Here is a 115,343-nt window from a genome sequence, read left to right on the forward strand (position 1 = left end):
CTATGACCCCCTGCTTGTAAGGCAGATGCTCTCCCAGCTGAGCTAAGCGTCCAAAGATATTTGTCGCACTAGATTATTTAACCTTAAGCGTCAATTTTGTGCTGCAGTCTTCACTCAACTGCGTTATTCATACTAACACAGCATCTAATCACTGTCAATCAGAAATTTATTTTTTCTTGATTTCTCTTTAAGCAGCTTGCATTTACCTGCGGTAACCTCTGTTATTGTATCAATTATTGATTGCTTTTGATCAATATCTCCACTAACATCCAGTGTGATTTTATCAGTGTACTCTATTTTTGCAATCTTGAAAACCCCTGTTTTTGAAATGTTTTCAATTTGTGCCAAATGCGAATATGAAATTTCATATGTTAAAACTATAGCTTCCCTCACTTCAGAAAGCAATGCTTTATCTATCGCAAGTCTCGCAGAAGTCGAATATGCCCGCACGAGGCCCCCAGTGCCAAGCTTTATTCCACCAAAATAGCGAGTCACGACAATAGCCAGGTTAGTTAGCCCTCTTTCAACAATCATGCGAAGAATCGGTGCGCCAGCAGTCCCCTGTGGCTCACCATCTTCACTAGACCATTGTATCTCTTGTTTCTCTCCTACGACCATAACTGGTACATTGTGTGTTGCATCCTTATATTCACTCTTAATTGACGAGATAAACGCTTTCGCCTCATCACATGAGTCTACCGGTGAAATATGTGCTATAAAACGAGATTTTTGGGTTATATATTCAGCTTTAGCTTCTTGGTATACAGTGTCATAGAGCTTCATTTACAAAATGTACTTGTCAACATCTACTTCCTTGACAGTCTCCTTGAATTTATTTTTTACAAACTCTCTATCAATCACTATCTTTTCAACAGAATTATCTGGAAGTATAAATGATATATCCTCAAGTAATTTTTCAAGAATCGTATATAATCTTCTTGCTCCAATATTTTCAGTCTGCTCATTCATAAGATATGCCATTTCAGCAATTTCATCCGTTGAGTCATCTGTAAACTCAACATCTACTCCTTCAGTTTCGAGTAATGCTTTCTGTTGTTTTGTTACAGCATTTTCTGTAGCAGTAAGAATCTTTTTAAAATCCGCTTTGTCGAGATTCTTTAGCTCGACATTTATCGGGAATCTTCCCTGTAGCTCCGGAATTAAATCAGAAGGCTTAGAAACATGAAATGCTCCAGCTCCAATAAATAACATGTGATCAGTTTTTACTGGACCATGTTTTGTATTAACTACACTCCCTTCAACAATCGGAAGAATATCTCTTTGTACACCTTCACGGGAAACATCCGCACCTGAAGCCATCGAACTTCTAGAAGCAATTTTGTCTATTTCATCAATGAAAATAATACCGTTCTGCTCAGCGTTTTCGATAGCATCATCAATAACTTGATCCATATCTATCAAATTTTGTGCCTCTTGCTCCCTTAATATTTTTCTTGCTTCCCTAACCGTAACTTTTTTGTGCTTGGTCTTTTTAGGCATCATATCTCCAAATATATTGCCTATCGCTATGCCAATTCCTTCATTTTGCATATCTAATTGATTAGTATTTACAGAGTCCTCAACTTCTATATCTATAAGTTGATCCTCTAGTTTGCCTTCTCTTAAATGAATTTTAACTTGTTCTTTAGCCATAGCAACGTCTTCTGGAACACTTTGCTTTTCCAAATTCTGCTGCTCTTCATACTGCTTCTTTTGACTTGGATAGTTGGAATTGTTAAGGAAAAAGTCAAATGGATTAGGTCCATTAACATTCTTGACATTATCTGATGACGCCCCTGGAACAAGAGCATCAATAATCTTTTCCTCAACAAGTTCATCAGCAATTCCATATTTCTCATTTATACGTTGCTGTTTAGTGATCCTGACAGAGGCCTCAACTAGATCTCTGACCATCGAATCAACATCACGTCCAACATAGCCCACCTCAGTAAACTTGGTGGCTTCAACCTTTACAAAAGGTGCTTCCATAATTTTAGCAAGTCTTCTTGCAATTTCAGTTTTTCCAACTCCAGTAGGTCCCATCATGAGAATGTTTTTAGGAGTGATTTCTTCTCTCATGTCTTCGCTTAGTAGACTGCGCCTATATCTATTTCTGAGAGCAATTGCTACTGATTTTTTTGCTTCATCCTGTCCAATTATATATTTATCAAGCTCAGCCACTATCTGTTTAGGAGTCATCGTTTTAATATTATTTTTCATTATTTACCTCATTTACCTCCTATAATTTTTCAACAGAAATATTGTCATTTGTATATACGCAAATAGAAGATGCAATCTCTAGTGACTTGCGAACAATACTTTCAGCATCTAATTCAGTATTATCAAATAGAGCGGAAGCAGCAGAATACGCATAATTACCGCCAGAACCAATAGCAACGACATTTTTATCAGGTTCAATAACTTCCCCGTTCCCTGATATAACTAGTAAATCTTCCTCGTTAACCACTATCATCAAAGCTTCAAGACTACGTGTTGCTTTATCGCTTCTCCAAAATTGAGCTAAATCAACAGCTGCACGCTTTAAATTTCCATCATGCTCCTGTAACTTATTCTCAAACTTATCGGTTAGTGAAAAGGCATCTGCCACGGAACCAGCGAATCCAGTTAGGACTTTTCCTTTAAAGATTTTCTTAACCTTCTTGGCACCGTTCTTCATGATGGTAGTTTCCCCCATCGTAACCTGCCCATCACCACCAATACAAATATCTCCATCAGGCCTTTTAACTGCACAAATAGTTGTCGCATGAAATTGAACCATCATCTACCTCCAAATTATAATAAACCTTTACTTTTTCTCTGGTTTTACATAACTACAATTTTCGTTAGAGCATTTAATTTTAGCTTTTTTCCCTTTGCCTTCAAGAAGCATTGATCCGCATTTAGGACACAGTTCTCCAGTTGGCTTATCCCAAAATGAAACTTCACAATTTGGATAACCACTACACCCGTAGAATATCTTGCCACCGCGTCTGGTCCTCTTTTCAATAATTGGTTTGCCACATTTTGGACAATTTACCCCAATTTCCTTTAAAATTGGTTTTGTGTTTTTGCATTCAGGATACCCGGTGCAGGCTAAGAATTTACCAAATCGGCTTTCTTTAATCGCCATAGGTTTCCCACATAATTCACAAACTTCATCACTTAGGACTACTTCCTGTTCAATCTTCTCTACTTCATTTTTAGCAACTTCTAACTCTTTGCTAAATGGTCCATAAAAATCCTCTATTACATGCTTCCATGCTTCTTTTTTTAGTTCGACTTGGTCTAGTTGATTCTCTAATTCACCCGTAAATTCGACATCTACGATATCTCCGAAATACTCTGAAAGAATACCCGTAACATCAAATCCCAGTTGTGTTGGTACTAGATTTTTCTTTTCTCTAGTAACATAGCGTCTACCCGTAAGCGTTGTTATAATTGCTGAATATGTACTAGGTCTTCCTATATTCTTTTCTTCCATCTCTTTAACAAGACCAGCCTCCGTATATCTAGCAGGTGGTTGTGTAAATTTCTGTTCTTTAATAAGCTCTATACAATTAAGTTCATCACCTTTTTTGAGTTCTGGTACATACGAATCCTTATCGCTTGCAATTGGATATACCCTTCTCCAGCCATCAAAAACTAATCTTGAACCAGATGACCTAAATTCATATCCATTATTATCTATGGTTACAGTCACTGTATCAAACTCTGCAGCTGCCATCTGTGATGCAACAAATCGATTCCAAACAAGGGTGTATAGCTTAAATTGATCTAAAGTCAATGAATCGCGAATTGCCTCCGGTTCAAGGTTAACATCTGTAGGCCTAATTGCTTCATGTGCATCCTGTATGTCTTTATTCTTGTTTGAAAATGAGTTATTGGAACAATATTCCTTACCAAATTTATTAGCTATAAATTCCGATGCAGCTTCTTTTGCAGCAGATGATATTCTAACGGAATCAGTACGTAAATAAGTAATTAAACCTCTCGTTCCAATTCCTTTTACGTCAATCCCTTCGTATAGCTGTTGGGCAATTTGCATAGTCTTCTTAGTCTGAAAATTCAACTTTATAGAAGCATCCTGCTGTAGACTACTAGTAGTAAATGGCGCATAAGGTTTTGGCTTTCTCTTACCTGTCTTTACACTCTCTACTACAAATCTTCCTGCACTTAACTGCTTCTCAATATTATCAGCTTCTTCAGCTTTAGTAATGCGAATATCTTCTCCATTGTATTTACTGAGCGATGCATTGAAATTATCTCCATAATCAGCCGTTATAGTCCAATACTCTTCAGGTACAAAAGATTTGATTTCATTCTCTCTATCACAAATCATCTTGAGAGCTGCAGACTGCACTCTACCAGCAGAGAGACCACGCCTTACCTTCTGCCATAGAAGCGGACTAATCTGATATCCAACTAATCTATCTAGCACTCTTCTGGCTTGCTGAGCATCTACTAATCCCATATCTATTGACCTAGGATGCTTAATAGCTTCTTTTACGGCTTCTTTATTTATTTCATTAAAAACTATCCTGCATTCACTTTTAGGATCGATATCAAGCAAATATGCTAAATGCCATGATATAGCCTCTCCCTCACGGTCTGGGTCAGTTGCCAAAAGAACACGTGATGCCGACGATGCCGCTTTCTTAAGTTCCTTAATCTTGTCACCCTTGCCTCTTATATTTATGTATCCAGGTTCAAATTGATTTTCTATATCTATCCCTAGTCTGCTCTTAGGTAAATCCCTTACATGTCCTACTGAAGCGAGCACATTATAAGAAGGACCTAAGTATTTCCCAATAACTTTGGCTTTTGAAGGCGATTCAACAATTAATAGTGTGCGCTTCCTAGCAGTTTTCTTGGACTTCGTTGTTTTTTTATTCTTGGTTGACGTTTTAGTTTTTGTACTAGGCATCAATTAACCCCTTAACAATTAATTTATAAATATAACTTCTCTATAATATTAGAGTTCATCATAAACCTTGGGATTTTATTTTGCAAGAAATACTTTGCCACCGTAGGTTGTAATGACCCCCTTAATCTCGAGCACTGTAAGTATAGCACTGACTTTTCCAGCGTTTTTGTTGAGATTGTGTGCAATGCTATCAATAGTACAAGATGTGGATTTCTGAATCTCCTTATAAATCTCTAGTTCGTCATTTCCAAGATCCGTCTCAATATCTTGCGGAGTATATTCTACTCCCTTGATTTCCGATGTTACATCACTGATACTAATCAATGGAATTGCACCATCTTTAATTAATTTATTTGTTCCAACACTAAACTGGCTATTTATGTTCCCAGGCACAGCGTAGATGCTTTTTCCTTGTTCATTCGCAAAGTCAGCAGTTATTAGTGATCCGCTGTTAAGACCAGCTTCCACAACTACTACAGCTTCAGATATTGCGCTTATAATCCTGTTCCTCTGAGGAAATGTATACTTAGCACCTGGTGTACCAGGCTCATATTCAGATATAATTAATCCGCTAGAAGCGATTTTGTTATATAGCCATGCATTTCTCACTGGATGAATTATATCAATTCCAGTACCGAGCACCGCTATGGCCTTCCCTCCCAGACTCACTGTTCCTTCATGCGCAAAACTATCAATTCCATATGCAAGACCTGAAACCACGGGAATATCAGCTTTAGCAAGTTCTTTACCTATCATTTGGGCTACAATTTTTCCATAAAGAGTATATTTTCTCGAACCAATTACCGCTACTGATTTTAGGCCAAGAAGATTTAAGTCACCTATACAGTATAGGCGTTCAGGTGGATCATTTATTATTCTTAAATTTTCTGGATAATACGGTGAATTAATATCAATTTCTTTAATTTCATTGCTATATTTATTATTCATATTTTATCTTTTCCCATATCAAATTCACTACATCTATACCCAAGTGCTTCTGCTAAATGTGTAATACTAACTTTCCGCTCTTGTTCTATATCTGCAATGGTTCTCGCTACCTTAAGTGTGCGTATATAACTCCTCGGAGATAGGTTAAGCCTATCATATGCATTTTCTAAAAATTTATTTTCAAGATTTCCAAGTAGACAAGCGTCTCTAATTTTCTTATCACTAATATTTCCGCATTTTTCGTCTCTTCCTTCTAGTTTAGAGAACTTTACAGCATCACTTACCATCGAACTCATTGTTTCACTATCTAGCACCTTGTTTATTCCACTTTTCTCAAATTTGAGATCCTCATATCTGACTTCTTGCATGGTAAGTTGCAAATCTATTCTATCTAAAATTGGACCACTCATTCGTCTTCTGTACCTAGCAATCTCTTGTGCAGTACATGTGCATTCATTTGATTCACTTCCAAAAAATCCACATGGGCAAGGGTTTGCCGCCATAACCACAAGTGCTCTACACGGAAATTCATATGTAATTCCTTGTCTAGATATTACGATTTTATGATCTTCTAATGGCTGCCGAAGGGCTTCTATTTGACCTGAATCAAACTCACAAAATTCATCGAGAAACAGCACACCATTATGAGCTAAAGAAATTTCTCCAGGCAAAGGATATACCCCGCCACCGAGAAGAGCTGCTCTAGATATAGTGTGATGCGGGGATCTAAAAGGTCTATTTATCAAGTTATTACTGCCTTTATTAAGATGACCTGCCACAGAGTGTATTATTGTAGTTTCTAGCAGTTCACTATTTGTAATCGGTGTTAATATTGTAGGCATCCGCTTTGCAAGCATAGTTTTACCACACCCGGGAGGTCCAATCATAAGTAGTGGATGCTTACCAGCAGCGGCGACAACAAGTGCTCTTTTTGCATACTCTTGCCCTTTTATGTCTGAATAATCGCATTCTTCTATTCTCTCATTAGAGTTATTTTCAATTGGAAAAGTATCTCCCTCACTAAGTTCGTTATTAATTGCAACTATTGCATCTTCAAGTTTCTTAACCCCTATTACAGAAATCCCCTCTACCATCGATGCTTCCTTAACATTTCTTACAGGAAGAATAACCTTTTTTATGCCTGTTTCACGAAAGGCTATTATCAAAGGTAAAACCCCATCTATTGGCATAATCCGCCCAGAGAGAGAGAGCTCTCCAATAACCGCATATGCTTTCGCTTTCCTACTATTTACTACTAGAGTACTCGAGAGTACTCCGATTGCAATCGGGAGATCTAGATGACTTCCATTTTTATTAAGACTTGCTGGCGATAAATTGACAGTTATATGGCCATGCGGAAAATCATAACCTGAATGTATTATTGCTGAGCGAATCCTTTCCCTCGATTCTATAACTGATTTTGAAGCTAAACCAACAATATTGAAATTAGGAAGACCATTGCCTATACATGTTTCAATGTTTACCTTCTGACCTTCGATTCCTTTAATAACTCCACTTGTAATCGTTGATAGCATATTCACCTCTAAAAACAATTCTTACTAACTTTGCATTCAATTTCGACTACGTCAAATCGAGCATTATAATTGCTAAAATCTGCATGTTTACGCAAGAAATGACCGGCCACGTTTTTGATATGACGGATTTTATTGGTTGATATTGCCTCTGCTGGATAACCATATTTATCGCTCGTCCTCGTTTTAACTTCAATAAAGCTAAGTACATTTTCCCTCGTGTCCATAGCGATAATATCTATCTCTCCTAATTTACATGTATAGTTTCTTGCAATCACCTCATATCCTTGCTGTTCAAGTATATCTGCAGCCATCTTTTCGCCTAGACTACCTATTATCTTGTTGTACTTCATACAATCTCCTTTCAATAATTAATAAATGCAATTTCTAATTATCATGGAAACTCTTTTTATCACGAAATAGATAAGCATTCATTATGATTGCAAAAAAAATGCATACAGGACTGCAAATAGTGAATTCACAGTTCGTATGCATTGATTTTTATTTTTAATTTGATTTTAAACTTCTTCGCCAAAGCAGAACTTTAATATGGCTTTACCGACGCCTCCGTTTACATTTGTATCCGTTATGTAATCAGCATTCTCCTTAACAATATCCCATGCATTTTCCATAGCAACTCCAATTTCCGCTAACTGCAACATCGGAATATCATTCGCTGCATCACCACAGCACATAAGCTCAGATCTGTCTATCGAGAGTATTTTCATAAGTTCAGACAACGCTTTGCTTTTGCTAGAGCCGAGTCCACCGATTTCAATATTATTTGGCACAGATGACGTTACATTAGCATCATCATATTTACTTACTATCTTTCGAATATCCTCAAGCTTATCCATATCTTCAAAAAAGATATTTATATTCTCAATCTCTGTGCAGTTATCAAGCATAAATCCAAATATATCATCCAATGGATTTCTCGTCCTAAGAACATACTCGCGCCTTCTGTGAATGCTTCCATTAACATCAATGTCATGATAGAGAGCTGAATCTATATACGCTCTTCCATTGTGAAAAGCCTCGAGATATAGATTTCGTTCTCTCGCAAGATCCACTACTCTCCCGATTACATCTGGCTCTATAAAACTGGAATACACATCATGTCCCTGCTTTAAATCACGAACATGAGCTCCATTTGAGGAAATTATATATCTTAGCCCGAATATATTCATAATGTCTTCCGGAACTGCTGAAATGACACGCCCTGTCGTCACAACAATATTTATACCCGCATCAATTGCGCGCTCAATAGCAATCTTGTTGATTGGAGGTAGTTTACCGTTAATCCCAAGAGTTGTTCCATCTAAATCTAATCCAATAATCTTAATACTCATTTATACCTCTTAATGCACTTTTTTGTTGATTTTTCAATCAAAAAATGATAACTCAATTGCAAATATTGTGTGTTTGAATTATAATTCACTATTGAGCTATTAATGAAATACATTATATATTGATTCAGCTCGTTAATCTATATTTTATTTTATGACAGGATGGCGAAATGAAAATTGCGATAATTGGAGCCGGAAAGCTTGGAATCAGAATTACTGAAGCTCTGCTTGATGGAGATTATGATGTTACGGTTGTAGATAACAATGAAAAAAAATTAGATATACTAGCACAACAGTTCGATGTATTCACTGTTCTTGGTGATGCCAAGACTATCGAAACACTCAATAATATTGACGTAAAATCTTTCGATTTTCTCATCGCCACAACGACATCTGATGATACAAATATCTTAGCTGCTTCTTTTGCAAAGATTCTCGGCTGCAAACGCGTAATTGCAAGAGTTAGAGAGCCGGAACATATGAATCAGTTAGACTTTCTCAGGGAGCACTATAATATTGATATGCTCATTAATCCTGACCTTCTAATTACTTCTGAAATCTATCGATATCTGGTTGAGAAATACACTCTTAGCAATGGTATTTTTACTTCGAGAAGTATCGCACTTATTGAATTTGAAGCTGATAAGAAACCTCAGCTTATCGGTAAATCGCTAGTTGAATTTCGAACTATTATGCCAGATATGCTAATGGTAGGTATTTCTCGCAAAGGAAAAATGATAATTCCGCATGGAAATTCGGTTATAGAAGCACACGACCTCCTCTATCTTATAGGTGAAAAGGAAAATGTATTTGATTTAGCTAGTCGTGTACACACTAAAATGAAGCATTCTGCAGTACAGAAGGTTATGATTATCGGCGGCGGAAAAACCGGGTATTACCTTGCTTCTAGGCTATCTGAGTACGGCGTATTCGTAAAGATAATCGAAAAAGACAAAGCTCGTTGTCACTATTTGGCGAATAAGCTTGAAAATGTAATGGTTCTTAATGGTGATGGATCTAATGTTGGTCTACTTACTGAAGAGGATATGGATGAAATGGATGCTTTTGTAACGGCGACAGGTTATGATGAAGAGAACCTCCTTCTTGCTCTTATGGCCAAGACGCATGGTATAGAAGATGTAATTTCTAAGGTTAGTCATGACAGCTATACAGATTTAATTTCAAAGCTCGGTATAGATGTAGTTCTTAACCCACTTGATATCAGTTGTTCAACTATTCTTAGGCTCATACGCGGGGCAAAAAAAGTTATATCATCCGTCCTTCTGCAAGGTCAGGCCGAACTCATGGAGGTTTATGCGCAGGAAGGCATGGGCATGATTAATATTCCTCTTAAAAACATGAACCTGCCTGATTATATAATCATCGCAGCCATCCACCGCGGAATGGACACAATAATTCCTGATGGAAATACAAAAATCAAACCTGGAGATCGAGTTACAATCGTCTGCATGATCTCCAATATCGGATATGTAGAGAAACTATTTAAGCCAAATATAAGACTTAATATTTTAAAGTAAGTGCCATGTGTAAACGAGTTATTAATATAATCGGAAAACTGCAATTTGTTATCGGAGGTAGCATGATGCTACCTCTATTTGTCGCGGTGATTTACAAAGAATATAACTCAGTAGTTGCTTTTACTATCGCATGCGCAATTTCTTTCGGTTTAGGCATAATTACAACGAGCATTTTAGGAAGATCTAGCTCTACTGAAGCGCTTCGATACACAGACAGCTATTTTATCGTTTCATTTGCGTGGATTATGTCCTCTGTTTTGGCTGCGATACCATTCGTAATACAAGGGTCTATTCCAAATGTTATAGACGCTTTTTTTGAGATGTGTTCTGGCTTTTCAACCACTGGGGCAACTATACTTACAGATGTTGAGGCCCTGCCAAAATCAATGTTACTATGGCGCTCAGAGACCCAATGGCTTGGAGGAATGGGAATTGTCGTTTTAATGGTTGCACTAGTTCCTAACCTAGGAGTAAAGGCGCAAAACGTTGCAAGTGCAGAGACACCCGGCCCCACTGTAACGAAACTGACTTCTAGATTCTCCGATACTGCTAGAAGTCTTTATATCGCATACGTAATACTTACTGTTATTCTAATAGTTCTGCTGCTTTTGGGCGGTATGAATATATTTGATGCTGTTGCCCACTCTTTCTCAACTATGGCTACTGGTGGTTTTGGTGTTTATAATGATAGTGTAGCTCATTTCCATAGCTATTACATTACATGGGTTATTATAATATTCATGATTATAGCAGGTACTAACTTCAATCTTTTTTTTACAATGCTTGGAGGCAAAATTAAAACTGCTCTGGCTGATGAGGAATTGAGACTTTATGCTGGCATTTTGGCAATATCTACAACACTTATAACAATATCACTTCTCTTTCAAGGTGGATATAAGAATACATTTAAAGCAGTTACTGATGCGGCTTTTCAAGTTGCAACGATGATATCCACTACTGGATATGCAACTACTGATTTTAATCTGTGGCCTGCATTTTGTAAGATGGTCTTGATATTAGTTATGTTTACAGGAGCAATGAGTTCATCAACAGCAGGTGGAATAAAAATCATCCGTGTATTGTCAGTATTTAAGATGTTTAAGCGTGAAGTTAAGGTTAGACTTCATGACAATATTATTGACGATGTTAAATATAACGGTACGAAAATCTCTGGTGAAGTTATGATGTACATGCTATCATTTGTCATTACATTTTTGATGACGCTAGGTATTGGAACTATGCTAGTTTCTCTCCGATCAAACGCTGATTTGGTCACTGATTTTACAGCTGTTTTATCTTGTATAAGTAACGTTGGTCCTGGATTAGCCCAAGTTGGTCCGATAGAAAACTTCCATTTCTATTCTGACTTTTCAACATTTGTACTTGCGTTAATAATGATAATTGGAAGACTCGAGCTTAGCACATTTCTGATCATGTTCTCTAGGCATTACTGGAATAGACATAGAGTTTAATGAGGATATCAGATGGTTAGTAAAGAAAAGAGATTTGTTCTTCATATGGTATTTGCATCCTTGATGATATTTGGAGCCTTCACGGTTCCAGCTGTTTTGTTATGCATAAGATATCAGGATTACAATGAACTAGCTCATATTGGTACTATATCTATATCAACATTCATTATAGGTTTTATAGGTCAGAAAGTGTTTTACTATGATATAAATCGTATGAACTCGAGAATATGCTTTATGACGACTATTTTTACGTGGCTCACTATGATTTTCATTACATCAATCCCTTTCTATCTGAGTAGCCTTAATTTATCGTATATAGATTCATTATATGAAGCCGTTGCTTCATGGACAACTACTGGTACTTCGGTTGTAAACTCAGATGTTATGCCAATTGGTCTTCAAATGCTACGCGCTTCGTGTAACTGGATGGGTGCACTCGGGATTATTGTTATTGCTTTAAACTTCTTACCGACATGGCAGTTTGTAGGAAGATCTCTTGTCATTACAGAAATAGCAGGTCCTGGATTTATGAAAATAAATACTACATTCAGAAAGACTTATCGCAGAGCTCTAGCAATATATATATCACTTACTGCAATACAATATGCACTATTAAGATTATCGGGTTTAAATAAAAGCGATTCTCTTATTACATCGCTCAGCAACATTAGTACAGCTGGCTTAATGAACCTTAACAATGGGAATATTATTAGTTATGGACTAGCTGTAAAGATAATAATTACAACTTTCGCTTTCATGAGTTCGCTCAACTTTTCCATTCTATTATTAGCAACTATGAGAAAATTTAGAGAGTTAACTGAAGGACCAGAATTAAAATTTCACTCTGGACGAATTTTGACAACTGCTATTTTCATTACGGGAATATTGTATATCACATATAACAGAAGTATTTCATCGCTAAAAGAATTCGGTAATGTTCTAATGCAAGTTAATTCTTATTTTACTACAGCAGGGTATCAAATTTCTGATACTAGCCGATGGCCAGGAGCAGCTTGTGCAATTATATTAGTGCAGATGTTTATCGGAGCATGCGCGATATCTTCTGGTGGTGGAATAAAAGCTGCAAGAACAATAATTGCCTTAAAAACGGCTTCTAGAACGCTTTATCACCATATTCACAAGAATGCTATTAGACCAATTAAATACGCAGGAACACCGCTTAAACTCAACACCCTTCTACGTTGTAACTTATACATTGTAATGTTTGTTGTAACGTATCTGTTTGGTGCTCTAATATTATCGATTAATCTTGATCTTAATACTGCACTAAGCACTTCGCTAGCGATGCTCACTAACACTGGCACTTACATTAATCAAACTGCAACGACTGGGATTCTTGATGACTACTCTATAGTATCAAAGATAACTATGATGTTTCTAATGCTCGCAGGCAGACTTGAAATCTACCCTGTTATACTCTTATTCTTCAAGAGCTTCTGGAAGAATGATAACGATTTCTTCTAATAAAAGGCGGGTAATCAAAGTTTTTTAGGATCTAGATATTTTAGGGGCAAATTTTAGGGTAATCAAAGTTTTTTAGGATCTAGATATTTTAGGGGCGAATTTTAGGGTCTGGTTTTAGGGGTCAGATTTGGTATTTGAAAAGCGAGGCAGTTGTTATTCTTACCTCGCTTTTCACTTTCTCATAATATGTTTTTGGGAAAACATCTGAGAAAGGAATTCATATGAATATTATCACATCTTTATTAGACATAGAAGACAATGCCCTTGAGTTATTGTCTTGCGAAGTTCAAGGGTTAAAGAAAATAGTCACTGTTGGTAATGTGCCTATACCTCACTTTTGTCCAAATTGTTCTTACAAAATGCAAATATATTATTGTATCCATTTGCGTGTGGCGTTATTCATTGGGACTCGCAAATAGATACAATTTCACGGTATAAATTGTTAATGCACCTCACTATCGTTTGAAAAAAAGAGATGGAATTTATCAATCTCCCATAGTTTTACATTAAATTATTATCCTAGAGACTTTGAATTCAAACACCTTTTTATTGCTTGTGCAAAGTCATCAGGGTTTTCCCATGCCATTGAGTGCCCAGCATTTGGAACAACTTCAACAAGAATACCATGCTCTGTTAATTTATCAAAATCTGCATCAGGTAATGATTTTTCTCCAAAAATAAAATATTTTGGAAATTCAAGTCTATATAAAAGTTCTCTCCATGATACTTTACCACCACTAACAGCATTAACAGATAATTCAAATGCGGCTTTTGGTAGCCAGTTTCTTAAGGTGGCGGTCCACATTGTATTTCCTGATTTTTCATACTCTATAAGTTTACTTTCAAAAGACTTATCTAAATCCATCTCATTAAAATTTGCAAATTCAAAACTTGCTGATCCAGGAGTGCTAGGTTCTAAGTTTGATTCACTAAGGATAAGAGCCTTTACACGACTTTTTAACAAAGCAGACAATTCTATAGCTATTGCACCTCCTAAACTGTGACCAAATAATATAATTTTTTCTAAATTAAGATCTTCAATAAATTCTTTTAAGTATTTAACATGTGAAGCAACTGTATATTTAAATAGTAATGGTTTATCACTATAACCCGCACCCAATAAATCAACTAAAATTATTCTATGTTCACTTCCGAGAGCAGACGCTACTTCAATGTAGTCAAAAGATCCCGCACATCCTAAACCATGTATAAATACAATTGGTATTGAGTCACCATAAAAATCATTATATCGAATTTTGTATGCTGTACCTTTAATTTTATATTCTTTCATTTGTACCTCATCATCAATGATCTTTAAAATATGCATAATAATAGCCATCAAAAGTTGAAAGACAATATAGCTAGGCTTCCTTTTCAAATGACAACTTACCTTCAATATAAGCAATGTGTGGTCACTGGAGAAATAGATACCGTTGTAGGACATAATGCAAGCAAGGAATCTATCGTCCTGAAATTAGTCGAAAAATAGACTGATTACTATATACCCATAAAGCTATTACCGTTAAGCAATCTCAAAATCTATATATCCGTCTTCTGGACTAGCATCAACAACTCTGATTCTAATAGGCTGTCCGAGTGTAATTGTATTGCCACTAACTTCATCAATGGCAGAATACGACTTCTCATCTATGATATATCTATTACCAAGTAACTCTAGTCCGATAAATCCTTCTATCGTATTCTCAAGCTCAACGTATATACCGTGAGATTTTACTCCACTTACAACACCATCAAACTCACTGCCTATATGATTACTCATATATATAACTTGATAATGCTTTGTAACCTTTCGTTCAAGTTCCATAGCATTTCGTTCTGTCTCTGATATGTGCCTACAAGCATCTTCCAAGAACGCATTATATCCTGTTCCATTCGAGATAAATTCTCCTGCGTGAATTTGATTCTTAATCGTTCTGTGAACGAGCAAATCAGCATATCTTCTGATTGGTGATGTAAAGTGACAATAGTACTTAAACGCAAGACCGTAGTGACCTAGGCATTCTGATGAATAATATGCCTTCTGCATTGTTCTAATCATAACACGGCTTACTAGTGCTTCTTCTGGTTTGCCATCAAGCATAGTAAGAATATTGCTTAGCTCCTTTGTCTTTATCGAATCTGATTTGCCATTGAGAGAAAAGCCTAGATTCATCAGGAATTCCTTTAGCTCCATCATTTTAAGAGTATCGGGTTTCTCATGAACTCTATAGGCAAATGGCTTTTTCGCCCAGAAATAGTGCTCTGCAACAGTCCTATTAGCAGCAAGCATAAATTCCTCAATCAATCGGTTAGCTACTCTGCGATCAGACAGAATAACATCTATCGGCTCACCATCTTCATTTAATATTATCCTTGATTCTGGTAAATCAAAGTCAAGACTTCCGTCACGTTTCCGCCTTCTTGAGAGGATATGATATAATTCGGAGGCGTCTGTAAGCATCGGATACGCATCAATATACTTATTTATTTGTTCCTCATTATTAATCTCTAGCATATCCGATACATCATCATAAATTAACCTGTAATTAGACTTAATTATTGATTCACTAATATCGTAATTTACAACATGCCCTTCATCATCAATTTCCATTGCACAGCTAATCGTAAGTCTTTCGACATCAGGATTCAAACTGCACTCGCCATTTGAAAGACGTTCGGGAAGCATAGGGATAACTCTATCAGGTAGATATACACTATTTCCTCTACTTAAAGCCTCCTTATCGAGAGCACTGCCTTCACGTACATATTCCGCAACGTCGGCGATGTGTACAAGCAACTCGTAATTTCCATTATCTAGCTTTCTAACGCTTATAGCATCGTCAAAATCCTTTGAATCAGGTCCATCAATAGTTACGGTCATAAGCGATCTGTAATCCTTACGTCCATGTGAAGGGACAGTCTTTACTCTATTAGCTATTTCATCTGCATCGTTTATTACTCGATTAGAGAAATGTGGTTTAACGTTATAATCAGCCATTTGACTGAGAATAAACTGATCTTTATCTCCAGCCCTAGCTACTATTCTTTTAACTCTACCTTCTGCAATATAATCGCCTTTAGGGTATCTAATAATCTTCGCCTTAACGACATCCCCAGGTTTAGCACTGCTAAGATTATGCTTAGATATCATTACATTGTCGTTATTGTTATTAATCGGGTTTACAAGGTATAAGCCACGCTGCACGATTAAATGTCCTATAACGTACTTACAGCTCCGTTCTACGATTTTAATTATATTGCCTTCAAAAGCACCCCGCCTTATGTGATTTTCACGAGACTTCACTCGTACAATATCCCCATTCATGGCACCATTCATGTCTCTTCCTGATACGAATACATCAACACCATAATCAGGGCACACGAAACCAAACCCACGTTTATTCTTCATGAGTTTACCTTCTACAATCATCGTTCTCCTAGCGTTTCGCTTCGGCTTCTTTATCTTTCTTCTTCTAGACATCTTACCCTACTTGTAAATATAAAAATAGGCCGACAAAAGTCGGCCATGATAATCTATTGATTATTTATTCTTCTGTTGATTCAGCTTCAGCTTCAACTTCTTCTTCATCACCAAGCAAAGCCTTAATGCTTAGACTGATTCTCTTTCTATCTGCATCAATTTCCATAATCTTAGCAGTAATCGAATTTCCGAGCGCTAACTCATCAGAAACATTCTCGACTCTTCTGTTGGCAATTTCAGAAATATGAACTAGTCCATCAAGACCAGCTTCTAGCTCAACGAATGCGCCATAGTCCTTAATCTGAACTACTTTACCTTCAATAATCTGACCAACCTCATACTTTGAACCAACTAGAGACCATGGTTCAGGCTGAGTCTGCTTGAGACCAAGAGAAATCTTCCCTTTCTCTTCGTTTAATGCGAGAATCTTAACGTTGATAATGTCTCCGATGTTGAGAACCTCCTTAGGGTGCTTAAGCTTGCCCCAAGAAATTTCAGAGATGTGAAGAAGACCGTCAACACCACCGATATCTACGAATGCACCGTAGTCAGTGAATCTCATAACTTTTCCCTCAACAACATCGCCAACATTTAGGTTCGCCCAAATCTCTGCAACCTGCTTACGCTTTTCGTCAACTAGTACAGCCTTTCTTGAGAAAACTGCTCTGTTACGCTTGTTGTCAACCTTGATAACCTCAACATCCACTGTCTGTCCTAGGAATTCATCGGCATTTTCAACATATCTATCAGATAGCTGAGAAAGAGGAATAAATCCTGAAATCTCCTTATAAGCTGCAATTACTCCGCTGTTAACAGATTTAACGAGCTTAACTGAAATAATCTCCTTATTAGCCTGTGCTGCGGCAAGTTCCTTGAAGTTCTCGTTCATCTCGAGTCTCTTCTTAGAAAGAAGAATTCCACCCTCACCATCATCTGACTTCATTACCTTGGCCTGGATTTCATCACCTTCCTTAAATAAGTCAGCTAGAGTCTGTCCTGGCTCTAGAGATACCTCATTCTTCAAAAGGATTCCATCCTTCTTGCATCCAATGTTAACGATTACCTCGTTATCCATTACCTGATGCACAGTTCCATCAACAATTTCTCCAGGTCTTGGTAGACGCAAAGAATTCTCAATGTCATCCATATAATCCAACATTGGATTATGATCCACATTAGCTGTGACATTTTCGCTCATACTAGCAATAACCTCCTTAATAATCCATTCGGGTGTTGAAGCACCCGCAGTTATCCCTATTTTATTATAATTGCCCAGTTCTTTCAACTCTAAATCCGAAATATCCTGTATAAATAATGCATTTTTACAGTATTTTTTTGCTATTTCATATAGTTTTTTTGAATTTGAACTATTCGGATCTCCAATAACAACCATAACGTCTACTTTTTTAGCTAGTTGCGCACAGCTTTCCTGTCTATCTCTAGTTGCATTACAGATAGTGTTTTTTATCTCATATTTGAGAGATGCCTTGTCAAAAACACCGAGAATAGAATCCAGCAGTTCTCGCTTTATAGTTGTCTGACACACTATTAATGGAATTTTGTCAGAATTAAAATTTCTAACGAATTGATATGCCTCTTCTTTATTCTCTAAAATTATTCCAGCATAATCACACCAGCCATTGGTAGCTTTAACTTCTTGATGATTTGCACTCCCGACAATTATGATTGGCCTACCTTCTCTATGGGCCGATAAAACCAATTTGTGAATCTTAGTTACAAATACGCAAGTTGTGTCTATTAATTCTATACCTTTTGCATCTGCCTTATCGTAAAACTCCTTTGGTTCACCATGAGAGCGTACAATTACAACGTCACCTTCTTTTGCTTCATCGAGAGAAGAAATCATTTTCACTCCCATGGATTCAACCCTTTCAGTGACAGCCCTATTATGAATTAGATTGCCGCACGTATATGTAGTACGGCAATCTTTTTTTGCTCTATCTATTCGTTCAAAGGTCTTATCAATGGCTTTCTCTACACCAAAGCAAAACCCAGAATGATCAGCTCTTATTATTTCCAATTATCCACCTTACCAGTTTTTAGAAGCACTTTTTCCCAGGGAATTTGGCACCAGCTCCAAGCTTATCTTCAATTCTTAAAAGCTGGTTATACTTTGCAACTCTATCTGTACGAGCAGGTGCTCCGGTTTTAATTTGTCTAGCATTGATGCCTACTACTAAATCTGCAATAGTAGTATCTTCTGTCTCACCAGATCTATGCGAAACTATTGCATTGTATCCGTTCTTTTTAGCAAGCTCAATTGCCTCTAGTGTCTCAGATATACTTCCAATCTGGTTAAGTTTAATTAGAATTGCATTTGCACAGCCAAGCTCAATACCCTTTGCTAATTTTTCTGGATTAGTAACAAATAAATCATCACCAACGATTTGAATCTTATCTCCAAGCTTTTCAGTCATAAGCTTCCATCCATCCCAATCATCTTCGTCCATTCCATCCTCGATAGAAGCAATTGGGTATTTGTCACAGAACTCTGCCCAGTTCTGAACTAGTTCAGAAGCGCTAAACTCTCTACCTGACTTAGGCATCTTGTAAAAGCCCGTCTTATCGGTTTTCCAGCCGCTTGCAGCAGCATCAATCGCAATTACAAAGTCATCTCCTGGAGTATATCCAGCATTCTTGATTGCTGCTAAGATATAGTCTAATACTTCAAATTCATCCTTTAGGTCTGGTGCGAATCCACCTTCATCACCAATTCCTACTGAATATCCTGCTTTTTTAAGATCTTTACCAAGCTGATGATAAACTTCAGCACACCATCTTAAGCATTCCTTAAAGGAAGGTGCACCTACAGGCATAATCATAAACTCCTGTACATCGACGGTATTTGATGCGTGCTCTCCTCCATTCAGAATATTCATCATTGGAACAGGAAGTGTGTTTCCGTTAATACCACCGAAAAATTTAAATAGTGGAATACCTAATGATTTAGCTGCAGCCTTAGAACAAGCAAGAGACACTGCAAGAATAGCATTTGCACCGAAGTTACTCTTTCCCTTAGTTCCATCTGCGTCAATCATTAGCTTCTCTATTGCATATATATCCTGAGCATCCTTGCCAAGAAGTAAAGTCTTAATCTCATTATTGACGTGATATACTGCTTTAGAAACACCCTTGCCACCGTAACGAGATTTATCACCATCTCTAAGTTCAAGAGCTTCATATATACCCGTTGATGCACCACTCGGTGTATCGCCAACTGCCACAGTCCCATCTTCTAACCATACCTCAGCTTCAACTGTAGGATTTCCTCTTGAGTCAAGAATTTCTCTGCCAATTACATTTGTGATTATAGATGACATACCATACCCTCCATTTTTAAATTGATTTTAATATAACGTTACAATAATTACAGATAATATATATCTGTAATTATTGTAGTTTGAACGCTGCCTTTGCAATTTCCATTAATGTTCCGACCTCTAGGCTTGCACCTCCTATAAGGCCACCATTGATATCAGGTTTTTTTAGAAGTTCATCGGCATTTGAAGGTTTCATACTGCCTCCGTACTGAATTATCATTCCTTCTGCAGTTTCCCTTCCGTACATTCCCTCTATCATTCCTCTGATAAATCCACACATCTCTTCTGCCTGATCTGGTGTTGCCGTCCTACCTGTTCCTATCGCCCAAATAGGTTCATATGCTATAACAATCTGTTCAACCTCCGCTGGGGTGAGTCCGTCTAGATCTTGAGTTATCTGTCCACTGACAAATAGCATTGCATTGCCAGCCTCTCTAATTTCTAGACTTTCCCCAACACATAAAATAGGCGTGATTCCGGCATTTAAGAGTGCTTTAAGCTTCCTATTCACCGTACTATCTGTCTCAGCAAAATATTCTCTTCTTTCAGAGTGACCCACGATGCAGAGGTCAATATCAAGCTCCTTGAGCATAGAAACTGAAATCTCTCCAGTATAGGCTCCACTCTTTTCAAAATGAACATTCTGTGCACCGACTTTTATACCTGTCCCATCGAGTTCTCTCTTGAGAGTCTCAAGCTGCGTAAACGGTGCAATTACTGCCAATTGCTCTGGATATACAATATTTTCGCCTTTTAATTGGTCGGCAAAGAGTTTTGCTTCAGCAATTGATTTATTCATCTTCCAATTACCAGCAATTAAAAATTTCTTCATCTAATCATCCTGCCCTTTAATATATTTTTCATTTAAGCATGCTATTCCAGGAAGTTCTTTTCCTTCTAGGAATTCTAGGCTTGCTCCTCCTCCTGTGGAAATATGCGTCATCTTGTCAGCTAACCCAAACGAAGTCACTGCTGCAGCTGAATCTCCACCCCCAATTATAGTAGTCGCATCAATTGATGCTAGGCATTCTGCAATCGCTCTTGTTCCAGAAGCAAACGTTGGCATTTCAAACACGCCCATAGGACCATTCCACACAACGGTCTTGCACTTTTCAAGTTCACTGCAGTATAGCTGCTCAGACTTTGGTCCGATATCCATTCCCATCATGTCGTCAGGGATTTCTGACACGCTATAAACACCGTGCTCTGATTCATTCGAGAACTCTTTTGCTGCTACAATGTCCACGGGTAATATGAGTTTAACCCCCTTTGTCGCTGCTTCAGCCTTAATCTTTCCGATAAGTTCGAAACCTTCTTCGTCGAAAATAGATTTTCCAATGCTATAGCCTTCAGCTTTTAGGAAAGTATAAACCATACCTCCACCAATAACTAAGTAGTCTATCTTATCTAATAGATTAATAATAACGGGAATCTTATCTTTTACCTTTGCACCACCCATTATTGCAGCCAGCGGTCTTTCCGGTTTTTCAATTGCAGCACCCAAAAACTTTAATTCCTTCTCAATCAGGAATCCCGACACTGCAGGAATATAATCGGCTATACCTGTTGTTGAAGCATGCGCTCTATGCGCCGTTCCAAATGCTTCCTGTACAAATACATCACCGAGAGATGCAAGCTCTCGTGCAAACGTAGGATCATTCTTCGTTTCTTCACTTCTGTATCTTACATTCTCAAGAAGCGCAACTTCGGAAGGAGCAAGATTTTTTACAGCTTCAGAAACTTTATCATCGACCACTACATCAGATTTTATGAAATTAACATGAGATCCAAGTTTTTCACTAAGCCTTTCCGCTACCGGATATAGCGAAAAATCATCATTAGGCTCACCTTTTGGTCTACCAAGATGCGATAAAATAACAACTTTAGCGCCATGATCACGTAAATAATTTATAGTTGGTAATGCAGCAACAATTCTAGTATCATCACTGATTTTACCATTTACAAGCGGAACATTGAAGTCGCACCTTACCACCGCTGTTTTATCAGACCAATCAATGTCCCTAATCGTCTTCTTCATATCGTGTACCTCACTTGTACAAAATAAATGATATGCCGCGCAGAATGCACGGCATCATATAGTTATAATTCTTATTTATTATCAACTTTTCCCATGTGCTGGATGAGTCTTAGAAGCTGTACGCTATATCCGTACTCATTATCATAGAACATAATAAACTTGAAGAACCTGTCATTTAATTCTATACCTTCTCTAGCATCAAATATGCACGTACAAGGATCTCCGATAAAATCACACGACACAACTTCATCATTAACGAATTCGATGATTCCTTTAAATTCATTCTCAGAAGCTTCCTTGACCTTAGCACAAATATCTTCGTAAGATGCTGGATTCTTGAGAATAAGATTTAAATCTATAACCGATACATTCGCTGTTGGTACACGGTAAGCTTTACCTGTTAGTCTTCCCTCTAATTCTGGAATTACAAGAGATACAGCCTTTGCTGCACCTGTCGTAGTAGGAATTATATTGTTAAATACAGATCTTCCAGTTCTCCAGTCCTTCATAGATCTTGCATCAACAACTTTCTGCTTTGCTGTTGCAGCATGAATGGTTGACATCAGACCCTGATCGATTCCCCAGTTATCATTGATAACCTTACAAAGAGGAGCCAAGCAGTTCGTTGTACAAGATGCATTAGAAACAACATTGAACTCACTATCATAATCCTCGTGGTTAACACCATAGACATACGTAGGTGTTGCCTTATCTTTTGCAGGAGCCGAAATAATTACCTTCTTAGCACCAGCATCGAGATGTGCCTGAGCTTTTTCAGTAGTGTTATAAGCACCTGTTCCTTCAACTATGTATTCCGCTCCACACTTATCCCAAGGAATATTTTTCGCATCATCTTCCATAAATACTGGAATTTTCTTGCCATTTACAACGATTCCATCTTCATACTTCTCAACAGTTCCAGGGAATCTGCCGAACGTCGAATCGTATTTAAGCATATAGACGATATAATCTAGATCGGAGTTACGCCAATTAATACCTGCAATTTCGATATCATCCATATCAAGAGCTGCTCTCATGACTACTCTTGAAATTCTTCCGAATCCGCTAATACCGACTTTAATCATTTTTTCCTCCTTAACATTCGAAAAAGATTGCCATTACATAAAACGACACTATAGAAGCCCAGGGAATCCGTTCTGACGGAGAGCTTCAAATAAAACAATGTTGACTGAATTAGCAAGGTTCAGAGACCTAAGCCTTGTATTCTCACTCATAGGTATTCTAATAGCTGTGTCATTATAATTTCCAATCAGCTCTTTAGGAAGACCTCTTGTCTCTCTCCCAAATAAGAACATATCACCATCTTCATATTCGAAATCAGTATAACAATTATCACCGTGAGTGGTAGCAAGGAACAATCTCGCACTTCCATGTTCAGAGAGGAACTTATCTAAACTATCGTGAACGATTAAATCAACGTATCTCCAGTAGTCAAGTCCAGCTCTGCGAACCGATTTCTCATCTATATTAAACCCAAGTGGTCGCACTAGATGAAGCGTAGTATTGGTTGCTGCGCAGGTTCTTGCAATGTTACCAGTATTTTGAGGTATTTCTGGCTCAACTAGGACTACATGTAGTGACAAATTCATCTCCTTAAAAACTAAAACTTTCAACAAAAATATAATATCAGTTAGGTGTTGTATTTTCAATAATGCAATTTTAAATTTATTTTTGCTTCTCTCTATTATATCTACATACATCCCTTATACAGCATTCATCACATTTGGGATTTCTGGCGGTACAGCATCTTCTTCCGTGAAAAATTAATACATGATGCATATGTGACCATCTATTCTTAGGAATTACTTCCATAAGTGCTTTTTCTGTTTTTAAAACATCACCCTCATCAACGAGCCCAATTCGATTAGAAACCCTAAACACATGGGTATCGACAGCTATATGAGGCTCTCCAAACCCGACAGACATGACTACATTGGCTGTCTTACGCCCTACTCCCGGAAGTTTTTGAAGTTCTGAAAAGTCGCGAGGAACTTCTCCCCCATATGATTCAGTTAACAGATTTCCAATTCCTATTAGGCTTTTTGCTTTATTTTTATATAATCCGAGAGTTTTAATCAATCCCTCCACGTCTTTGATATCTGCTGCTGCTAGTTGACGTGGATTCTCATAAGTACTAAAAAGTCTTGGTGTTATCTTGTTAACACTGGCGTCTGTCGTCTGTGCAGACAATACAACTGCAAGTAGCAAATGGAAGATTGAATCATAATGTAATGCGCAATCAGCATCAGGGTACTCTGCCTCCAGCTTATCCAATACTAATTTTACTTCATCATCAGTTTTAAAATATTTTTTTGTTTTACGTTTATTCATGATACTACCCTTTTTTCGTGTTTAAATATTGACTTTATACATGCTTTCAATATAATCGTATACGAAGAATACATTTATACAAATTGTATACCCCATACAGGGGTGTAATTACAATAAAAGGAGCTACATATGGTAATGAACCCCGAACTAGATAGCAATCAGCCTCTATCCAATAGTCTTTTCGTAAAGGTCCAAAAAGACATTCTCAGCGGAAAAATACCAGCTAATTCAAAGCTTACAGAGCAGGCAATTTGCAAGAAATACAACGTTAGTAGAACTCCTGTACGTGAGGCCTTTAGACAATTAGAATCCGACGGACTAATTGAAAATATACCTAATCGCGGTGCATACGTAATCGGTTTATCAAGCCGTGATATTTCAGACCTATTTGATCTTAGGAGAACGTTTGAAGTACAAGCAGTCGAATGGGCGATTGAGCGAATGAATGATGATGAAGTAAACACACTTAGAGAGAACATCGAATTTATGGAGTTCTATACTCTAAAAAATGATGTAGATAAGGTTTTATATTTTAATTCCGCATTCCACAATATCATCTATAAAGGTACTAAAAACAGAATGCTCTATCTTACTTTATCGACATATCAAACATACCTTAAGCACTCAGCACCTGCAAAGACATTCTCCGATGACTATCTGAGAACGATACTGCAGGAGCACAAGAATATTTTTGAAGCCTTCGAAACTAAAAATGTAGCCGCTGGTAAAACCGCTATGGACTACCATATGAAACAAAGCAAACTTCGAAGAATGTCTCATCTCTTCTAAATAACATATCAATGCGATAGCATTATTTTTAAATAATACTATCGCATTTTATATGAATTAGATTATTTGTTTAACTTGTGCTCTATCCACCCCAATATATCCTTTATAACTTGTTTCTTACAAATATCATGAAGAATATCATGATAACAATCCTTATATAGTTTGTACGAAACTTCATTATGACCTTTTGCGCTAAGCATATTCGCTATTCTCATGACCGAATTCCCGCAGTTTCCTCTTTGGTCTTCCGAACCAGCAAGTATATAGATAGGAATATCTGGTAGTCTAACTATACCGTCCTTTCCTCTCAATTGCTCAATTACACTTATCATCTCTCTATAGGCAGACGCAGTAAGCATAAATCCACAGTCTTCATCGTCCACATATTTCTTTAACTCTTCTTTATCGCTGCTTATCCAGAAAAATTCATTGTAAGGGGGTGAGCCTGCCGGCTTTCCCATCTGGTACATCGTATTATGAACACTCTCAGATACGGAGTTAAAGCCCTTCCTCTTAATGTGATTATTGGCATTTAATTTAATAAAGCTTAGAGCCGCAGGAATCTCAAGATTTTCCATAGAGATTATCATTGATATATTCCCATACTTAATCGTATATAGCTCACTAAGCATTGCTCCAAATCCAGCACCAATTATGATTCTAGGAACTGTGCCGCAAACTTCAGCTGAAACCTCGTTAAAAAGTGAATCTATATCGCCGAGCAATCCCTCGTAGGAATTTTTCTTCATCCCAAAGCAACCTTGGTGCCCTTGTTTGCTCATCCCGTGACCTATAAGATCATTACCACATACGTAAAATCCAGAGTCATTAAGCGCCACGGCTAGTTCATGGTAACGCATGCTATGTTCACTTATGTCGTGCACTATCTGAACTATAGCACGTGGGTTTACGCATGTGTATTTAAACGAAACAACCTGTCCTTCACCGTTTGCTGCACGTCTATATATATCCCTATATTCTGCCATGTGTCACCTCACAATATTATGCTTGTGTTAATTTATCACAATAAATTTAATATTAGAATTTAATAATTATGATGATAATTTACACCCTATAATAGAGTATAACACAAGAGATAGGTGCAAATAAAACACCTATCTCTATCTATCAGTTAGTATTAACTATTGTACGCATAAACTTAACGAACATCGAACTTAAGGCTATCATCAGATACTGTGATTTCTATAGTCTGACCATCAATTACTTCGTTTGAAATAATCATCTCCGCAATTTGATTCTCGATATTCTTCTGTACATACCTTTTTACAGGTCTTGCACCAAATTCTTCGTCATATGACTCTTTAGCTATAAAGCGCCTTGCATCTTCGGAAAGTTTAAGACCTATACCGCGTTCTTCAAGCCTCTTTATGAGCGACTCAATAATTAAATCAACGATCTTTTCTATTTGCTCAATTGTGAGTGACTTAAACACGACTATATCATCTATTCTATTGAGAAACTCTGGTCTAAAGAATGTCTTAAGCTGTGATTCAGGTAGATTAGACGTCATGATAATGATGGTGTTCTTAAAATCTACCGTACGTCCCTGGTTGTCTGTAAGTCTTCCATCATCCAGCAACTGAAGGAGTATATTAAATACATCTGGATGAGCTTTCTCAATTTCGTCAAACAATATGACACTATAAGGTTTTCTTCTTACAGCCTCAGTTAATTGTCCACCTTCATCATATCCAACATATCCTGGAGGAGATCCGACTAGTCTTGAGACCGTGTGCTTTTCCATGTACTCCGACATATCGATTCTAATTAAATTCTTTTCAGTGTCAAATAGTGTCTCTGTAAGCGCTTTTGCGAGCTCAGTCTTACCTACTCCAGTAGGTCCCAAGAATATAAATGACCCAACTGGACGATTCTCATTCTTAAGCCCTGCGCGAGCCCTTAAAATTGCCTCTGAAACGGCTTTTACACCCTCATCCTGACCGATTACCCTCTTATGAAGAATATCCTCCAGGTGGAGCAATTTTTCACGCTCAGATTCAGCTAGCTTACTTACCGGAATACCTGTCCACTCAGAGATTACTGCTTGAATTTCTTCTTCTCCAACCTCTTCGCGAAGCATTCGGCTTTCATTAGCTTGTTCTGTCTTATTCTTTAAATCTTCAATTTCTTTTTCAAGAGATGGTAGCTCCCCATACTTCAGCTTAGCTAGTTTCTCTAGATCATACTCACGCTCTGCACTCTCAATCTCATGGCGGAGCTCATCTAGCTTGAGCTTTTTATTCTTAAGCTCTTGAATCATATTTTTCTCATTTGACCATTTAGCCATGAGTTCGTCATTTTCAGTCTTAAGATTTGCTAGTTCCTCGCTAATCGCATCAAGCCTACTCTTGCTAGCCTTATCATCTTCTTTGGAAAGTGCCTGTTTTTCAATTTTAAGCTGCATGATTTTACGAGAGATTTGATCAAGATCTGAAGGCATACTATCAATTTCGGTTCTAATCCTAGCAGCTGCCTCGTCCATCAAATCTATAGCTTTGTCAGGCAAATATCTGTCGCTAATATATCTGTTAGATAATGTTGCACATGCGATTAAAGCATTATCAGTGATTCTAACACCATGATGAATCTCAAACTTTTCTTTAAGACCTCTTAAAATAGATATAGTATCCTCAACAGATGGTTCATCTACCATCACCTTTTGGAATCGTCTTTCAAGTGCTGCATCTGTCTCTATGTACTTTCTGTACTCATCAAGCGTCGTTGCCCCTATGCAGTGAAGTTCACCTCTAGCAAGCTTTGGCTTTAGAAGATTTCCTGCATCCATCGACCCTTCAGTCTTTCCAGCACCGACAATAGTATGAATCTCATCTATAAAGAGTATGATATTGCCGTCTGATTTATCAATTTCATTTAAAACCGCCTTAAGACGCTCTTCAAACTCACCTCTATACTTGGCACCGGCAATAAGCGAACCCATATCAAGAGAGAAAATGGTCTTTCCTTTAAGTCCATCTGGAACATCGCCATTTACAATACGCTGAGCAAGTCCCTCTACAACAGCAGTCTTTCCAACTCCAGGTTGTCCAATAAGTACCGGATTGTTTTTCGTCCTTCTCGACAGAATTTCGATTGCCCTTCTAATCTCGAGATCCCTGCCTATAACTGGGTCAAGCTTACCCTTTCTTGCAGCATCAACTAAATCTGTTCCATATTTATTTAGAGCATCATACGTGTCCTCTGGATTCTGACTTGTCACTCTTTGATTTCCTCTAACCATAGTCAGAGCCTTCATGAATTCGTCTTTATTAATACCATACTTGGTCATCAATCTGCTTACTTCCTGGTTGTTAGAATCAAGAATTGCAAGATATAGATGTTCTACACTTACGTATTCATCCTTGAAGTCACTTGCGATTTTTTCGGCTTTTGTAAGTACATTATTAAGCTCAGAACTCATATATAATTGTGCAGAACTACCGCTTACTTTAGGCAGCTTTTCAAGGTCTGACTTCAAATCATCTTTTAGCGACTTAACATCAACATTCATTGCCTCCAAAAGCTTCGGAATAAGCCCATCACTATCACTTATTATTGCAAAATGAACATGTGCGATTTCTAATTGCTGGTGTCCATACGAATTAGCTATACTTTGCGAATCGAGAATGGCACCTTGCATTTTCTGTGTATATTTTTCAATATTCATTGCCTTCCTCCTTAAATAATTACTTTTTTTAAGCATTACATTTTGCTTACATAAGTAATTTAGCACTCGTCTGTGACGAGTGCTAATAATTAACGTGATGATTGTGTGAAGATGTGGATTTAAGATTATTTTTTATCTTACGCAGCTTTATTCTTATATACCAATGATTAGGACAAGATAATACCGTTAAGTATAGCCGAATATATACCACTAGTTAATGGATGAAGTATCTTGCTTACAAGACCAAAGAGTAACATTAACAGTAAGATAATACCTCCATACTGGTACACAGCAGAGTACCAACTTGTTTTGCGTAGATTAAATAGTTCTGTAACTAATCCAAATCCATCAAGCGGAGGCACTGGAATCAGGTTAAATACCATCAGTGTTATATTGACCATTACTACATATAAAAATATTTTTGTTACGATTCCTTGAAATGAATCTTCTAGTATGGCCTCTCTGCCCCACATGTTAATAGAAAACCTAGTTATATAAGCAAAAACTATTGCGATAATAAAATTCATAGATACACCTGCGATAGAGACTATGAACTCATTTAGCCTAGGATGCTTATAATAGCGATTATCAATCTGAACAGGTATACCCCATCCAAATCCACAGAATATAAGTGCTGCAAACCCAAATGGGTCAATATGTTTTACAGGATTAACAGTCAATCTTCCCTGCATCCTTGGTGTCGGATCACCAAATGCATTAGATGCAAACGCATGTGCAAATTCATGAAAGGATAGTCCTACTATTATACCCGGCAAGGTTAGTAACATGTCAAAGAAGTATGTTTTGGGATCGCTAAGTCCTCCATCCAGGAAATTCGTAACCAATAGTAAAATTAATATAATTCCTGGTCCAGAGCGAAGTAAATTTTTCAAATTATCTCTCATATCATTATCCTATTTTATGCAAGTACTCCATCGATGCTGAATGTTTTACATTCAGTAATTCTAACATCTACAAGATGACCAGTAATATCCCTCCCTGAAGAGACATTTACGAGTTTAAATCCATCTGTCCTTCCAGAATATGATTTATCATCCTTTCGACTGGAGCCGTCAATAAGCACCTTGACAGTTTTGTCTGAAAGTTGTTCATTCTTCTCCAGCGAGTACTTATTTACAACTTCATTTAGTCGTTCAAATCTCTCGTGCTTAATATCGTATGTTATCTGGTCTGAAAACCCAGCTGCTGGTGTCCCTTCTCGTGGTGAATAGATAAAAGTAAAAGCAGAATCGTATTTCACGTATTCTACTAATGATAATGTATCCTCAAACTCCGCCTCTGTCTCACCTGGGAAACCTACAATTATGTCCGTAGTAATAGCGATATCTGGACATGCTAACTTAAGCTTATTTATGATGTCGATATACTTCTCTCTGTCGTATCGCCTATTCATGCGTTTCAGTACTGAGCTACTACCTGATTGTACGGGCAGATGTATATGTTTACATAGTTTTTCGCATGTTCTATAACAGCCTATAAGCTCGTCTGATAAATCTTTAGGATTAGAAGTCATAAACCTAATTCGCTCAAGTCCTTCTATGTCATTAATTGCTCTTACGAGTGTTGGGAAAGTATTCCCTTTGTCATCAATAAATGAATTAACATTTTGACCGAGAAGCATAACTTCAATTGCTCCATCGGCAACGAGCTTTTCTACCTCGCATACTACATCCTCAAGAGAGCGACTCTTCTCTCTACCGCGTGTATAAGGGACTATGCAGTAAGTACAGAAATTGTTGCATCCATATGTTATATTGACAAGAGCCTTGTGCTTATGAAGCCTCTTTGATTCCTTTTCGTCTGGTACGATAGAATTATTTGCGGTAATAGAAAACTGCTTTTTACCTGTTGATATTCTATCATTGAGAAGTCTAGGAAAATCACCAATAGTCTGTGTACCGAATACTACATCTACCCATGAAAAGCTCTTTTTTATCTCATCTTGAACGCGTGGCTGCTGCGGCATACATCCGCAGACACACACAATTCTCGTATCCTTATTCTCATCACGCCTTTTTTTAAACTGCCCCAGCATTCCGTAGAATCTCTTATCAGCATGTTCACGAACACTGCACGTATTAAGTACGACAACTTCTGCTTTAAAAGGGTCATCTGCTAGAACATATCCCATACTTTCGAGCATTCCCGCGATATTCTCGGAATCATGTTCATTCATTTGACATCCGAATGTTATAATGTGATATCTCTTCATCTATTATTTGTTCTCTTGCTTCCTATCTCTATTCATAAGCATCTCGACAGCATCTCGTGGATTTAGTTTGCCATCGATTACTGCTTTTATAGCATTCGTAATAGGCATGTCAACCTTGAGCTTTTTAGCCAATTTACTTGCAGCTTCTACTGTATAAATTCCTTCTACAGTGGTTTTAATTTCTGCAACTGCTTCTTCTGGTGTCATACCGCCACCAATTAAAAGACCACATCTTCTATTTCTTGATAAATCAGAAGAACATGTTACCATTAGATCTCCAATTCCCGAAAGGCCGGAGAAAGTCTCACTATCTGCGCCCATAGTTTCACCAAGTCTTGATATCTCGTGAATTCCTCTAGTCATGAGTGCAGCTTTGGAATTATCACCAAAATTCATGCCATCTGTGATCCCAGTGCCCAAAGCGATTACATTTTTAAGGGCCCCGCCAAGTTCAACCCCGATTATATCGTTAGTGGTATATACCCTAAAGGTTTTACTCATCATTATATTCTGAATCTCTTTAGCAGCCTTCTCATCTTCCGATGCTGCTACAACAGTGGTCGGGTAATTACGAACAATCTCCTCCGCATGCGAAGGCCCAGAAACAGCAACATATTTATTTTTAATATATTTCTTAGCAATTTGGGACATAGTCTTAAGAGACTTGTTCTCTATTCCTTTAGCTAAGTTAACTACAATTGCATTTTTATCTATATACTTTGCATTCTTCTCAAGAAAAGCACCGAATTGCTGAGACGGAATAGCAAATATAATTATATCTCGCTTACCGACAGCAGTTCTAATATTAGAAGTAAACCTAATCTTGTCATAAAGCAAAGCCCCTGGTAAATACTTTTCATTTACCCTGCTTTCACGCGTATTATTTATATCTTCTTTATTACGACCATATATCGTTACACGGTGTCCGTTATGTGCTATTACATTAGCAATAGCAGTACCAAAACTTCCATTTCCAATTACTGATACTACCCTCTTGTCTTCTTTTTTTAAGTGAGGAATATCAACATCCTTATAATAATCAATCGGTTTATCAGAAATATTAATTTTAGTATGCTCTATAGCGGTTGCTTCACTCACAAGTTCATTATCTGAACCAATGATCATCATATTATCTTTTTCATCGCTCGTCTGGTCATCTGCAACCCTATCGATTTTCACATTAGTTTGTTCATCAGCATCTTCATGTTTAAGGGTATTTTCAGAATCAGATGATTCATAATTCTTTTTGTTAATAGCAGATTTTCCAGATATATCAGAGATATTAGCAGTATCTGTTTTATTAATATTCTCTGATTCATCTAGCTGCTCTCTTAGTTTCTCTTTAATTTTTGAACCGATGCTTAATTCCTTCTCTTCACCTTTCATCAGCCTCTTAATATTCCCACGATGAGTGAATAAGATTATAAATGTCATTATGATTGCAATCGGTAACGCTTTTGGATAGTAATAAAGCATCAGAAACGGATATATCATCGCTGCAGTTATTGATCCAAGTGACATCTTTTTTGATGATGCTGCTACAACAACAGCTATTAATGCTGCTGCAAACATACTAGGCCAATTTAAAGCCATAGCTGCTCCTAGAAAAGTTGCAACTCCTTTGCCTCCCTTGAATTTAAATAAAGCTGGATAGATATGTCCGATAACCACTGCAGCAAATGCAAGCATTGCCCCAAGATTATTAAATCTGCCCTGTGCAATATAAACTGCTATAAATCCCTTAAACACATCTATCAGCAATGTGCATATTGCTGCTTTAGTCCCCAGAACCCTTAGTACATTAGTTGTTCCAGCATTTCCACTTCCAGCTTTTTTGATGTCTATTCCGTAGAATCGGCCTATTAATGTTGCTGGGGATATATTACCGATAAGATATGCCAAAGTTACCATGATTACAAGCGGTAAATATTTCATTACTGATCTCCCTTTTTCTCATTAAATAAGAATTTGATAGGTGTTCCTTCAAAATCATACGCTTCACGGAGCTTGTTCTCGAGGTATCTCGAATAAGAGAAGTGCATCAGCTCTCGTGAATTTATATTGAATGAAAATAGCGGTGGTCTTGAACCTATCTGACTAGCATAATAAATCTTGAGACGTTTACCTTTATCTGAAGGTGGCTGTCTCATCATTACAGCGTCTTCAATAATGCTGTTTAGCTTTCCTGTCGTTATTCTCCTAGACCTGATTTCCTCAATCTTGGAAGCCTTGTCTATAATATCAAATATTCTTTTTTTCTCTAGTACAGATGTAAATATTATAGGTGCATAGGATACGAACTGCAGATCTGCTCTGAGTGTTCGTTCGTAGTCTCGCATAGTATTTGTCTCTTTTGCAACAAGATCCCACTTGTTAACCACTATCATCAGACCCTTACCGGCTTCATGAGCAATGCCAAGAATTTTCTTGTCCTGTTCAGTAAGCCCTTCCATAGCATCTATCATCATGATGCATATATCACATCTTTCAACAGCTGTAACGGCTCTGATAACACTGAAGTGTTCAATGGAGTCATTTACTTTACTCTTGCGTCTGAGCCCGGCAGTGTCAACAAGCGTATATTCTCTATCTTTGTATGTAAATGGCGTATCTATAGAGTCACGAGTAGTCCCGGCAATAGGTGAGACGATTACACGCTTCTCGTTAGTGAGTGCATTTACGAGAGAAGATTTTCCAACGTTTGGCTTTCCAATGATAGCAATTTTAGTCGATTCTTCATACCCATATATTTCATCTGGAAAGCCTGCAACTATTGCATCTAGCAAGTCTCCGATGTTGAGCATATTGACAGAGCTAATCGCAATAGGCTCCCCTAATCCGAGTTCATAGAAATCATAAATATTATCACCATACTTAGTTGGATTATCGACCTTATTGACTACCAGAATTATTTCCTTGCCTGTTCGCCTTAAGATATCAGCAACGTCATGGTCTGCCGAAGTCAAACCTTCCTTACCGTCAACCATAAATACAATAACATCGGCAAGTTCCATCGCAGTCACAGCCTGCTCTCTCATCTGAGAGAGGATTACATCGCTCGTATTGGCCTCTATACCACCTGTATCGACAATAGCGAACTCCCTGCCGTTCCATTCAGTCTCTGCGTATATTCTGTCGCGTGTAACTCCCGGGGTATCCTGAACGATGGCTTTTCTTTCTCCAATTATTCTATTAAAGAATGTAGATTTTCCTACGTTAGGTCTACCTACAACTGCGAGTATAGGTTTACTCATCGAAAATACCTCCTGCAAATTCCTTTGGGTCAAATTCCTTTAGGTCGTGAATTCCCTCACCTACTCCTATGAACTTGATTGGAAGATCGTACTCATCAGTTACAGTAATAGAAATTCCTCCTCTGGCAGTTCCATCAAGCTTTGTAAGAACTATGCCCGTGATATCAGCAATCTCTGAAAATTCTTTAGCTTGGCTGATTGCGTTCTTACCAGTGGTCGAATCAAGCACTATCAGCGTCTCCCTCGAGGCCTCTGGATACTCACGGCTGATGATTTTATCCATCTTCTCGAGTTCCTTCATAAGGTTGGTCTTATTCTGGAGCCTGCCTGCGGTATCGCATATTAGGACATCTATATTATTTGCCCTTGCAGACTGTACAGCATCATATATTACTGCGGCTGGGTCAGTCCCTTCTTCATGTCTAATAACTCGAACTCCTGCTCGGTTTCCCCACTCTACAAGCTGATCTGCGGCCGCTGCACGAAATGTGTCCGCAGCTGCAAGCAGAACACTGTGACCGCGTTCTTTAAACATATTTGCCAGCTTACCAATAGATGTAGTCTTACCCCCACCATTAATACCTATCATCAGAATAACGAGTGGATAATCACTTGAAAGTTTATTTCTATCACCTTTATCAACGATTTCGGCTATAACATCTGCAAGTGCTCGCTTGATATCTTCCGGCTTGGTAAGATACTTTGCGTTAATACGCTTCCTTAGCATATCCATTATTTTATCTGTCGTTTCAATGCCGATATCGGATATTACAAGTGACTCCTCGAGTTCCTCATAAAATTCCTCATCGATATTCGGGTTACCGACGATTACATTGGTAACCTTTTCCGTAAATTTTCGAAATGTGCTTTTATCTTTAAAAAGTCCCATCTTTATCCTTTCCAGCTAAAGCTGTACAAGTTATCTATTCGTTCGAATACTCGCTTGGATCAAATCCGTCTTCAAACTTAAGTGAAAGCACTCTGGAGATCCCCTGCTCTGGCATTGTTACCCCGTAGAGCACATCTGCATGCTCCATAGTTGCTTTGTGGTGAGTTATGAGTGCAAACTGAACGTCTTCAAAGCGTTTAAGATAACTTGAGAATCTCTCGATATTCGCCTCATCAAGCGCTGCCTCTACCTCATCGAGAATACAGAAAGGCGTTGGTTTAGCCTTAATTACGGCAAACATCAGCGCAATCGCTGTCAGAGTCTTCTCTCCACCTGACATCAAATTAATGTTCTTGAGCTTCTTTCCCGGTGGCTGCGCGATAATCTCAATTCCCGATGAAAGAGGATCGCTTTCATCTTCAAGTCTAAGTTCAGCGTGACCACCTCCGAATAATTCTCTAAAGCTGTGCTCAAAGTTAATTACTACCTTGTCGAAATTCTCTTTGAATTTATCTCTTATATTGCGCTCCATATTGGTAATAATAGACCTGAGCTCTTTCATCGCTGTAGATATATCATTTTCCTGTGATGTCATAAACTCATATCTCTTGCTTACCGACTTATACTCCTCAATAGAGGATATATTTACATCGCCTAGTTCTGCCATACGAAGCTTGATCTCCTTGGCTTCTTTATTACCAGCAGTGATACCAAAATCATCGTCTCTGATATCCTGTGCCTCTGCGAATGAAACTTCGAATTCATCCCATAGCTTATCCTTCTGCGTATCGAGCAGTGTTTCGCTCTTGGCGCTCTTAACCTCAAGCTTGTACTTTGCATCTTGCAGCTCGTTTAGCTCATGCGCAAGCTTTTTTTGCTCTCTGATAGCCTCTTCGTAAGCTGCCTTATTATCGTCGATAGATTCGCCGAGTCCCTTGATTCGCTCTTCGAGGTTTTGCTTAAATTCAGTAAGCTGTAAAATTTTCTCACTTGATTCGGCATCGCTACTGGTAAGCATATGATGCTTTTCCTTAAGCTCTTCATATGCTTCTGCAGCCTCCTCCAGCTCATTTTCAAGGTCTGTAATGGTGTCTCTAACTCGTTCGATCAATTCGTTTAGACCGAGAATTCTCGCATCTTGCTCACTTAACTGAAGTTTATTTTCTAGTGTTATCTCACGAAGCTTATTAACGCGATCGTCGTACTTCTCAGCCCCTCCCATGAGCTCATCAATATGATTATTGAGTCTAGTGATTTCTGATTCAGCATCTGCTATTTCAGCTCTATGCTTCGTAACCATATCAGTGGCTCTCTCTATATCTCCATTAAGAGTATCGAGTTCACTTGCATAAAGGTCTTTGTGTGCACCGGCATCATCTGTCAGCTTTTTAATTCTCTCGAGTTCACTTGCGATTACACCTTTGTCAACTTCTATCTGCTTGAGCTCATCATATGCCTTTCCTCTAGATTCTTTGAGCTCTGCAATTTTAACATTAGCAGCTGTAATTTCTTCTCGAAGTGCAGTTATCTGTTCTCTATAATTTAGAGCAGCCTCACTCAATTCCTTTATTTCATTTTTGCGTTCAAGTATATTTGCAGACTTATTTTTAAATTTTCCACCTGTAATTGCACCACTAGAGTTGATAACTTCACCGTCTGTAGTAACAATCCTGTAGCCCTTGCTAGTCATCTTAGATATTCTAACTGCATCATCCATATTGCTAGTAAATATAACGCGTCCTAGCAAATACTCGAGAATACTGTGGTATTTATCTTCCGCTTTAACAATCTCAGATGCAACTCCAAGATATCCAGGAGCATTCTCAATCTCGCGCTCTGGATACTGTTTGTTATATCGAATAGATGAGAGCGGTAGGAATGTTGCTCTCCCAGCCTTATTATCCTTTAACCATCTCACTGCAGATTTTGCCGAAGCATCATCGTCACATATGATGTTTTGCATTGCCGCCCCAAGAGCAGTTTCGGTTGCAACCTCATACCCAGTTGGAACTTTGATTAAATCTGAAACTGTACCGATAATACCCCCAGTATGCTGCTTCATCAGCAATCTAACAGCATTGTTATATCCCTCATAGTTGCTCTCCATCTCTTCGATGGTATTTTTACGAGCAAGAGTTCTATTGTATTTATTGCTGAGGTCTTCTATCTGTTTTGCATTATTGCTAGTCTGATCTTCTAGCGATCTAATGTTTGCAATAATCTCATTAAGCTGACTTGCTGCAACATTCTGCTTATTCTCTACTTCTCTATACTGTTCTTCTAGCTGTTTAAGCTGGCGAGCATTCTCTGCATCAGTCTCGTCTTTGCCACTATACTCTTCGCTCAGTTTTTCTTTTCTGTCATTGAGCGTTGTTACATAATTCTCTAGAGTTGATATATCTGCCTTTCTAGTAATATTCTTGTTGCTAAGACTGATAATATCATCTTTACTATTTTCAATCTCTGAATTAATAGCTTCCAGCTTTTTCTTACTCTCATTGAAGTCAGCTTCAGCTTTCTGAAGAGCAGCTAGAGCCTGCTCCTTCTCCGCTCTATATGATTTTTCATTTGCTTCTAGTTCTGCAAAATTATTATTTTCTGCCTCAAGTTTATTCTTCGTCTCTTCGATGACAGATTCGAGTCTTGTTAGTTCACGTTCAATGCCTTGAATCTTTTCTTCATTGACCTGTCCGCGGCTCGTAATAGTATTGAGCTCTTCAATCTTATCTATAAGCTCAGCATTTGCTTCCTCGTATGCCTGATCAAGAAGCGATGACTTATCTCTTATTTCCTCAATCTTAAGTTCAATGTCTCCAGATCTCTCATCAATAGCTCTAAGCTTTTCTTCCATCTCGATAAGCTCATTGCGAGAATTTTCAACAGTGCGGATTAAACCATCGATATTGTGAATGATGATATTAACACCTACGTATTTGTATCTGTCACGGAGGACGATATATTCACTTGCCTTTTCAGACTCATCCTTTAGCGTTCCTATGCGGCCATCAATTTCTGCAATAATATCCTTAACACGCTCGAGATTATCAGATGCGGCAGCGAGTTTCCGCTCAGCCTCTGCTTTTCTGCTCTTATACAGAACTACCCCTGCAGCTTCCTCAAATATCTCTCTGCGATTCTCAGGTTTAGTGCTGACAATTTCCTGAATCTTACCTTGTCCAATAATCGAATATCCGTCAACACCTATTCCAGTGTCCATAAACAGCTCTTTAATATCTCTCAGCCTACACTGGTTGCCATTTATAAGATATTCACTCTCACCAGATCTATACATGCGACGAGTAACCTGCACTTCGTTATACTCAAGAGGCAAGATGCCCAGTGAATTGTCTATAACAAGAGAAACTTCGGCCATCCCCTTAGGCTTTCTGGTCGCAGTTCCGGCAAATATAACATCATCCATCTTACCGCCGCGAAGTGATTTCGGGCTCTGCTCACCAAGCACCCAACGTAGTGCATCACTGATATTGCTCTTACCACTTCCGTTAGGTCCTACAATGCATGTTATTCCATCATTTAAGTCTATGGTCACGGGATCTGCAAACGATTTAAATCCCTGAAGCTCTATTCGTTTAAAATACAAGCTATATATCTCCCTTCGTAAGCGCATTTGATGCTGCCGCCTGCTCTGATTCCTTTTTACTTTTTCCTATACCACGCCCAAGTTCTTCACCATTAGCCAAAACGGCTGTTACGAATTCTTTTCTGTGGTCAGGACCCTCCTCACGCACTAGCTTATATTCTATGAAAACTCCTTTTATGTGATCTTGTAACTTTTCCTGTAGCTTAGTTTTATAATCTTTATGCAGCTCTCCTTTGATCGCTAGTCTAATCTTATCCGAGAATAAATCTAGAACTATTCTCTCAGCTCTCTCATATCCGCCGTCGATTATCATAGCACCAATCAAAGCCTCTACAGCATCGCCGACAATTGAAGGCTTGTGTCTTCCACCGCCATTTTCCTCTCCTTTACCTAGTCTGAGATAATCTCCTAGATTTAGAGATTTAGCTACATCAGCAAGAGATTTTTCACAAACTACATCGGCCCTCGTCTTTGACAGAACGCCTTCATTGGCCTCCTGCATGATAACGAAGACTTTTTTTCCGACAATAGCATCGAGGAAAGCATCGCCAAGGAACTCGAGTCTCTCGTTGTTAAACTCATAGCTTTTGCCATGTTCGGATGCGTAAGAACTATGTGTGAGAGCTATCTCAAGTAGCTTTCTATTATTAAATTTATATCCTAGTTTCTTCTCTAAGCTGTCCATAAACCTAACATCCATAAATTAGAAGCATTAACATCTTATCTATCAAAAGCTATATATTAAACCTCTGTTTTAACTGCCTCACCGCTGCTGATCTCATCGCTTTCAGAAATTGCCTTCTCAATCTGACCTGTTACATCTGACTCTACATAATCTCTAGCTTTGAGGATAGCGTTATATACAGCATAGGCTTTTGAGCTACCATGAATTTTGAGAACAGGGCCTTTTAGACCTAAGATAGGAGCTCCGCCCTCTTCGGAATAATCGAAATCCTTCTTCATGCCCTTTAGCTGCTTTGCTAGTAGTAACGCTGCTATCTTGGAGATAGTTCCTCCCATCAGGACTTCCTTGAGTCTACCCATAATTGATAAAGCAAGACCTTCTGAACTCTTAAGGAATATATTTCCTGAAAATCCATCAGCTACTACAACATCGCACACACCAGATACTACTTCTCGACCTTCTATGTTACCCTGGAAATTAATCGAGCTATTAGCTAACTGTTCGTATGCTTCCTTATGGAGTTCATCGCCCTTCTCGGACTCAGCACCGACATTGAGAAGTCTAACATCAGGGCTTTCCTTTCCTTTGACGTTCTGTACGAAAATGCTTCCCATCACACCGAATTGATACAGAAACTCAGGCCTGCAATCTACGTTAGCACCACAGTCCAATAGGAGGGTGGTATCGTCTTTTCCTATCTGTGGAAAAAACGCTGCAATGGCAGGTCTCTTTATTCCCTTGATTCGTCCAAGTCCAAGGAGTCCAGCTGCTAGAAGTGCGCCTGTACTTCCTCCAGATATGAAGACATCTGCTTCACCTTCCTTGACCATCTTCATTCCACGATTAATGGTCGAATCCTTTTTCTTGCGAACCGCCATTGCTGGGGATTCGTTATTTGTAATAACCTCTGTCGCATTCACAATATCTATGTTACTTCCATCCCATTTCTGAAGATTGAGTTCCGCTTTTATTAAATCTTCAGCGCCAATGATTATAACTGTATCGTCAATCTCTCTTGCCGCCTGAATCGCACCCTTTACTATTTCCTGAGGAGCGTGATCACCGCCCATACCATCAATTAGTATTCTCATAGTCCCTCCATGATTCGTAAACTACGCAGGCTAGTCTTCGCATATTTCATAGCCTATTACGAAAGCTTATATCAGTATTATGTAATACACTTTTAAAACAAGCTTTAAATTAGCACATTATTATACCATAAAACGCTAAAACATGCGATATTTAAAGCCATCTAAGAATTTTCACAACTAAAAAGAGCTGCTCTATAATAGAGCAGCTCTTTTTAGTTGCTATTGTCATTATCTTAATCTTAACTGTCCACAAGCAGCATCAATATCTGTACCAAGAGTTCGTCTGACGGATACTGCCACTCCTTGCTCTTCTAATAGTGAAGCAAAATTTCTAACGTTAGTCTTATGTGATGTCTTGTATCCGGTCCCCGAAACTTCGTTCAGAGGAATTAAATTCACGTGTGTAAGCCAGCCTTTCAAATGACTCGCAAGTTCACGGGCATGCTCCGGCTCATCGTTTACACCGTCAATCAGTGCATATTCGAACGTAATTCGTCTCTTTGTAGACTCAGTGTAATTCCTACATGCTTTCATGAGCTCTGAATACTCGAAGCTCCTCGCTACAGGCATCGTACGGCAGCGAATCTCATCATTAGGAGCGTGAAGAGAAACAGCAAGATTCACTTGCGGAAAATCTTCACCGAATTGTTTAATAAATGGTATCAGACCACATGTAGACACAGTAATGTTTCTCATGCCGAGATTATATCCTTGCTTGCTGTTAATAAGCCTTATGAACTTTGATATGTTGTCATAGTTATCAAAAGGTTCGCCAATTCCCATAATCACAACATGTCCAATATCCTCTCCGGTGATATTGCGCATTTTAAGAACCTGCGCTAACATCTCACCGCCAGTAAGGGATCTTTCAAGACCATTACGCGTCGAAGCACAGAACGTACATCCCATACGGCATCCAACCTGAGAGCTAATGCATATAGAATTTCCATAATTATACTTCATGAAGACGGATTCGACGCGCGCTCCGTCACGGAATTCAAATAAACACTTTCTCGTCCCATCCTGCTTTGACTCCTGAACTAAAATTGCCTCGGGGAGTCCAATGTAATATCTCTCATATAAAGCTGTCCTAAGCTTTTCTGGGATGTTAGTCATTTCATCGAAAGACTCTACTCCCTTGGACAGCCAGCCAAATATCTGCTTTGCTCTAAATCGCTTATCTCCGCATGAAGAAACGACCCCGGCTAATTCGTCGGGATCGTAATCTACGATATTGAGCTTAGAAGTTTTGTTGTAATTCTCTTCACTCATAATATTTAAATCTCTTAGCACTTTGCAACCGCAAGACCAGTCTTGTGTCCGTTGATATCGAACTTCTCTAGACCCGAAGCCTCAACTAATGAATCAGCAAGCGTCTCCTCCTTGATGTGGTCAGCCGCATCAAGAACCGCTGCCTTTACCTCATCATCTGCTTCAAAGCTGATTTTGATATGGTCTAGCATCTCAAAGTCATTCTGTTTACGTAGCTGCTGAACCTTGGATATAACCTCACGAACATATCCTTCGTTAACAAGCTCTGGGGTTAGAGTCGTGTCAAGAATAGTGAACACATTGTTTTCCATTCCTACGACGAACCCATCCTTTGCTGAAATTCTTACATCTAGGAAATCTTCTGTGATCTCATATTCTTTTCCACCTAGTTCAAGCTTTACAGGGCCAGCTGAAACCTCAGCGATGAGTTCCTTCGCATCGAGCTTCGCTAGCTTTCCTGCAAATTCCTTTATATCCTTACCAAGCACTGGTCCTGCAGCCTTGAAATCAGGCTTTACAGCAAAGTTCATATACTTATCAAGATCCTTCTCAAACACAACGTCCTTAACGTTGAGCTCCTCCGTGATCAGAGGCACAAGATCACTGATTAGCTCTTCATACTTACCGTCAACAATCACCTCGCTTAGAGGCTGTCTAACCTTGAGTCTCTCCTTCTCTCTTGTTCCTCTTCCGAGGTTAACTAGAGTCTTAACTAGCCCCATCCTCTCTTCAGTCTTCTCATCGATTAGATTACCGTTTGAAGTTGGGAAATGAGCGATATGAACTGTCTTTTCACCAGTTAGCTTAACGTACATTTCATCTGAGATGAATGGTGCAATTGGGGCAATCATCTTGATTACACCTAGAAGAACTTCATATGTTGTAGCATATACACTCTTCTTATCGTCAGTCATTCCCTCCGCATAAAATCTTCTTCTAGCTCTTCTTATATACCAGTTTGAGAAGTCTTCAACGACAAAATCGTTGATAGCTCTTACTGTCTTCATGTGATCATATTCGTCCATATACTCAGTTACATTAGCAACGAGTCTATTGTATCTTGAAATAATCCATCTATCGAGTTCAGGTCTATTCTCATATGGAACATCAAGATTTGCTGGATCTAAGTCGTCCATATTGGAGTATAGCACAAAGAAATTATATATATTTCTAAGTGTTCCGAAGAACTTGCTCTGTACGTCTTTAACACCTTCTTCATCGAACTTAGTTGGAGTCCAAGCAGGCGATACGGAAACGAGATACCAACGAATTACGTCTGCACCATACTTACTCATCATATCGAATGGATCTACAGTATTTCCTACATGCTTAGACATCTTCTTACCCTTTGCATCGAGGATAAGGTCGTTAACAAGAACATTTTTATATGGAGCTCTACCCATAATGAATGTAGAAATAGCCATCAATGAATAGAACCATCCTCTAGTCTGGTCAATACCTTCACAGATAAAGTCTGCTGGGAACAATTCTTTCTCAAACCTATCCGCATTCTCAAATGGATAATGCCACTGTGCATAAGGCATAGCGCCTGAGTCAAACCAGCAGTCCATAACCTCAGGAATTCTCTCCATAGTCTTGCCACAGCATGGGCACTTGAAGTGAATATCATCCACATAAGGTCTATGAAGCTCGATTGTATCAGGATTTACATCCTCAACAGCCTTTTCGGCAAGTTCTGCACGGCTTCCTGCACTTTCAAGATGACCGCACTCACATCTCCATATTGGAATTGGAGTTCCCCAGTATCTAGATCTAGAGATATTCCAGTCTTTAACGTCTGCAATCCAGTTACCGAAACGTTTTTCTCCAACGTATGGTGGGTACCAATTTACAGTATTGTTATTAGCAACTAAATTATCTCTAAGCTTAGTCATCTCGATATACCAGCCTGGCTTAGAATAGTAAACTAGTGGTGTATCGCATCTCCAGCAGTGCGGATAATTGTGAACCATCTTTTGCTTTGCAAACACCTTATCTTCTGCAGCGAAATACTTGAGTATCTCAACATCAAGCCCTTCTTCCATTACAAAACGACCTTCCCATGGAGTCGTCGTAAAGCAGCCCTTCTCATCTACGGGCTCTGCAAAGTCTACACCATACTTACGACAAGTGTTATAGTCATCTTCACCAAATGCATATGCCGTGTGTACGAGACCAGTACCATCTTCAACAGTAACGTAATCTGCAGTTGCAACATAAAAGCCCTTAACCTTGTCTAGGTCATCTCCGTAAACAAATGTCGAAAGTGGCTCATAAGGCACATATTCTAAGTCCTTGCCAGTCATCTCTTCAAGTACTTCATACTTACCCTCACCTAGAACCTTATCTGCAAGGTTCTTAGCAACGTAGAAGATATTTCCCTCTTCTGTGCCTTCAAGTATCTTAGCTCTTACATATACAACCTCTGGACCGACAGTAATTAAAATGTTAGAAGGAAGTGTCCATGGTGTTGTTGTCCAAGCTAGGAAATACTCATTATCTCTATCTCTACGCTTGAACTTACAAGTTACAGTAAGAACAGGATCTTCTTTGTACCCCTGTGCTACCTCATGAGAAGCAAGACCTGTTCCACATCTTGCACAGTAAGGAAGAACCTTGTGTCCCTCATAGATGAGCCCCGCATCAAAAAACTTCTTTATAATCCACCAAGCGGATTCGATATAGTTGTTGTCATACGTGATGTATGGATCGTCCATATCAGCAAGATACGCCATCTTCTCTGACATTTCACGCCAAAGACTAGTGTACTTAAATACTGACTCACGACACTTTTCATTAAATTCCTTAATTCCATAGCTTTCGATATCGTTCTTTCCGGACATACCAAGCTGCTTCTCTACCTCAATCTCAACAGGAAGACCATGAGTATCCCAGCCAGCCTTACGCTTAACCTGAAAACCCTGCATCGTCTTATATCTATTAATTGAGTCCTTCAGTGTTCTCGCCATTACATGGTGTATACCAGGCTTACCATTAGCTGTTGGAGGTCCTTCATAAAATACGAAGCTAGGATCTCCCTCTCGTTCCTTTACGCAGAGATGCAGAAGATCTATGTCAGACCAATGCTGAACCTGTTCTTCTTGAACATCTGCTACTGATTTCTCAGATAAGTTTTCAAACATTTTTAATATCCCTTCCTCTAACATCAATTATTATTAATATAAACAAAATATTTACTAATTTTACTATCCAAAGCACAAATTGTCAACAAACGAACGCTATGTATATAGCCAAAAACAAATACTATTATTTAATCTTATACTTGAGAGTTTCCTTGATTTTATCAACGATTTCGCCGTGATCGACTATCCTTAGATCAGGGTAAGACTTAAGAATTCTACCAGTCCCGAAGAACTTAGTCTTACGCATCTTCTTGTAAAATTCTTCTCTTGCAAGCTCATAGTCTCTCTTCATATCTGCAAGTTCCTTTGCAACCTCTGCCCTTCTCTCTGCAGCTGCATCCCTAATTTCAGCTTCGAAGGATGTACTTTCGGCTCTATATGCGTCAACCTTTCCCTTAGTATTTATAGCATCAACACCTATTCTAGTACTTAGTAAGTCACTGAATTCAGTCATTGATTTTTTCATATCATCAAGTCGCGTAATTCTTTTGTTAAGTCCGAGTGTGATAAGTACAGAAACAGCGAAGTCTGAAATAAATGCAATATATGCTATAAGAAGCAATATCACCCCAACTGTAGACGTTGCTAAGCCGCCGAATATAGCTTCAACAAGTGGCTGTATTCGTCTTACTACAACCAAAATACCAAATCCCCATATAATGCTGAATTCTAGACAGATATACCCATGATAATTAAATGGTTTCGAAGTATAATCCCACCATCTGGCATGAAATATTTTTAAAAGCGCATATCCACCGACTAACTCTAACATTGTCGATAGCAACATTCCAAGAAGGAACACCTGTACATCTGTAGTAAATGAACTATGGTCTAATCCAAGTGCTTTTACCAGAAGGATAACAAAAAGCGAACCAAAACCGTATATCGGACAAATAGGTCCATTTAAAAATCCTCTATTTACGACAATTCCTTTACTGATTGCTTGATAAATAACTTCTGTAATCCAACCGATTACAGCATATACAAGAAAAAATAGTGCAACATCAGTCAGTATATATCCTGCTATCATAATCTCCTCTTTTAATTGCGATCTCCAAATTCCTTTAAGAGTCTCTCTTGGCTGTCGAACATTATACCATTAGATGCGATATTAACATATCTTCCATCTGAAAATAAATACTTAGCCCTAGTATTATCCATCATATTCATCCGCATAATTAATTTAATCTTATAGATACAAGTTTCTTCTGTTATAGGGAAAGCTAGCTCAAAGCGTTTATCCATATTTCTGTTCATAATATCCGCCGATGAAATATACACACGTTCATCCGAGCCACTTCCGAATATATATACGCGAGAATGCTCTAAGAACCTACCTACAATGCTTATTATTTGAATATTATCGGTGTATTCTTCTACACCAGGCAGGAGTGTACAAATTCCTCTAACTATCATGCGCACTTTAACACCTGCCTGTGATGCTTCAGATAGCTTTTCTACGATGTGACGGTCTGAAAGGGAGTTCACTTTAATGAATATTCTTCCTTTGCTACCTTTAATGCGCTCGCGATCAATTAATTCAATTAACTTCGTTCTCATACATGATGGAGATGTAATAATATATCTAAATTGGTTATCAGTAATCCCATCGATGGCATTATCGAATAGATTGGAAACCTCCTCACCAAGTTTACGGCTTGATGTTATAATTGAAAAATCAGTATACTGGCGTGCTGTAGTTTCATTATAATTTCCGGTTCCAACCTGCGTAATGATTTCTTGCTCTCCAATTTTACTAAATGACTTTTTAAAGACAATCTGACATGCCTTAAAATGCGATTTTAATCGCTTAGTTCCGTAATATACTTCACATCCAGAATCTTTAAGTTTTTTTGCCCAATCTACGTTATTGGCCTCGTCAAACCTGGCCCTGAGTTCAATAAGTACTCTAACACGCTTACCATTATTAGCAGCTTTTATCAAATATTCGATAATTCTAGGATGACTGGTCATTCTATAAATACTGATTTTTATTTCTTTGACTTTACTATGGCTCGCAGCTTCTCTTAAAAGTTCAAGCAAGTTATCCATTGAATCGTAAGGATATGCATCGAGCAAATCCCTTTCCATTATCAGATCTATAATATTGGCTCTAACCTTTTTCTCAGAATTTGTTTTACGCAATTCAGGAAATGAGTTATCCAAAACTATGTGTCTTGATAGGTGCTCCTTTAAGTAGCCTAGGTGACTTAACGACGGAATATTGGAACAAAGAACTAATTCCTCATCTGAAAGCTTAAGAATATCTTTCAAGCAATCATAGAGACTATTATCAATACATTCGGAATATGCAAATGCTCCTACAAACTCTGAATTTCCACGCTTATCAAGCATCTTCTTTATTCGTTCTATTGCACCAGTTCCAAGATTGAAATTGTCATATTCAAAGTCAATATCAGCATTTCTAAAAGCCGTAAAAGCTATAAACCCTTTTGGTTCAAATGGGAAACATATATTATTCAGATACAATCTAATAAGCTCTAAAGGAAGTAATAAATTAATACCATGCGAATTACGAACAATTACACCTTTTAAAAGCGACTCTGGAATTTCAACCATCATCAGTTTTCTGATATTATCTACAGAAGTATCAATAAGAATATACTGATGACCATCTTTTATGTTTTCCGAAATATCGCTTTTATCAACAAATTGCGGCTTAAAATCCGATGAAAGCTTCATGAGAAATTGCCCATCAACAAAGTCGTAATCAGATTCCGTTAAATCTTTATAAGAACCACAGCACACACCTATTTCTCTCAGTTCTTTGTAAATCTGTTCGGTTATCATTTCAGCTTTTTCATTAATTATACGTATCTCACGCCATATGTAATGAATCTGCTCATCTGAAGTAAGACCAGACATTGTGTCTCGTGTTAGCGAATCAATATTTCTAATATTGTTTAAACTACCAACACGTACCCGTATGAACTCTGCTAGATTTTTTTCGTAAATCAATCTAAATTTTACTCTTTCAAGAATTGGATTCCTGGTATTTGCAGCTTCATTTAATACTCTCTCATTAAATTTAAGCCACGAGAGATCTCGGTTCTGTGTAAACCCTTCAAGATAAAGCTCACTCATCGATACGCCTCACTTTAATTATTATTCAATTCTTCCAGCTTTTTCATCAGAAATCCCTCTCTTACTCCCGATTCGGAGACAGTTATTTCATCGTAACCTAGTTTATTCATAATCGTCTTCTGTATACACATACCTGTGACAAGTGACTGAACACGCTCTGGCTTTACTTTGAGTAACGTTCTGATAAAGTCCCTTTGATTAGTAAAATATAGTTCAAACAGCTCGTCATACTCTCTTGCAGAAAGTGTAGCCGTACTCTTGCTCCTATCCAAAAGCTTATTTGCGAGCTTACATGTGGCTCGGACAGTACCTCCAATCGCATATACATGCCCAGGTGAAGCTTTAACATCTTTTGGAATACGCAGCTTCAAAAGAAGCTTCTCAGTTTCTTCCTTAATCGATGATAGCTCTTCTTTTGTAGGAAATATTCCATCTACATGTCGGTGATAAGCATTGAGAGATCCTATAGGCATGGTATCAGCAAAAATTATCTCATCCCCTGTAAATAAAGATATTTCTGTGCTACCTCCACCACAATCTGTAAGCATTCCAGTAGCATCTCCAATATCCTTCATTATGCCGTAGTAATCGTATCTGGCCTCATCCTGACCCGTTATTACATCTACTTCAAATCCGACTTCATCATTTATGCGGGCGACAATTTCTTTTTTATTCTTAAGTTCTCTTATGCTTGCAGTCGCTATTGCAAATACCAGCACATCAGCCATTCCATCAACTGCAATTCTAAACTGTTTGAGTGCATCGATCATTACTTCTACTCCTTCTGCACTCATCTCATTATCGTTTATATATCCAGCGATTCCACAGGAAACCTTGTTGCTCATAATCTGGCTGAAAGAATTATTATTCCCTATGTTATAAACCGCCATTCTAATCGTGTTAGAACCAATATCAATAATTACGTACATATATACATTACCCTTCGTGTTTTATTATTCGTAGTCATTCTAACAAAATTTGTAGTATTTATAAATAAAAATCACAATTATAATTTGTTTTTTTGTTTAATAACAATAAAACAGAGTGTACATTCATGTACACTCTGCATCTTAAAGATATAAACTTCGATCAATGACTACTTGCTTGTTCCGAAATCCACCTTCACATTTTCACGTTCAGCTTCTGACGAAACTTCGAACATTGGCTTCGCTTCATACCCGAACGCTCTAGCAATGATTGCTGAAGGAAATACTCTGCATTTTACGTTGAACTTCTTTACAACAGCATTGTAGTACTTGCGAGAATTAGCAATATCATTCTCAACTGCTTTTAGCTGGTCCATTAGCTCGATAAAGTTCGCATTTGCCTTTAGATCTGGATACGATTCAGCAACGGCAAACAAACTTCTTAAAGTACCAGATAGGATATTCTCATTCTCAAGCTTTTCAGCAGTTGTAGATGAATTTCCAACGGCAGATCTAGCCTCTGTCACAGCCTTGAGTGTCTCCGATTCGTGAGCTGCATACCCCTTTACAGTCTCAACCAGATTAGGAATGAGATCAAATCTCTTCTTGAGATACACATCCATAGTTGAAAAAGCTTCATCACAGCTTACAGCTAGCTTTACAAACCCATTATATGTAGCAATAACCCAAAGCAGCAGAAGTACGACTACTGCTATAACTATCCAAATTACCATTTTTACACCTCTTCTTTATTAAAAAGCAATAACTATTAATATCTATTGATTCGTTATATTAGCACATCAGTGCACTTACTTCAACATATGAAATGTACTTAATTAATCTTTGTGATACAGCCTCTACCAAGAGCCGCCTCCGCCACCTCCGGAGCCTCCGCCAGAGAAACCACCACCGCCAAATCCGCCGATTCCACCGCCACTATCAGCATGTGCGGCGGCAATTCCAGAATACGTGCTATGCTGAATGCTGTTCATTATCATGTTCATCCTCATATAATCGAACGTAGTTGCGTTATATGAGCTGAATCCGGTGTGTTCAGGGATCTTGATGGTATTGAATTTATGTATCCATTTATCCGTTAGTCCTAGAACATATGCATAAGGCAGAATGTTGTAGAAGTAAGATGGTTCGCTTTCTACAAGTTCATTGATTCTATCTAGCTCAGCTGTTTCTATAAATTCTTTAAAACCTAATATCTCTCCATACACCTTGCGGTTGTATTCAGTTCTGCTCTGGATATTCGATAGTAGTAAAGGCATAGCGACTGTATATACGACGAGTATTATTAATAAGTACATCTCCCTTTCACCTTTACCTGCAAAATACAATGAGTTTATCAGGGTGCTCATATACACAAAATAAATTAATAGCCATACAATAACCCTAAAAGTTAAACTGCCAGCACCTAAAGATTTACGATAGAAGAATGCATCATTTAACTTACGAAGTATCAGCAGCCATATTGATGCCCAAATACCCAATACGATGATTATTACGAAAATGGCCATTATGCCACCATATTTTGAACCAAACAAAACATCGACGGAACCAGCTCTATATGCACTGAACGCAATGCTAAGCATATAACCCATCGCAGCGATGAAAGTAGCAAAAATCCCCTTCGCATCCGAAGCAGTAGATACAATAGCTTTATCTCCAGTATATCTATCCTTTAGCTGCGACTTAATCGTGTCATATGACTCTCCGATTGATTTTCCAGACTCTTTTATGCTAATCGTGCTTCCCACCGCCGGAGCAGATTTTTCATCAAATATTGCATTATACATCTTCTTTACAAATGCAGGTTCATCGCTCGGTGCTTGTAATGCTTTTATGGTTATTTTTTTCTTCTCCCCTTCAATAATCTGTATATATCCTTTTGATGCTAGGTATAGATATAATGAAGTAATATCCTTTTTATCAATCACACCATCTGCGAGATATCCAAGCTCAGCTGGTGTTATACCTTCAGGCGGATTGAACATTATAGGTGCGACAATATCTGCGTCCTTCTTTCTTGTAACCTTGATATAAATTAATAATATAAGACAGATGACGAGTACTGCAGCATTTGCAACATTACTCCATGCTTTGCTTGGAGCACCAACCCAGTAACCATCCGGTGTCTTGACCATCAGCGTTACACCAGAATTAGAACTTATGGCAGCATCTTCATAGGACAATGTGTTATTCGCTTTGTCATATGACCACTTGCTATTATCCTCAGTAGATGAACCATATGAACCTGCATATCCCTTCATCTCGGTGTATTTGAAATCACTTGGAAGTGAAACATTGATTTTTGAAGATGCAATCGATGTTTCCCACTCTGACGGAAGTACATCTACATAAACGTTATTCTCTTGATTACTTTGTATATAATTATAAATTTTATACTTTATAACATATGTTTTCTCACCCGTCACATAAGAATGAGCACTCCCAATCCTGATGTTAACGTTGTTATCCTTAGTTACTTTAAAATCACCGCCTTCAACGCTGATATCCTTGATCTTATAGTTACTAGCAACAGGAATTCTTCTAATAATTCCATGCTTTGCATATCTAAAATCAACTTTTATCGTCTCAGTGAAATCATATGAATAATCCTTATTAACCTTTACATCTACATCAAAGACCTTTGTAGTATATCCTGACCTAGTATAATCTTGCTCAGCCAATGGCGATGCTTGATTTTGATTGTAGTAGTTTGAATATGAGCTAGAGTAAGAATTAGAATATGAATTATAAGAAGAACTCCCATAAACATCACTCTTAATAGCTATACCCATTGTAACCACAAATATCACAACCAGAATCAGAGTTATTTTATTCAGCATGTTCCTAAATGCCTTATGATACATAGTTAACCCCTTCAATTTTAATCATCTAGATTGATATTATACCAATAAAGTACGTCTTTAATAATATCAAAAAAAGCATAGCGGTAAAACCACTATGCTCATTTTAATACTTATTTAAGAAGAATTAGTCTTCTACTAGTTCTCTTCTAGATAGATTGATTCTGTTTTGGTTGTCGATTTCAGTTACCTTGACAACAACCTTATCTCCAATGTTCATTACATCTTCAACCTTGTCAACTCTATGGTTAGCAATCTTAGAGATGTGTAGCAGACCTTCCTTACCAGGCAGAATCTCGATAAATGCACCGAAGTTCATAATTCTCTTAACTTCACCCTCGTAAGTCTTGCCAACTTCTACATCAGCTGTAAGATACTCAATCATAGACTTAGCCTTAGCAGCACTAGCTTCATCAGAGCTGTAGATACTGATTAGACCTACATCGTCATCAGAGATATCAACCTTGCAGCCTGTCTCTTCCACAATCTTGTTAACATTCTTGCCGCCAGGTCCAATTACTAGCCTTACCTTGTCAGGGTGCACTCTCAACGAGATGCATCTTGGCGCATAAGGTGATAACTCAGCTCTTGGTTCAGCAATCTCTTCTAACATGCTTTCAAGGATATGTGCTCTACCAACTCTAGCCTGTTCAAGTGCTTGCTCTAGAATTTCTCTAGATAGACCATGAACCTTGATATCCATCTGAATTGCGGTAATTCCATCAGGAGTACCTGTTACCTTGAAGTCCATGTCTCCGAGGAAGTCTTCCATGCCCTGGATATCAGATAGAATTGCATATCTGCTGCTTCCATCCTCCTCGACTCTCTCAATTAGACCCATAGCTATTCCTGATACAGGCTTCTTAATAGGAACACCGGCATCCATCAGAGCAAGGCAAGAGCCGCAAGTTGATGCCATCGAAGATGATCCGTTTGAAGATAGAACCTCCGATACCACTCTGATTGCATATGGGAATTCCTCTTCGCTTGGAATTACGGGAAGAAGCGCTCTCTCAGCGAGTGCTCCGTGACCGATCTCTCTTCTGCCTGGGCTACGAGGTGGCTTTGGCTCACCTGTAGAGTAACCTGGGAAGTTATATTGATGCATGTATCTCTTGGTAGTTCTATCGATATCAATGCTATCTAAATCCTGTGCCTCTGATAGAGGTGCAAGTGTAGCGACTGATAGAACCTGAGTCTGCCCTCTCTTGAATAGTCCTGTACCATGTGCTCTTGGCAGGAATCCTGTCTCTGAGAATAGAGGTCTAATCTCACTTAGTTTTCTATTATCTGGTCTCACGCCTTCATCAAGGATCATTGATCTCACCTGTTCCTTTTTGATGGCGTATAGAACCTCGCCTACTTCCTTATCCCTGTCTTCAAAGATCTCTGCAAAGTGTTCGTGAGTTTCAGTCTCGACTTTCTCCATATTCTCGAGACGCTCAAGTTTGTCAAATGTCTTTATCGCTTCAACCATTTTGTCTGTAGCGTAAGCACGAACGGCTTCATCAACATCGTCATCTGCCTTGAAGACTACGTATTCCATCTTCTCTTTGCCAACTTCATTAGCAATTTCCTCGATAAATACGCATAACTGCTTGATCTCTTCATGAGCGAACATGATTGCATCAAGCATGTCACTCTCGGAAACTTCATTGGCACCAGCTTCAACCATCATGATAGCTTCTTTAGTTCCAGCTACGGTTAAATCGATGTCTGACTTCATTCTCTGTTCATATGTAGGGTTGATGATAAGCTCGCCATCTACTCTTCCCACTTTTACAGATCCTGTAGGACCATCCCAAGGAATGTCAGATGTAGCTAGAGCAACAGATGAACCAATCATAGCTGCAACTTCAGGTGAACAGTCATGATCAACGCTCATCGCTACAGCAACAACGGAAACGTCATTTCTAAAGCCCTTTGGGAAAAGTGGTCTGAGCGGTCTATCCATCAGTCTTGATGTTAGGATTCCATGCTCACCAGGTCTTCCTTCTCTCTTGATATATCCACCAGGGATCTTTCCTACAGCATACATCTTCTCTTCATAGTCGCAGCTAAGAGGAAAGAAATCTATATCCTGTCTTGGCTGCTTTGAAGCAGTAGCTGTACAGTTTACAACGGTATCTCCATATCTAACTGTAACTTGGCCGTTTGCCTGTTCACAAACCTTTCCAATTTCAAGCTGTAACAGTCTACCGCCTAGTGCTGTTCTAAATGTGTGATAATCAGTGAATCTTCCCATAATTAACAACTCCTTCCTGTTAATCGTACTATTTTACTAATAAGATTCGTATTGCAAGTCAATCATTATATAAGATTGGCTTCGGGATTATTCCCTCCTATATACAAATAAGCGGGATACATATCCCGCTTATATTGTCAGATAATATTACTACTTTCTGAGGCCGAGTCTAGCAATAAGTGCTCTATATCTCTCGATATCAGTATCCTTAAGATACTTGAGTAGGTTTCTTCTCTGTCCTACCATCTTAAGAAGACCTCTTCTTGAATGGTAATCCTTAGCGTGCTCCTTGAGGTGTCCGTTAAGATCGTTGATTCTGTAAGTTAGAATCGCAACCTGAACCTCTGGGGAACCTGTGTCGCCTTCCTTAGTAGCATACTCTTTGATAATTTCCTGCTTCTTTTCCTTTGTAAGCATCGTTTCTCCTCCTATTGTTCATCCGCCCTCACATCGCTACCGTTCGGAGCAACATGTAGCCGAAGCAAGGGTATAAAAAATTACTTTGTTATACTATCATACATACATGTATCTGTCTAGTTTTCGAGCAAATTACTTTAGCGAATTCAGATACTCTTTCACATCATCACTGACCCTGAAGCTCTCTTTTGCCTTCTGAATGGTTTTGCGATGTACCCATTCTTCAAGCCTTTTGTTCTCGATATATGGGATCGTTTCGTCATATTGCTTAGCAAGTGCAGTTGCGAAGTACCACGCCTGCATCATTCTCACATAATATTCTTCAGATTTAACTCCTGCCACCCATTCCAGATATTGTGGATCAAATGTATCATCGAGATAAAACTCCAGCAGTACTCCAATTCCAAATCTAACGGTATAAGTATCACCTGATGAAATCCATCTCTTAACTTCATTTTCAAGTTTATTTAGATTACCCTTGAACGCTTTCTTAAAGCTGAGCAAATCACAAGTAGCCCAGTTGTCTACATATGGGAGCAGCTTATCTATTTCACTTAAAGCCTCTTCATAGTCACTTATCATACAGATGATCATCCCATGGAGATTAAGCTCTTCATAATACTCGTGAGGAAGGTCTCTTATAAACTCTCCATAATCACCTGATTTAAAAACTTCCTTTGCGAGTTTCCTTAGTGCCGGAGTTCTAACTCCTATTACTGTATCCGGATTAACCCCTGGAATTAGTTTACAATGGAAGTTCTTATAGTCCATATCTTGCATATCAAAAAGCTTGCTTCTAATCTCTTTTTTCTTCACGGCATTTCCTTTCGATACTCTTGTTGTTGAAGAACATCATTATATTGGCGATAAGTAAGAGAAGCACAACTATGAACGCTGCCGATTCATGAATTCTTCGCGTAAAGAAGTCCCCGATGATTGCCCCGCATATAAAAAACATTATGCATCCATAGTAATGAAGACTCTTTCGTATATAATTAAAATCCTTTGTCGCCATGTACATATTTATATTCATGGTTCCTGTCTTGAGGTTCCCAGTACACATCGTAGTAGAAATAGTATATCCACGCACTTTTGCAAAAGTCACAACTTGAATGCCACACGTTAATGATATAAGTGAGTTTGCAAGAAGGTTATACTCCTGTGGTATGAATCCTGCTACAAACATAGCAATGATTTCGAAACAAATAGTGACCTGACGCCAATGAAGTCTTGTCGGTCTATTTTTGCGAATTATTTTTACGTGCTGGGAAATCATAACTCCCCCTGCAAATGAAACTATCGGAATTAGGTAATGAAATATATTTCGTATGTTGTGATTACCTAGGCTGATTGCAAGCAGTACTATGTTACCAGTTGCAGCGTTAGCAAAAACTCCCCCCCTGCAGGTATATGAATAAGCATCCATAAATCCACCGCATATTGCAAGCAGTATTCCTATTCTCATTGATTCAGAAGTTTCAAACTCCTTTTTCATATTTCCCCCTACTCTAAGCAAATGGATTCCATGCCTCTTCAGCTTGCTCAGGCTCCTCTCTCTGAATTTTATTTTGTTCATCAATAAGAAGTGCAACAATTTCGGAGCTTTTTTGACTAGCAGCCATCTCCACAAGTTCGCTGATGAAGGCTGATTTAACTAGATCTCTTCTAACCATATAGCTTATTGCAAGAGTTCTAGAATCAGTAATGGCCCTTCTCGTAAGCCTATCACCATGTTCGTCGATATATCTGTAGATTAATTCTGCCTCATTAGGCTTTTCCTGACTTACATCATCACTGCTATGTTTTTCCATATAAGAAAGAACCGCAACATCTCTGATAGTCTCAGGGAGGACTTCAAGTTTTTCCGGACCTATATGTAGCGTCGTCAGTTTAGGGACCCTGCTGAATGCATTATCATCTACCACGTCAATGCTATTCGGTAAATAAATCTCGATTAGAGAGTTACAATCAATGAACATCTCATCATCAATAACCTTAGTTCCTTTTGGAATTGCAACCATTTCAAGAGACCAGCAATTCTCAAACACACCTTTCCCAAACTCATCTACAGTCTGTGGCAGAATTATCTCCTTCATGCTATAACACATTCTAAAAGCATAATTCCCAATATTCTTGACTGATTCTCCCATTTCAATCGCTTTAATCTGTCCTCTTTCGCTAAACGCCCTATCTGCTATCGCAAACACGAATTTAGGAATAACAACTCGTGACACATTTTCGTCATAATTGATAAGTGTGTGTCCTGCTATTAGCTTTGGCATACAGACTCCTTACTATTCTAAACCTTCAATCTCTCTGGTAAGCTCCTGCTCCCTGTCGCTCATCATAAGCCCCTTGCTCCACCTCGAGTATTCTTCACTTCCATGCTTTCCTAGGAAGCCCGCACTATATCTATCTTCTGAAAGAGTTCTAACAAATATCATCATTTCGTTATCCCCCTCAAAAGAGCTTTCTATAAAATTAAATGAGTTTCTGAGGCGATCCTGCACCGACTTTACAAGAGCATTTCTCTCATCGTTTAGTTTACTCATCTCACCAGTAATAACTGACGAAGGTTCACCTATTCCACCTTTGACATTATGCACGATGTCTCTCATGGTCTGGATAGACTTTCTTGCAATTCTCTCGTTCATCCTAGATATAGAGTGTGCTTTCTTACGTTCCTCTAGATCAAGTTCCATATCGGAGGATATAAGCTTCAAAATATGAGCAGCTTTATCAAGCCTTGCACCTAATAATTCATCCTTTTGAATCTTAATACGGCTCACTACTTCATCTATAACTGCAGATTTCACAAACTCACGTCTAAATTCTGAGCCTAGAGCATCGCTTAATAATCTGACAACCGTAATGCGCTCATCAAACGGGGCATCTGCGAGTTTCGCGGCCGCTTTATCAAAGCCATTACCTGCAAGGATTCCAGCGATATCATACTCTCTCCTATAGCGATAAAACAAATCATAGTACGAAGTAAAATCGCGGGCGATTCTCTCATCCTGAATATACTGGCTCACCAGTTCGAGATTAACTTCGATATCGTTTTCTTCATATAGGTAGATCATCTCAGATAGATCTACCCATCCTCTAGCTGTTACAAAGAGCTTGCCATCAACCGTAAGCCTTACACTATAGAAGTCATCTTTTTTGATACTTAAATAATTTAGTACCGAAGCATGCACAGCATTATTTCTAGCATATACGAGCCACGGCTCAAGCTCCGGTTCTACATCAATTCTCTTAAGTCTATCGAGTGTTGCAAGATCGAATTCCCTCGCCGAGTTATTGTACTCCAGAGGATTTCCTGCTGTTACGACCACCCAGCCCTCTGGAAGTCTATGACGGCCAAATACTTTCATTTGAAGAAACTGCAGCATTGCGGGCGCAAGTGTTTCCGATACACAGTTAATTTCATCTAAGAAGAGAATTCCTTCCCTCTTACCAGTTTCTTCCATCTTGTCATACACACTAGCAATGATCTCACTCATGGTGTATTCCGTAGTCCTATAGCTATCATCACCATACTGATGTTCAGAAATGAAAGGCAGTCCTATTGCACTCTGCCTAGTGTGGTGCGTCATAGAATATGAAACCAGAGCAATATCCATCTCCTCTGCTACTTGTGACATAATCTCAGTCTTGCCAACTCCAGGCGGTCCTACGAGAAATATCGGTCTCTGCCTCTCAACCTGTATCTTATATTCTCCAAATTCATCCTTTGACAGGTATGAAATAACTGAGTATTTCACCTGATTCTTTGCTTCTTGAATATTCAATTTATCTCCATTTCCACATACCTAGATATGTTTCACTCGTCAAAATACACCTTCATCGCCCACGCCGGAACATCATCGCCACACGCATCGTCATCTACGAATATGAATGCCGTATCGTACATCGGCTTTCGTTTTGGGTAAGTCCCTTTTCCATCTGTAAAATACAGCAGCCCTCTTAGATTTCTTAGTTCCTTCTTACGTATGAGCTCATTTATATAATGGAATACTGGACGAAAATCTGTTCCGCCAAGGCCTTTAATTTCTAAATTGCGCAGAAAACCATCCACATCATCCCGGTTCTTAAGCACTGTATCATCCTGAATCTCTGCATCACATTGTACCACATGAATGTTAAATTTAGCTCCGATAACATCGTTGTTACAAAGTATCTCGAAGCTTTTGTCAACAAACTTCTTAACTAGCTCGCCATCCGTGGATCCTGAAGTATCAATTGCTATAACGAGGTCGCGAATATTTTTCTCGTCTTTGTACTCGAGAGGCTCGATGAGTGGCATGTCTCTATACCTATTTAATCCATACGTATACATGATGTAGTCAAATGAATCATCGTCGACCTTAAGAGTCTCATGGTTGGCAGCAAATTTCCTGAGAAATGTGCTGTAATCAATCCGTTTCTCCTCGGCATACCTTAGCTCTCGCTTCATCGTTCCGCCAGCATCTCCGAAGCTAGTGTCATCCATTTCGAGTGCAGTCTTTACCATCTCTCGAATCTTATCCCAATCCTGGTCAGATAGCAGCGCTGCACCATCGCATTCTTCATTAATGTCCGACTCCTCTATGCTCGTTATATCAAACTTCGTATCAGTATCATCGTCGAAGCTTCGCTGCTGATTTTCCTCCTGATCTCGCAGACTAGGATTTTCTAACTCATCATCACCCGCTTCGGAAGATTCAACTGGCTTATTCGAGCTCTTATTAGCTCCGTACCAAAGCGAATGATTATCAACTGTAAATAATTCTCGCATCAACCCTACTTCAGCTTCAATCGGTGGGTCATATACAAAAGACTTATATAGTCTATCTACCGAAAGCCTACCTCGTTTAGCTTTAATTCTTTTAAGTTCATCTCGTCTTTCACTGCTTTCCGGTGTATTTAAGCAGGGTGCACCAAGTGACTCAATCATTTCTTCAACAGCAATATCTGATGCCAAATCCCAGTACAGTCTATTTACCTTCTCACTGACATAGTAATGTTTGAAAATGCAATGAAGAAGAACATGCATATAATCATGTGTGAATGTGGAAAGACCGCTTTTCATTCTGGCAAATATCTCATCGCTACTATAGTACAGCGTTGTTCCATCTACCATGAAAATACACTTCTTATCGAGCACAATTTCTTTTTTGAGCGCAAAAACAGCAGAGTCCATAAACCGCATGCTTGCGACGATCTTGTCCTGTGCTGCGGCAATTATCTTCTCTGCTAAAATCACATCTTTATTTAATTCTCTATCTTTATGTTCATTATTAAAGCTCTTTGACACCATGAAATCTCCTAGCTGATTCTACATCATCAGCAATGTGTTCGGTGAGCAGCTCTATACTTTTAAATTTAACCTCTGGTCTATGAAGCTTAAGAAATTCAATTTTTATTTCTCTTCCATATAATTCTTCATTTACACCAAATATGTGTGTCTCAATAGATTTATTATAATCACCAATAGTCGGTTTATTACCGACGTTAGAAACACTGTTAAAAGTAGAATGACCCACTGAAGTTAGTGTAAAATACACTCCATTCATAGGCGATATCTTGGTCGGACTAAGTTCAATGTTAGCTGTCGGAAATCCTATTTTTGAACCGATATGATTTCCGCGAATCACAGTGCCATTGATGCTAAACGGTCTACCGAGATATTCATTAGCCTTTATGATATCTCCGGCTTCGATGTATTTTCTTATGGCAGTTGAACTAACAATTTCGGAACCGACTTTAACCGGGGGAATTATACTAGTTTCATACCCGCATATGTTACCAAACTCAAGGAGCAAATTATCGTCACCACTAGCCCTTGTGCCAAAACGGTAATTAAAACCACAAGATACGCCTTTCACCTTTAGCTTATCACATAGAATATCTTTAATGAATACCTCTGGCAACATATTCATCGTAACTTCATCAAATGGCACATCAAACACCACTTCAATGCCTGCGTCTTCAAAAAGCTGCAACTTTTCATCATCATTAGCAATAAAGAGTACGCCACCACCAGTCTTTCCAAATAGCTCGCGCGGATGATTTGAAAATGTAAAACAAGCTGGCCTTACACCAAGCTTTGCTGCCAGCTTAACGGCAGACTTTAAAATCTTCTGGTGTCCTATATGGACACCGTCAAAATTGCCCAAGGCAACTGACGTTTCAAAATCTATATTAATATCTGCAAGTGATCTGTACACCTTCATATTAATTTCTATTACCCATTACTTTCTCTGGTTTCAGGCTGCCATCTTCTTTCATCAGGCAAGTTCCTAGAAAAGCACCTTCTTCATTATATAGTCTGTATATATCTTCAAAGAATTTTAGCTCATCCTCTGTGATATCTAAAATCCCTTTATCTACTAATCTATCTTTTTGTTGGTCAGCATCGCAGGCATCTTCATAAGTCATATAATACTTTCTTTCTATAGTTCTGCCATTAAAATAAAATGGCTCACTACCGTTTCTAAGTATAAGCTTTCTGAGATTAAAAATAGTAGATTCACCGCTGATGATAATGTCATCTAGTTCAGACTCACTCATCTCTAGCACCTTCTCTAGGTCATGTGATGCTTCATAAGTGAATACGCCGCTCTTCGTTCTCACAAGCCGCGTCATCGTCGCTCCAACTCCTAGCAATTCACCTATCTCAGAGCAAATACTCCTTATATAGGTACCCTTCGAACAAGTTACGGTAAAAGATACTTTTTTTGAAGCGATATCTATAGATTTAAATGTAAAATGCTTTATCTCTATATGGCGCTTTTTCGCTTCGATATCGATTTCCTGTCCTTCGCGAGCATACTTGTATAGAGGGCGTCCATTAACCTTGAGTGCCGAATATTTAGGTGGAATCTGTGTGATTGTACCCCTATATCTACAAGCAAGTAACTCGATATCCTCTGCTGTAATATCTTTAACTTCACGTTCTTCAAGCACTTCGCCGGTAATATCTAATGTATCTGTAATCTTACCAAGCTCTAATTCTGCTTCATAAGTCTTCCAATCGTGATCGTAATATTCAATGAGTCTCGTGTCCTTGCCAAAGCAAATAGGAAGAACTCCCGTCGCCATCGGATCGAGAGTTCCTGTGTGTCCAACTCGCTTGATTCCGAGCTTGCGCCTAAGTTTAGCTACCACATCGTGAGACGTGTAGCCCTCAGGTTTATTAATGTTTATAACACCGCTATTTTTCATCATTTGACCTAACAAGTTCAGCCTCGAGAGCTTTAGCAATCTCAGCTTTTGCTTCACATATAGTTCCTTCAAAAGTTAATCCCGCCGCACGAATGTGCCCGCCTCCACCAAAGCTCTTGGCAACACGTGCAACATTTGCATAAGATTTAGATCTTAGGCTTGCTCTAACAGTCTTATCGTCTATTTCCTTAAGAACACAAGCTATTTCAACACCTTCGATGCTCATGAGTTTCTGTATTATACCATCAGACTCATTCATCAATGTACCAGTTTCAATCAAGTGACCCTGAGTTACGGCGCTCATGATAATCCTACCACCACTAAAAGCTTCCATTTCAGAGATAACCCTGCCCTCAAGCTGAATTGCACCGAGCGACTTTCTATTATATAAAAGCTGCGCAATTTTATTACCATCAAAGCCCGGAACCTCATATATCTCACTCACGATTTTATGAGTTCTAGCAGTGGTATTTGAGTGCTGAAAGCTTCCTGTATCAGTGCTTATGGCAGCAAAAATACACTGTGCGATGCTTAGTGTAACTTCTGCTCCCGTCTCGCTCGCGATCAGATAGATGAGCTCAGCAGTTGCTGCGGAGCTCGGTTCGATGATTCCAAAGTTGAACTCTGTATCATTTTCCGACACCCCATGGTGATCGATTACCGCCTTTTCTCTAGCTCTATCAAAAACGGCCGCTCTTTCTCCTATCCTACTTCTGCTTCCACAATCCACAAGAATAGCAAGGTCATATTCATCAAATACATCATAATCTCTAGTAACCACACCGCTCTCTAGAAAATCCAGATTGCGAGGAGTTACATCGTCGGCAAGGACATAAGCCTCTTTACCAAAGCCGCGAAGCACGTGGCATAACGCAGCAGAGGAGCCAAGGCAATCCCCATCCATGTTTACATGAGGAAAAATCAAAACTTTGTCGTAATTATGAAGTTTTAAAGCTATTTCCTTATAAGTATTATTTGTCATTATTTATCTTTCCGGCTTATTTATCTCATCGATAATCTCATCAATATGTCTACCATATTCCATCGATGAGTCTACCCTAAAATTGAGCTCAGGAGCATGTCTAAGCTTTATGTCATGAGATATTTTAGTTCTGAATAGTCCCTTCGCATTATTGAATGCGCTTAGAACCTCTTTGCTAACTTCGTTACTATCTTCTCCGCTCAGCGTGAGAGGTGTGAAGAAGACGGTCGCATAACTTCCATCACTCGACACCTCAACAGCTGATATGGTGATTATCCTAGTAGAAAGTCTTGGATCCTTGATGCCATTAAGCAAATATCCTGAGATGCTTTTCTTAATTTCCTCACCGAGTCTCCCCTGTCTGTAATTCTTTCCCATGTTACCTCTCTATTTCCACCATGTGGAAGCACTCGATAATGTCCATAGGCTTGATATCATTGTATGCTTCAATTCCGATACCACACTCATAGCCCTGAGCTACTTCCTTAGCATCGTCCTTAAATCTGCGAAGTGAAGAAATCGTACCTTCATGAATTACGATACCATCTCTTACGAGACGAACCTGAGCATTTCTCTTAACCTTACCTTCAACGATATATGCACCGCCGATAATTCCGATGTTTGGAACCTTAAATGTCTCTCTTATCTCAGCCTTACCTAGAATTTCTTCCTTATACTCAGGATCAAGCATACCCTTCATAGCGTTCTGTACATCATCGATGATGTCATAGATTACACGATATGTTCTGATTTCAATCTCAGCATCATCTGCTCTCGCCTGAACTGCGGTCGTTGGCCTTACGTTAAAGCCTATAATGATAGCCCCTGAAGTTTCAGCAAGCATTACATCTGATTCTGTAACTGTACCAACACCTGAGTGAATTACATTTACTCGCACATCCTCAGTATCTAACTTCTCAAGCGATGAAATAATAGCACCAACGGAACCTTGTACATCTCCTTTGATGATTAGGTTGAGTTCCTTTGTCTCGCCTTCCTGAATCTGAGAGAAAAGTTTCTCTAGTGTAGTGCTTGCATTTTTTGCAAGTACATCTTCTCTCATCTTCTCCTGTCTGCTCTCTGCAATCTCTCTAGCAACCTTGTCATCCTTAACAGCATTGAATGAGTCACCTGCCATAGGAACATCAGAAAGTCCCAGTATTTCAACAGGTGTAGCAGGAAGAGCCTTTCTGATTGTTTCTCCCTTAAAGTTAGTCATCACCCTAATCTTACCTGATGTTGTACCCGCAACGACACTCTGTCCAGCCTTGAGAGTTCCATTGGTAACAAGTAGTGTAGCGATTGGACCTTTACTCTTGTCGAGTCTTGCTTCAATTACAGTTCCCATAGCAAGCCTGTCTGGATTTGCACGAAGCTCGAGAACCTCAGCCTGTAATAGAATCATTTCTAAGAGGTCTGTAATTCCCTCACCTTTCTTAGCCGATACTGGAACGCTTATTACATCTCCGCCCCAATCCTCAACAAGCACACCATGGTCAGCAAGGTCTTTCTTAACCCTATCAACATTTGCACCTGGCTTATCTATCTTATTGATGGCAACAATCATAGGAACGTTTGCTGCCTTCGCGTGGCTAATAGATTCTATTGTCTGTGGCTTAACGCTATCATCTGCCGCAACTACTAGTACAGCGATGTCAGTTACCTGCGCACCACGAGCTCGCATTGTAGTGAATGCTTCGTGCCCTGGCGTATCTAGGAAAACAATCTTCTTGCCATTGATCTTAACCTCAGAAGCACCAATATGCTGTGTAATACCTCCAGACTCACCAGCCGTTACATTGGTATTTCTAATAGCATCGAGAAGCGAAGTCTTACCGTGATCAACGTGACCCATTACTGTGATGATTGGTGCACGAGGCTTTAACTCGTTTTCCTTGTCCTCTCGTAGGTCAAGACCTTCTTCAACAACTTCTTCCTTCTCTTCTGTTACTACAACCTGCATCCCGAGATCTTCTCCGAGCATCTCAACGGTGTCTTTATCGAGAGTCTGGTTTACAGTAGCCATTATTCCAAGCTTCATGAGCGACATGATTATCTTGCTGACAGAAATCTCCGCCTGTTCAGCTAGACCAGCAACAGTAATCGGAACAGTCACAGCCACTGCACCTTCTGGAAGTAGTTCTTCGATTTCGATTTCAGGCTCAGTAACTTTTGGAGCCTTCTTCTTTCTGTGTTTAACCTGCTTCTCAAGGTTTCTCTCATCAAAGAAGCGCGACTTGCTGTTTTTTCCTTCACTGCGCTTTTCATGCTTGAACTTATCGCGATCTTTATCCTTATCCTTGTCAAAAAATTTCTTGCTCTTGCCCTTAGTCTGTGGCTTATCTGCCATAGGTGCATCTGCAGCAGCTGAACTCTGAGGTCTTGATGAACTTCTGCTCTGCTTTGAGTCAGAATTTCTGCTCTGTCCATCTTTCTTATCGTTCTTTCTGCCGCCACGCTCATCCTTCTTACTGTCCTTACGTCCGTCTTTGTCGGAAGACTTCTTGCGAGCAGGCTTTGGCTCTTCCTTAGGCGCTGATGATGCATCGAAAATCTTCTTGAAGCGCATTGGCTTGTTAGGAGCATTTTCATATGACTCCTCTTGTTTCTCTAGCTTTTTCTCTGGTTCTTTAGCTGATTCCTCACCTTTATTAGGCTTTCCTTCAGCCTTTTCAGCATCTTCATTTAACGCTACTGCCTTTTCTTTATTCGCTACCTTTGATTCTTTAACTTCATCGGATGGCTTTTCCTTAACAGCAGTTTTCTTTTTAGTAGTCTTAGGCTTGGCTTCTGCATTTTCCGCTTTCACCTCAGCTTTTACCTCTTTATCTACTGCCACCTTCACTTCTGATTTTGCTTTCACTTCATCAACTTCACCATCTGTAGATTCTGCCTTGCGTGGCATTGGCTTTCCTACTGGTGCCTTAGGTTTATGCGCAAAATCCTTGCTAATTATTGGAACGGCCTTAATTTTAGGCTTGTTGCTATTCTTATCGGATTTTGAATCCAGTCCCTTCAGTTTGCTAATTGTGTCATTCAATCTATCAGCGTCCTTCTGAGCGAGATTTGTGCGCTCCGACTTTACCTCGATGCCCATCGTATCAGCTGCTTTCTTAATATCCTGATATGACACACCGAGCTCTGTCATCAGCTCATTTACCTTTTTCGTCATCCGCTACCTCCTTGTTTTCTCTAGCATTTTTTCGAGAAGCTCGCTGAGGCTCTTATCATCAATCGCCTTCTTGTAAGCCCTGTTAAATGCTCTATTCTTACGGGCAGACTCTATGCATGACTCCCTTTTACATAGGTAAACGCCTCTGCCTTCGTCATTTCCCGTTATATCTTCATAGATTTCCACACCACGGCATGTAAACCTAAACATTTCTCTTTTTGGATGTGAACTCCTGCATCCAATGCATCTACGCATTGGCTCTCTGTTTTCATTTAGAGCCATACTTATGCTTCCGCATCTACATCATTTTCTACTTCAGCAGCTTCTGGATCAAGCGGAGCATCTGCAGGCACATCATCATCGATAAGCATGTCTACCGCCTGTCCATCCTGGTCTTCGTATTCATCAAAATCAAAGCCGCTGTCCTCAAGCTGTGACTTGCTCTTGATATCGATTTTCCAGCCACTAACCCTAGCAGCGAGCCTAACATTCTGTCCCTCCCTGCCTATTGCAAGAGATAACTGCTGCTCTGGAACCACAGCCGTTGCCATCTTTTCCTTTTCACTCACATAGTTGATATATACGCCTTCAACCTCAGCTGGTTTCAGTACATTGCTAATTAGCACAGCTGGGTCCTCGTCCCATACGATGATATCGATTTTTTCACCGAATAGCTCATCAACGATATTCTGAACTCTCGTACCTCTGTTACCAACACATGCACCGACTGGGTCCACGTTTTCGTCGTGTGAATATACAGCAATCTTGGTTCTTGATCCTGCCTCACGGGCTATGCCCTTAATCTCAACTGTTCCATCAGAAATTTCAGGAACCTCTAATTCGAATAATCTTCTTACGAGGCCTGGATGCGATCTCGACAGGAATATCTGAGGACCTTTTGTAGCCTTCTTCACGTCGATTACATAAACCTTTATTCTATCACCTACGTTAAAAGACTCCGTTTTAACCTGCTCCGACAGTGGGAGTATACCCTCAGAGTTACCAACCGACAAGAACATCGTTCCGTTGTTAATTCTCTCAATCTTAGCAGTGACAATTTCACCCTGTTTGTTAACGAATTCATCATAAGAATTGCGTCTCTCCGCCTCCCTGATTCTCTGCACAACAACCTGCTTTGCAGTCTGAGCAGCGATACGGCCGAAATCTTTTGGATCAACCTGATATTCGATGACATCACCAACTTCATATCTTTCATCATATGATCTAGCCTCTTCAAGCGATACTTCCATCATGTCATCTTCAACTTCTGATACAACTTCCTTGCTCATTAGAACGAGCACCTCACCATCCTCACGATCTACCAAAACTCTCACGTTTGGATAGTTTCCGTAGTTCTTCTTGTAAGCAAGCTCCACTGCATCTTCAATCGCAGTGATAATGTCTTCTTTTGAAATGTTTTTCTCACGCTCTAGTTCAGTGAGAGCATCCAGAAAATCTTTGTTCATTGAATCCTCCTAAAAAATTACTGCTAAATTAATCTTAGAAATTTGATCTGACGGAATAGCGACCTTACGTTCATCTATATCTATCGTAACTTCGCCTGCAGATTTGCCAATCAAAGTGCCCGTGAATTCCTTCCTACCATCGATTGACTTATACAGCTTCACCTCAACCTCTCTGCCTCTAAATCGATCAAAATCAGAAGGTTTAATCAACTCTCTATCAAGTCCCGGTGAGGAAACTTCGAGAGTGTAGCTTCTCTCGATAAAATCTTCTTCATCTAGCTTATCACTCAAAAAACGAGTAACGTCTTCGCACTCATTGATGTCTACGTACTCTGTATCACAGTCAATCGGCTTATCAAGGTAAACTCGAAGCTTCCAGTCCTTACCTTCCTTCTTATATTCAATATTGTATATCTCAAGCTGTTTTCCTGTAAGATACTCATTTAGCAAGTCTGCAATCCTTGCAGTAACATCTTGTTTAGCCATAATTCCTCCCGGAAAAGTCATAACATAAGTGAAAGAGTGGGTTGCCCCACTCTTTCGCTCTTTAACGTTCGCATACATAATATCATAAAATATTGCAAATTGCAAACTTTTCTACATATCAAAAATGGATACCTGTGCGCTATCCGGTAGTTCATCAAACACTCCGCATGCTTTGAGATCTTCGATATTGGTGCTTGAAAGTTTAGTCTTTCTCTGTACCTCATCTATGGATAAAAATGGACCTTCCTTGTATGCCTCAGCGAGTGAAATCGCAGCACTTCTTCCTACTCCAGAAACTGCCATAAATGGTATCTTAATCTTATCATCTACAACATTGAACATGCATGGATCAGATACACCTAGCTCTGGAAGAGAGAACTCACAGCCTCGAGATAGAAGTTCGTATATGACTTCATACACTACCTTGAGCTCTTTCTTTTTTGCGGCGCTGGTATCATCGTCTTCAGAGTTTAGTGAGCTTAACGCAGCTTTTGCCGCCTCTACACCTCCTCTAGCTACATTTACATCGAAGTTATCTATCTTGGTTGAAAGCCATGCGCAGTAAAAAGCACTTGGATAGTAAACCTTAAACCACGCCATTCTGAGTGCCATCATTACATATGCTGCAGCATGGGCTCTAGGGAATAGGTATTTGAGTGTCCTACAGGACTCAACGTACCAATCCGGCACACCATGCTCTTTCATGATATCGAGTTCCTCTGGCTTGAGCTCTTTGTTCTTACGCACAGCCTCCATGATTTTAAAAGCGTTACTCTTATCTACACCTTTGATCATCAGATAGTTCATGATGTCATCTCGACAAGATATAAGCTCGTCAATAGTTGCAACACCATTTTTTATTAGGTCCTCAGCATTATTGGTCCATACATCAGTACCATGCGAAAAGCCGGAAATCTTAATCAGAGCTGAAATTGTCTTTGGCTTTATTGCATCGAGCATCCCTCTGGTAAAGTTTGTACCAAACTCAGGTATACCATACGTGCCATGCTTGAATTCATAATCATCTGGATTGACAATATTTAATGCATCAATGGATGTAAATATGCTTAGCGTCTTCTTGTCAGCAATATCTATTCCAAGCGGATCAACACCGGTCATATCTTGCAGATGCCTAATCATCTGCGGCACATCATGTCCGAGTATATCGAGCTTGAGTAGGTTCTTATCAATCTTGTGATAGTCAAAATGAGTTGTTATAAACTCAGCATCTCTGTTATTTGCAGGTTTCTGAACCGGGCAGAATTCGAATATCTCTCTATCGGCAGGAACTACGATGATACCACCAGGATGCTGACCAGTGGTCCTCTTCGTCCCAGTACAGCCATTTGCAAGTACAAGTTCTTCTGAATTAGAGAAGCTCTTTCCAGTGTTTTCCTCGTATTTCTTCACATACCCAAAAGCTGTCTTCTCGGCGATTGTGGCAACTGTTCCAGCTTTAAAGATGTTCTCCTCACCGAATATTTCACCGACAAATTTATGGGCGACAGGCTGATATTCACCGGCAAAGTTGAGATCGATATCCGGCTCCTTATCACCATTAAATCCAAGAAATGTTGCAAACGGAATGTTCAGACCATTCTTGTTCATATTAGTTCCGCATTTTTCACATACTCTATCAGGCATATCAAAGCCGGTATCATACTTGTCCAGATGATCTGTAAACTTTAAATCATGGCACTTCGGACATATATAATGTGGCTCAAGCGGATTTACTTCAGTAATTCCTGCCATTGTAGCTGCAAATGAAGAACCTACCGAACCTCGACTACCTACAAGGTAACCGTCCTTGTTTGACTTTTCAACGAGAAGCTGCGCTGCAACATACATAACAGCGTACCCATTGCTTATGATAGAATTGAGCTCTGTATCGAGCCTATCCAGAACTTCCTTAGGGAGTGGATCTCCGTATATGCTCTTAGCCCTCGCATAGCACGATTCTCTTAGAGTCTCATCTGCTCCTTCGATGCTAGGTGGGCACTTCTCATCTGGCACTGGCTGAAACTCTTCGGTCATGGATGCTATAAGGTTAGTATTATCTATGACTATCTCCTTAGCCCTATCACCTAGATATTCGAATTCCTTGAGCATCTCGGCGGTAGTTCTAAGGTAGAGGGAGTTTGAGTTCGTATCATTGAATCCGACCATCGACATGACGATATTACGGTAAATAGCAGATTCTTTATCTGGATAGTGTGAATCTGTAGTTGCAACGACAGGCTTTCTTAACCTATCTCCTAGCTCAACGATCTTCATATTCATATCGATGAGGTCCTGCTTGCTCGTCACATGAGGATATCTATCGCTATTTATTAAAAAGTGATTGTTTCCAAGTGGCTGAATCTCTAAATAATCATAATATGATGCAACCTTGAGCAGCTCCTCATCTGAAGCACCTTTTAACACCGCTTGAAAGACTTCGCCAGCCTCGCATGCACTTCCAATAATAAGTCCTTCCCTATACTTATCTAAAACCTTTCTTGGAAGCTGCGGTCTTCTATAGAAATAGTCGATATGCGTATATGAAACTATCTTGTAAAGGTTCTTAAGTCCAGTAAGATTCTTGGCGATTAGGATTATATGATATGTATTTCGCTTTTTACTCAGATTAATATTGCCGCTCTCATCATACGCGTCATCATCTGGATAGAGATACCCTTCCATACCGTATAGAATCTTAATATTTTTTCCTTTTTTTGCAAGCTTCTTTGCTGTATTAGCAGCATCAGGAAATGACTGTACAACACCATGGTCAGTAATTGCTATAGCAGGCTGCCCCCATTCAGCAGCTTGCTTTACCATTTCTTCTACATCATTAAACCCATCGTTTTCACTCATTCTCGTGTGGGCATGTAGCTCTACTCGCTTTTGCCCATCATACGTTTCTTTCCTAGTGCTCTTTACAGATTTATTGATGCTATTAGCAATCATGACGTTCTCATGAATATACTCGTCATATCTAATATCACCCTGAGCGATTATCTCGTCGCCATTTGATACTAATTCATTAACTGCATCAAATTCTTGCTTACTCTTTATAAATGCCTTTACAGCAACAGCCTTCGGTCCTCTGCTGATCCTAAGCGTCATAACCCAGAAGTTCTTCTTCTTAGTATCCTTAATCTCTATTTCGAACACAGTTCCTGATACAGCAACCTTAGTTCGAGCACCAGAAATCTCTGCAAGATTCTCATAAGCAGTTTCAGCCATGGTAATTCTCTTGCCAAGTATTATCCCATTATTATTCATTTTTGGATTCTCAGCAGGCTTGCTATTTGCCCTTGATCCTTGTTGCTTGCTTTCTCCATAGCTCTCGTCATAGAAATAATTAAACTTAACATCATTTATATTTCCGAGTGATTTGATGAGTCTATCCCTCATGACACGCTCTAGTCTTGGCTTTACGTCAAAGTTTACGAGCATATCGAGTTCTAGCACTAATCCATCACTATCAAGAGATATGTTCTTGAAAGATAGTGTTAGCTCATCTGCAGGCTTACCAGCAGACTCACTTACCTCTTCTGAAGTCAGTATTCCATTAGGTACTTCAATCATCGATTAATTTTCTCCATCAATGCATTAATTCTTAGTCATATCATTCGACACTATATCAATAAGAGTAGGAATCAACTCGTCTTCAGGCACCTTTGCGATTATCTCTCCATGGGCAAATACAAGCCCTTCCTTGTTGCCACCGGCAATTCCGTAATCTGCCTCTCTTGATTCGCCCGGTCCATTCACTACACATCCCATGACCGCTATCTTGAGTGGCTTTAAACCGAGTAGCGCTCTTCTATCACCAATTTCTCTTAGGCTTTCTTCAGCTTCATTAGCCATCTCAATTAAATTGACCTCAGTTCTGCCGCAAGTCGGACATGAAACAATTTCTATGCTCTTCTCCCTAAGACCGACAGACTCGAGTATTTTACGTCCAAATATAACTTCATTTACCGGATCATCTGTAAGAGATACGCGAAGAGTGTCTCCTACTCCAGCGAGAAGCAATCCCCCGATCCCTACGGCCGACTTAAGCCTACCATTCTCAGGGGTTCCTGACTCAGTTATACCTATATGAAGAGGATGGTCTGTCATCTCCTTAACTAGCATGTGAGCGTCATAGTTCATCTTGACATTAGACGATTTAATAGATAGCACTAAATCATCAAATCCCATTCGCTCAATCTTGCTAAGAGTATCTATCGCACTCTCTGCGAGCGCAGCAGCTGTAACCCCACCATATTTAGCCAGTAGTTTTTTATCAAGCGAACCAGAATTAACTCCTACACGGATTGGAATTCCCTTGTTGCCAGCAGCTTCAACTACCTTAGCAACTCTATCATCGGCACCGATATTACCTGGATTGATTCTGATCTTATCTGCACCAGCCTCAATTGCCGCAAGTGCTAGTTTATAGTTAAAATGAATATCTGCTACGAGTGGCATCTCCGTCTCTTGACGTACTTTCGCAAACGATTTTGCCGCAGCTTCATCAGGAATCGCAACTCTTACTATGTCACAACCAGCAGATTCAAGTGCTTTAATTTGCGCAAGAAGTTTCTCGCTATCTCTTGTATCTACATTTGTCATCGACTGAATTGATACTGGTGCACCTCCGCCAATAAGAACTCTGCCGCATCTAACCTGTTTAGTCATACTACTACCTACCCATCTGTTAATGTCCCAATAACTTAGACAAATCTTGCCATGTGATAAGCACAAAAAGTGCCATGAGAATGGCAAATCCTGCTAAATGCATATATCCTTCCACCTTAGTAGAAATCATATTCCCAGTAATTTTTCTAATCAGAACAAATATAATTCTTCCACCATCGAGCGCCGGAAAAGGCAAAAGATTTATAATCGCCATATTTAGACTGATAAGAGCAACCAGATATAAATACGATAAAGTTCCAGTATGAGCTGTTTTGTTCACAAGGCCTGCCATTCCCACAGGACCTGTCACGCTATCTCTATCTATCCCCTTATGCACCATCTGCCTAAGCGCACCTAGCATCTGGCTGTTAAGATTCCAAGTGACCTTCACGCCTTGACCTGCACAAACAAAAACATTGTGTGATGCCCTAGATACTATACCGATTACTAGCCTTCCATCCTTGTCCTTAGTCGGTGTAATGGTATATGCATGATTCTTTCCATCACGCTCTACTACAACCTTCATCGCTTTACCGTCAGTATTCTTAGAGATTGTTGTCACAGTGTCTAACCATGATGACGTTTCTTTTCCATCTATAGATGTTATTCTATCACCAGCGACTAAACCTGACGTCGCTGCTGGCGAACCTGAAACCACCTTATCTAGGGTATTAGTCGGCACCCCAACATATATGGTTATTATAATCATCAAAATTAATGCGACAAGCACATTAACAGCAGCACCAGAAGCTAAAACAATTAATCTCTGCCAAGCTGGCTTATTGTTAAATGCCCCCTCTTCATCACTTTCTTCATTCTCCGCTTCCATCGCACAAAAACCACCTATAGGAATGGCTCTTAGTGAATATTTCGTCTCGCCCCTGTCTTTACTTGCGAGAAGTGGTCCCATGCCTATTGCAAACTCATTTACTTTGATATGAAAGATTTTAGCCGTTATCAGATGCCCAAATTCATGAGGAACTGTGATTATCATGAGCATCAATATTGTCAGAATTACCGTTAGTATCATATAAATCACTTTTACTTAAAGAGCTCTTTTGCCCTAGCTCTCGCTTCCTTATCAATCTCTAAAATATCTTCAATCGTCTGTGGTTTCACCGACTTATGTTCATCCATCAATCTGCGAAGCGATCTCTGTATGTCGAGAAAATCTATCTTACCATCTAGAATCATCGCTACGAGCTCTTCATTTGCACCATTAAGCAGTATTGGATAACTACCCCCTTTTTCAATAGCCTCATATGCCATAGATAGGCATTCGAACACATTTGTATCAGGCTTTTCAAAGCGGAGTGTTGAACCTTCCGTGAACATGTTTAAGCTCTTACCGGAGTAATGAAGCCTACTTGGATATCCAAGCGCAAGGCTTATCGGAATTCGCATGTCTGGAAGCCCGAGTTGTGCGATAATCGAAGTATCATCAAACTCTACCATCGAGTGAACGATGCTCTCTGGATGAACATGAACGTCAATCTTATCGGGCTCTATATCAAAAAGCCATCTTGCTTCAATAACTTCTAACCCCTTATTCATCATTGTAGCTGAATCGATGGTGATTTTACGCCCCATGCTCCACTTCGGGTGATTTAGTGCTTCCTGTAAAGACACCTTCTCAAGCTGCTCCAGGCTATATCCTCTAAATGGTCCACCAGAAGCCGTGAGTAAAATCCTCCTCACCTTTCTTCCGCTATTCCCTTCTAAGCATTGAAAGATTGCACTGTGTTCACTATCCACTGGGAGTATTTGTACGCCTTTCTCAGAAGCAAGTTTCATAATCAAACTACCCCCTGCAACAAGTGTCTCCTTATTAGCAAGTGCGATATCCTTTCCCGTCAAAATTGCCTCATAAGTAGGTGCCATACCACTTATTCCCATCAAAGCATTGAGTACGATATCAGCATCAACCTTAACAATTTCTCTTAATCCATTGTCACCAATATTCACTTCAATAGCAGGAAAAGCCGCACTCACTTGTGCGGCTGCTTCTTTATTTCCAACGCATACAGCTTCTGGTTTAAATTCCTGAATCTGTTCTATCAGACTATCTATCCTGTTTTTGCAAGTTAGCGCCACAACCTTGAACTTATCTGGATTCTCTCTAACTATATCCAAGGTCTGAGTTCCAATTGAACCCGTACTACCGAGCAAAATTATTCTCTTTATTCCCATTTTTCCTATCTACCCTTAATGAATAAAAAATACCGAGAAATAATATACAAAAGGTGCAACGAAAAGCACACTATCGAATCTATCTAGTATTCCGCCATGACCAGGTATTATTTTGCCATAGTCCTTAATTCCCATCTGTCTTTTAAATGCAGAAGCCGTTAAGTCTCCAGCCATCGATACCGCACCACCGAGAACACCAATAATCGCGCACTGCACTACGATATCCGGCATGACGAAGTAACCAAATAGAGCAGAAAAAATCGATGCCCCTGCGAGTCCTCCAATTGCCCCTTCAATTGTTTTCTTCGGGCTGAGGTTAGGTGCCATCTTATGCTTTCCAAATGCCATACCTGAAAAGTACGCCATAATATCAGCTCCAAATGCAGCTATTAAAACGAGCCAAGTTAGATGTTTATATCTAGATGCATCAATAAGCACTATGAAATATGGAAATAGCACAACATATACTATACCTGTAAGTGTAGCGATTGAATCGCTAATTCCGCGACTCTTGATATCCCATCCATAAACTAGGCTCGCCATAACTGAAGCAACAAGCCAAACTCCAACAAAATCCGATACATTGCCAAGTGTAAGGTATCCCGCATATAAGATAACGGCCATAGCAATGGCAATCTTACGCGAAGGTCTAATATCACAGGCATTGAATCCATCAAAGAATTCTTTTACTCCAATTACCGATATTAGGAGCGCGGCTCCTACAAGCCAGATACCACCAAAATAAAGTACTGCGAGCAGCGGCAACATCACTAGTGCCGAGATAATTCTAGTTTTCATTACTTATCTTCCTTTTCTCTCCCGCCAAATCGCCTCTTACGATGTGAGAATTTCTCAATCATAGCCGTAAACTCTTCTGGTGAATAATCTGGCCACAGTGTGTCAGTAAACATCATTTCACTATAAGCAGCTTGCCAGATTAAGAAGTTTGACAGTCGTTCTTCACCACTCGTTCTTATGATTAAATCTGGATCAGGAATATTCTTATGCAGGACACCAGTATACAGATGATTTGATACCTCATCCTCTGTCACATCAACCGAAATCCCTTCATCTGCAAGAGCCTGTCTATCAATTATAATCTCGTTGATAGCCTTAACAATCTCATCTCTACCGCCGTAATTTAATGCAATATTGAATACGAGTCCATCGTTACCCATTGTCTTGTCAAGTAGTTCATCTATCGCTCTTACGGAATCGCCTGGTAGCATATTATAGTCACCAAGTATGTTGATACGAACATTATTCTTAATAAGCTCTTTTAACTCTGAATCCACATATTTAATTATAAGCTTAAATATACCAGAGACCTCTTCTGTACTACGCTTCCAGTTTTCCGTAGAAAAAGCATAAACTGTTAGGTACTTAATTCCAAGATTTGAAGCGGTGATAACTATCTGTTTCATCGCTTGCATACCTGCATTATGCCCGAATAGACGAGGTCTGTTCTTGCTCTTAGCCCATCGCCCATTACCATCCATAATAACAGCTACATGCGTGGGTAATTTACCAATCTCTAACATCCTGTAACCTCATAAAAAGCAAACGTGACCTAGGCCACGTTTGCTAAGAATTATACTTCCATTACTTCCTTGTTTTTACTTTCAATGATAGCATCGATTTCCTTAACAGCCTTATCTATCTTTTTCTGAACATTATCCAGTTCACTCTTGCAGTCATCTTCAGTAATTTCATGTGCCTTCTCTTGCTTTTTAAGCTCTTCGTTTTCCTCACGTCTTATATTGCGCACTGCAACTTTTGCATCCTCTCCAAACTTCTTGACATGTTTAATCAGTTCCTTGCGTCTCTCCTCAGTTAGTTGCGGAATTGTAAGTCTGATTACCTTTCCATCATTGGATGGATTTAAGCCTAAATTCGCTTCATTTATAGCATGCTCAATATCCCCAATTGAACTTGCATCAAAAGGTGCAACCATGAGTGTGCGTGGATCTGGTGTTGTGATGTTGGAAAGTGACTTTAGAGGAGTCGGTACTCCATAATAACTAACCATTACCTTGTCGAGAAGTGCTGGATTTGCTCTTCCTGCTCGAACTGTGTTCAGGTTCTCTTTAAGAACGTTTTTAGTAACTTCAATCTTCTCTTCTAAGCTCTTCTTAGCCATGATTTCCTCCGTGATAGTTAATATAAATTTTTAAATATTGCCAAACAAAGCGATGAGTAACTACTCTACTAGAGTACCTATATTCTCACCATTTATAACTTTCATAAGCCCGCCTTCTTCTGCAAGTGCGAATACATATAACTTAATGGAATTGTCCTTGCAAAGAGTTGCTGCAGTTAGATCCATAACTTTTAAATCCTTCTCAACGATATCCATATACGTCAAGTGTTCATATCTAACAGCGCTTGGATCAAGCTTTGGATCCGCAGAATATACAGCATCAATAGCCTTTGCCATGAGAATAACCTCGGCGTCCATCTCAGCTGCCCTAAGAGCAGCAGTCGTATCTGTTGAGAAGAACGGACTTCCAGTTCCTCCGCCGAATATTACGACCTTACCCTCCTTCAAATAATCGAGAGCTTTGCGCCTAGAGTATCCTTCAGCCATATCCCTAATCTCAATAGCTGTCATAACTTTTGCTTCGCAGCCGATTGAGAGAAGTGAATCCTGTAAGGCTAAGGCGTTCATAACTGTGGCAAGCATACCCATGTAATCGGCAGTAGCCCTATCTATACTTCCACCGGTACGACCACGGAAGAAATTTCCTCCACCGACGACAATAGCTACATCAACACCATTCGCTCTGATTTCCTTTATCTGCTTAGCGGTCTTGAGAGTCACATCTGGATTAACCCCAAATTTATCTTCTCCAGCAAGCGCCTCGCCACTCAGTTTAATCAAAACTCTTTTGTACTTAATACCCATGATAACTCCTTATGATATCTATTTTTTGATGTCCGCTAGGTACATAACTGTAAACTTGTTACCGTCTTCAGATAGCTCAATGAGTTTCTGATATTCTGCTGCTTTACCGCTGCTGCTCTTTGACTGTATGAACTGCTGCAGCAAATCGTATACACGCTCTTCCTTTTCTGGTTCCATATAATCAAAGGAAACATCCTTCATCCCTTTGAATGTTCTCACGGTTTTAAAGAAATCCTCCTCGTTGCACACACCATCGATTAGACCGAGTTCTTTGGCTTGACTAGCTGAATAGACACGTCCATCCGCAATCTCTCTCACTCTACTCTCGGACATATTACGGCCCTTAGCAACAATCCTAACAAATTGATTATATGCTTCATCTATTAAACTCTGAAGTATTTCACGTTGCTCATCTGTGAGTTCAGTTGTCATGCTGCCCATAGCTTTATTTCGGCCGCTGGTAATCGTATTGGTCTTAATACCGAGCTTATCTAGCAAACCTCTAACATCATAGAGAGTCCCAGTCTTAACACCTATTGATCCGGTCCATGTATTTCGATTAGCATAAATCTTATCTCCAGCCATCGCGATATAGTATCCACCAGATGCGGCCTGGTCTTGAAAATAGAAATAAACTGGACGCTTTGTCTCACTCTTATACTTCATGAGTTCCTCGTATAATTCGTCAGATGTATAAACACTACCACCTGGAGAATTAACTCGGATGACAATACCTTTATTAGATGAATCATCAATCAGTTCATTGATTGTATGCATCGTCCAATTGTGATCATAAGTAGCCCTCGCACTAACATCGCCAATTTCGCCCTGAACATCTAGAACGGCAACTGAATTTCCTCCAAACGAACTTTTTCCAGAAACGGAGCTGAACCTAGCCCCACCAATATATGCGAGCGTTGTGAGCACTATACCTACAGTCAGCATAAGAACAAGGACTATTATCACAGCTATAAGCCATGAATTCTGGCTCTTTGTAGCTTGTCTAATCTTACCGCCGTAATTATCCTTGATATTATTATCTCTCATATTGTAATCCCTATATCCTATATATTAATCGATTAAGTAAATGTATAACTAACCATATGTTAGCAAATATCTCAATTATTATCTAGGTGTTATATCAATAACTTCTGCTGAATCTACTGCTGCACTAACAAGAGCCTCTACATCTAGTGCTTCTTCGGACTTTTCAATTTTACTTAACTTTGGCTTTGTAACAGGATGCTTAGGCAAGAATACCGTGCAGCAATCTTCATAGGGCTGAATTGAGATATCATACGTTCCAATCTCCTTAGCCTTATCCATAATATCCACTTTATCCATGGCTATCAGCGGTCTCATAACCGGCATCTTAACCACACTGTCAGTAACTACAAGCGCTTCCGCAGTCTGACTAGCAACCTGCCCGAGGTCTTCTCCAGTTATCAGCATCATATCCTTCTTTCGAATCGCAATACTCTCGGCTATACGCATCATGAAACGTCTAACGAGTAGCGTCGTCTCCTCTTCAGGGCAGTTTTTTACAATTTCTTCCTGAATCGGGAGAAGGTTTACAACATGCATTCTAATGGTTCCCATATATCCAGCAAGTGTCGCACAGAGATCCTCGACTTTCTGCTGGGCACGAGGACTGGTATAAGGATATGAATGGAAATGAACAGCCTCGATCCTCATACCACGTTTCGCCATCATAAATGCTGCCACTGGACTATCTATGCCTCCAGACATTAGGATTAGCCCTTTGCCATTCGTCCCAAGAGGTAGCCCACCAAAGCCTTTTATCTTATCCCTAAATATATATGTACCTTCACGGCGCACATCTACATATAATTCACAGTCAGGATTATGAACATCCACAGACAAAACCTTGCACGTTTTAAGAATCTTAGCTCCCACTATCCTGCCAATCTCTGGTGACTGTATAGGAAAAGTCTTATCAGCACGCTTTCCTTTTACTTTGAAGGTCTTAATTCCCTCTTTCTCTATAAGCTCCATCATGAACTCTGCTGCAGCTTCGCCGATTTTCTCGATATCTTTTTCCGCTTCAACGGCTGGACTTACTGAAGCAACACCAAAAACCTTTGAAACTCTTCTTATTACATCTTCTCTATCAATTTCCTTAGGAACCTTTACAATCATGAGTCCGTCATTCCACCTCGATTCTGTATTTTCATACGAAGTAAGAACCCCACGAACTCTCTCAAGAAGCACTCTCTCAAAATATGGCTTATTCATGCCCTTAAGCGCAACTTCTCCACATCTAACAATGTAAATATTTTTCTCGTTCATCATAACACCTATCTGAAGCTACCTAATCTTCTAAATCTTTTAACAGCTGCTGAGACCTTAGCAGCAACCTCATCCATCTCCTCTAGCGTATTAAACTCAGAGATACTAAATCTAATAGCACCTTCAATTTCTTTGTGACCTAGCCCCATTGCAGCCAGTACATGGCTATCGCTATTCTTATGAGATGAGCATGCCGAGCCCGTTGATACGAATATCTCATCCTGCTCTAAAGTATGAAGTATGACTTCCCCCCTAGCACCTAGAAATGAAACATTAAGAACCGAAGGAAAGCGCTTTCCATAATCAGAAACGTCAACCCCCACATCTATAGTGCCGTTAACTATTATATCATCAAGTTCAGACATTAGGCCTTCACGTAGTCGATTATTTAAATTGATGATATGTAATTGCTTTTCTGCCAAATTATCATAAGCAAGCTCTGTAGCTAACCCAAGTCCTGATATGCCCTGCGTATTCTCCGTGCCAGAACGATTCCCGTTCTCCTGACCGCCTCCAGTGATGAATGCCGGAAGCTTGAGTCCTGACTTCACATACATCGCTCCAACGCCCTTAGGTGCATGAAATTTGTGACCACTTATTGTAATTAAATCAAAAGGCACTGATCTAAGATTCATCTTGCCAAATGCCTGAACTGCATCAGTATGAAATAGTATATTTGTTCCATGAGCTTTATTGTAATCCTTGACAAGATCATATGCTGCTAAGATAGGCTGAATCATGCCAGTTTCATTATTTACAGCCATCAGCGTGACCAGTATTACATTATCGTCTAATTCCTCTTTTAAACAATCTAGCTTAATAGTTCCGATATTATCCACATCGAGATAGCATATTTCAAATCCATCTTCAGCTAGTTTCTTGCAAGGTTCCATAATCGCAGGGTGCTCAATCTTAGATGTGATAATTTTGTTACCTCTTCGTCTCAGCTTTCTCGCGGTGCTCAATATGGCGGTATTATCACCTTCGGTACCGCCAGAATTGAATATGATTTCCCCGTTTGCTGGGAAGGCTTTGGAAACCTGTCCTCTTGCTTCGCGAATTAACTCGGCGCTCCTAAAGCCGAGCATATGTAGCGATGAAGGGTTTCCAAAGTCTTCCTTACTCAGTTTATATATGAGCTCTGTCACTTCCTCGTATTGACATGTTGTTGCACTATTATCTAGATATATCATTATTTCTCCAATATCATTGATTGCTTTTAAAAAGCTCTCCGCAAGCGGAGAGCTTAATTTTACTTTGCATAATCTATTGCGCGAGTCTCTCTGACTACATTGACCTTGATGTTACCAGGATACTCAAGCTCAGCTTCAATCTTCTTAGCAATTTCTCTAGCCAGCATCGGAATTTCATCATCCTTAACCTGGTTTGGCTTAACTGCAACTCTGATTTCACGACCAGCTTGAATAGCATATGATTTATCAACGCCTTTAGTAGTATTTGCAATATTCTCTAGGCTCTGAAGTCTCTTTATATAAGCTTCAAGAGTCTCTCTTCTTGAGCCTGGTCTAGCAGCAGATAGAGCATCTGCAGCACCTACAAGAACCGCTTCAAGTGTCGTTGCTTCAACATCTCCGTGGTGAGCTTCAACTCCATTGATAACCTTCCAGGACTCCTTATACTTCTTGCAGATATTTACACCTATCTCTACATGTGTTCCTTCAACTTCGTGATCGATAGACTTTCCAATATCATGAAGTAATCCTGCTCGTTTTGCTAACCTTGGATCAAGCCCTAGTTCCGAAGCCATCATACCTGCAAGGAGAGCAACTTCTACGGAGTGCTTTAACACATTTTGACCATATGAAGTTCTGTATTTTAGTCTACCTAAAAGCTTAACCATCTCAGGATGGAGATTGTGAACACCTGTCTCGAAGCAAGCCTGTTCACCCTCCTCCTTGATAATGTTGTTGACTTCCTTTGTAGCCTTCTGTACCATCTCCTCGATGCGCGCTGGATGAATTCTTCCGTCTGAAATAAGCTTCTCGAGCGCTCTTTTAGCGATCTCTCTTCTTACTGGATCGAATCCTGATAAAATTACCGCCTCTGGTGTATCATCGATGATTAAATCGACTCCAGTTAGTGTCTCAATGGCTCTGATATTTCTTCCTTCTCTTCCGATGATACGGCCTTTCATATCATCGTTAGGAAGTGCCACTACTGAAACAGTCGTCTCTGCAACCTGGTCAGCCGCACATCTCTGAATTGCTAAAGTAATTATCTCTCTAGCCTTCTTATCTGCCTCATCCTTAGTTTCTTCTTCAACTCTAGTTATAATGGCCGAGGCATCTTTTCTCACATCCTTCTCGATTTCTTCAAGCAGGAGGTGCTTTGCCTCATCCTTTGAGTAACCGGAAATCTTCTCAAGTTCAGCAATCTGCTTCTCAATGTACTGATCGATTTCCTTATGCTTCTCATCCATCGAGCGCTCACGTTTAGATAACCCCTCTTCTCTACGCTCGATGCTTTCTAGTTTCTTTTCAATGTTTTCTTCCTTCTGAAGAATACGTCTTTCAGCTCTTGTAACCTCATTACGTCTGTCGCGAATTTCGTTCTCGAGATTTTCCTTGATTTGGTGCACCTCTTCTTTGGCTTCAAGAACCTTTTCTTTCTTGAGATTCTCAGCGGAACTTTCCGCATCAAGAATTATGTTCTGAGCCTTTTGCTCTGCACTTCCAATTTCTTTCTCTCCGACACGCTTACGCACACTGTAGCCAAGCAGCAATCCAATAATTAGGAATGCTATACCAGCTACCATAGTTATTAATAGCGGTGTCATGTTCAACTCCTTATTTAGTTATTTGTTAGTAATACAGTATATTTTTACTTATTAATTATTAAAAATAAGTATTTCGTGTATATAATCATACTGATTAATTATATATTTTAATGAAAACATAGTCAACTATTAGAGAATCTCTCTAATCATGCGTTCCGCTATTTTATCAAAATTTCTAGCTATATATGTGTCTCTTTTTGCCACTATTGGTATGCCAATATTACACGAAGCACGAATATTTTCATCCTCCATAATCACACCTAGTAGTTGCGATCTAAAACGCAAGTCGATCTCTACCAAGCTAGGTCCACATCCAAGATCATCACTCACAGGCATAACTCTATTTAAGACATAATGCCTGTTCATAATCTCGTTTTTTATTAATCTATCCTCTATAGCGTCTGCGTCTCTTATTGCAGAGTAATCTGGAGTTGTAACTATTATTACTTCATCAGCAGAACTATGGCACAAATCAACAGCACGATTTATACCTGGTGCACCGTCCATAATCACGATATCATACTCACCTTTAAGGTGTTCTATAAGTTCATCGATATCCGCCCTTGATATATCAATCCAGTTTCCACCTTGATGTGCAGGGATTATAGCAAGCTTATCCACAAAGTTAGAATGTATGATTGCATCCCTAGGTTCACATGTTCTCATAATTACATCATAAACATCAAATATCGCTTCATTTTGAACACCAAGATAGAGATCCAAATCTCTCATCCCCATATTCATATCAAGCAAAATAACACGCTTACCCATATATGCAAGCGTTAATCCGATGTTCGCAGCAAATGTGGACTTTCCCGTGCCACCTTTTCCAGACGTGATGTAAATTGTTTTGGACACCTTATCACACTCTCCATTTAAGAATCTTGTTCAATAATTCCTTCGCTTCTTAGACTAACATAGCTGTCACATCCGACTATTATGTGATCAAGCAACTTTATCCCTACTATCTTGCCAACCGCTTCGAGTCTTTTTGTTGCTGCAATATCAAGGTTGCTAGGCGTAGGGTCACCGCTAGGATGATTATGTGCAATTATAATGGCTGCAGCACTACGCCTTATAGCAATGCTATAAACCTCTCTAGGATGGATGTCGGCAGAATTTAATTCGCCAATAGAGACCGTATATTCAGATTCAATTTTACACTTTGTATTAAGAATAAACATCTGAACATGCTCGCGCTTTGCCCCACGCATACGTTCCATATAAATTTCAGCTATATCCTCAGCAGTTGTAATTGTCTTACCGGATTGTAGACTAGACCTTCTAACGCGTCTAGCTAGTTCCATGCTAGCAACAATTGAGCAAGCTTTGCTAATCCCTATACCGTCTACATTAAGCAGCTCTCTAGCATCCACACTAGCGATATTCTGTGATAAATCATCAGTGTAGTTCATCACTTCTTCCGCTAACTGAATCACCTTCTTTTCTGCTGTTCCAGTCCTTAAAATTAAAGCCAAAAGTTCGACATCAGAAAGTGATGATGCCCCAGAATACATTAGTTTTTCCTGTGGCAACCTGTATAGGTTGTTATTTTCATTATCCATATATAACCCTCTCTCGAGAGCAACACAATAGAATTATATCAAAACACCCTGTCTGCAACAAGCGCAGACAGGGTCCAAAATTCCTTAATTTAAAATATTAAATTTCAATTATTATATGGGTTCTAATATCTACCACGCTGGAGTATTGTTAAATTCTTAAGTGCCAGAAAAAGCATCATTACAAGCATCATAATTAACGCTTTTTCAACATAAATATTGTCAACTACCGCATAATTACAGATAATTCCTGCGAGAAACACTAACATAGCCATAAAGCAGTACCTTAAGCGAGCAGCGTACATTATAATCTCTTTACGTTTCTTGTCTTTTTGACCAACTGTAGTTACATACTTCACCACATAAAGAACACTAAGCACTGCCTGAAACAAGATTATCGCTGTAAAACCATACAGAATCTTTTTATCCGTTGTTCCAAAAAATCCAGCTATTTCAGAATGGAACAAGATAAGTATATCGAACAAAAATATCAGGTAACAATACCCTCTAACTTTACCAAGTGCAATCGCACCCTCTTTCATATATGACCTCCATTACTAACTGCATGAAACTCTTGCGGCCATAGCTACAATTGTATTTACAACCTCATCAATAGTCATATCAGAAGTATCTAACCTAATCGCATCTTCAGCCTGAACTAATGGATTAAGCTTCCTATTCATATCCTGATAATCTCTATCTTTGATTTCCTCGTGTATATCATCAAGATTTGCTTTTATCCCTTTTGACCTAAATTCATCATATCTACGGCGAGCCCTAACCATAGAATCAGCAGTTAAAAAAACCTTGAGTTCTGCATCTGTCAAAACATTGGTTCCTATGTCCCGCCCGTCCATGATTACACTTTTACCAGCAGCAATTCTTCGCTGTATGTCGACAAGCTTGCTTCTAACTTCTGGTATTTGAGAATAAATTGATGCAAACTTAGAAATCTCCTGAGTTCTTATAATATCGCTGACATCATCCCCGTCGAGAATAATCTTACCATTCACAAAATCAATAGTCGTCTCCTCTAATATATTGCTAATAGATATTAGATCATCAGGTTTAATTCCCTTGCGAGTGAGTTTTAGTCCTACAGCACGATACATAGCACCAGTATCAATATACTCGAGACCTAGCTTATCGCCTACAAGCTTGGCGATAGTACTTTTGCCTGCACCACCAGGCCCATCAATAGCAATTCTTATCATCTTCGCACCTTAATTCTCGTCAGTGGAATCTTCTTCGCCAGTCGACTCTTTTACATATCTCTCTGCGTCGTGACCATTTCTATCCTTTTCCAGTAGATTATTGATTTCTTTTACAAAGGTATCTATATCCGTAAATCTATGATATACAGATGCAAATCTTACATATGCTACCTGATCTAAATCACGAAGTTCATCCATGATAAGAGCCCCTATCATCTTGCTGTCTATCTCTTTTTCCATAGTGTTATTTAGACCACGTTCAATGTTATCAGCAATTCTCTGCACGTCATCGTACTTAACCTTGGTTTTCTCGCAAGCCTTTAATACACCATTTATCAGTTTGTTGCGGTCAAAACTCTCTCTAGTACCATCACTTTTTATTACCACAAGTAGCGAGTTTTCAATCTTCTCGAATGTTGTAAAACGCTTATGACACTTGTCACACTCACGACGACGTCTAATAGCAAGACCTTCTTCAACAGGTCTAGAATCAACAACCTTTGTATCAGGATTACCGCAATAAGGGCACTTCATATCGTTCCTCCATGTTTAATTAACAATAAAAAGTTTCGTAGCATATGATTTATCAATTTATTTATGGTTTATCTTAATTAAGTATATATAAGGGTTTGCATTCAGCATAAAGCTACGGCAAAAGTTATTTTGCAATGCTGTCCTTTAGGACTTTCGCCATAACCTTCTCGTACACCATGGTGTCGTACAGATTGTTCTGATCAGCATATTTTTCAATCGACATACCAGCAGCCTTTTCATACTGAGAGCGTGTATAACCTGCGTCCTTAAGAAGTTTATCTAAGTACTCCTTGTATTCCTTGTCAGATACTTTGATATTATACTGCTTAGCTAGAGCAAATAGCACAAGTTCTTGCCTAACAGTATTCTTTGCTGCAACTTTCGCTTGGTTTTCAAAAGCTTTTTTGGACATACCCATCGAACTCTTTAAATACTTCTCATAAGACATATCGTTTTTCTTAGCTAGAGACTTGTACGTGTCAATCATCTTCTTCTGAGCATCCTTAAGCTCCTTGCTAGGATATTTCTTAATCTTACTTGCATTTAAAATCTTCTGGAACAGCTCCTGCTTCTCGGAGCTTGCTGCTTGAGCTTTCTTATCCTTCAAAAGCTGTTCTTTGAGATTTTTCTCATACTCAGCTTTGTTCTTGAATTTTGTATTCTTTTTCACAAATTCATCATTATACTCAGGTGTAACAGTCTTAACTAGAGAGTTGAGCTTTATTGTAAACGTCGCTTTCTTACCTGAAAGCTCAGTGTTATTAGAATAGTTAGCAGGGAACGTAACCGTTATATCAAAAGTCTCTCCCACCTTATGTCCAACTATCTGCTCAGCAAATCCACTGATAAAATTGCTATCTCCCAGATTCAGTTCATATCCAGTAGCAGATCCACCATCAAACTTCTTGCCGTTAATCTTACCCGTATAATCAATGTTAACTATGCTATCTGAAGCTGCAGTTCCTTCTTTTACCTGTTCCTTGGTTTTCGCCTGTTCCAGCGTAGTATTAATTGCATCTTGGACCTCAGCATCGCTCACTGAAGCATCAGCCTTGGTGTACTCAAGATTCTTATACTTGCCCAGCTTTACATATTTACTAAAATCATCATAGTTATACTTGTCTGGTACAGATGCTCCACCGCACGCAGTAAGCATAAGTGCACCGGCTACCATAACCGCCACAATTGTCGACTTGCATATTTTGTTACGAGACATACTAAAACCCCTTATATATTGTGCTTGAAGTTGTTTATACTTATAAATTCTTTCAATATATATTATCATAGCAAATTCGAGGGTTCAACGAGTTTCACAGTAACCACACGAGCATTACAATTTATTAATTACAATCCCTAAGCAATAAAAGACAGGGCAATTGCCCTGTCCTCCGAACTAATTATTATTATTTTCCTGTTCTCTACGTTTTGCTAGCGCAGCTTCCTTACGAGCCTGTGCTCTCTCACGCTTAAGAACTTCATTTCTCGCCGTTAAGCCCCACCAAGTAACCGCGCAAACAGCAACGATTAGCCCGGCAATAAATATAACACCTATATGGCTTAGAAAATATTCCATTATTAGTTAGCCTTCTTTGCTAGTTCGCATAGCTCTGCAAAACCTGCAGCATCATAGATAGCCATCTCTGATAGCATCTTTCTGTTTAGCTCAATTCCGGACTTCTTGAGACCGTTCATTAGGTTGCTGTAGTTAATGCCGTTAGCTCTTGCAGCAGCATTAATTCTTGCGATCCAGAGTCTTCTGTACTCTCTCTTCTTGTTCTTTCTTCCAACGAACGCAGATCTTAGAGCTCTCATAACTGCTGGGTTAGCAGCTCTGAAGTTCTTGCTTCTCTGTCCGTAGAAGCCCTTTGCCTGCTTTAAAATCTTCTTGTGTCTCTTATGAGCGTTTACGCCCTTCTTTACTCTTGCCATATCTTAAAACCTCCCTAAACTACTTTGCCATTGATCTAAGCATACGCTTTGTATCTGCACTAGTAAGCACTGTGGACTTACGAAGACCTCTCTTTCTCTTGGCAGTCTTCTTTGTCAGAATATGGCTCTTAAATGCCTTGTTTCTCTTAATCTTACCTGAACCAGTAAGCTTCATTCTCTTGCTTGCGCCTCTATGAGACTTCATCTTGTTCTTTGCCATAATGATTTCCTCCTAAGTTGTTAATTCATTACTTACTATTCTTTGGTGATAGGAACATAGTAAGACTTCGTCCCTCAAACTTTGGCTTCTTATCTATGATGCCGTATTCAGAAACCAGCTCTGCGAAGCTGTTCATAACATCGAAGCCTTTCGCTGTATAATCACGTTCTCTCCCTCTGAATCTAAGGCTAACCTTGACCTTATCTCCATCCTTTAGGAACTTGATTGCTGTATTCGCCTTTACATTTACATCGTGCTCCTCGATAAATGTGCTGAGACGAACCTCCTTAACCTGCATGGTCTTCTGGTTCTTCTTAGCCATCTTATCCTTCTTCTGGAGCTCGTAGCGATATTTCCCGAAGTCTAGGATCTTGCAAACTGGCGGTTCAGCATTCGGAGAAACATTTACGAGGTCTAGATTAGCCTCTTCTGCAATTGCAAGCGCTTCTCTTATGCCCATAACTCCGCGCATATCTCCATTTTCATCTATCAAACGGACTTCCTTTGCACGAATATCTCCGTTGATCTGTTGTTTATCCTTGCTAATTGGTCTACCTCCATATAATAAAAAAAGCGGATACAGAAGTATCCGCGAATTAACTGAAATAAATCAAGTTATTGATAACCCGTACGCCTGTGCCCACAAGGTGAGAAGCGGATAACTTCTTCTTTGACTAGATGATTATAGACTATTGCTGAACTTGTGTCAATACTAAAAGACATATGCCTTTACTGTTTTTCAACTTCTTGTTCTGGCTTCATATTCTCCCAGTTCCACTCTCCTTTACACACAACCCTATTATACGAAGGTAACACTACTGAGATTATCGACATTATTCCTAGAATTATCAGGTACCAGTTATATGGAATCATACTAGTCGGATTTACTGCATTTTTAGTCAAGCTGGCGATTAGAAGGAACTGTGCTCCGTACGGAATGAAGCCCTGCATTATACATGAGAATATGTCGAGGAACGAAGCTGTTCTTCTAGGATCAATCTTATACTTCTCTGAAATTTCTTTGGCAATCTCACCAGTAACGATGATCGCTACTGTATTGTTAGCTGTTGCAGCATCTGTTAAAGCTGCTAATGCCGCGATTCCTACAGATGCAGATTTAGGACCTTTTAATAGCTTACTTGTCTTATCTATAATCCACTTAAGACCACCGTAATGCTTAGTAAGTTCTGCAAGACCACCTACAAACATTGATAAAATAAATACTTCAATCATACCCTGGTAACCTGTCCAGATTTTAGCTGCAACTTCCATAAGACCAATCGCACCAGTTCCAACACCTACTGCTGAAGCGCTGATAATTCCGATAATCAGTACGGCGAACACATTGAGTCCTAATAATGCGAGCCCGAGGACAAGCACGTATGGTACTACCTTTATCAAGTTATAATCTAAATTTCCAGTTACAGTACCACCCTTGCTAAAGATAACCATAAGTGAAAGAGTAATTAGCGCAGAAGGAATAGAAATCCAAGCATTAGTTTTAAACTTATCCTTAAGATCTACCCCTTGAGTCCTTGTAGCAGCAATAGTCGTGTCAGAAATCATCGACAGGTTATCCCCGAACATCGCACCTGTGAGAACAGCAGCAACCACGAATGACATATTAAGATCTGCTGTCTTAGCCATATTATAAGCAATTGGAACTATAGCTCCCACAGTACCCATAGATGTGCCAGTAGCAGTAGATAGAAATGCTGCTATTATGAAAATTCCTGGGACAATGAACCTAGGTGGAATAATCGCGAGTCCAAGATTTGCTGTTGACGATACTCCTCCCATCGCACCGGCAACAGAAGAAAATGCACCTGCTAAAAGGAATATCATGAGCATCGTCATAATATTTTCATCCCCAGCACCTCTTGCAAATAGTTTAAAATTATTGTCGATTCCCGTCTTGTGATACATTAAAAAAGCCAGTATAACTGCAATTGTCATAGCGACCACAGAAGGAAACTGATAAAATGCCATCTCTACACCCTTGGAATGTAGGACAATTCCAACGCCCAGGTAGATAACTATAAAGAATAGAAGTGGAATTAACGCCAAGCCACTTGCTTCTCTTTCCTGATGAAGTTTAACTTGTTCTTTCATTAAAATACCTCAGTAACTCGTTCAGCAAAAAAGCAACATATTAAATTAAAGCTTTTACTAATCCTATAAAAGCATTATTATTTATTTTACACAAAATTACACTCTCTTACACTGTAAATTTGTATTTTTCTTTGTATTTTAAGTGATTTTTATATAACTTTGTAAGTGTATCATTAAATTTAAAACGTCAATGGCATCAATCTAATGTTACAATCATATTAGCAAATGTTTTAGTTTATATAATAATGAGGAAATAATAAATGAAGTATTACAACATCTGCTTGGATGATACTGATTATTTATACTTAGGAAGAAATTCGAAACTTAATGTACAGTTCTGTCCATTGATAAAGAAAAAAGTAGTATATTTTATAGGATTGTAGAGTAAGGTCTTTACTTTGTTTTAAAGATCTAATGTGTTCAATATTTATAATAAGGATTTAACATATAAATACAATAACAAAATCAATGGTCACACTGATAAAATTTATCGTATTGCAATATCACATTTAACAATATACAATTAATAAATGAAATATTGCTGGGGGAGCGATAGCTGAGAGTTGCTTCACTTACGTATCAAATCGGTCATTTTATACATTAAGATGAAGCGAGACCCTTCTACCCTGCGGATAATGCCGTAGCGGGAAGCTGGCTAAAACATACAAGCACCCCCTCCTGTATAATAGGAGGTTTTTTTATGACTTTACAAAGTTTTGTTGAATCAAGAGTTGGTCAGGTATTGATTGTTTTTATAATCATCCTGTTGCTATGCTTAATTACAGTTAGTGGGAAATCAAAGAATGATAACAAGAAAATAGATGTTAAAGCACTAACCATTTCCTCACTTCTAATTGCAATTGCTGTGGTACTATCCAACATTAAGATATTTACCATGCCTCAAGGAGGCTCTGTCACCCTACTCTCACTTCTTCCAATAGCGGTAATCACATACCTGTACGGAACAAAGCGCGGAGTAACTGCCGGAGTTGCGCTCGGTCTTGTAAATCTAATCTTTGGACCTTACGTAATCCATCCGGTTCAGCTACTTCTCGACTATCCGATTGCTTTCGGAGCCCTCGGTCTTGGTGGAGCACTGCGCGACGGAAAGAACGGGCTCACAAAGGTATACCTTACAGGTGTATTTGCAAGATACTTCTGTGCTGTGGCATCGGGCATAATCTTCTTTGGAGCGTATGCGCCAAAGGGATTCCACGCAGTTACATGGTCGATTTGGTACAACTTCACTTACCTAGCAGTTGAAGCTGCAATAACGGTTGTTGTAATTAATATGCCACCTGTTAAGAGCATATTTGAGAGGATTAAGAATGAAAACTAAGCTTGATAATCCTTTGTTATCAAGATATGACAGAGTCATTCTTGCATCGAAATCACCACGTAGATTAGAAATCTTGAGGAATCATGGTGTTGAACCAATCGTAATGCCAGGAAATGCCGACGAGGAACTGCCAGATGGTATATCTTTTACGGATGCAGTGACGATGCTTTCCGAGAGAAAAGCTATGGCAGCACTAGAGCTTCCAGATATATTAGGACTTGAAGGCAAATTGCTACTTATAGCTTCGGACACTATCGTCTATAAAGACATTATCATGGGCAAGCCGCACGATAACGAGGATGCTTTTAATATGCTTGCTTCGCTTAGAAATGATACTCATTACGTGGCTACAGGAGTTACACTTATCGACATTATTGACGGAGTTCCTCAGCTTGATGACAGATGCTCATTTGCTGAAGTTACGAAGATCATCTGCGGTGATTATACAGATGAAGATATATGGTCATATATAAAGACTGGTGAACCGGCTGACAAAGCTGGCGCATATGCTATCCAAGGTGGTTTTAGAAAATATATCAAAGAGTTTAGAGGAGATTACGAAAATGTCGTTGGGCTACCTTATAATATGATAATCAGCGAACTTAATAAACAATATTAACATCAATGTAAATGGGGCTGCATATTACATATGCTAGCCCCACTTTTTATAGCTTCATATAATATGACATTTGACACGCGCCACTTGCTCCAGCCGAGGAAACTTCTTCTATATTTAACTCGTCGATTCCACCTATCGCATATACCGGTACATCAACTTGCTCTACTATACTTGTCAGGAAGTCTATACCACGTCCTGGAAGCCCTTTCTTGCAATCAGTTTCATAGATATGACCCGCGATTATGGCATTAGCACCCGCACAACTGACTCTAAGCGCCTCTTGAAGAGAATGAACTGAAACCCAAGCTTTTAAGCCGTCCAAGGATTCAATATTAGATTCATAATCAGCAATTGATAATTGAACGACTGTACCGAGTTCGCGCGCAATCTTATAGTACTTGTTCACAATTAGTCTTACGGAGTATAAATCACAGAGCAATTTAACTTTATAAGCTAGTTCCCTATATTCGTCTTCAGAAAGATCTTTCTCTCTAAGTATCACGATATCCGGCTTCGAAATTGCAAATACTATCTTAAGTTGTTCATAAAGTGACCTATCAGTTAAGTGGCGGTTCGTTACACAGATTTTTTTAAACGTACACATAATCGTTCATAACCGGCTGCATGCCGTGCTCCTTAAGAGCCTTACAGATTTCATCGACGGATCTTCCGTCTGCAATTTCAAACTGATTATCACCAGAACTCGTTTCATCATCGCTATGGCTACCGATTCCAGTATCCACACCTGCTGAGATTTTTGTAGCAGTTATACCCATGACATTATCTCTGAATCCAGCTCGCTCGCGAGTTGAAATGGTCATCGCAGCAAACGGAAGAAAAATCCTATATGCGGAAATAACTTGAAGCAGTTGGCGTTCTCCCACAATCTCATTATTCTGATTCGGTGTGAACATCGCCCCTTCATCGTTATTGCTGATGATTGGCCTCAGTCTTGGACATGAAAGCGAAATCTCTGCCCATGGATACTTACGCTGAATTAGATATGCATGAAGTCCTGTCGCTAAAGCATCTTTTCTAAAATTATCAAGTCCTAGAAGTGCCGCAAATCCTACGCCCCTCATCCCGCCCATAAGCGCTCTCTCCTGGGCATTAAACCTATATGGAAAAACCCTCTTGTGTCCAGCTAGGTGAAGCCTCTCATATTCATCGGAATTATACGTCTCTTGAAAGACAGTTACGTAGTCAGCTCCGCACGACTTTAGATACGCATACTCATCCGAGTTCATTGGATATACCTCAATCCCGATGTTCTTGAAGTATCTTCTGCCAATTTTACACGCTTCACCGATATATTCTATATCTGACTTACTCCTACTTTCACCTGTTAAAATTAGTATCTCTTCAAGCCCGGTTTTCGCTATAGCCTTCATCTCCTTCTCTATCTCGTCCGCGCATAACTTTGCTCTATGAATTTTATTATGGCAGTTGAAACCGCAGTACACACAGTAGTTCTCGCAGTAATTCGATATATAGAGAGGTGTAAATAAATTTACAACATTACCGAAATGTTTCCTCCTCTCGATACTTGCTTTCTTGGCGATTTGCTCTAGGTATTTGTCAGCTGCGGGAGATAGCAGTGCTTTGAAGTCATCGATACTGCAGCTATCAGCCTTAATAGCGCGCACTACATCTGATTCGCTGTATTCCAAAGGGTTATATGAATTAATTTCGGCTATAACTCTATCAAAAGTATCATGAGGAATAATCTCCATTCCATCCATATAAGTCATATGGTCAGTGCGCAGCCTCGTTTTCTCACTACCAGATGACTCCATACGTTTTACATCATTCATATTTTAATCCTCCAGAAATCCAGTAAGCGGTGACGATGCCACTCCGCCATCTCTTACGATGCGTCCAAGACCAGCAAGGTAAGCTGCTCTACCTGCCTTAATGGCACTTCCAAATGCTCCTGCCATCCCTGCTACGTCATTTGCCGTAGCGATTGCCGTATTAGCCATAATCGCACTTACACCCATTTCCATAGCTTCACAAGCCTGAGATGGTGAACCTATACCGGCATCAACAATGATTGGGATATCCACCTCATCAACGAGAATCTTGATTATATCCTTAGTTACTAATCCCCTATTTGAACCGATTGGTGCAGCTAGTGGCATAATAGTCGAAGCGCCTGCATCTACGAGAGCTCTTGCAACATTAAGATCCGGATACATGTACGGCATCACGACAAATCCTTCATTTGCCAAAATCTCTGTTGCACGTATAGTCTCATAATTATCTGGGAACAAATACTTCGAATCCTTGATGACTTCAATCTTAATGAAGTCGCCGCATCCCAGCTCCCTAGCGAGCCTTGCTATTCGAACCGCTTCTTCAGCATTCCTCGCTCCAGATGTGTTAGGAAGCAGAGTTACGTGGTCTGGGATGTACTGAAGGATATTCTGAACGTCTGTATTAGCTCTTCTCACCGAGAGAGTAATCATCTCTGCCCTTGCCTGTTCAACGGCAGCCCGTATCAATTCCACATCGTATTTGCCTGAACCCAATATAAATCTGGAATCAAATTCATGACCACCAATCACTAATTTATCATTCATTATGTGCTCCTTATATTTTAAAAACTCCTGTTTACGCGTGTAACAAAAATCCCTTTATCCCAATTACATCTCAATCTATCTCGTTTTAATATTAGATATCGATTAAATATTATCCACTCCTAGAATATGCCCTATCACGATATTCGCCTGATGACCTGCACAGATAGAAACCCTTGGTGCCATTAGTCCAATGCCACTATCGACATCAGTGCATCCATCTCCACAAATGAATAACCTGTCCATGATACGTCTGGACTTTATTTCATTTGCGCTGTCATATCCAGCCATTCCAGAGCCAGAAATTACGATTGGCCCATCTTTAATTGATAGTAGTGAATCGATAAGCATAGCTTTCGACTCAGCACTATCGAAAGCCTCACACACAATATCAAAACTTTCAAATATCTCTTTGCAGTTATCCGCCATTACACGAATACACTCGGTAGTTACTCTCATATACGGATTAATCTCCATGAGAATTTCCGTAATGGCATCGACTTTACGCATTCCTATATGCTTAACAGTGTATGCCTGCCTGTTCAAATTAGTTATATCTACGATATCGAAATCTACAATATGAAGGTGCCCTACTCCGCTTCTAGCGAGCATAACCGCGATATTTGAACCGAGACCACCCGCACCTGCAATGGCTACGCTTGCCCGCTTTAGTTTCTGATGGACAGCCTGTGAAAATCTATCGTCTTTAGCCTTATCAAACTCACTGGCACTAGGAAACTTCTTAGTAGAAGAATTTAAATTGTCCATCGTTTAACCTCCTCCCATGAAGCAAACTATTTCTATCTTGTCACCATCGTTTATTAGAGTGTCTGCATAATTCTTCTTAGGTATGATCTCACCAAGCCTCTCTACCGCAATACGAGATGTACTATACGAGAGCGATATCAAAAGGTCTTGTACTGTCATGCTAGATGTATATTCAATTTCCTTACCGTTTACCTTAATCAAATTCTCACCACCTTTCATAATGGACTTTATAATTCGCCTATTTCCCTCGATTCGTTTATTAGCTGCTGTCATAAGTTAAGTAGCTATACGGCAACAAAAAAAGGTCATACGAAGTTTTACACCCAAGGTGGTGTACCCCTTCGTATGACCTTGCATACTCTATCTTTAATTATAAGTGATTGAGTTTTATTGTCAATAAAAAACTAGTGTTTAAACTATTACAATTACTAATAGGTCATCCTTTATTGATTAAAATAAAGTCTAAGATATGCCCATACAATATGATAATATTTAGTTAAATTTAAATAATCTAATTAATATCTAAGAAAGGGAAATCATGCGCAAGGACAATTTAAAGTTAATTTTAGGACTGATATGCATTTGCTTGCTTTCTACACCAATAAGCACGTTTATCTCAGATCATATTAACGTGACTACCGATGAAATCTCTATAAGCAGAATTACGAACTATGCATGGAGTATACGAATTGCCTGCCTTATTTTGGCAATGTATTTCTTATCCAATGATAATAATAAGAGATAGCTTACATATTGGATAAAAATATTCTATTATCATTCAGCATTAAAGACAAAACCAGTTGCTACGCAAAGCAACTGGTTTTTACTATCCAATTAATCTAATTAATGTAAATCATCGCAATCATTAGAATCAGCGCAAACATTGATACTGAAATTTCGATTACTAGACCGATATCGCGATCTTCATTCTCAAATGAAATATTTCTAATAGCACTATTTCTTGAGTTCTCTGTCCATTTATACGGATTCCCTAGTCTCTCGCCGAAGAAATGGACAAGTTTCAGTGACCTTCTATCTGCCCAGGCAGTAAACCTGTTTAGACCGAGTGAAACGCAATTAACGAACTTTGCCATTGGCTTCCTAAAGAACCAGTCAAAATCTAATGATAGCTCATCATGTGGTAGCATCTTAACTCTGAAAATCCAGAACACTAGTGTAGCCCCAGCAAACAGTATTATGTACTCTGCGATATGACTGATGTTAAAAGGATTCACTGATATTTTATATGGCATAATCCTATATAGAAGAGATGGATATACGCCCAGAATTATACATCCTGAAGCGCCTAGAATCATACCTATCTTCATACTTATAGGTATCGGCTTTACCTCGAATTCGCTTCTAGCCTTACCGAAGAACACGAACCAGTTCACCTTTAGAGCTACAGAGAGCCATGTTCCTATTGATGTCACGGTAAGTAGTAGTGCTGCTGTCTCATGTCCACTGAGGCTGACTGCGTGCATAATAATACTTTTGGAAGCAAAGCCATTCAAAAATGGCATACCTGCAATGGATAGCGAGGCTATGAGAAAAGTCCATGCTGTAATTGGCATCTTCTTCCTTAGTCCGCCTAATTCTGTAATTTTTCGCTTACCTGTCGCCATTATTACAGCCCCTGAGCACATCATAAGTACACCCTTGTATAGTATATGGTTAAATGCATGAGATGACGCCCCATCGATTCCCCATGCTCCGCCTATAGCAAGCGCTGCGACCATGTATCCGAGCTGTGACATGATGTGGTAGCTGAATAGCCTGCGTAGATCGTTCTCCAGAAGGGCCATTAATACGCCATATAACGCCATAAATACACCAACATACACAAGTGCTTCAGTGCCGGCAAAAATCCTTATCATAGCGTAAATACCAAGCTTTGTAGTATATCCGCACATGTAAACTGTTCCTGCAATAGTAGACTCGGGATATGAGTCCGAAATCCACGAGCTAAACGGCGGAACTAATGCATTTACCCCAACTCCAATTAGAACGAACCAGAATGCAGCTGAACCACCTAGTACGGTAAATTTAGGAATTCCAAGAGAATTCGTCTGGGCTGCATGCAGCAAGAAACCTACTAGAAGCATGTTTCCTCCAAATGCATGCATCAGAAGGTATCTAAGCGCGGACCTTGATGAGCGCCTCGTGTGCCTCGCATATATCAGATATGCCGCACTAAATGCAGCAACCTCCCAGAACACGATCATAGTAATTATGTCACCTGCTAAAGTTGCAGCTATGATGCTGCCTCCATAGATAACTGAAACACCCTTCTCCCACTTGTCCTGTATGTCAAATGAATAAATGGAGTTGATGACCATGATTATGCTGAAGATGATTACAAATATCATTGATAACCTATCAATATGAATCATCTGTAGCTTGATGTCTGACGTAATCTGATACACCAAATGGCTGCTACTATTTAGCGTGAACAATCCAAGAATTCCCAATGCCGCTGCAACAATCGAACACGGCTTTTTAAATCTATCCGGTAAAACGAGGATTAATGCTCCAATCAGAATCATAAGGAGTCCAGGGTGAAAACTATTTATCATCATCCGTCCTCCTTTCCAAATAAGACGCATCTAATCTAGCATGCTGAAGAAGTTCCATCTCTTCATTTATTTCTGTGCCCTCGTAGTAATTCACATTACGGCGTAAAAACTTATTTAAGATAACCTTACTTATAAATACCAGCGCCAATGAGCCTACAATAGAGAGGACGGTGTAATGTAATATCTCGCTTAACATATCACACCTCCCACATGGGCAAACACCGCTTCACCCGTGCTCATCGCTAGGTCTAGCAGGTGAAGTCCGAAGTTTGGAGCCACACCGAGTATCACAGATACAGTCGCTGTGATAAGCAGCGGAACTAACATCGTCTTGCTAGCTTCACCGTACGTATTGAACTCTGGATTCACCGGTTCTCTCTTAAAAGTAATAAGCACAACTGGCATCAGATACGTAAGTGCCAGTACTGCACTTACAATAAGTGTAGCACCAAATAGCAGCTGCCCTGTCTTGAGTGCACCCATGATGATATTTGCCTTACTTACAAATCCCACGAAAAATGGGAATCCTGCAATACCAAGCGAAGCAATCGTAAATGCACTCATAGTAACGGGCATTCTTCTACCAAGTCCAACCATTTCACTGATATCCTTCTTGTGAGTAGTCACAAATATAGCACCGGCACACATAAATAGTGTAATCTTCATAAATGCATGAGCAACAAGGTGATATAGAGCTCCCGCTGTGCTTAATGGAGACAGAATAGCTATTCCGAGTACGATATAAGACAGCTGCCCTATGGTTGAAAATGCAAGCCTAGCCTTTAGATTGTCTTTCTTAAGTGCTATCAGTGATGATATTAAAATAGTCGCTACTGCCATCCAAGCTAGTATAGTTGCGCCACCGCACTCTCTAGCTAGCTTAGGTCCAAATACATATAGCACCACCCTGAGTGTTGCAAATGCTCCAGCCTTCACGACTACTACAGCATGAAGGAGCGCACTTACAGGAGTAGGTGCTACCATCGCCGCAGGAAGCCAGCTATGAAGAGGCATAACACCTGCCTTAACTATTCCTGCTCCTATCATCATCATAAATACAACTAGTGCCCAAGGCGCTGGTAGCATGCTTTTATCCAGGAATCCACCCGGTTTAAACTCCATACTACCTGATACAGAGTAAACTATGACCATAGCTGCAAAGAATATCTGTCCACTGATTAGCGTGTATGCTAAATATTTTCTTCCAGATCTAGTCCCTTCTGCATCACGATAGTGTACAACTAAAGGGTAAGTCGCAATAGTCAGCACTTCGAAGAATATGAAGAATGTTATCATGTTTGCCGCAAAGCAAATTCCCATAGCCGCTGACAGGCACATTGCAAAAGATGCATAATATCCGGTCTGATTTTTCTCGCCATGCCCTCTCATGTACCCAACAGAATATATAGATGTTAATAGCCATAGCGTCGATGCGCTACATGCAAAAACAATTCCAGCTGTATCCACATTTAAAGTGAAATCTACGTCATCCACTATCCTAAATAGTTCTAATCTTATAGTATGACCAGCCAAAACAGCTGGAACCATTGAATATACGAGAGCAATTTTAATAACTGCAGCTATAAAGGTTATAGCTTCTCTTGCATTTTCCTTTATATGATCACCTAGCACATATATAAGTCCCGATGCACATAGTGAAACTAATATCGCAAGAAGTGGGCGGATATTTAGAGAAATTAAATTCATATTCCTACCCCCTTCACAGTCATCATAATCACATTTACAACGCTTACGTTAAGTATTCCTATAGCAATTATTGCTACAAAACAAGTTACAATCGCAATAAGCATAGATATAGGAAGTTCACGCACTTCTCCTTCTCGTCTATCATTAAGCTCTGTCGGTTTATTAATAAAGATCTTCTCAATTAGCTTGAAGAAGTAAATCGCATTTAGCAAGCTGCTAAGCACTAATACAGCTAAATACACAAACTGATGATTCTGTACAGCTCCTAGCGCTATGTACCATTTGCTGAAGAACCCTACAGTTGGTGGTATTCCAATCATCGAAAGTGAGGCCAAAACGATAAGAGCTGATGTAATAGGCATCTTCTTATAAATCCTGCCGAAACTCGAAAGCTCGAAGTTTCCGAATCTGTATCTGATTGCAGCTGAACTGAAGAAAAGCCCGCTCTTCATGAATACGTGTCCAATCAAATGCAAGAAGGCTCCAGCTAGTGCATAGGAATTACCTATAGAAAAACCGAGTGTTATGTACCCAATCTGAGCAATAGATGAATATGCGAATATCTTTCTGATATCCTCCTGTGCCATAGCTCTAATCGATCCATAGATAATACCAATGCAAGAGAGCACACCGATTATGGTTAGAAATAGATTAAAATACTTGAAATCTGTGCCATAGATAATATACAGATATCTAAACATGGCGAGAGCTGGAATCTTACCCATTATTCCGACGATTAGCGGTCTAGAACCTGGTTCAGCATGTGTGTATGCCGATGGCTGCCAGCCGTGAAACGGGAACATCGGCATCTTGATACCAAAAGCACCGATAAAAAGACACATGGAGACAGTCATCTGAACTGTATAGTCCTGTGAATCCAGAATGCTCCTCATATCAGTCATGTTTAGCGTTCCTGTTGATGCATATAGTATGCCGACACCGAGCAAGTACATGGTAGCTGCAACTGTACCCACTAGAAGATATCTAAAAGACGCTACTATTCCCCTGCTACCACCTAGAGCAATTAAACAATAACCAGAAAGTGAAGTAATCTCTAAGAATACGTATAGATTAAATACGTCGCCAGTAAGCGTCATACCACACATTCCGACTATTAACAAGCTTATAAGAGCATATGCTCCGCCTATGACCTTGCGTTCATTGGTAACTTCAAAATTCATGGTATAGAGAACTGTAATAAATCCTAAGAGCAGAATTATCAAAACGATAATTGCACCGATTGAGTCGATATAAAATTCGATACCATACGGTGCTTTATAGCCTCCAAATGTATATCGAATTGCGCCCTCATGTATAACTTTAGTTAGCAGCTTTACCGAGCAAACAAATGCCGCAAATATCGAAATTGCAACCACATTTCTTCCTAAGTGTTTATTTATCTTGGACAGTGGGAGCGACAGCAGCGCACTTATTAGTGGAAATAAAATAATAGTTATTGGAAGATCATTCATTTGAAACGGTTCTCCCTTCTTATTATATCGTCCTCTTCTATGCTGCCATACTTTTCCTTAATTCTAGTTAGTAGCGCAAGTCCAACACCAGTAGTACCTAAACTTACAACGATTGCTGTTAGCATTAATCCATGGGGAATTGGGTTAACGTATTTATCAGCATTAACTATTGTATCTAGCGCAACAGGAATAGTTCCACCTTTCTTCTGAGCAAAGCATAGGTAGAAAAATATTACTGCAACCTGCATGATATTCATGCAAATGAGTTTCTTCATGTAGTTCTTACAAGAAACCATTCCATAAACTCCAAGTAGCAAAAGTAGTAAAGTTAAAAAATAAATCCCTTTACTCGCCAGAAGTCCATTTATCTGTGTCATCATCAAATCTTACCCTCTTCATAATCGCATTAAGAATCGTAATAATAGTGCCCATTACTCCGATAGTTACGCCTATCTCAACGAGCAGAATTCCAATCGCATGTCGTTCTGCGGCGTGAACCGGAATTGGCAGATAGGTGTAATCCATGAATGAGCCTCCGTTGAACATCGGAACAACTCCTGTCATCACATATATCAAAACACCAACGCCTGCAATACTCGCTGAATTTTTGCCTGTCATCATAAACAGGTTTTTCTTATCGGGAATTACTAGAATATCAATGATATACGTCAATGCAATGAGTGCTCCAGACTGGAATCCTCCACCAAGGCTGACTTCTCCATGAAATAATACATAGAATGCATATATCAAGATTAGCGGTTCAATGAGCGTGATCATTACATCCTTATTGATAGTCTTGTATGCAGGATCTCCGAGCTTATAACGGTGACCAAAATATCTCTTTGGCTGTACAATTCTATTCTTTGCCTTTGGTCTACCCGCTAGGATCATGATTACCCCTATTCCAGCTAGGAACATAACAGTCGTCTCGAACATAGTATCGAATGCACGGTAGTCTACAATCATAGCAGTAACCATATTTGGAGAATTCGTATCCTGTACTGAATGCTCTATATAGTATTTTGAAACATGAAGTGCTGGTGCAGAGTCGATATCTCCAATTGCTGGCAGTACATCGATCTTAGCTACTATAACAAAGAGTAGCAGTATCGCCGTAATCAAAAATGTCACGTTAATATACTTGCGCATTACTTACACCGCCTATCTATACTCTTCAGTGTCATTATGAAGTAAATAGTTGAAATAACACCAATTACAGCCTCTGTAAAGGCTACATCAGGTGCTCCCATTATGATGTATAGGAACATCGTTACAAAGCTGAATGCGCAGTACACTACGACAACTGACACGAGGTCTTTATCAAATATAATCACGAGAGTAATAGATATTAAAGCGAGAAGTAGAATTGCCTCTACAAGGAATGAACTCATCTATCTTCCCTCCTTTTCATCCGCAGTATCATCCTGATTTACCCCAAAATGCTGCTTGTGATTATAATCTTGGTAATTCTTGGCATGAACCGATGTTATCATAATCAAATTAGTTCCAAGAGGATTCGTGAGTAGTAGTAGAAAGAATATGATAAATACTTTTACTGATAATAATGTCCATCCTGTGTACACCATTATTCCTATAGTCATCATCAGTGCTCCGAAAGTTTCTCCTACACCAGAAGCATGAAGCCTTGTAAAAAAATCAGGAAATCTTATTACTCCAACTGCTGCTAAAGCCATAAAAATAAAACCGAAGGAAATAATAGTAATCGCCACGATGTTCTGTAAACTCATTACCTTCTACCTCCTATGAATTTAGCAAGAATAACAGTTGTTACGAACCCTAGAATCGCATAACTAAGTGCGATATCTATATGCATATCCATTCTGTTGTCAATTAAGCCAACGACTAAAATCAGCATAACGATATTCGTATTTATGACGAATAAAGCATTGAGCTTGTCGTATACCGTCTTACCTATAAACATCGTTATAACCATTATTATGACGATTGCAAGCAGACCAGCAAGAAGCGCAATAAAATAATTATGCATTAGACTTCTTCCTCCTTCTCTTGAATCGCTTTGATGTCAGTTCAACGACTTCCTTCTCCGTAAAGTCGTAATCAGTAACCACATCGACCACCTTGTAATCTATAGTCTCTCCGTAAAGTTTTGCAACACGCATCTGCATAGTTCCATCTAGCAGTCCATCAGCAAACTCGCTATTTAAAGCGTGAACGGAGAAAACACCGCTATCATAGATATCGATAGTTACAGTTCCCGGTGTCAATGTGATTGAATTTGCAAGAATCGCCCTTGCTACCGGATTGTCGTAATCTGCCTTAAACCATACTACTAGAGGCTCAATTTTCATTTTAGAAGATAATACAATCTTAGAAACATCTATTGCGCTCTTAACGACCTCTTTGATAAGCCACAGAAAATAGATTATCAGTTTTGGATAATTAGCATGAAGAATAAAATATGTTCGGTTAGATTTAAGCCCTCCGATGCGCAGAGAGCCCACTACGAAACATGAAATCAAAAACGAGGAAACACATCCATAAATTATAAATTTAACTGTAAATATTCCTGACATCACAATCCAGAGAAGCAATAACAAACCATAAACCTCGATGAAATTGAGGTACGGGTTGCTAGCTAGATGCCGGTCGCGAAAGAATTCCCTCATCTTTGCTTTTAACCTTTCATATATAAAATTGATTGAATTGATAACATTAATTTTAGTATACATTATTATTGAAAACCTTTAAAGGCTTTTGTTCTATTAACCATACATAATTGTATTATTTATGGTTCTGGTCTTAAAAATGGTCATAACACTGTATTTCATCGTCATTTCAATTGCAAACAACTGTTCGAAATGGTATAATTTAATAATTTTAGTATAGGGGGATAAACTAGAATGATAGATTTTATCAAAGAGGGTCCAACTGTTACCATGTTCGTTCCATACGACTGTAACAATTGCTGCCCTTTCTGTGTAAATAAAGATGACTATAGAGATACATCTTCGTTTAATCTCGATAGATGCTACAGGTCTCTAGACTTACTAGACAAGATTTTACCGCACAACGATATAGTGCTTACCGGAGGTGAGCCTCTTGCAGATCTTGATGCGCTTCAGGACATACTTGATCACATTAAGGACGGTCATCATGTGTACATCAACACAACACTGCCAACCAATGAGAATCAAGATATTCATAAAGTTGCAGCCGTGCTTAACAAAAATAAAGATAAGATTAGCTGCATTAATGTATCAAGACACCTTAAGCATTACGTAAAGGAATGCTCTGATGAGATTTTCGAGCTTCTTGAAGTCCCACATCGCATTAACTGCGTTGTTTTCCAGGATGCAACTGAAGCTGACACAAAGGAAAAACTGCTCAAGGTTCTAGATAGATTCTCTGGCCATGAGATACAACTTCGAGCTAACTACTCTAAGTTGACACTCGATAACGTGTTCGATACAGAACATGACGATTTATTCAAGCTAATCAATTCCATCGCTGAATACAAAGGACAGCTTGAAAAGGAACTGTTCCGTACTGGCTTCCTATTTCAGCTTGGAGACAGCAGAATCACTTATCACAAAACACTTCCATACAGCAAAATCAATGGTAAAGTCGGTGATATTATCATCAGACAAACTGGTGAAATATACGATGATTGGAATAATTACGGCGAAGAGATGACACTCAATTCACTTACTTTATAGGGGATTTGACATGACAAAGGTTAAAAAAAGCGAAAAACGTCAGCAGCAGGTGCTCGCGTACATGAAGGAAACTATAAAACTAAAAGGATTTCCCCCAACCGTTAGGGAGATTTGTGACGCTATAGGTATCAAATCAACTTCAACGGTATATAGCGATATCAAAGCACTTGAAGTCCAGGGGTTCATCAAAAAAGACCCTAGCAAACCTCGTGCACTGGCAATTGTCGATTCAATTAGCAACGACGCGAAGGAGCCTATGTTTGAGGCGGATGACATCAACATGGTGCAGCTTCCTGTAATAGGTAACGTTGCAGCAGGTGTTCCGATTCTATCCGAGCAAAATATCGAGGATAACATACCATTCCCTGCTAGATTTATCGGTAATGGAAATAACTTCTTGCTGGTAGTACACGGTGACAGTATGGTTAATGTCGGAATAAATGATGGCGATTACTTAATCGTACAAGAAGATCAGACTGCATCTAACGGCGATATTGTTGTTGCAATGATAGACGGAGCATTTGAGACTGAGGCGACAGTTAAGAGGTTCTATAAAGAAAAAGGACACATAAGGCTACAGCCTGAAAACGACTTCATGGAGCCTATAATTGTCGATGACTGTAAGATTGTCGGCAAGGTTAAGGGAGTCTTCAGATATTTTAACTAATATTTCACTTTATACGTACCCAAGGAGGAAACGATGACACAGAGTAACGAACATCACTACTCTAACGGCATAACCGATGCAAGAACACTCGGTTGGCCGAAAACTATTCTACTAGGCCTTCAGCATACATTTGCCATGTTCGGTGCAACCGTGCTGGTACCACTTCTCACAGGTCTTAGCATATCCACTACGCTTTTGATGGCTGGTCTTGGAACACTGTTATTCCATCTGCTGACTAAAGGTAAGGTACCGGCGTTTCTCGGCTCTTCATTCGCTTTTTTAGGTGGCTATGCAGCTGTAGCACCGCTTCAGAATGGTCACCCCAATACAGCAATGCTCCCATATGCTTGCGGTGGAGTAATTGTTGCAGGCTTTGTATATGTAATACTTGCTGCACTTATAAAGTTATTTACGATTGAGAAGGTCATGAAATTCTTTCCTCCTGTAGTTACAGGGCCTATCATCATTTCAATCGGTTTAATACTCGCGCCATCTGCTATAAAGAATGCACAAACTAACTGGCTTCTAGCCATTGTTGCCCTAGTATCAATCATATTCTTCAATATGTGGGGCCGTGGCATGGCCAAGATTGTACCTATCATCTTAGGTGTAATAATCTCGTATTTAGTAGCTCTAGCGATGGGACAGATTGATTTCTCGGGTATGGGTAAAGAGTCAATTGTTGCCTTCCCTCCCATCATGATGGCTAAGTTTAATATAAGCGCAATTATCACAATCACTCCAATTGCCTTAGCGACAATGATGGAGCATATCGGAGATATATCCGCCATCAGCGCTACAACTGGATATAACTATATAAAAGATCCAGGTCTACACCGCACGCTTCTCGGTGACGGACTAGCAACTATGCTCGCCTCTCTATTTGGCGGACCTGCTAATACAACATACGGTGAAAATACCGGTGTTCTTGCACTAACAAAGGTATATGATCCACTAGTAATAAGAATTGCCGCATGCTTTGCGATAATACTCTCGTTTATACCAAAGTTTGCATTTATCATAGAAACTATTCCATTAGCAATTATTGGCGGTGTTTCACTGATACTATACGGCATGATTTCTGCAGTCGGCATTAGAAATCTTGTTGAAAACCAGGTTAATTACAAAAACACCCGAAATACTATAATCACTGCTCTCATTCTCGTATGCTCTCTAGGATTTAACCAGATTGGCGGTATAACATTTACAGTTCTTGGCGTAAAAATCACTCTTTCTGGACTCGCCATTGCAGCTATAGTTGGCATTGTAGCTAATATGCTACTCCCTGGAAAAGATTATGAGTTTGACGAAGATAACGAAGACGATAAATTCCAGACATTTAAAGTTTAGTACTTTATCGACTTTAGATTTTATTGGCCGTGAGCATTATGGTTGCCCACGGCTCATTTATTTATAAGATATATAGGAGGTCATCATGCCTGCACATAACGCACACTATCTGTTCGGAAGAACTGTTCTAAGCAAGTTACCTGCTGATACTGAGAGGTTAATTAATACAAATGCCGATTCATATGCGGCATTTGTATTCGGGCTCCAAGGACCTGATATCCTTGCATTTTATAGACCGATATTTCCAAGCATCCTTAATAAAGAAGGTGCAACTATTCATCATAGTCCTGGTTCATCCTTCTTTAAACATGCCTTTAAGGTTGTTCAAGAATCTCCTACTGTAGAGAAAATCAGCTATTTATATGGTGCGATGTGTCACTATATACTAGATTCTCTATGTCACCCTATTATTAATAATTACGTAAAAACAACTGGTATGTCACACAGCTTGGTCGAAAGAGAGTTTGATCACTATGTGCTAGAACAGCACGACCTTACGCCATTTACTATTGAGCTAAAGCTCGTTGCGCCAGTGAGGAAAAATCTCGGTTCAATAATGGCACCTTTTTATGAAACCCCTACCGCTAGTCAGATGCAGCTAGCAACTAGAGATATGAGGCGTTCAATTCTAATACTCGGAACAAAGAATGACTTCCTTCGCAGAAGACTTCTCTCAATCCTCGCTTCTAACAGAGTAACAATGAAACAATGCGACATGGTAGCATCTAACGAATATGATCTTCGCTCAGCGGAGAGCAATGCTGAAATTTGGAAGAAGTACGAAATGGCCATAGACAAGGCTGTTTCTGAAATCGAATACATAAGAAAAAGTCTGATTGATGCTGATCAACCAGACCTTAGTCGCTATGAACTAGATTATCTAGGCAAGAAACACTAAAACTCTATAAAAATATCGATGCTCCGTACGTTACCCATGTAACTATAAATGCAGCGACGACTACACCTAGGGCAATTGCAGGGAACGCTCTTTTGAGCTGCATGTCCATCATGGTGGCAACTAGAGCACCTGTCCATGCTCCAGTCCCTGGAAGTGGAATCGCTACGAGAATCACAAGCCCCCAGAACTCATACCTCAGGACAACGTCCTTGTTCTTATCAGCTTTTCGCTCCATCCTAAGGACTATGTTGTTGAGCTTGTCAGACTTCTTGCGCATCCACGCAAATACGTCCCTTGTAAAAACGACGAGAAACGGAACTGGCAGCAGATTGCCGAGCACCGCAATTAATGCCGCTTGCCAAATTGGCAGTCCTGCAATTCCAGCACCATACGGTATTGCCCCACGTAGCTCTATAATAGGCACCATCGCCATAAGAAACGTTTTTAGCATCTACCCTTCCTTTCTCACAGTTACTATATAGCTGAAAAAAATACCTGTAAATTTATACTCTCTAGATTTGATTGATATTTATATATTATATTTAACTCATTTATTGTAGCATACGCCGATATCTCTATCAATTCATAATACCCTCACACAGATTGATTGTACTTAAATACCTTTTGTGCTACCATTTACATACTATAGGAGGTACATTATGAAAGATAAAAACGCATGGAATAACTACTCTCCAGAGGAGCTTAAAGCTCTCGAGAATTTAAACAAGGGATACATAGATTTCATTTCAGAAGGGAAGACTGAACGCGAGTGCACGGAGCTACTAGTCAAGATGGCAGAAGCTCATGGATATCGCAACCTAAATGAGGTGATTAAAAATAATGAAACTTTGAGCGTAGGTAGCAAGGTCTACGCAGTTAACATGAATAAGTGTCTTGTTACATTTAACATAGGCGAAGACATCGTTAATCGCGGTATGAACATCCTCGGGGCTCACATCGACTCACCTAGAATCGATTTAAAGCAGAATCCACTATACGAGACTGATGAATTCGCTTATCTAGATACACAGTACTATGGTGGCATCAAGAAGTACCAGTGGGTTACCATGCCTCTTGCACTTCACGGCGTAATTGCCAAAAAGGACGGAACCGTTGTTAATGTAAATATAGGCGAGGATCCATCAGACCCAGTTTTCTTCATCAGCGACCTATTAATTCACCTGGCTCAGGATCAGATGCAGCTTACAGCAGCCAAGCTGATCGATGGCGAGAACATGGATATCGTCTTCGGCACACAGCCTCTTGACAGCGAGAGTGAATCTGCAGTGAAGGCTAACGTACTAAAGCTCCTCAAGGACAAGTACGATATCGAAGAAGATGATTTCTGGTCGGCTGAGATTGAGGCCGTGCCAGCTGGAAGAGCCAGAGAAGCAGGTCTAGATAGAAGTCTTATCCTTGGATATGGACACGACGATAGATCTTGTGCGTACACTTCGGCTGTTGCTCTTTTCGAAGTTGAAAATCCAAAGACCACTACCTGTGGACTCTTTGTAGACAAAGAGGAAATCGGAAGTTATGGGGCTACAGGTATGCAGTCTCACTTCTTCGAGGATATAGTTAGAGAGCTACTAGATAGACTAGGAATTTACACAGAGCTAAATGCAGCTCGTGTTCTAAGAAATTCTCGTATGCTCTCATCCGATGTAAGTGCAACTTACGATCCTATGTATGCAGATAAGTTCAGCAAGAGAAATGCTGCTCTCTTCGGCAGAGGAATTGTGTTCAACAAGTACACAGGAAGCAGAGGGAAAGGTGGCTCTAACGATGCTAATGCTGAGTATCTCGGCAAGCTTAGAGCAATCATGCATAAGCACAATGTAATGTTCCAATCAGCTGAGCTCGGCAAAGTAGATGTTGGTGGCGGTGGTACTATTGCTTACATCTTGGCACTTTACGGCATGGAAGTTGTAGATAGCGGAATCGCAGTGCTTAACATGCATGCTCCATACGAAGCAGTTAGTAAGTCTGATGTATATGAAGCATACAAAGGGTATAAGGCGTTTATCATCGAGGCATAGTCTCAAAAATATTGATTTATCTATCAGAACTATGAATTGTTGAGATAAATTTCAACCACTTACATGTCATACCTACTATAATGGTAATTACGAAGAATACCCCGTCTCCATAGGAGACGGGGTATTGTAATCTTTATCAATAATTAGTCAGCCTGCTTATTCACACCTCTATTTACATATGAAGTATGTAGTAAGTGATGTGCCTTCTCTCCTCCTGGAACTCCGAGATAATCATCGTACATTTTAATGATTACTGGATTCTCATGAGCCTTACGGATTGGAGCATTCTTATCCAAGGTATATAGACCTTTTGCTCGTTCAGCTCTGACATCAATGAAGTTTCTAACCTGTGAGTCCACATGTGGCTGTCCACCACCATTTACACAGCCACCAGGACATCCCATGATTTCTATGAAGGTATAGTCAGCTTCTCCTGCCTTTACCTTATCCATAATTATCCTGGCGTTTGCCAGACCGCTGGCAACAGCAACCTTAACCTTCTTGCCCTGTAATTCGTATTCAGCCTCTTTTACGCCCTTTACGCCGCGAACATCTACAAAGTCAAGGTCTACAAGCTCTTCGCCTGTAAGCTTTTCTACAGCCGTTCTAAGCGCTGCTTCCATTACACCACCAGTAGCACCAAAGATTACTCCAGCTCCAGTGTATTCACCAAGTGGATTATCATAAGGCTCATCTTCAAGCTTCATAAACTCGATACCAGCCATCTTTATCATTCTCGCAAGCTCACGAGTTGTAAGCGAGTAATCAACATCCTGATATCCATCAGCACCCTGATCATCTCTTCCAAGCTCATGTTTCTTAGCTGTACATGGCATGACGCTTACAGACACGATTTTGTCTACTGGGATACCCATAACATCTGCATAGTACGACTTTGTTACAGCACCGAACATCTGCTGCGGTGACTTACATGTTGATAGATTAGGAATTAATTCAGGGTAATAGTGTTCGCAGAACTTAACCCAACCAGGAGAGCAAGATGTAATCATAGGAAGTACTCCGCCTCCTTTAACTCTCTCAACTAGCTCATTTGCTTCCTCAACGATGGTGAGGTCAGCAGAGAAATTTGTATCAAAAACTCTATCAAAACCTAGCCTGTGAAGCGCTGCTGACAGTTTCCCTTCTACTTCCGTACCTATCGGTTGATCAAAGCACTCAGCGATTGCAACTCTGGTAGAAGGTGCAGCTTGGACGACTACGAATTTATCTGGGTCTTCAATCGCTTCCTTAACCTGCGTGATAGAATCCTTCTCATATAGAGCACCTACTGGACAAGCAACGATACACTGACCACAGTTTACGCAGCTAGTCTCAGCTAAAGGAATGTTGAAAGTCGTTCCAACGTAAGTATCAAAGCCTCTCTTGTTAGTCCCGATTACTCCGATACTCTGTAGGTTATTACATGCTCCTATGCACCGACGACATAGTATACACTTGCTATTATCACGAACAATTGACTTAGAACTGTCTTCTATTACGGAATGATTCTTTGCCCCCTTATAGTACTCAGTATCATCTACCCCGTACCTTCTACATAGCTTTAGAAGCTCACAATTACCACTTCTGAAGCAACCTAGGCAGTCCATGTTGTGATCTGATAAGAGCAGCTGCAAATTCTTTCTTCTATACTCAACTATCTTCGGTGTATTAGTACGTGCAACCATTCCGTCAAATACAGGGAATACACATGCTGCCGCAAGTGCACGAGCACCCTCTACTTCACATAGGCACATTCTACATGCACCGATTTCATTTACATCCTTTAGATAACATAGCGTAGGGATATCAACTCCTGCGATGTGCGCTGCTTCGAGTAGCGTAGAACCTTCAGGAACATTAACCTCCATGTTATCAATTGTTACTTTAACATCTGACATCTCGTTTCCTCCACTACTTTCTGATTATTGCGCCGAATCTGCAGTTATCCATACATGCTCCACACTTGATACACTTAGCAGTATCAATTACGTGAGGTGTCTTAACTGCACCAGAGATAGCGTCAACTGGGCAGTTTCTAGCGCAGAGAGTACATCCCTTACACTTGTCTTCAATGATGCTATACTTGAGCAGCTTCTTACAGACACCCGCAGGACAAGTCTTATCCTTTATATGTGCAACGTACTCATCTCTAAAGAATCTCATTGTCGAAAGAACTGGGTTTGGTGCTGTCTGACCAAGTCCACATAGCGAGTTAGTTTGAATAAAGTTAGCCAATTCCTCGAGCTTTTCAAGGTCTTCCATCTCACCTTTTCCCTCGGAAATTCTTGTTAGTATTTCGAGCATTCTCTTAGTTCCAACTCTACAAGGTGTACACTTACCGCAGGATTCACTAACCGTAAATTCTAGGAAGAACTTTGCGATGTCAACCATACAGCTATCTTCATCCATTACTATAAGACCGCCAGAGCCCATCATACATCCGATGCTCTTAAGGTTCTCGAAGTCGATAGGTATATCATAGTATGTGCTAGGTATACATCCGCCAGATGGACCACCGGTCTGGGCAGCTTTAAATTTCTTGCCGTTTGGAACTCCGCCCCCGATATTTTCAACTACATCACGCAGGGTTGTGCCCATCGGAACCTCTACAAGCCCTGTATTGTTAATCTTACCCCCTAAAGCGAATACCTTAGTCCCTGGGGATAGCTCTGTTCCGAGAGAACTGAACCATTCTGGGCCCTTGTTAAATATCACCGGAATATTGGCGTAAGTTTCAACGTTATTAAGGATTGTTGGACATCCGAACAATCCCTTTACAGCAGGGAATGGTGGACGAGGATGTGGTTCACCTCTATTTCCTTCGATAGAAGTTAGAAGAGCAGTTTCCTCTCCACAGACGAATGCTCCCGCACCGAGCCTTAAGTCGATATCAAAGTTAAATCCCGTACCAAATATGTCCTTGCCAATCAGTCCATATTCCCTAGCCTGCTTAAGCGCAATCTCTAGTCTGTTAACAGCTATCGGATACTCAGCACGAACATAGATATATCCCTGATCAGCGCCAATTGCATATCCTGCAATAGCCATAGCCTCAAATACTGAGTGTGGATCTCCCTCTAATATCGAACGATCCATGAATGCTCCTGGATCTCCCTCATCTGCATTACAACATACGTATTTCTGGACTTCTCCTCTATTGCCAGATGCGAACTTCCATTTCTTTCCTGTTGGGAATCCTGCACCACCACGGCCCCTGATGCCACTGTCTAGAACAGTCTGAATAACTTCATCTGGAGTCATCTCAGTTAAGCATCTTCCTAGTGCCTCGTATCCGCCTGTAGCTATATATTCATCGATGTTCTCTGGATCAATAACTCCACAGTTTCTAAGTGCAATTCTCTCCTGCTTAGTATAGAAGTCGGACTCTGTCATTGTCTTTGCCGGACTTCCATCAGTAGTCTCTTCTTTGAGCATGTATTTGTCAGTTGGAACACCACCAACGATGTGCTCGTTTACAATTGCCTCTACCTTCTCAGGATCAACTTCTTCATAGTAAACAGAGCCAGGATGAACTACAACTACAGGACCTTTAGCACATAGACCAAGACATCCTGTCTGGATGATTTTCACATCATCTTGAAGTCCATGCTCTTTGAGGTGAGTCTCGAAAGCTTTAACTACATCTAAGCTATGATTAGATGTACATCCTGTCCCTCCGCACACAAGTATATAATTCTTATGAACCTGTGCCTCCTCAGCCTCAGCATGGATAGCTGCTTCACCACCTAGCCTGAGGTTTACTTGGCACATCATCTTATTCTTGATGGCTCTAAGTTCATTAAGCGATTTCATAATAACCTCCATAGTCTACACAACGCTGCTAAGCGTATCATTTACAACCGAAAACTACATGTATTTAGCAAGAACCTCTGGGATTTTATCCGCAGTCATTTTGCCATACACGTCTCCGCCAACGATAACTACTGGAGCAAGTCCACAAGCCCCAACGCAGCGGCATGAATCTAAGGAGAATTTTCCATCCGGTGTGCATTCTCCATCACCAATCTTGAGTTCCTCAACACACTTATCAAATATATCTCCTGCACCCTTAACATAGCATGCAGTGCCTAGACAGACTGAAACTTCATGTTCACCCTTAGGTGACATTGAGAACTGAGCATAGAATGTAGCTACACCATATACCTTCTCCATAGGAAAACCCGTTTCATCGGAAATTATTTTCTGAACCTGATATGGGAGATACCCATATATCTCCTGTGCATGCTGCATAATAGGCATTAAGCAACCTTTCTCACCTTTGAGCTCATCAATAATCTTTAGTAATTGTTGTTCTTGCTCAGGTGTGCCCTTGAATGGGACATTCGAAACCTTCATATCTAGAACCTCCTTCAACCAAATCAGTTAGCTATATTTAACAAAATTAAATCATATGTTTAATTAATTATATATATTAAATTTATTTATTTCAATGATAGTTACGAATCTATCTATGTGATGAAACCATTCATTTCACTGTACCTTTAGATTAAATTATCCACAGCTTTTTTCGATAAATCCACTCGCAATTGATATTTGTGTAACGTATAATATAAGCATAATTGTATCTATATATGCGTTGACTAGGGAGGACAAAATGACACTACTTGAAATTAATTCTATTATAGAAGGAAAGATCCTAACCAAAAATCCAGATTTAAATCTTGAACTAGTTAATGCCTTTTCATCTGATGTAATTAGTCATATCGTAACGTATGCAAGCGATAAATCGATATTAATTACTGCAGTATATAACCCTCAGATCCTTAAAACCGCTGAAATGAAAGGCGTTCAGTGCGTTATTCTGATTGGCATCTACGAACCAGAGCCATCCCTTGTGGCTCTTGCAAATTCACTAGGAATCACGTTACTTCGTTCAACTTTCTCGATGTACGTAACCTGTGGAAAGCTTTATAGTAGCGGCTTACAGGGTGCATTTTAGCATAAATAAGGAGGACTGTATGATTTTCCCTAAATTTCCTGAACAAGGCTCTGCACTTGGAATCTGTGCACCGAGTGCTGGAGTTGGTCACAAAATTAAATTGTTTGACAAATCATTAGCAGCCTTAAAATCATCGGGCTTTGACATCATAGAGACAGCTAGTGTTAGAAATGACAATGTAAGATCTGCTGATGCTAAGACTCGCGGTGAAGAGTTTAACTTTCTCGTACAGAATCCT

Annotated in this window: 104 protein-coding genes and 1 other annotated feature (1 of these 105 running past the window's edge); of the genes, 13 read left to right on the top strand and 91 right to left on the bottom strand. The window is 39.5% G+C overall.

Going from position 1 to position 115,343, the window contains the following annotated elements:
- Positions 1 to 144: 144 nt before the first annotated feature.
- The 8 genes from Q7O90_RS07035 to Q7O90_RS07070 all read right to left on the bottom strand — a co-directional run bounded on the left by Q7O90_RS07035 (position 145) and on the right by Q7O90_RS07070 (position 8,756).
- The gene (locus Q7O90_RS07035; RefSeq protein ID WP_304128902.1) at positions 145 to 783 is read right to left on the bottom strand and encodes a YigZ family protein; all 639 of its coding nucleotides are present in this window, start codon (positions 781 to 783) and stop codon (positions 145 to 147) included.
- Positions 784 to 2,220: an ATP-dependent protease ATPase subunit HslU gene (gene hslU / locus Q7O90_RS07040; protein WP_304128904.1), complete on the bottom strand. Its 1,437-nt coding sequence runs from the start codon at positions 2,218 to 2,220 to the stop codon at positions 784 to 786.
- 19 nt (positions 2,221 to 2,239) lie between these two features.
- Positions 2,240 to 2,782, bottom strand: coding sequence for an ATP-dependent protease subunit HslV (hslV, locus tag Q7O90_RS07045; RefSeq protein WP_330607367.1), 543 nt, complete (start codon positions 2,780 to 2,782; stop codon positions 2,240 to 2,242).
- A gap of 24 nt (positions 2,783 to 2,806) precedes the next feature.
- Positions 2,807 to 4,924 carry a type I DNA topoisomerase gene (gene topA, locus Q7O90_RS07050; protein WP_304128906.1) on the bottom strand — a complete coding sequence of 706 codons (2,118 nt, stop codon included), beginning with the start codon at positions 4,922 to 4,924 and terminating at the stop codon, positions 2,807 to 2,809.
- A gap of 75 nt (positions 4,925 to 4,999) precedes the next feature.
- On the bottom strand, positions 5,000 to 5,872 hold the full coding sequence (gene dprA / locus Q7O90_RS07055; RefSeq protein ID WP_304128907.1) for a DNA-processing protein DprA: 873 nt from the start codon (positions 5,870 to 5,872) through the stop codon (positions 5,000 to 5,002).
- On the bottom strand, positions 5,869 to 7,407 hold the full coding sequence (locus tag Q7O90_RS07060) for a YifB family Mg chelatase-like AAA ATPase (protein WP_304128909.1): 1,539 nt from the start codon (positions 7,405 to 7,407) through the stop codon (positions 5,869 to 5,871). Before Q7O90_RS07060 ends, dprA begins: the two co-directional genes overlap by 4 nt.
- Positions 7,408 to 7,415: 8 nt before the next feature.
- Positions 7,416 to 7,757 (bottom strand): YraN family protein, encoded by a 342-nt coding sequence (locus Q7O90_RS07065; protein WP_304128911.1) that lies wholly within the window; start codon positions 7,755 to 7,757, stop codon positions 7,416 to 7,418.
- Positions 7,758 to 7,922: 165 nt separating this feature from the next.
- Positions 7,923 to 8,756, bottom strand: a complete 834-nt coding sequence (locus tag Q7O90_RS07070; RefSeq protein WP_304128913.1) for a Cof-type HAD-IIB family hydrolase — start codon at positions 8,754 to 8,756, stop codon at positions 7,923 to 7,925.
- Positions 8,757 to 8,923: 167 nt separating this feature from the next.
- Here Q7O90_RS07070 and trkA point away from each other — a divergent pair, with 167 nt between their 5' ends.
- The 3 genes from trkA (at position 8,924) to Q7O90_RS07085 (ending at position 13,248) form a co-directional block, all read left to right on the top strand.
- Positions 8,924 to 10,291, top strand: coding sequence for a Trk system potassium transporter TrkA (trkA, locus tag Q7O90_RS07075; RefSeq protein WP_304128915.1), 1,368 nt, complete (start codon positions 8,924 to 8,926; stop codon positions 10,289 to 10,291).
- 62 nt (positions 10,292 to 10,353) lie between these two features.
- Positions 10,354 to 11,763 (top strand): TrkH family potassium uptake protein, encoded by a 1,410-nt coding sequence (locus Q7O90_RS07080; RefSeq protein WP_304128917.1) that lies wholly within the window; start codon positions 10,354 to 10,356, stop codon positions 11,761 to 11,763.
- Positions 11,764 to 11,775: 12 nt separating this feature from the next.
- Entirely contained in the window at positions 11,776 to 13,248 is a 1,473-nt protein-coding gene (locus Q7O90_RS07085; RefSeq protein WP_304128919.1) for a TrkH family potassium uptake protein, read from the top strand.
- Between the two features lie 514 nt (positions 13,249 to 13,762).
- Here the strand turns inward: Q7O90_RS07085 and Q7O90_RS07090 are convergent.
- The 9 genes from Q7O90_RS07090 to nth all read right to left on the bottom strand — a co-directional run bounded on the left by Q7O90_RS07090 (position 13,763) and on the right by nth (position 24,460).
- Entirely contained in the window at positions 13,763 to 14,539 is a 777-nt protein-coding gene (locus tag Q7O90_RS07090; protein WP_304128921.1) for an alpha/beta fold hydrolase, read from the bottom strand.
- Positions 14,540 to 14,770: 231 nt separating this feature from the next.
- A complete protein-coding gene (gene rnr, locus Q7O90_RS07095) occupies positions 14,771 to 16,729 on the bottom strand; it encodes a ribonuclease R (protein WP_304128922.1) in 1,959 nt (652 codons plus the stop codon).
- 64 nt (positions 16,730 to 16,793) lie between these two features.
- Positions 16,794 to 18,770, bottom strand: coding sequence for a bifunctional 4-hydroxy-3-methylbut-2-enyl diphosphate reductase/30S ribosomal protein S1 (locus Q7O90_RS07100; RefSeq protein ID WP_304128924.1), 1,977 nt, complete (start codon positions 18,768 to 18,770; stop codon positions 16,794 to 16,796).
- Between the two features lie 19 nt (positions 18,771 to 18,789).
- Entirely contained in the window at positions 18,790 to 20,070 is a 1,281-nt protein-coding gene (gene eno, locus Q7O90_RS07105; RefSeq protein WP_304128926.1) for a phosphopyruvate hydratase, read from the bottom strand.
- A 70-nt stretch (positions 20,071 to 20,140) separates the two neighbouring features.
- The gene (gene tpiA, locus Q7O90_RS07110) at positions 20,141 to 20,902 is read right to left on the bottom strand and encodes a triose-phosphate isomerase (protein ID WP_304128928.1); all 762 of its coding nucleotides are present in this window, start codon (positions 20,900 to 20,902) and stop codon (positions 20,141 to 20,143) included.
- Entirely contained in the window at positions 20,903 to 22,108 is a 1,206-nt protein-coding gene (locus tag Q7O90_RS07115; RefSeq protein WP_304128930.1) for a phosphoglycerate kinase, read from the bottom strand.
- Between the two features lie 71 nt (positions 22,109 to 22,179).
- Positions 22,180 to 23,193 (bottom strand): type I glyceraldehyde-3-phosphate dehydrogenase, encoded by a 1,014-nt coding sequence (gene gap, locus Q7O90_RS07120; protein WP_304128931.1) that lies wholly within the window; start codon positions 23,191 to 23,193, stop codon positions 22,180 to 22,182.
- Between the two features lie 48 nt (positions 23,194 to 23,241).
- A complete protein-coding gene (gene trmL, locus Q7O90_RS07125) occupies positions 23,242 to 23,712 on the bottom strand; it encodes a tRNA (uridine(34)/cytosine(34)/5-carboxymethylaminomethyluridine(34)-2'-O)-methyltransferase TrmL (RefSeq protein WP_304128933.1) in 471 nt (156 codons plus the stop codon).
- A gap of 82 nt (positions 23,713 to 23,794) precedes the next feature.
- Positions 23,795 to 24,460 (bottom strand): endonuclease III, encoded by a 666-nt coding sequence (gene nth, locus Q7O90_RS07130; RefSeq protein WP_304128934.1) that lies wholly within the window; start codon positions 24,458 to 24,460, stop codon positions 23,795 to 23,797.
- A gap of 135 nt (positions 24,461 to 24,595) precedes the next feature.
- On the opposite strand from nth, the gene Q7O90_RS07135 reads away from it, so the two are divergent.
- The gene (locus tag Q7O90_RS07135) at positions 24,596 to 25,249 is read left to right on the top strand and encodes a GntR family transcriptional regulator (RefSeq protein ID WP_304128936.1); all 654 of its coding nucleotides are present in this window, start codon (positions 24,596 to 24,598) and stop codon (positions 25,247 to 25,249) included.
- A gap of 62 nt (positions 25,250 to 25,311) precedes the next feature.
- Here the strand turns inward: Q7O90_RS07135 and Q7O90_RS07140 are convergent, their stop codons facing one another.
- The 55 genes from Q7O90_RS07140 to Q7O90_RS07410 all read right to left on the bottom strand — a co-directional run bounded on the left by Q7O90_RS07140 (position 25,312) and on the right by Q7O90_RS07410 (position 90,433).
- On the bottom strand, positions 25,312 to 26,235 hold the full coding sequence (locus Q7O90_RS07140) for a serine aminopeptidase domain-containing protein (RefSeq protein WP_273450682.1): 924 nt from the start codon (positions 26,233 to 26,235) through the stop codon (positions 25,312 to 25,314).
- A 173-nt stretch (positions 26,236 to 26,408) separates the two neighbouring features.
- Positions 26,409 to 28,934 (bottom strand): ATP-dependent chaperone ClpB, encoded by a 2,526-nt coding sequence (gene clpB / locus Q7O90_RS07145; RefSeq protein ID WP_304128940.1) that lies wholly within the window; start codon positions 28,932 to 28,934, stop codon positions 26,409 to 26,411.
- A gap of 167 nt (positions 28,935 to 29,101) precedes the next feature.
- Positions 29,102 to 29,839 carry a site-2 protease family protein gene (locus Q7O90_RS07150; RefSeq protein WP_304128942.1) on the bottom strand — a complete coding sequence of 246 codons (738 nt, stop codon included), beginning with the start codon at positions 29,837 to 29,839 and terminating at the stop codon, positions 29,102 to 29,104.
- A 14-nt stretch (positions 29,840 to 29,853) separates the two neighbouring features.
- Positions 29,854 to 31,167: a tRNA (N6-isopentenyl adenosine(37)-C2)-methylthiotransferase MiaB gene (miaB, locus tag Q7O90_RS07155; RefSeq protein ID WP_304128943.1), complete on the bottom strand. Its 1,314-nt coding sequence runs from the start codon at positions 31,165 to 31,167 to the stop codon at positions 29,854 to 29,856.
- 3 nt (positions 31,168 to 31,170) lie between these two features.
- Positions 31,171 to 33,102 carry a glycerol-3-phosphate 1-O-acyltransferase PlsY gene (plsY, locus tag Q7O90_RS07160; RefSeq protein ID WP_304128945.1) on the bottom strand — a complete coding sequence of 644 codons (1,932 nt, stop codon included), beginning with the start codon at positions 33,100 to 33,102 and terminating at the stop codon, positions 31,171 to 31,173.
- Positions 33,102 to 34,421: a ribosome biogenesis GTPase Der gene (gene der, locus Q7O90_RS07165; protein WP_304128946.1), complete on the bottom strand. Its 1,320-nt coding sequence runs from the start codon at positions 34,419 to 34,421 to the stop codon at positions 33,102 to 33,104. The genes plsY and der overlap by 1 nt, the downstream gene beginning before the upstream one ends.
- Positions 34,414 to 35,310 (bottom strand): signal recognition particle-docking protein FtsY, encoded by an 897-nt coding sequence (gene ftsY, locus Q7O90_RS07170; protein ID WP_273450688.1) that lies wholly within the window; start codon positions 35,308 to 35,310, stop codon positions 34,414 to 34,416. The genes der and ftsY overlap by 8 nt, the downstream gene beginning before the upstream one ends.
- 34 nt (positions 35,311 to 35,344) lie before the next feature.
- Positions 35,345 to 38,911: a chromosome segregation protein SMC gene (smc, locus tag Q7O90_RS07175; RefSeq protein ID WP_304128949.1), complete on the bottom strand. Its 3,567-nt coding sequence runs from the start codon at positions 38,909 to 38,911 to the stop codon at positions 35,345 to 35,347.
- A 1-nt stretch (position 38,912) separates the two neighbouring features.
- Complete coding sequence (rnc, locus tag Q7O90_RS07180) at positions 38,913 to 39,596, bottom strand: ribonuclease III (protein ID WP_304128951.1); 684 nt, start codon at positions 39,594 to 39,596, stop codon at positions 38,913 to 38,915.
- 56 nt (positions 39,597 to 39,652) lie between these two features.
- On the bottom strand, positions 39,653 to 40,687 hold the full coding sequence (gene plsX / locus Q7O90_RS07185) for a phosphate acyltransferase PlsX (protein ID WP_304128953.1): 1,035 nt from the start codon (positions 40,685 to 40,687) through the stop codon (positions 39,653 to 39,655).
- 228 nt (positions 40,688 to 40,915) lie between these two features.
- Positions 40,916 to 41,959, bottom strand: a complete 1,044-nt coding sequence (gene rlmN, locus Q7O90_RS07190) for a 23S rRNA (adenine(2503)-C(2))-methyltransferase RlmN (RefSeq protein ID WP_304128956.1) — start codon at positions 41,957 to 41,959, stop codon at positions 40,916 to 40,918.
- Positions 41,960 to 41,973: 14 nt separating this feature from the next.
- A complete protein-coding gene (gene ileS, locus Q7O90_RS07195) occupies positions 41,974 to 45,102 on the bottom strand; it encodes an isoleucine--tRNA ligase (RefSeq protein ID WP_304128958.1) in 3,129 nt (1,042 codons plus the stop codon).
- A 124-nt stretch (positions 45,103 to 45,226) separates the two neighbouring features.
- Entirely contained in the window at positions 45,227 to 46,132 is a 906-nt protein-coding gene (locus Q7O90_RS07200; RefSeq protein ID WP_304128960.1) for a putative ABC transporter permease, read from the bottom strand.
- A gap of 11 nt (positions 46,133 to 46,143) precedes the next feature.
- Entirely contained in the window at positions 46,144 to 48,207 is a 2,064-nt protein-coding gene (ppk1, locus tag Q7O90_RS07205) for a polyphosphate kinase 1 (protein ID WP_304128962.1), read from the bottom strand.
- A 14-nt stretch (positions 48,208 to 48,221) separates the two neighbouring features.
- Positions 48,222 to 49,136 carry a Ppx/GppA phosphatase family protein gene (locus tag Q7O90_RS07210; RefSeq protein ID WP_304128964.1) on the bottom strand — a complete coding sequence of 305 codons (915 nt, stop codon included), beginning with the start codon at positions 49,134 to 49,136 and terminating at the stop codon, positions 48,222 to 48,224.
- A 167-nt stretch (positions 49,137 to 49,303) separates the two neighbouring features.
- Positions 49,304 to 49,867: a LemA family protein gene (locus tag Q7O90_RS07215; protein WP_273450695.1), complete on the bottom strand. Its 564-nt coding sequence runs from the start codon at positions 49,865 to 49,867 to the stop codon at positions 49,304 to 49,306.
- A 123-nt stretch (positions 49,868 to 49,990) separates the two neighbouring features.
- Positions 49,991 to 52,015 (bottom strand): DUF2207 domain-containing protein, encoded by a 2,025-nt coding sequence (locus tag Q7O90_RS07220; RefSeq protein WP_304128966.1) that lies wholly within the window; start codon positions 52,013 to 52,015, stop codon positions 49,991 to 49,993.
- Between the two features lie 124 nt (positions 52,016 to 52,139).
- Complete coding sequence (locus Q7O90_RS07225; RefSeq protein WP_304128968.1) at positions 52,140 to 54,257, bottom strand: polyribonucleotide nucleotidyltransferase; 2,118 nt, start codon at positions 54,255 to 54,257, stop codon at positions 52,140 to 52,142.
- A gap of 150 nt (positions 54,258 to 54,407) precedes the next feature.
- Positions 54,408 to 54,674, bottom strand: coding sequence for a 30S ribosomal protein S15 (gene rpsO, locus Q7O90_RS07230; protein ID WP_094234339.1), 267 nt, complete (start codon positions 54,672 to 54,674; stop codon positions 54,408 to 54,410).
- Positions 54,675 to 54,806: 132 nt separating this feature from the next.
- Entirely contained in the window at positions 54,807 to 55,490 is a 684-nt protein-coding gene (locus tag Q7O90_RS07235; protein WP_304128971.1) for a DNA alkylation repair protein, read from the bottom strand.
- Complete coding sequence (locus tag Q7O90_RS07240; RefSeq protein WP_304128973.1) at positions 55,471 to 56,169, bottom strand: YoaK family protein; 699 nt, start codon at positions 56,167 to 56,169, stop codon at positions 55,471 to 55,473. The genes Q7O90_RS07235 and Q7O90_RS07240 overlap by 20 nt, the downstream gene beginning before the upstream one ends.
- A gap of 13 nt (positions 56,170 to 56,182) precedes the next feature.
- Positions 56,183 to 56,956 (bottom strand): leucine-rich repeat domain-containing protein, encoded by a 774-nt coding sequence (locus Q7O90_RS07245; RefSeq protein WP_304128975.1) that lies wholly within the window; start codon positions 56,954 to 56,956, stop codon positions 56,183 to 56,185.
- Between the two features lie 12 nt (positions 56,957 to 56,968).
- Positions 56,969 to 58,468: an ATP-binding protein gene (locus Q7O90_RS07250; protein ID WP_304128976.1), complete on the bottom strand. Its 1,500-nt coding sequence runs from the start codon at positions 58,466 to 58,468 to the stop codon at positions 56,969 to 56,971.
- A gap of 32 nt (positions 58,469 to 58,500) precedes the next feature.
- Positions 58,501 to 59,976 carry a vWA domain-containing protein gene (locus Q7O90_RS07255; RefSeq protein WP_304128978.1) on the bottom strand — a complete coding sequence of 492 codons (1,476 nt, stop codon included), beginning with the start codon at positions 59,974 to 59,976 and terminating at the stop codon, positions 58,501 to 58,503.
- Positions 59,957 to 60,892: a bifunctional riboflavin kinase/FAD synthetase gene (locus tag Q7O90_RS07260; protein WP_304128980.1), complete on the bottom strand. Its 936-nt coding sequence runs from the start codon at positions 60,890 to 60,892 to the stop codon at positions 59,957 to 59,959. The genes Q7O90_RS07255 and Q7O90_RS07260 overlap by 20 nt, the downstream gene beginning before the upstream one ends.
- Before the next feature lies 1 nt (position 60,893).
- Positions 60,894 to 61,883, bottom strand: coding sequence for a tRNA pseudouridine(55) synthase TruB (gene truB, locus Q7O90_RS07265; protein ID WP_304128982.1), 990 nt, complete (start codon positions 61,881 to 61,883; stop codon positions 60,894 to 60,896).
- Positions 61,873 to 62,865, bottom strand: a complete 993-nt coding sequence (locus Q7O90_RS07270; RefSeq protein ID WP_304128984.1) for a DHH family phosphoesterase — start codon at positions 62,863 to 62,865, stop codon at positions 61,873 to 61,875. Before Q7O90_RS07270 ends, truB begins: the two co-directional genes overlap by 11 nt.
- Before the next feature lie 3 nt (positions 62,866 to 62,868).
- Entirely contained in the window at positions 62,869 to 63,243 is a 375-nt protein-coding gene (gene rbfA, locus Q7O90_RS07275; RefSeq protein ID WP_304128986.1) for a 30S ribosome-binding factor RbfA, read from the bottom strand.
- A gap of 1 nt (position 63,244) precedes the next feature.
- Positions 63,245 to 66,037, bottom strand: a complete 2,793-nt coding sequence (infB, locus tag Q7O90_RS07280) for a translation initiation factor IF-2 (RefSeq protein WP_304128988.1) — start codon at positions 66,035 to 66,037, stop codon at positions 63,245 to 63,247.
- Between the two features lie 3 nt (positions 66,038 to 66,040).
- Positions 66,041 to 66,319 (bottom strand): YlxR family protein, encoded by a 279-nt coding sequence (locus tag Q7O90_RS07285; protein WP_304128989.1) that lies wholly within the window; start codon positions 66,317 to 66,319, stop codon positions 66,041 to 66,043.
- Between the two features lie 2 nt (positions 66,320 to 66,321).
- Complete coding sequence (gene nusA, locus Q7O90_RS07290) at positions 66,322 to 67,503, bottom strand: transcription termination factor NusA (RefSeq protein WP_304128991.1); 1,182 nt, start codon at positions 67,501 to 67,503, stop codon at positions 66,322 to 66,324.
- 9 nt (positions 67,504 to 67,512) lie between these two features.
- The gene (gene rimP, locus Q7O90_RS07295; protein WP_304128993.1) at positions 67,513 to 67,989 is read right to left on the bottom strand and encodes a ribosome maturation factor RimP; all 477 of its coding nucleotides are present in this window, start codon (positions 67,987 to 67,989) and stop codon (positions 67,513 to 67,515) included.
- Between the two features lie 111 nt (positions 67,990 to 68,100).
- Complete coding sequence (locus Q7O90_RS07300) at positions 68,101 to 71,562, bottom strand: PolC-type DNA polymerase III (RefSeq protein WP_304128995.1); 3,462 nt, start codon at positions 71,560 to 71,562, stop codon at positions 68,101 to 68,103.
- Positions 71,563 to 71,586: 24 nt separating this feature from the next.
- Entirely contained in the window at positions 71,587 to 72,660 is a 1,074-nt protein-coding gene (gene ispG, locus Q7O90_RS07305) for a flavodoxin-dependent (E)-4-hydroxy-3-methylbut-2-enyl-diphosphate synthase (RefSeq protein ID WP_304128996.1), read from the bottom strand.
- Between the two features lie 19 nt (positions 72,661 to 72,679).
- Positions 72,680 to 73,690, bottom strand: coding sequence for an RIP metalloprotease RseP (gene rseP, locus Q7O90_RS07310; RefSeq protein WP_304128998.1), 1,011 nt, complete (start codon positions 73,688 to 73,690; stop codon positions 72,680 to 72,682).
- 11 nt (positions 73,691 to 73,701) lie between these two features.
- A complete protein-coding gene (locus tag Q7O90_RS07315; protein WP_304129000.1) occupies positions 73,702 to 74,850 on the bottom strand; it encodes a 1-deoxy-D-xylulose-5-phosphate reductoisomerase in 1,149 nt (382 codons plus the stop codon).
- Between the two features lie 15 nt (positions 74,851 to 74,865).
- On the bottom strand, positions 74,866 to 75,648 hold the full coding sequence (locus tag Q7O90_RS07320) for a phosphatidate cytidylyltransferase (protein ID WP_106056999.1): 783 nt from the start codon (positions 75,646 to 75,648) through the stop codon (positions 74,866 to 74,868).
- On the bottom strand, positions 75,648 to 76,391 hold the full coding sequence (locus tag Q7O90_RS07325) for an isoprenyl transferase (RefSeq protein ID WP_304129003.1): 744 nt from the start codon (positions 76,389 to 76,391) through the stop codon (positions 75,648 to 75,650). The genes Q7O90_RS07320 and Q7O90_RS07325 overlap by 1 nt, the downstream gene beginning before the upstream one ends.
- 50 nt (positions 76,392 to 76,441) lie before the next feature.
- Positions 76,442 to 76,990, bottom strand: a complete 549-nt coding sequence (gene frr, locus Q7O90_RS07330) for a ribosome recycling factor (RefSeq protein WP_106057001.1) — start codon at positions 76,988 to 76,990, stop codon at positions 76,442 to 76,444.
- Positions 76,991 to 77,050: 60 nt separating this feature from the next.
- The gene (pyrH, locus tag Q7O90_RS07335; protein WP_330403830.1) at positions 77,051 to 77,755 is read right to left on the bottom strand and encodes a UMP kinase; all 705 of its coding nucleotides are present in this window, start codon (positions 77,753 to 77,755) and stop codon (positions 77,051 to 77,053) included.
- A gap of 18 nt (positions 77,756 to 77,773) precedes the next feature.
- Positions 77,774 to 78,802: a signal peptide peptidase SppA gene (sppA, locus tag Q7O90_RS07340; RefSeq protein WP_304129004.1), complete on the bottom strand. Its 1,029-nt coding sequence runs from the start codon at positions 78,800 to 78,802 to the stop codon at positions 77,774 to 77,776.
- A gap of 78 nt (positions 78,803 to 78,880) precedes the next feature.
- Positions 78,881 to 80,065 (bottom strand): tRNA uracil 4-sulfurtransferase ThiI, encoded by a 1,185-nt coding sequence (thiI, locus tag Q7O90_RS07345; RefSeq protein ID WP_304129005.1) that lies wholly within the window; start codon positions 80,063 to 80,065, stop codon positions 78,881 to 78,883.
- An 8-nt stretch (positions 80,066 to 80,073) separates the two neighbouring features.
- The gene (locus Q7O90_RS07350; protein ID WP_304129008.1) at positions 80,074 to 81,258 is read right to left on the bottom strand and encodes a cysteine desulfurase family protein; all 1,185 of its coding nucleotides are present in this window, start codon (positions 81,256 to 81,258) and stop codon (positions 80,074 to 80,076) included.
- Between the two features lie 59 nt (positions 81,259 to 81,317).
- Entirely contained in the window at positions 81,318 to 82,868 is a 1,551-nt protein-coding gene (rny, locus tag Q7O90_RS07355) for a ribonuclease Y (protein ID WP_334293711.1), read from the bottom strand.
- A 123-nt stretch (positions 82,869 to 82,991) separates the two neighbouring features.
- The gene (locus Q7O90_RS07360; protein WP_304129010.1) at positions 82,992 to 83,720 is read right to left on the bottom strand and encodes an AAA family ATPase; all 729 of its coding nucleotides are present in this window, start codon (positions 83,718 to 83,720) and stop codon (positions 82,992 to 82,994) included.
- A gap of 17 nt (positions 83,721 to 83,737) precedes the next feature.
- Positions 83,738 to 84,427 (bottom strand): RadC family protein, encoded by a 690-nt coding sequence (gene radC / locus Q7O90_RS07365; protein WP_287300689.1) that lies wholly within the window; start codon positions 84,425 to 84,427, stop codon positions 83,738 to 83,740.
- Positions 84,428 to 84,549: 122 nt separating this feature from the next.
- Positions 84,550 to 84,966, bottom strand: coding sequence for a hypothetical protein (locus tag Q7O90_RS07370; protein WP_304129013.1), 417 nt, complete (start codon positions 84,964 to 84,966; stop codon positions 84,550 to 84,552).
- Between the two features lie 15 nt (positions 84,967 to 84,981).
- Positions 84,982 to 85,638: a (d)CMP kinase gene (cmk, locus tag Q7O90_RS07375; RefSeq protein WP_304129015.1), complete on the bottom strand. Its 657-nt coding sequence runs from the start codon at positions 85,636 to 85,638 to the stop codon at positions 84,982 to 84,984.
- 9 nt (positions 85,639 to 85,647) lie between these two features.
- On the bottom strand, positions 85,648 to 86,172 hold the full coding sequence (gene nrdR / locus Q7O90_RS07380; protein WP_330667073.1) for a transcriptional regulator NrdR: 525 nt from the start codon (positions 86,170 to 86,172) through the stop codon (positions 85,648 to 85,650).
- Positions 86,173 to 86,296: 124 nt separating this feature from the next.
- A complete protein-coding gene (gene tig, locus Q7O90_RS07385; protein WP_304129017.1) occupies positions 86,297 to 87,388 on the bottom strand; it encodes a trigger factor in 1,092 nt (363 codons plus the stop codon).
- Between the two features lie 177 nt (positions 87,389 to 87,565).
- On the bottom strand, positions 87,566 to 87,745 hold the full coding sequence (locus Q7O90_RS07390) for a hypothetical protein (RefSeq protein ID WP_298571472.1): 180 nt from the start codon (positions 87,743 to 87,745) through the stop codon (positions 87,566 to 87,568).
- Between the two features lie 2 nt (positions 87,746 to 87,747).
- Positions 87,748 to 88,101, bottom strand: coding sequence for a 50S ribosomal protein L20 (gene rplT / locus Q7O90_RS07395; protein WP_094234367.1), 354 nt, complete (start codon positions 88,099 to 88,101; stop codon positions 87,748 to 87,750).
- Positions 88,102 to 88,120: 19 nt separating this feature from the next.
- Entirely contained in the window at positions 88,121 to 88,321 is a 201-nt protein-coding gene (gene rpmI / locus Q7O90_RS07400; RefSeq protein WP_106057012.1) for a 50S ribosomal protein L35, read from the bottom strand.
- A 28-nt stretch (positions 88,322 to 88,349) separates the two neighbouring features.
- A complete protein-coding gene (gene infC, locus Q7O90_RS07405) occupies positions 88,350 to 88,928 on the bottom strand; it encodes a translation initiation factor IF-3 (protein ID WP_442929258.1) in 579 nt (192 codons plus the stop codon).
- Positions 88,881 to 88,998, bottom strand: a sequence feature (ribosomal protein L20 leader region). Its footprint overlaps the gene before it by 48 nt.
- Positions 88,999 to 89,050: 52 nt before the next feature.
- The gene (locus Q7O90_RS07410) at positions 89,051 to 90,433 is read right to left on the bottom strand and encodes a Na+/H+ antiporter NhaC family protein (RefSeq protein ID WP_304129023.1); all 1,383 of its coding nucleotides are present in this window, start codon (positions 90,431 to 90,433) and stop codon (positions 89,051 to 89,053) included.
- A gap of 700 nt (positions 90,434 to 91,133) precedes the next feature.
- Between Q7O90_RS07410 and thiT the strand changes: the two genes are divergently transcribed.
- Both thiT and Q7O90_RS07420 read left to right on the top strand, forming a co-directional pair.
- On the top strand, positions 91,134 to 91,772 hold the full coding sequence (gene thiT, locus Q7O90_RS07415; protein WP_304129025.1) for an energy-coupled thiamine transporter ThiT: 639 nt from the start codon (positions 91,134 to 91,136) through the stop codon (positions 91,770 to 91,772).
- On the top strand, positions 91,762 to 92,391 hold the full coding sequence (locus Q7O90_RS07420) for a Maf family protein (protein WP_304129027.1): 630 nt from the start codon (positions 91,762 to 91,764) through the stop codon (positions 92,389 to 92,391). Before thiT ends, Q7O90_RS07420 begins: the two co-directional genes overlap by 11 nt.
- A gap of 46 nt (positions 92,392 to 92,437) precedes the next feature.
- Here Q7O90_RS07420 and Q7O90_RS07425 read toward each other — a convergent pair whose 3' ends face one another.
- The 15 genes from Q7O90_RS07425 to Q7O90_RS07495 all read right to left on the bottom strand — a co-directional run bounded on the left by Q7O90_RS07425 (position 92,438) and on the right by Q7O90_RS07495 (position 104,072).
- Positions 92,438 to 92,995, bottom strand: coding sequence for a thiamine phosphate synthase (locus Q7O90_RS07425; protein ID WP_304129028.1), 558 nt, complete (start codon positions 92,993 to 92,995; stop codon positions 92,438 to 92,440).
- Positions 92,982 to 94,205, bottom strand: a complete 1,224-nt coding sequence (gene thiH / locus Q7O90_RS07430) for a 2-iminoacetate synthase ThiH (RefSeq protein WP_304129030.1) — start codon at positions 94,203 to 94,205, stop codon at positions 92,982 to 92,984. The genes Q7O90_RS07425 and thiH overlap by 14 nt, the downstream gene beginning before the upstream one ends.
- 3 nt (positions 94,206 to 94,208) lie before the next feature.
- The gene (locus Q7O90_RS07435; protein WP_304129032.1) at positions 94,209 to 94,973 is read right to left on the bottom strand and encodes a thiazole synthase; all 765 of its coding nucleotides are present in this window, start codon (positions 94,971 to 94,973) and stop codon (positions 94,209 to 94,211) included.
- A gap of 102 nt (positions 94,974 to 95,075) precedes the next feature.
- Positions 95,076 to 95,738 carry a sulfur carrier protein ThiS adenylyltransferase ThiF gene (thiF, locus tag Q7O90_RS07440; protein ID WP_304129034.1) on the bottom strand — a complete coding sequence of 221 codons (663 nt, stop codon included), beginning with the start codon at positions 95,736 to 95,738 and terminating at the stop codon, positions 95,076 to 95,078.
- Between the two features lie 3 nt (positions 95,739 to 95,741).
- A complete protein-coding gene (gene thiS / locus Q7O90_RS07445; protein ID WP_304129036.1) occupies positions 95,742 to 95,939 on the bottom strand; it encodes a sulfur carrier protein ThiS in 198 nt (65 codons plus the stop codon).
- Positions 95,940 to 96,577: 638 nt separating this feature from the next.
- Positions 96,578 to 98,317, bottom strand: coding sequence for a proton-conducting transporter transmembrane domain-containing protein (locus Q7O90_RS07450; RefSeq protein ID WP_304129038.1), 1,740 nt, complete (start codon positions 98,315 to 98,317; stop codon positions 96,578 to 96,580).
- Positions 98,304 to 98,510 (bottom strand): hypothetical protein, encoded by a 207-nt coding sequence (locus tag Q7O90_RS07455; protein ID WP_304129040.1) that lies wholly within the window; start codon positions 98,508 to 98,510, stop codon positions 98,304 to 98,306. Before Q7O90_RS07455 ends, Q7O90_RS07450 begins: the two co-directional genes overlap by 14 nt.
- On the bottom strand, positions 98,504 to 100,021 hold the full coding sequence (locus tag Q7O90_RS07460; RefSeq protein ID WP_304129042.1) for a monovalent cation/H+ antiporter subunit D family protein: 1,518 nt from the start codon (positions 100,019 to 100,021) through the stop codon (positions 98,504 to 98,506). The genes Q7O90_RS07455 and Q7O90_RS07460 overlap by 7 nt, the downstream gene beginning before the upstream one ends.
- Positions 100,018 to 101,493: a complex I subunit 5 family protein gene (locus tag Q7O90_RS07465; RefSeq protein WP_304129044.1), complete on the bottom strand. Its 1,476-nt coding sequence runs from the start codon at positions 101,491 to 101,493 to the stop codon at positions 100,018 to 100,020. Before Q7O90_RS07465 ends, Q7O90_RS07460 begins: the two co-directional genes overlap by 4 nt.
- The gene (locus tag Q7O90_RS07470) at positions 101,490 to 101,873 is read right to left on the bottom strand and encodes a sodium:proton antiporter (RefSeq protein WP_106057026.1); all 384 of its coding nucleotides are present in this window, start codon (positions 101,871 to 101,873) and stop codon (positions 101,490 to 101,492) included. Before Q7O90_RS07470 ends, Q7O90_RS07465 begins: the two co-directional genes overlap by 4 nt.
- Positions 101,839 to 102,642, bottom strand: coding sequence for a hydrogen gas-evolving membrane-bound hydrogenase subunit E (gene mbhE, locus Q7O90_RS07475; RefSeq protein ID WP_304129046.1), 804 nt, complete (start codon positions 102,640 to 102,642; stop codon positions 101,839 to 101,841). Before mbhE ends, Q7O90_RS07470 begins: the two co-directional genes overlap by 35 nt.
- Positions 102,642 to 102,884: a hydrogenase subunit MbhD domain-containing protein gene (locus Q7O90_RS07480; protein WP_106057028.1), complete on the bottom strand. Its 243-nt coding sequence runs from the start codon at positions 102,882 to 102,884 to the stop codon at positions 102,642 to 102,644. The genes mbhE and Q7O90_RS07480 overlap by 1 nt, the downstream gene beginning before the upstream one ends.
- Positions 102,885 to 103,241: a monovalent cation/H(+) antiporter subunit G gene (gene mnhG, locus Q7O90_RS07485; RefSeq protein ID WP_304129049.1), complete on the bottom strand. Its 357-nt coding sequence runs from the start codon at positions 103,239 to 103,241 to the stop codon at positions 102,885 to 102,887.
- Complete coding sequence (locus Q7O90_RS07490; RefSeq protein ID WP_304129051.1) at positions 103,241 to 103,501, bottom strand: monovalent cation/H+ antiporter complex subunit F; 261 nt, start codon at positions 103,499 to 103,501, stop codon at positions 103,241 to 103,243. Before Q7O90_RS07490 ends, mnhG begins: the two co-directional genes overlap by 1 nt.
- On the bottom strand, positions 103,494 to 104,072 hold the full coding sequence (locus Q7O90_RS07495; protein WP_304129054.1) for a Na+/H+ antiporter subunit E: 579 nt from the start codon (positions 104,070 to 104,072) through the stop codon (positions 103,494 to 103,496). The genes Q7O90_RS07490 and Q7O90_RS07495 overlap by 8 nt, the downstream gene beginning before the upstream one ends.
- A 303-nt stretch (positions 104,073 to 104,375) precedes the next feature.
- On the opposite strand from Q7O90_RS07495, the gene Q7O90_RS07500 reads away from it, so the two are divergent.
- The 4 genes from Q7O90_RS07500 (at position 104,376) to Q7O90_RS07515 (ending at position 108,106) form a co-directional block, all read left to right on the top strand.
- On the top strand, positions 104,376 to 105,191 hold the full coding sequence (locus Q7O90_RS07500; RefSeq protein ID WP_304129055.1) for a radical SAM protein: 816 nt from the start codon (positions 104,376 to 104,378) through the stop codon (positions 105,189 to 105,191).
- Between the two features lie 10 nt (positions 105,192 to 105,201).
- On the top strand, positions 105,202 to 105,858 hold the full coding sequence (gene lexA / locus Q7O90_RS07505) for a transcriptional repressor LexA (RefSeq protein ID WP_304129057.1): 657 nt from the start codon (positions 105,202 to 105,204) through the stop codon (positions 105,856 to 105,858).
- Between the two features lie 33 nt (positions 105,859 to 105,891).
- Entirely contained in the window at positions 105,892 to 107,208 is a 1,317-nt protein-coding gene (locus tag Q7O90_RS07510) for a uracil-xanthine permease family protein (RefSeq protein ID WP_304129059.1), read from the top strand.
- An 85-nt stretch (positions 107,209 to 107,293) separates the two neighbouring features.
- Complete coding sequence (locus Q7O90_RS07515) at positions 107,294 to 108,106, top strand: zinc dependent phospholipase C family protein (protein WP_304129061.1); 813 nt, start codon at positions 107,294 to 107,296, stop codon at positions 108,104 to 108,106.
- Positions 108,107 to 108,110: 4 nt separating this feature from the next.
- On the opposite strand, the gene Q7O90_RS07520 is transcribed toward Q7O90_RS07515, so the two are convergent.
- Positions 108,111 to 108,557, bottom strand: coding sequence for a COG2426 family protein (locus tag Q7O90_RS07520; protein WP_304129063.1), 447 nt, complete (start codon positions 108,555 to 108,557; stop codon positions 108,111 to 108,113).
- Positions 108,558 to 108,765: 208 nt separating this feature from the next.
- Here Q7O90_RS07520 and Q7O90_RS07525 point away from each other — a divergent pair, with 208 nt between their 5' ends.
- Positions 108,766 to 110,145 carry an aminopeptidase gene (locus tag Q7O90_RS07525; RefSeq protein ID WP_304129065.1) on the top strand — a complete coding sequence of 460 codons (1,380 nt, stop codon included), beginning with the start codon at positions 108,766 to 108,768 and terminating at the stop codon, positions 110,143 to 110,145.
- 143 nt (positions 110,146 to 110,288) lie between these two features.
- Here Q7O90_RS07525 and Q7O90_RS07530 read toward each other — a convergent pair whose 3' ends face one another.
- The 3 genes from Q7O90_RS07530 to Q7O90_RS07540 are packed head-to-tail and all read right to left on the bottom strand — an operon-like array spanning position 110,289 to position 114,501.
- Complete coding sequence (locus Q7O90_RS07530; protein ID WP_304129067.1) at positions 110,289 to 112,043, bottom strand: NADH-dependent [FeFe] hydrogenase, group A6; 1,755 nt, start codon at positions 112,041 to 112,043, stop codon at positions 110,289 to 110,291.
- Positions 112,044 to 112,056: 13 nt separating this feature from the next.
- Positions 112,057 to 113,958 (bottom strand): NADH-quinone oxidoreductase subunit NuoF, encoded by a 1,902-nt coding sequence (nuoF, locus tag Q7O90_RS07535; RefSeq protein ID WP_304129069.1) that lies wholly within the window; start codon positions 113,956 to 113,958, stop codon positions 112,057 to 112,059.
- A gap of 54 nt (positions 113,959 to 114,012) precedes the next feature.
- Entirely contained in the window at positions 114,013 to 114,501 is a 489-nt protein-coding gene (locus Q7O90_RS07540) for an NADH-quinone oxidoreductase subunit NuoE family protein (protein WP_304129071.1), read from the bottom strand.
- Between the two features lie 259 nt (positions 114,502 to 114,760).
- On the opposite strand from Q7O90_RS07540, the gene Q7O90_RS07545 reads away from it, so the two are divergent.
- Together Q7O90_RS07545 and Q7O90_RS07550 are read left to right on the top strand one after the other, a co-directional pair.
- Entirely contained in the window at positions 114,761 to 115,105 is a 345-nt protein-coding gene (locus Q7O90_RS07545) for a DRTGG domain-containing protein (RefSeq protein WP_273068217.1), read from the top strand.
- Positions 115,106 to 115,124: 19 nt separating this feature from the next.
- A protein-coding gene (locus Q7O90_RS07550) for an LD-carboxypeptidase (protein ID WP_304129074.1) crosses the window boundary here: on the top strand, positions 115,125 to 115,343 show its beginning. 801 nt of this gene lie beyond the right edge of the window; 219 of the gene's 1,020 nt are visible here — the first part of the coding sequence; the start codon lies at positions 115,125 to 115,127; its stop codon lies off the right edge, out of view.

It is taken from the genome of Mogibacterium diversum (assembly GCF_938028775.1).
Lineage (GTDB): Bacteria > Bacillota > Clostridia > Peptostreptococcales > Anaerovoracaceae > Mogibacterium > Mogibacterium diversum_A.

Excerpts from the sequence above, each read along its gene's own strand:
- ftsY (WP_273450688.1), bottom strand. The coding sequence starts at position 35,310 with ATGGGACTTTTTAAAGATAAAAGCACATTTCGAAAATTTACGGAAAAG.
- rpmI (WP_106057012.1), bottom strand. The coding sequence starts at position 88,321 with ATGGCAAAGAACAAGATGAAGTCTCATAGAGGCGCAAGCAAGAGAATG.
- Q7O90_RS07460 (WP_304129042.1), bottom strand. The coding sequence starts at position 100,021 with ATGAATTTAATTTCTCTAAATATCCGCCCACTTCTTGCGATATTAGTT.
- rpsO (WP_094234339.1), bottom strand. The coding sequence starts at position 54,674 with ATGCTTACAAAGGAAAAGAAGCAGGAAATTATCAAAGAGTATGCTACT.
- Q7O90_RS07540 (WP_304129071.1), bottom strand. The coding sequence starts at position 114,501 with ATGAAGGTTTCGAATGTCCCATTCAAGGGCACACCTGAGCAAGAACAA.
- thiI (WP_304129005.1), bottom strand. The coding sequence starts at position 80,065 with ATGAACGAGAAAAATATTTACATTGTTAGATGTGGAGAAGTTGCGCTT.
- ileS (WP_304128958.1), bottom strand. The coding sequence starts at position 45,102 with ATGTTTGAAAACTTATCTGAGAAATCAGTAGCAGATGTTCAAGAAGAA.
- hslV (WP_330607367.1), bottom strand. The coding sequence starts at position 2,782 with ATGATGGTTCAATTTCATGCGACAACTATTTGTGCAGTTAAAAGGCCT.
- radC (WP_287300689.1), bottom strand. The coding sequence starts at position 84,427 with ATGGATAATGAAAATAACAACCTATACAGGTTGCCACAGGAAAAACTA.
- ppk1 (WP_304128962.1), bottom strand. The coding sequence starts at position 48,207 with ATGAGTGAGCTTTATCTTGAAGGGTTTACACAGAACCGAGATCTCTCG.
- frr (WP_106057001.1), bottom strand. The coding sequence starts at position 76,990 with ATGGCTAAGAAGAGCTTAGAAGAGAAGATTGAAGTTACTAAAAACGTT.
- Q7O90_RS07285 (WP_304128989.1), bottom strand. The coding sequence starts at position 66,319 with ATGGCTCTAAATGAAAACAGAGAGCCAATGCGTAGATGCATTGGATGC.
- Q7O90_RS07425 (WP_304129028.1), bottom strand. The coding sequence starts at position 92,995 with ATGTGTACGTTTAAAAAAATCTGTGTAACGAACCGCCACTTAACTGAT.
- topA (WP_304128906.1), bottom strand. The coding sequence starts at position 4,924 with ATGCCTAGTACAAAAACTAAAACGTCAACCAAGAATAAAAAAACAACG.
- mbhE (WP_304129046.1), bottom strand. The coding sequence starts at position 102,642 with ATGCGCAAGTATATTAACGTGACATTTTTGATTACGGCGATACTGCTA.
- mnhG (WP_304129049.1), bottom strand. The coding sequence starts at position 103,241 with ATGAGTTTACAGAACATCGTGGCGATTACTATTATTTCCTTCGGTTTT.
- Q7O90_RS07085 (WP_304128919.1), top strand. The coding sequence starts at position 11,776 with ATGGTTAGTAAAGAAAAGAGATTTGTTCTTCATATGGTATTTGCATCC.
- nusA (WP_304128991.1), bottom strand. The coding sequence starts at position 67,503 with ATGAACAAAGATTTTCTGGATGCTCTCACTGAACTAGAGCGTGAGAAA.
- hslU (WP_304128904.1), bottom strand. The coding sequence starts at position 2,220 with ATGAAAAATAATATTAAAACGATGACTCCTAAACAGATAGTGGCTGAG.
- rseP (WP_304128998.1), bottom strand. The coding sequence starts at position 73,690 with ATGATACTAACGGTAATTCTGACAATATTGATGCTCATGATAATCACA.
- infB (WP_304128988.1), bottom strand. The coding sequence starts at position 66,037 with ATGACGAAAAAGGTAAATGAGCTGATGACAGAGCTCGGTGTGTCATAT.
- Q7O90_RS07090 (WP_304128921.1), bottom strand. The coding sequence starts at position 14,539 with ATGAAAGAATATAAAATTAAAGGTACAGCATACAAAATTCGATATAAT.
- Q7O90_RS07525 (WP_304129065.1), top strand. The coding sequence starts at position 108,766 with ATGAAAGATAAAAACGCATGGAATAACTACTCTCCAGAGGAGCTTAAA.
- Q7O90_RS07450 (WP_304129038.1), bottom strand. The coding sequence starts at position 98,317 with ATGATGATAAATAGTTTTCACCCTGGACTCCTTATGATTCTGATTGGA.
- Q7O90_RS07530 (WP_304129067.1), bottom strand. The coding sequence starts at position 112,043 with ATGTCAGATGTTAAAGTAACAATTGATAACATGGAGGTTAATGTTCCT.
- Q7O90_RS07325 (WP_304129003.1), bottom strand. The coding sequence starts at position 76,391 with ATGTTAGAGATTGGTAAATTACCCACGCATGTAGCTGTTATTATGGAT.
- Q7O90_RS07480 (WP_106057028.1), bottom strand. The coding sequence starts at position 102,884 with ATGAGTTCATTCCTTGTAGAGGCAATTCTACTTCTCGCTTTAATATCT.
- Q7O90_RS07320 (WP_106056999.1), bottom strand. The coding sequence starts at position 75,648 with ATGAAAACTAGAATTATCTCGGCACTAGTGATGTTGCCGCTGCTCGCA.
- Q7O90_RS07470 (WP_106057026.1), bottom strand. The coding sequence starts at position 101,873 with ATGATGACACAGATAAATGGACTTCTGGCGAGTAAAGGGATTTATTTT.
- Q7O90_RS07315 (WP_304129000.1), bottom strand. The coding sequence starts at position 74,850 with ATGGGAATAAAGAGAATAATTTTGCTCGGTAGTACGGGTTCAATTGGA.
- Q7O90_RS07135 (WP_304128936.1), top strand. The coding sequence starts at position 24,596 with ATGAACCCCGAACTAGATAGCAATCAGCCTCTATCCAATAGTCTTTTC.
- trkA (WP_304128915.1), top strand. The coding sequence starts at position 8,924 with ATGAAAATTGCGATAATTGGAGCCGGAAAGCTTGGAATCAGAATTACT.
- plsY (WP_304128945.1), bottom strand. The coding sequence starts at position 33,102 with ATGAAATATTTACCGCTTGTAATCATGGTAACTTTGGCATATCTTATC.
- Q7O90_RS07035 (WP_304128902.1), bottom strand. The coding sequence starts at position 783 with ATGAAGCTCTATGACACTGTATACCAAGAAGCTAAAGCTGAATATATA.
- Q7O90_RS07060 (WP_304128909.1), bottom strand. The coding sequence starts at position 7,407 with ATGCTATCAACGATTACAAGTGGAGTTATTAAAGGAATCGAAGGTCAG.
- Q7O90_RS07270 (WP_304128984.1), bottom strand. The coding sequence starts at position 62,865 with ATGACAAATAATACTTATAAGGAAATAGCTTTAAAACTTCATAATTAC.
- Q7O90_RS07410 (WP_304129023.1), bottom strand. The coding sequence starts at position 90,433 with ATGAAAGAACAAGTTAAACTTCATCAGGAAAGAGAAGCAAGTGGCTTG.
- sppA (WP_304129004.1), bottom strand. The coding sequence starts at position 78,802 with ATGAGAGATAATAATATCAAGGATAATTACGGCGGTAAGATTAGACAA.
- Q7O90_RS07465 (WP_304129044.1), bottom strand. The coding sequence starts at position 101,493 with ATGAATGATCTTCCAATAACTATTATTTTATTTCCACTAATAAGTGCG.
- rbfA (WP_304128986.1), bottom strand. The coding sequence starts at position 63,243 with ATGGGAAAGAATTACAGACAGGGGAGACTCGGTGAGGAAATTAAGAAA.
- rplT (WP_094234367.1), bottom strand. The coding sequence starts at position 88,101 with ATGGCAAGAGTAAAGAAGGGCGTAAACGCTCATAAGAGACACAAGAAG.
- Q7O90_RS07510 (WP_304129059.1), top strand. The coding sequence starts at position 105,892 with ATGACACAGAGTAACGAACATCACTACTCTAACGGCATAACCGATGCA.
- clpB (WP_304128940.1), bottom strand. The coding sequence starts at position 28,934 with ATGAATATTGAAAAATATACACAGAAAATGCAAGGTGCCATTCTCGAT.
- Q7O90_RS07500 (WP_304129055.1), top strand. The coding sequence starts at position 104,376 with ATGATAGATTTTATCAAAGAGGGTCCAACTGTTACCATGTTCGTTCCA.
- rimP (WP_304128993.1), bottom strand. The coding sequence starts at position 67,989 with ATGGCTAAACAAGATGTTACTGCAAGGATTGCAGACTTGCTAAATGAG.
- Q7O90_RS07370 (WP_304129013.1), bottom strand. The coding sequence starts at position 84,966 with ATGAAAGAGGGTGCGATTGCACTTGGTAAAGTTAGAGGGTATTGTTAC.
- gap (WP_304128931.1), bottom strand. The coding sequence starts at position 23,193 with ATGATTAAAGTCGGTATTAGCGGATTCGGAAGAATTTCAAGAGTAGTC.
- Q7O90_RS07390 (WP_298571472.1), bottom strand. The coding sequence starts at position 87,745 with ATGGAATATTTTCTAAGCCATATAGGTGTTATATTTATTGCCGGGCTA.
- tig (WP_304129017.1), bottom strand. The coding sequence starts at position 87,388 with ATGTCTCGTAACAAAATATGCAAGTCGACAATTGTGGCGGTTATGGTA.
- rnc (WP_304128951.1), bottom strand. The coding sequence starts at position 39,596 with ATGGACAGCTTAGAGAAGAAACTAGGATATAAATTTAATAATAGAAAG.
- Q7O90_RS07115 (WP_304128930.1), bottom strand. The coding sequence starts at position 22,108 with ATGAAGAAGACGATTAGGGACATTGATTGGTCTGATAAAACAGCGGTG.
- Q7O90_RS07545 (WP_273068217.1), top strand. The coding sequence starts at position 114,761 with ATGACACTACTTGAAATTAATTCTATTATAGAAGGAAAGATCCTAACC.
- Q7O90_RS07350 (WP_304129008.1), bottom strand. The coding sequence starts at position 81,258 with ATGATATATCTAGATAATAGTGCAACAACATGTCAATACGAGGAAGTG.
- miaB (WP_304128943.1), bottom strand. The coding sequence starts at position 31,167 with ATGAAGAGATATCACATTATAACATTCGGATGTCAAATGAATGAACAT.
- Q7O90_RS07300 (WP_304128995.1), bottom strand. The coding sequence starts at position 71,562 with ATGATTGAAGTACCTAATGGAATACTGACTTCAGAAGAGGTAAGTGAG.
- Q7O90_RS07220 (WP_304128966.1), bottom strand. The coding sequence starts at position 52,015 with ATGTATCATAAGGCATTTAGGAACATGCTGAATAAAATAACTCTGATT.
- thiT (WP_304129025.1), top strand. The coding sequence starts at position 91,134 with ATGACTTTACAAAGTTTTGTTGAATCAAGAGTTGGTCAGGTATTGATT.
- Q7O90_RS07140 (WP_273450682.1), bottom strand. The coding sequence starts at position 26,235 with ATGGCAGAATATAGGGATATATATAGACGTGCAGCAAACGGTGAAGGA.
- lexA (WP_304129057.1), top strand. The coding sequence starts at position 105,202 with ATGACAAAGGTTAAAAAAAGCGAAAAACGTCAGCAGCAGGTGCTCGCG.
- cmk (WP_304129015.1), bottom strand. The coding sequence starts at position 85,638 with ATGATAAGAATTGCTATTGATGGGCCTGGTGGTGCAGGCAAAAGTACT.
- Q7O90_RS07435 (WP_304129032.1), bottom strand. The coding sequence starts at position 94,973 with ATGAATGATAAATTAGTGATTGGTGGTCATGAATTTGATTCCAGATTT.
- Q7O90_RS07070 (WP_304128913.1), bottom strand. The coding sequence starts at position 8,756 with ATGAGTATTAAGATTATTGGATTAGATTTAGATGGAACAACTCTTGGG.
- plsX (WP_304128953.1), bottom strand. The coding sequence starts at position 40,687 with ATGAGAATACTAATTGATGGTATGGGCGGTGATCACGCTCCTCAGGAA.
- truB (WP_304128982.1), bottom strand. The coding sequence starts at position 61,883 with ATGAAAAATAGCGGTGTTATAAACATTAATAAACCTGAGGGCTACACG.
- nth (WP_304128934.1), bottom strand. The coding sequence starts at position 24,460 with ATGAATAAACGTAAAACAAAAAAATATTTTAAAACTGATGATGAAGTA.
- Q7O90_RS07490 (WP_304129051.1), bottom strand. The coding sequence starts at position 103,501 with ATGCATAATTATTTTATTGCGCTTCTTGCTGGTCTGCTTGCAATCGTC.
- Q7O90_RS07150 (WP_304128942.1), bottom strand. The coding sequence starts at position 29,839 with ATGAGAGATAATTTGAAAAATTTACTTCGCTCTGGACCAGGAATTATA.
- Q7O90_RS07065 (WP_304128911.1), bottom strand. The coding sequence starts at position 7,757 with ATGAAGTACAACAAGATAATAGGTAGTCTAGGCGAAAAGATGGCTGCA.
- dprA (WP_304128907.1), bottom strand. The coding sequence starts at position 5,872 with ATGAATAATAAATATAGCAATGAAATTAAAGAAATTGATATTAATTCA.
- tpiA (WP_304128928.1), bottom strand. The coding sequence starts at position 20,902 with ATGAAGAAATTTTTAATTGCTGGTAATTGGAAGATGAATAAATCAATT.
- thiF (WP_304129034.1), bottom strand. The coding sequence starts at position 95,738 with ATGGACAATTTAAATTCTTCTACTAAGAAGTTTCCTAGTGCCAGTGAG.
- Q7O90_RS07215 (WP_273450695.1), bottom strand. The coding sequence starts at position 49,867 with ATGGTAATTTGGATAGTTATAGCAGTAGTCGTACTTCTGCTGCTTTGG.
- ispG (WP_304128996.1), bottom strand. The coding sequence starts at position 72,660 with ATGACTAAACAGGTTAGATGCGGCAGAGTTCTTATTGGCGGAGGTGCA.
- der (WP_304128946.1), bottom strand. The coding sequence starts at position 34,421 with ATGAGTAAACCTATACTCGCAGTTGTAGGTAGACCTAACGTAGGAAAA.
- rlmN (WP_304128956.1), bottom strand. The coding sequence starts at position 41,959 with ATGAGTGAAGAGAATTACAACAAAACTTCTAAGCTCAATATCGTAGAT.
- Q7O90_RS07520 (WP_304129063.1), bottom strand. The coding sequence starts at position 108,557 with ATGCTAAAAACGTTTCTTATGGCGATGGTGCCTATTATAGAGCTACGT.
- Q7O90_RS07260 (WP_304128980.1), bottom strand. The coding sequence starts at position 60,892 with ATGAAGGTGTACAGATCACTTGCAGATATTAATATAGATTTTGAAACG.
- thiH (WP_304129030.1), bottom strand. The coding sequence starts at position 94,205 with ATGAATGATGTAAAACGTATGGAGTCATCTGGTAGTGAGAAAACGAGG.
- nuoF (WP_304129069.1), bottom strand. The coding sequence starts at position 113,958 with ATGAAATCGCTTAATGAACTTAGAGCCATCAAGAATAAGATGATGTGC.
- Q7O90_RS07455 (WP_304129040.1), bottom strand. The coding sequence starts at position 98,510 with ATGTTAAGCGAGATATTACATTACACCGTCCTCTCTATTGTAGGCTCA.
- Q7O90_RS07210 (WP_304128964.1), bottom strand. The coding sequence starts at position 49,136 with ATGTACGTAATTATTGATATTGGTTCTAACACGATTAGAATGGCGGTT.
- Q7O90_RS07225 (WP_304128968.1), bottom strand. The coding sequence starts at position 54,257 with ATGGGAAGATTCACTGATTATCACACATTTAGAACAGCACTAGGCGGT.
- Q7O90_RS07200 (WP_304128960.1), bottom strand. The coding sequence starts at position 46,132 with ATGATAGCAGGATATATACTGACTGATGTTGCACTATTTTTTCTTGTA.
- rnr (WP_304128922.1), bottom strand. The coding sequence starts at position 16,729 with ATGTCTAGAAGAAGAAAGATAAAGAAGCCGAAGCGAAACGCTAGGAGA.
- pyrH (WP_330403830.1), bottom strand. The coding sequence starts at position 77,755 with ATGGGTATTAAGTACAAAAGAGTTTTGATTAAACTGAGTGGCGAGGCG.
- Q7O90_RS07245 (WP_304128975.1), bottom strand. The coding sequence starts at position 56,956 with ATGCCAAAGCTAATAGCAGGACACACACTTATCAATTATGACGAAAAT.
- nrdR (WP_330667073.1), bottom strand. The coding sequence starts at position 86,172 with ATGAAGTGCCCTTATTGCGGTAATCCTGATACAAAGGTTGTTGATTCT.
- Q7O90_RS07255 (WP_304128978.1), bottom strand. The coding sequence starts at position 59,976 with ATGGTGTCAAAGAGCTTTAATAATGAACATAAAGATAGAGAATTAAAT.
- eno (WP_304128926.1), bottom strand. The coding sequence starts at position 20,070 with ATGTCATCTATAATCACAAATGTAATTGGCAGAGAAATTCTTGACTCA.
- Q7O90_RS07240 (WP_304128973.1), bottom strand. The coding sequence starts at position 56,169 with ATGAAAAAGGAGTTTGAAACTTCTGAATCAATGAGAATAGGAATACTG.
- Q7O90_RS07080 (WP_304128917.1), top strand. The coding sequence starts at position 10,354 with ATGATGCTACCTCTATTTGTCGCGGTGATTTACAAAGAATATAACTCA.
- Q7O90_RS07420 (WP_304129027.1), top strand. The coding sequence starts at position 91,762 with ATGAAAACTAAGCTTGATAATCCTTTGTTATCAAGATATGACAGAGTC.
- Q7O90_RS07515 (WP_304129061.1), top strand. The coding sequence starts at position 107,294 with ATGCCTGCACATAACGCACACTATCTGTTCGGAAGAACTGTTCTAAGC.